The sequence below is a fragment of the Frigoribacterium sp. Leaf263 genome (genome assembly GCF_001422285.1).
Taxonomy (GTDB): Bacteria; Actinomycetota; Actinomycetes; order Actinomycetales; family Microbacteriaceae; genus Frigoribacterium.
In genome coordinates this window covers 1-112,741 of record NZ_LMMO01000001.1, presented here as the reverse complement: position 1 = coordinate 112,741, position 112,741 = coordinate 1, and the positions used below count along the sequence as shown (strand labels likewise).

Here is a 112,741-nt window from a genome sequence, read left to right as displayed (position 1 = left end):
TCGACGAGAGCCTCGCCCGGCTGGGCACCGACCACGTCGACCTGTACCTGATCCACTGGCCCGCACCGGCGCGCGACCGCTACGTCGAGACCTACCGCGCCCTCGAGACGATCCGGGCGGAGGGGCGGGCCCGGTCGATCGGCGTCAGCAACTTCTCGATCGCGCACCTCGAGCGACTGCTCGGCGAGACCGACGTCGTGCCGGTCGTCGACCAGGTCGAGGCGCACCCGTGGCTGCCGCAGCGGGAGCTGCGCGCGTTCGGCGACGCTCACGGCATCGTCACCGAGGCGTGGTCGCCGCTCGCCCGCGGGCGGATCCTCGACGACGAGGTGCTGCTCGGCATCGCCGAGCGGCACGGGGTGAGCACGGCGCAGGTCGTCATCCGCTGGCATCTGCAGCAGGGGATGGTGGTGATCCCGAAGTCGGCGACGGCGTCCCGGATCCGCTCGAACCTCGACGTGTTCGGCTTCGAGCTCGACGACGCCGACCTCGCGGCGATCGCCCGGCTCGAGTCGGGCCGCCGCACCGGGTCGCACCCCGACGACGTCGAGTGACCGCGGGCTGCGGCGGGTCACCGTCATCGGTGGCGGGTCAGCTCTGACCCGCCACCGATGACGCGAGCCCGCCGCGGGGCCCCGACAGGAGGCGCGGGCCGGGTCCGTTACCGTGGTCAGGCACGCCGTCGACGCAAGGAGCACCCCCGCATGACCATCACCGCCGCAGCAGACGGATCCGCCCTCGGCAACCCCGGACCGGCCGGCTGGGCCTGGTACGTCGACGACGAGCGCTGGGCGGCCGGCGGCTGGCCGCGGGCCACCAACAACCAGGGCGAGCTGACGGCCGTGCTCGAGCTGCTGCGGGCGACCGCCGGCACCGACGACGATCTGCACATCCTCTGCGACAGCCAGTACACGATCAAGGCCTGCACCGAGTGGATGCCGGGCTGGAAGCGCAAGGGCTGGCGGAAGGCCGACGGCAAGCCGGTGCTGAACGTCGAGATCCTCAAGGAGCTCGACGCCGCCCTGGCCGGCCGACGGGTCCGCTTCGAGTGGGTGCGCGGTCACGTGGGCCACGAGATGAACGAGGCGGCCGACGTGCGCGCGCGCGGTGCGGCGACGGCGTTCCAGAACCGCACGACGGTGCCGAGCGGGCCCGGCTGGCCGGGGGCTCCCGTGTCGACGACCGACCCGATCGCGGCCCCGGCGACCCCGCCCGCGCCTCCCGCGACGCTCTTCTGACGCGACCCGCGCCTCCCCCGCGGTCGACGCTCTGACGCGACCCTCGACCCGCGACCCGCGACCCGCGCCGGCGTCTCGACGGCAGCGGCGTCGAGTGGTCGGAAGACGCCCTTCGATCGAGGATGAAGGGCATCTTCCGACCACTCGATCTCCGGCCCGGGGCTCGAGGGCGGGGGCGGGCAGGCTCGCGGTGCTGTCACGCACCTCCGCGTGATGGCCGTGGAGCGCGCGCTCCACCCAGGAGGCGCGGGTCGGCTCGATCGACGCCTGCGCTACATCGAGGGGTGCGTGCTCGACAGGCCGCCGTCGACGACGAACTGCCCGCCGGTCGAGAACGCCGAGTCGTCGGACGCGAGGTGCAGGGCGAGCCCGGCGACCTCCTCCGGTCGAGCCAGCCGACCGCGCGGGCTCATCGTCTTGAACGCGTCGAGCAGGCCCGGCTGCGCCTCGACCTGGCGACGGAACATCGCGGTGTCCGTCGGGCCGGGGTGCAGCGAGTTGATGCGGATGTCCCAGCCCTCCTGCGCGGCGTGGGCGGCGCTCGAGCGGGTGAGACCGACGAGCGCGTGCTTGCTCGCCGTGTACGCCGCGTCGTCGCCGAAGCCGAGGAACGACGTCGCCGGCGCCAGGTTGATGATGGAGCCGCCCTCCCCCTCGGGGTTGGCGCGCATCCGCTCGATGGCGAAGCGGGTGCCGAGCATGACGCCGGTGACGTTGACGGCGAAGACCCGGTTCCAGCTCTCGAGCTGGGTCACGTCGATCGACTGACCGGAGACGATGCCGGCGTTGTTGACGAGCACGTCGAGGCGGCCGTGCTGTTCGGCGACGTGGTCCATGACGCGCTTCCAGTCGCCGCCGTTGGCGACGTCGTGGCGGAGGAACTCGGCGCCGGCCTCTGCCGCGACGGCCGTCCCGTCGACGATGTCGGTGGCGATGACGTGCGCCCCCTCGTCGGCGAATCGACGGACGATGGCCTCGCCGATGCCCGAGGCCGCCCCGGTGACGATCGCGACTTTTCCGGACAGGCGAGACATGGGTCCTCCTCGTGGAACGGAGCACGGTGGTGCTGCGGTCATCGGCGGCTCCCGGGTCGGGGAGCACGGGATCGAGGTTACTCCTCGACGCGCATGCCCCCGGTGCGCTCGGAGGCGGGTCCGACGTGGGTGACGGTCACCACGGCCTCACCCCGCTCGTCGCTCGACGCGAGGTCGACGACGGCCGAGATGCCGAAGTCGTGGTCGCCCTCGGGGTCGGCGAGGATCTGCCGGACCCGCCACACCGTCGGCAGCTGCTCGACGACGAGCATGTGCGGCCCGCGAGCGGCCGCGTCGGTGCCCATCGAGTCGTACTCGTCGTAGTAGCGGTCGAGCGCCTCGCCCCAGCGGTCGGTGTCCCACCCCGAGGCGGCGTCGATCCGACCGAGCTCCTCGGCGTCGTCGCGCGCGGCGAGCTGGACGCGCCGGAACATCTCGTTGCGGACGGCGATGCGGAAGGCCCGCTCGTTCGCGCTGAAGCGACGCAGCACGGGCGGGACGATGTCGTCGTGGGCGTCGACCTCCCGGGGGTTGAGCATCTCCTCCCACTCGTCGAGGAGGCTCGAGTCGACCTGTCGCACCAGCTCGCCCAGCCATTCGATCAGGTCGGCGAGCTCGTCGGTCTTGGCCTCGTCGGGGACGGTCTGCCGCAGGGCCCGGAACGCGTCGGACAGGTAGCGCAGCACGAGACCCTCGGATCGGGCGAGTCCGTAGAAGTTCACGAAGTCGCCGAAGGTCATCGCCCGTTCGTAGAGATCGCGGACGACCGACTTCGGGCTCAGCTCGAAGTCGCCGATCCACGGCTGGGACGCCTTGTACGTCTCGAAGAGCGCCGTCAGCAGCTCGTCGAGGGGCTTGGGGTGGGTGACCTGCTCGAGCAGCTCCATCCGCTGGTCGTACTCGATGCCCTCGGACTTCATGGCGGCGACGGCCTCGCCGCGGGCCTTGAACTGCTGCTGCGAGAGGATCGGGCGCGGGTCGTCGAGCGTCGACTCGACGACGGAGACGACATCGAGCGCGTAGCTGGGCGACTCGCGGTCGAGCACGTCGAAGGTCGCGAGCGCGAAGGGCGAGAGCGGCTGGTTCAGCGCGAAGTTCGCCTGCAGGTCGACCGTCAGCCGGATGACCGGATCGCCCCCGTCGACGGACGGCTCCTGGACGACGACCTCGGCGGTCCGCAGCGTGCGGTAGATCGAGATGGCCTGCCGCGCCATCGCGTACTGCCGGGCTCGCGGCTCGTGGTTGTCGAAGACGAGCGACCGGACGGCGCCGAAGACGTCTCCGCCGCGCCCGATGACGTTCAGCAGCATGGCGTGGGTGATCTGCATGTGCGAGGTCAGGGCCTCGGGCTCGGCGGCGATGAGCTTCTGGAAGCTCGGCTCGCCCCACGAGACGAACCCCTCGGGCGCCTTCTTGCGGACGATCTTCCGCTTCTTCTTCGGATCGTCGCCGGCCTTCTCGATGGCCTTGAGGTTGTCGATCTCGTGCTCGGGCGCCTGCAGCACGACCGAGCCCGACGTGTCGTAGCCCGCCCGACCGGCACGACCGGCGATCTGATGGAACTCCCGTGCCGAGAGCTGTCGCATGCGCGTGCCGTCGAACTTGGTCAACGCCGTCAGCAGCACCGTGCGGATGGGAACGTTGATGCCGACGCCGAGGGTGTCGGTGCCGCAGATGACCCGCAGCAGCCCCCTCTGGGCGAGCTGCTCGACGAGACGGCGGTACTTCGGCAGCATGCCGGCGTGGTGCACGCCGATGCCCGATCGCACGAGTCGGCCGAGGGTCTTGCCGAAGCCCGTGCTGAAGCGGAATCCGCCGATGAGCTCGGCGATCTCGTCGCGCTGCTCACGGCTGGCGATCTTGATGCTCGACAGCGCCTGGGCCCGCTCGAGGGCCGCCGCCTGCGAGAAGTGCACGACGTAGACGGGCGCCTCCCCGGTGCCCAGCAGGTCCTCGACGGTCTCCTGAACCGGCGTCTGCGCGTACGTGTAGTGCAGCGGCACGGGGCGCTCGACGCCGGTGACCCGGGCGACGGGCCGCCCCGTCCGTCGCGAGAGGTCGTCGGTGATGCGGGTGACGTCGCCGAGCGTGGCGGACATCAGCAGGAACTGCGCCCGCGGCAGCAGCAGGAGCGGCACCTGCCAGGCCCAGCCGCGGGACTGGTCGCCGTAGAAGTGGAACTCGTCCATGACGACCTGGTCGACCTCGGCGTCGTCGCCGTGCCGAAGAGCCAGGTTCGCCAGGATCTCGGCGGTGCAGCAGATGATGGGCGCGTCGGAGTTGACCGACGAGTCGCCGGTGACCATGCCGACGTTCTCGGGCCCGAAGAGCTCGACGAGGGCGAAGAACTTCTCGCTCACCAGGGCCTTGATCGGGGCCGTGTAGTACGTGCGCTGCCCTTTGCTCAGCGCCACGAAGTGGGCGCCGGCGGCCACGAGCGACTTTCCCGTGCCGGTGGGCGTGCTGAGGATGACGGAGGCGCCCGAGACGAGCTCGATCATCGCTTCGTCCTGCGCGGGGTACAGGGGCAGACCGCGGCCTTCGGCCCAGCCGGCGAAGTCCGCGTACGCCGCGTCCGCATCGTAGGAGGCGGCGCCCGGCCGGGCGGGCAGCAGGGCGGCGAGAGGAGCGGTGGCAGCGGAGGGCATGATGACTCGATCTTGCCCCATCGCGCCGGAGAGACGGCACGCCCCCGTCGACGAGTCGAGACTCGGACGGAGGCGTGCGGTCCGCGCCCTGGACCGGGGCCGTGCGCGATCGGATCAGGAGACCGGGCACGGGACCGCCGATCGATCGGCGGGCGCGGGCGCCTCGGTAACCAGCCGAGAGCGCACTACAAGATAGCGGCTCGACCGGCCTGCACGGCGAGATGAGCGGGTGATCGTCGCCGGGTGGTCCGCATCACCCGTCCGGTCGACCCTCCCGGTGTCGGTGCCTCCTGGTAGAACGGAGTCTCCCCGACAGGCAGGAAGAACAGACGATGACGTCCACTCCCCCCAGCACCACCGACCGCAGCACGTCGAAGCTCGGCCCCCACGAGCGGGTGGCCGTGACGGGCGGCAGCGGCAAGCTCGGCCGGGCCGTCGTCCGCGACCTCGTCGAGCACGGCTACGAGGTCGTGCTCCTCGACCGGGCCCCCAGCCCCGACCCCGTCGAGGGCGTGACGTTCGTGCGCGTGGACCTCGCCGACTACGGCGAGGTCGTCCAGGCGCTCACCCACATCGACGACCGGTACGACAACATCGACGCCGTCGTGCATCTCGGGGCGATCCCCGCGCCCGGTCTCGTGCCGAACGCGTCGCTGTTCACGAACAACGTGACCGCCAGCTACAACGTCTTCGCGGCCGCCCGCGCCGCGCGCATCCGCAACGTCGTGTGGGCCTCGAGCGAGACGCTGCTCGGCATCCCGTTCGACCTCGACCCGCCCTACCTGCCCGTCGACGAGGAGTACGCGGTCCGCCCCGAGTCGTCGTACTCGCTCGGCAAGGCCCTCGACGAGGAGATGGCGCGCCACTTCACCCGCTGGGACCGCCAGCTGAAGATGTTCGGGCTGCGCTTCTCGAACGTGATGGACGACGGCGACTACGAGGCGTTCCCCTTCGACGAGACCCCGGAGCAGCGCACGTTCAACCTGTTCTCGTACATCGACGCCCGCGACGGCGCTCAGGCCGTCCGCAAGGCGCTCGAGTCCGACATGGTCGGCTTCGAGGCGTTCATCATCGCGAACGCCGACACGGTCATGAACACGCCGACGTCCGTGCTCGCCGACCGCTACTACCCGCAGGTCGAGCGCCGGGCGGCGATCGAGGGCAACGAGCCCCTGCTCAGCTCCGACAAGGCGCGCGACCTGCTCGGCTTCGTGCCCGAGTACTCGTGGCGCACCTGGGGCGACCGCAACGGGCGGTAGCCGCATCACGGCCGGCGGTCCCGCGGGGGCCGCCGGTCGCCGCGCCGGGCGACTCAGAGTCGGAGCATGCCCACGGCGACCAGCTCGCGGAGGCGCGGTGCCAGCTCGACACGGAGCTGCGCCTCCTCGACTCCCAGCAGCTGCGCCAGCGCCCCCACGACGGCCGCAGCCGACAGCTCGCCGTCGGAGGCTCCGACGAGGGCCGACAGGGCCGTGCCGGACTCGACGCTGCGGGCGAACCCGCCGCCCTGCCGGAGGGTGAGCACCGTCGGGTCGTCGTTGCCCGGCCAGTAGTGCCGCTCCTCGGTGACGTCGCCGGCCACGCGCAGGTGGGTCGCGAGCAGCGCGTCGTCGTCGAGATCCCGCAGGGCGTCGATGGCGTCCATCGTCGCGAGCAGATGCGAGCCGAGGCCGACCTCGTTCGCCCCCATGGCCCCGAGGAGGCGCTCGATCCGCACCACGGGCGCACGCGCCTCGTCGACGGGGCGGCGGAGGGTCACGTAGCCGAACCCGACCTGCTCGACGCCCCGGGCCTCGAAGTCGCCGAGCCAGGCCTCGTACAGGCGCTCGAACTCGTCGCTGCCGGGGCGGGTGCCACCGTCGCGGATCCACGTCTCGGCGTAGGCGGCCGGGTCCTGCAGCTCACGCTCGACCACCCAGACGTCGAGCGGGACGCCTCCGCGTGACGCCCAGTCGGCGACCGAGTAGGCGCCCTTCTTGGCGGGCGCGCCTCCCGGGCCCGCGGACTCCCAGTTGCCGAGCAGCTGGGCGACGCCGCCGGGGGTCAGGTGCCGCCCCACCTGGGCGACGACCGAGGCGACGAGGTCGTCGCCCTCCATGCCGCCGTCGCGGTACTCGTACTCGGGCACCCCCTCGAGACGCGGTGTGATGACGAACGGCGGGTTCGAGACGACGTGATCGAACATCTCGCCGGCCACCGGCTCGAACAGGCTCCCGAGGCGGAACTCGATGCCGTCGATGAGGTTGAGCGCCGCGTTGAACCGGGCGAAGGCGAGTGCGCGGGTCGAGATGTCGGTCGCGACGACGTGGCGGGCGTGCCGGGCGACGTGCATCGCCTGGATGCCGCAGCCCGTGCCGAGATCGAGCGCCCGGTCGACGTCGCGCGGGACGATCAGCCCCGCGAGGGTCGCGGACGCCCCGCCGACGCCGAGCACGTGATCCTCGCGGAGCGCGCCGCCGAGGGCCAGCTCGCCGAGATCGGAGGCGATCCACCAGGCGGCCTCGCCGACGCCGTCGACGAACGAGTACGGGCGGAGGTCGACCCGGGCCCGGACGACGCCGGCCGTCCCCTCGGCAGCGGGGCCGTCGACGTCGGGCCCCGCGACGTCCGACGGAGTCGACGCGGCGTCGTCCGTCTCGATCAACCCGAGGGTCTCGGCGTCGTCGACGCCGAGGGTGGGCAGGGCGCGCTCGACGTCGGCCCGGGGCTGCGGGTACCCGAGGATGAACAGCAGGGCGAGCGTCGCCGCCGTGCGGATCCCGTCGTTCGCCCGGGCGCTGCGGCGCAGAGCGCGACGGGCGGCGACCCGCTCGCCGCGGAAGAGCGCCGCACCGGCCGTCGGACCCCAGGCGTCGGGGCCGCTCAGGCGGTCGACGGTGAACCCCGACGACGACAGGTCGGAGCGGAGTCGGGCGAGCAGGGCGTGATCGGTGGAGACGAGAGGCACTCCCCCATCTTTCCGCACCGATGCCGAGGTGCGCGGCATCGCGACCGGGCAAGCGAAAGGCCCCCGTCGCCGGGGGCCTCTCTGCATTCCGTGGAGCTAAGGGGATTCGAACCCCTGACCTTCTCATTGCGAACGAGACGCGCTACCAACTGCGCCATAGCCCCGGAAACCGCTCTGCAACGATAGCACCCCCGCAGGGGCGCTCCAACCTCGCCGGGTCAGACGGCGCGGCGCCGGGCGAGGGCCTCGTCGAGCCGGATCGACGGCTGACCCAGGTCGTCGATGATGCCCATGCGGGCGAAGCGGCTGTCGGGTGCGGGAGGCGCGGGCTCCGCGGCCGCAGCGGCCGACGCCGCCGAGGTGGTCGCCTCGGCCGCCGGCGTGGCGGGCCGTTCGCGGACGGTGCGCGTCGTCGGCGCGGTGAGGGCCGCCTCGGCCCGAGCCGCCTGACGGAGCGCGTCGAGCTGCGCCTCGCGGAGCGCCTGCACCGATCGCGCCGCCTCGGCGCGGAGGTCCGGCTCGATGTCGGTCCGTGCCGACGGCGCCGGTCGCGGCGCCATGCCGGCCCCGGCGACGGCACGCTGACGGCCACGACGGAGGTACAGCGGCTTCGGCACGGGGACGGGGGTCCACTGACGGGAGGCGGTCTGCTCGCCCTCGCGCGCCTCCTCGGTGCCGGTCGACTGCGGCGACCCGTCGGCGAAGTCGCGGAAGGGCTGAGCCACCCGGGGCTCGGCGACGACCTGGCGCCTCGACCGGGCACGCGACACGGCGGCGAGCTGAGACAGCATCGCCACCGCGCCGGCTCCGAAGACCAGACCGGCGACGCCGAGCAGCCAGGCGGCCTGCAGGTTCGCGACGGCGACGACGATCGCGATCAGGCTGACGATGAGGATCGCGGTCGACACGAGACGCGACCGGCGCAGTCGGCGCGCGGCCAGGGCCGGGTCGCGGTCGGCGGCCGACAGCTTCGGACCGGCGGCGGCGAGCTCGCGGGTGATCGCACGCTGGCGCGCGGCCTCATGCGCCCTCCTCAGAGCCTCGCGCCGCGCCTCCTCGTCTCGGAGGATCCGCTGCGCCTGCGCGACGGATCGCGCGTTGGCCTCGACGCGGACCTCCTCGGGCAGCTCGGCGGTCTGCGCGAGGATGCGGAGCGTCTGCTGGAGACGGATGGCGTTGCGCTCGGTGGCCAGGTACTCCTGACGTTTGTGCCAGGTGGGCACGAGATACGCGACCCAGAGCACGGCGACGAGCGCCAGCACGGCGCCACCACCCCAGGACTCGATGTTCATGGTGACAAAGGTATGAGTGCGGAGGGGGCCGCGAGGCCTAGGCGACAGGTGTGTCTGCCCGATTCGCGGACGGATGTGCGCCGCGCGGCTCGGAGGAGGCGGTGACGCTCAGATCGGGAGCGCGCGCCCGGCCTCGGCGAGGGCCTCGGGCGGGACGCCGCCCTGGCCGACCGGCACGGTGCCGCTCCTCCAGCGGGCGAGGACCCCCTCGGGCACCTCTTCGGCGACGAGCGCGAAGCAGAAGTGATCGCGCCACATGCCGTTGATGTGGATGTAGCGCCGACGGAGACCCTCGTAGCGGAAGCCGAGCTTCTCGACGACCCGCAGCGAGGGGGCGTTCTCGGGTCGGATGCAGATCTCCATCCGGTGCAGCCCCAGCACCCGGAAGCAGTGGTCGGTCGCGAGCGCCACGGCCGTCGGCGTCGCGTCGTGACCGGCGGCCGACTGCGTCACCCAGTAGCCGATCGTGGCCGAGCCGAGGGACCCGTAGGTGATGCCGCTGACGTTCAGCTGACCGACGAAGCGGCCGTCGAGCTCGATCGCGAAGGGCAGGCCGAGCCCGGCGCGCGCGTTCGTCTGCAGAGCGCGGATGCTGCCGCGGACGTCGTGGTTCGTGAAGCCGTTCGGGTTCGTGGCCTCCCATTGGCGCAGCCACGAGCGGTTCTCGGACAGGGCCGCGTCGAGGTCGCGGGTGTCACGCAGACGGAGGGGCCGGATGCCGATCCGCCCCTCCGCCAGCGTGGGAATGGTCGCCACAGGTGCGCTCGCCTACTCCAGTCCGGCCGTGAACTCTTTGAGCCACGGACGCAGCTCGGCGCCGAGGTCGTCACGGTCGCTGGCGAGCTGCACGATCGCCTTGATGTAGTCGAGCTTGTCGCCGGTGTCGTAGCGACGACCGCGGAAGACGACGCCGTAGACGCCGCCCGTCCACTCCTCGGCGCTGGCCATCTTCATCAGCGCGTCGGTCAGCTGGATCTCGCCGCCCTTGCCCGGCTCCTGCTTCTCGAGGACGTCGAAGACCTCGGGGCGGATGACGTAGCGACCGATGATGGCGAGATTCGAGGGCGCCTCGCCCTGAGCCGGCTTCTCGACCAGGCCGGTGATCTTGACGACGTCGTCGACGTCGGTCTCCTCGACGGTCGCGATGCCGTAGAGGTGGGTCATCGACGGGTCGACCTCGAGCAGCGCGACGATGGTCGCGTTCTTCTGGCCCTGGACCTCGATCATGCGGTTCAGGAGGGGGTCGCGCGCGTCGATGATGTCATCGCCCAGCAGCACGGCGAAGGGCTCGCGACCGACGTGCATCTTCGCGCGGAGCACCGCGTGGCCGAGACCGAGCGGGTCGCCCTGACGGACGTAGTGCATGTCGGCGAGGTCGGTCGACTGGTTGACCTTGGCGAGCTTGTCGTGGTCGCCCTTCTTGCGCAGGGTCTCCTCCAGCTCGCTCACGTGGTCGAAGTGGTTCTCGAGCGCGTTCTTGTTCCGGCCGGTGATCATCAGCACGTCGGTCAGGCCGGCGTTGACGGCCTCCTCCACGACGTACTGGATCGCCGGCTTGTCGACGACCGGCAGCATCTCCTTCGGCATGGCTTTGGTCGCGGGGAGGAACCGAGTCCCGAGACCCGCTGCGGGAATGACTGCTTTGGTTATAGAGAAGCCCATGCGGGTCAGCGTACCGATCGGAGGGGCCTCGCGGGCGCGCCGATTCTTCCCCTTACGATTGGGCGCATGACGGACGAGGTCGGCAACGAGAAACGCGCCCTGCGAGCCGAGCTCCGCCAGCGGCGCCGCAACCGCACCGGACGGGATCGGGCCGAGGCGAGCGTCGGCATCACCCGGCACCTCATCGACCTCGCGACGAGCCTCGAGGTGCGTTCGATCTCGGCCTACCTCTCGACGGCCGACGAGCCCGACACCCGCCCCTTCGTCAACTGGGCCTTCGAGAACGGCATCCGCGTGCTGTTCCCGATCTCGCGCGAGGACGGCCTGCTCGACTGGGCCGTCGGCGACGGCGAGAGCGAGACCCGCGGGCTCTTCGACCTGCCCGAGCCGGTCGGCGAGGTGCTGAGCCCCATGGCCATCAACGACGTCGACCTGATCGTCGTGCCCGCGGCGCTCATCGACCACGGCGGCATGCGCATGGGCTGGGGCCGCGGCTACTTCGACAAGACCCTCGGCTCGATGGAGAAACGGCCCCCGGTCTATGCTGTGGTGTTCGATCCCGAGTACGTCGACACCGTGCCCCGCGAACGCCACGACCAGCCCGTCGACGGGGTCGTGACGCCCTCCGGCGTCCACGAGTTCTGACGCGGCCCGCTCTTCCGACGAGGATCCCTGTGCCCACGTATTCCTACCGCTGCACCGAGTGCGACAACGCCTTCGACATCGTCCAGTCGTTCACCGACGACACCCTCACGGTCTGCCCCGTGTGCCAGGGGAAGCTGCGCAAGGTGTTCAGCCCCGTGGGCGTCACCTTCAACGGATCGGGCTTCTACCGCACCGACTCGCGCGGCGCCAAGGGCTCCGGCGGCGGCGCCGGGTCGAAGACCGGGTCGGGCGACAAGGCCTCCGGCTCCGGAGACAAGCCCTCGACGGGCGGCTCCTCCGAGGCGAAGACCTCAGGAGGCGCGTCGTCGTCGTCGTCGACGCCGTCCTCCGGCTCCAGCGGATCCGGCTCCTCCTCCGGTGGCGGGGCCGCAGCGAAGTGACTGGCGGGCCGAGCCGCCCCGTGGTTAGGTCGTCTCCGACAGGCTCTGTCATCAATCGACCCGAAGGAGCACGCCCGTGAAGGGTTTCAAAGAGTTCATCCTGCGCGGCAACGTGATCGACCTGGCCGTCGCCGTGGTCATCGGCGCCGCGTTCACCGCCATCGTCACCTCGCTCGTGACGAACATCTTCAACCCGCTGATCGGCGCGGCGTTCAGTGCCTCCTCGCTCGACGACAGCCTGATCGTCAGCATCCCGACCCTCGGCGACGGTGGCGACGCCCAGCTGCTCTTCGGAGCCGTGCTCGGATCCGTGATCCAGTTCGTGATCGTGGCCGCGGTGGTCTACTTCTGCCTCGTGCTGCCGGTCAACCACCTCCTGAAGCGGACCTTCGCGCGCCAGGCGGCGGAGGAGACGCCGACCGACGTGCCGCCGACCGACGTCGAGCTGCTCAGCGAGATCCGCGACCTGCTGCGCGCTCAGAGCGCGCCGGCCGCCGGGTCGGGCTCGCGCGCGGCGCCGCTCGCCGAAGGCACCGACCGCACCGGCGCCAACGGACCCCTCGGCAGCCGCTGAACCGCAGCTCCCCCGCTTCCGCGACGGCCCGCCACGCTCCCGTGGCGGGCCGTCGTGCGTCCGGCGGACGCCGTGCGTCGGCCGACGCCGCCAGCCCACGCCTCAAGCCCACGCCGTGGTGCGGGTCAGCCCCAGTGGGGCGGCACGTCGGCGCGCAGCTGCGCGTCGTTCTCGGCCGAGGCGTGCCGAGGAGGCTCGGGTGCGGGAGTCGGATCGCTGCCGGGCACCGGGTCGGTGGAGACCCGACGCCCGCCGCGACGCCGCACCACGAGGGGGTGCTGCGCGACCGCCTCGACGACGTCGGGGGCGTCGTCGTCGGACGCCGCGCCTCCTCGACTCACCCGCGGTTGACGTGCTGGCTGGCCGGCACGCTCGGGATCTCGCTGGTGCGCGATCCCTCGATGCCGAGGACCTCGGCCACGCGCGACGCCACCGCATCGGGGTCGGTGAACAGCTGGAACGCGTGCACCCTGACGTAGTGCCACCCGAGTCGGCGGAGCGTCTCGGGACGCGCCCGCAGCGATTCGCGGAGGCTCGTGCGCGAGAGGGTCGTGTCGGTCTCGATCGTCACGCAGACGCCGTCGTGCGCCGCCACGAGGCCGAGCTTGCCGCGGTGACCCAGCGCCACGGGGATGCCCTTGGCCTCGAGTCGTCGGGCGAGGTCGACCAGCATCGGGTCGCTGTCGTCGGGGACGTGCTCCGCGGTCGTGCGGACCTGCACCTCGGTGAGGATCTCGGAGAGCGCGACCGTCCCGTGGCCCATGCGGCCGCCGTCGATGTCGCTCGGCTGGAAGCACGTGACGATCACCATCGAGCGACGGGCCCGCGTCATCGCGACCGCGAGGAGACGCTCGCCGCCCGGCTGCCCGAGCGGACCGAAGTCGCTCAGCACCCGACCGTGCGGCGTGCGGCCGTAGCCGATCGAGAAGACGACGTGGTCGCGGCTCTGCGCGACGCTCTGCTCGAGGGTCGCCACCATGAACGGCTCGGCGCGGTCGCCGACCACGAACTCGGTGAGGTCCTTGTGACCCGAGACCGCGGTGAGCACTGCCTGCTGCACGCGCACGGCGTGCTTCGCGCTGGCCGTGATGACCATGAGCGACTCGCGGGGCCGCGTGCGGGCGTGCTCGACCACGAGCGAGACGACCCGGTCGACCTCGGCGTCGACGCTCTCGACGGCGCCGGACTCGGGGTCGGGCACGGCCGTTCCGCCCGAGACGTAGTCGAGCGCGATGCTGCCGTGACCGAGGAAGCTCCCCGCCCAGGGCAGCGACTCGATGCGCCCGCCGTAGAAGCGGCGGTTGACCAGCTCGGCGAGGTCCTCGCCGCCGGCCCGGTAGCTGCGGGTCAGCGAGAGCGTCGGCAGCAGGGTCGACAGACGCGCCAGGGCGCTGTCGGCGTGCAGGGCCTCGAGGGTCGCGTCGTCGTGCGACGGCGGGCGCTTGCCCGGCGTGACCGCGATGTCGAACTCCGAGGGCGTCTGCGTGACCGGGTCTCCGAAGGCCACGGTCTGCTTGCCGCGACGGATCGCGCCGACGTTCTCGGCGATGGTCGTGGCGCCCGCGTCCACGAGGATGACCGTGTCGAACGGCACCGTGTCGGCGATGGTGTGCACCTCGTAGGGCGAGGCCAGCCAGACCGGGGCGATGGACCGCGAGAGGTGCGGGGCGGCGTCGTGCAGGAGGCGCGCGGTCACGTGCTCCTGGCGCAGGAGGCGCTTGAGGGCGGCGGCCTCGTCGGGCCAGTCGACCAGACCGATCGTCCAGTTCTCGGCGAGCAGCCAGCCGAGCAGCTGGGCGCTGCCGGCGGCGTGCGCCTCGTCGACGAGCCGGAAGTCGGCCTCGAGACGGTCGAGCATGGCGATGTTCGCCCCGAGCAGGGCGCGGTCGGCCTCGAGCAGCGACTCGAGCGCGGACCGCCACCAGGCGAGCTCGAGCTCGGCGGCGACCTGCTGCTCGGGCACGTGCCGGTTCGCGAGATCGGTCAGGAGAGGGGTCAGCTCGAGGTCGCGGAGGGTCGTCATCAGCTCGGTGCGCTCCTGCAGGTTCTGCAGGACGTCGCTCTCGGCCGCCAGGGCGTCGAGCCGCTGCTGCAGCTCGACGACGCCGATCTCGGTGAGCCCCTCGTCGCCGGTGAGACCGAGCGGGCGGTCGAGGCGTTCGAGGTCGTGGGAGACCTGCTGGTGCAGCACGTGGGTGTCGGCGATGCCGGTGGGCACCTCGGGGGGCGTGCCCGCGGCGACGAAACGCTGCCACTCGTACCGCTGCTGCTGGATGCGCTGCAGAGCGCCGTGCAGGTCGGCGATGTGGACCCCGGGGCGGACGTACTCGCGAGCGAGCTTCTTCAACCGACGCCGGTTCGCGCTCGACATGTCGGGGGCCTCGCGCTTCGGCGCCGTCGCCGCCACGAGCTCGGCGACCGACCGGTCGAAGACCACCGGCAGGAACTTGTCGAGGGTGTCGCGGATCTCGGTCAGGAGGCGCAGGTAGACGCCCAGCTCGGCGATCGATTCGAACGGTCGCATCCGGGTCTTGCCGATGACGTCGCCGGCGCGCTCGAGCAGGCGGGGCAGGTCGCGATGGTGCAGGTTCTTGGCGAGCTGATGAGCGTCGCCGGCGCCGAACGAGTCCGTGAACTGCGAGCCGTACCAGGGCGAGTCGCCCGGGCCGTAGCGGAACTCGCCGAGGTTCGCCGCGTTGACCATCGTCTCGGCGACCCGTGAGCGGCCGTCGACCATCGCCTCGATGCTGCGGCGGCTGAGTCGCGCGGTCGTGGCCGGAGGCGCGGGCAGCAGGGCGAGACGCGAGAGCTCGGTCAGGCAGTCGAGCACGGAGACCTCGAGGCGCGGGTCCCGCTTGCTGAGGGCGCCCCGGTAGTCGACGAGCACCTTGCGCAGACGCACCAGGGCGTCGTCGACCTCGCCCATCTGAGGACGGGTCGCCTTCTCGTTGCGGCCGATGGCCCGCACGACGTCGCGTCGCAGCGTCTTCGGCGCCACGGCGACGCCGGGCAGACCGACCTCGGTGAGGCGGTCGCCGATGCCGCTCAGGGTCGCGCGTCGGGCGCTGACCACGAGCACGCGCTTGTTCTGCGACACGAGACGACCGATCGCGTTGACGATGGTCTGCGTGCCGCCCGTGCCGGGCAGGGTCTTGACGACCACCGAGTTGCCGGCGGCGATCTGCGCGACCACGTTCTCCTGCTCGGGGTCGGCATCGAGCAGCAGGGTGTCGGTCTCGGGGCTCCGCTCGTCCTGCGGGGTCGCCGAGGCGGAGCGATGCCCTTCGGCCACCTGGCGGAGCGCCATGGCGTTCCCGGTCAGGGCGTCGAGGACCGGGTGCCCGAGCTCGCGGGTGTCGAGCGCCATCTCGGTGCCGACCTCGGCGAAGGTCGAGACGATCAGTCGGGGCTGGACGGTGAACCACTCGAGGTGCGCCGTCAGACCGCGCAGCCGGTCGATGACCGGGTTCGGCGTGAACGACCCCTCGCGGCTGGCCAGGGCGACGAACGACTCGGCGTCGAGCGCGATGTCGAACTGCTCGTGGAGCGCGTCGACGAGAGCCGGGTTGAGGAACGGCCTGCCGAGCAGCTTCACCTCGAAGTCGCGCCCGTGCCGGCGGATCGCGAGCGGACGGAGCAGCACCGGGGCGCGGTAGTCGTGGCCCGCGTGCGACCAGGCGGCGACGCCGATCGCCAGGTGCACGGCGTCGATGCCGCGGACGGTGGCCAGCTCGAGACCCTTGGCCGCGATCTCGCCGGCCGCCAGCCGCGCGGTGCGCAGCGCGAGGTCGTCGCGGATCAGGCTCGACAGGAGGGTCGTCTTGCCGGTGATGAACTGCGCGAGACCGCCCGGGTGGGTCGTGCTCAGCTCGATGCGGGCGCGCTGCTCGTCGCCGAAGTGCAGCAGGGTCGATCGTCCGCCGATCTCGCCCAGCTGCTGACGCCAGACCGCCCAGACGGGCTCGGCCGCGTTGCCGACCGAGAGCCCTGGATCACCGAGGCTCACGGTGTGCGGGGAGTGCGCGCCACCGGGCGCGCTCGTCGGGACGACCTCGGAACGGGTTCCGTCGTCGTCGTCGTCATGCTGTCTGTCGGCGCGCCACACACCAGCCACCTTAAGGCGTCGAGCCCGAGATAGTGGGGAGGACGGGCGGACGTCCGGGCAGCAGTACGACCATCTGCGGTCCTGTCATGTGACATGACGATGATGGCATGTCGGCCCACACGACTGCGTTATGGTCATCACGGTCGATTGCCAAAGGGCACGTCGGCCGCATCGATCACGGGAGACCACCTTGCCTTTCGAGCAGAAGTACAGCACCGCCGTCCGAGAGCAGTCGCTCGCTCGGGTCCTGCAACGACGCGAGTCCGAGCCGGGCAACCGCGCCATCATCCGCGAGACCGCGGTGGAGTTCGCCGTCGGCGAGCAGTCGCTGCGGGCCTGGCTCCGCGCCCACGAGCGCGCCCAGAACCCCGAGACCGTCGCGACGCCGGAATCGAACTCGGGCTCGGGCTCGTCGTCCGACGAGACGGGCCCGTCGACAACCCTGGCCGGACCCCCACCGGCACGGCGTCCAGGCTCGCTCGACGCCTCGACCGCGGACCGCATCGCCGAACTCGAGGCCGAGGTCACGCGGCTGCGTCGCGATCGCGAGGCCCTGAAGTCCGCCATGGCCGTCGTCCTGGTCGACTGACCGGGGGGCAGGAGGCGCGGGTCGAACCCCGAGACGCCCCCGGAACCGACGACGCGGCCACCGGCTCGACGGGGGGATCGGAGCCGATGGCCGCATCGCGGCCGGTTCAGTCTGCAATGTGACATGCCAGATGTCAAGGCGGCTCGACGGGCCCGGTCGCAGCCGAGGAGCGCGTCGTAGGGTGTGACCACCGACAGCGCGTCGCGCACTCTCATTCAGGAGCTCCCATGGCTGGAAGATTCATCGTCACGCACGACGCCGACGGCATGTTCCGTTTCGCGTTGACCACGGCCGCCGGCGAGGTCGTCGCGACGTCCGAGGCCTACGGCCAGAAGGGGGCGGCGATGAACGGCATCGACTCCCTCCGCGAACTCGCGACCGACGCCATCGTCGACGACCGCACGACGTCGCCTGCTCCGACCCACGCCGACTAGGCGTCCGGTGACTCAGCACGTCGTCCTCGCCGGCGCCTCGGGGTTCATCGGTCGCCATCTCGCCGACGCCTTCCGCGCCGAGGGCGCCCGGGTCAGCCTGATCGGACGCCACGGCCCCGACGCCCGCTGGGGCGACACCGCCGCGATCACCGCTCTGCTCGACGGCGCCGACCTGGTGGTGAACCTCGCCGGCAAGAGCGTCAACTGCCGGTACTCGCCGGCGAACCGCGCCGAGATCGTGCGGTCGCGGGTGGCCACCACGCGCGAACTGGGCGAGGCCATCGCCGCCTGCGCCGCGCCTCCTCGGCTCTGGCTCAACTCGTCGACCTCGACGATCTACCGTCACGCCGACGACCGACCCCAGTCGGAGGCCGACGGCGAGATCGGCTCGGGCTTCTCGGTCGACGTCGCCACCGCCTGGGAGGACGCGCTGTTCGCCCCCGACCTGCCGCACACGCGCCGGGTCGCCCTGCGCATCGCGATCGTGCTCGGCGACGCCGGCGCCCTCGCGCCGCTGCTCAACCTCGCCCGCGCCGGCCTCGGAGGCCCCCAGCTCGACGGGCGGTGGCCCGCCACCCGCGCGCGCCTGTGGGCGGGCACCTACCACCGCCGCGCCACCCCCGGCGGACGCCAGAAGTTCAGCTGGATCCACATCGACGACATGATCGGCTCGCTGATGTGGCTGCGCGATCACGACGAGATCGAGGGCGTCGTCAACATCGCGTCGCCGAACCCCGTCGACAACCGGACGATGATGGGCGTCGCACGACGCGCGGTCGGCATGCCGTTCGGTCTGCCCGCGTTCCGCTGGATGCTCGAGATCGGCATGGCGGTCTTCCGCACCGAGAGCGAGCTCGTGCTCAAGAGCCGCTGGATCGAACCGCGGCGCCTGGTCGACGGCGGCTACGCCTTCGAGCATCCCCACATCGAGGAGGCGGTCGGCACGATCGTCGCGGAGGGTCGCCGCCGCGCCTGATCGCCCTCACCCCCGGGCGGGGCGGGCGGGGTCAGCGGAGGTCGAGGGCGGCGAGCGCCGGGCTGTGGCGGGCGAGCCCGGCGTCGACGGCGTCGGGGTGCTCGGCGTACCAGGCCAGGTGGGCGGCGCGCACCTCGTCGGTCGGCACGACGGCTCCGTCGACGATCCAGTGCTCGGTCGGCTCGTCGGCGAGGCCGAAGGTCTCGATGACGGCAGCCAGCCGGGGCGCGTGCACCCGGTCGAGCAGCGGACGACCCGGGTCCACGACGTGATCGGGCAGGCCCAGCGCCTCGCGCACCCGTGACGCGGCGGTGCTCCAGACGGGGTTGCCGGGGTGGTTCAGCGTCCGCATCTGCTCGAACGACGGCTGCTCGAAGAGGTCGGACAGCACGATGGTCGCGTTCGCGGCCTCGCGGGCGCGCAGCTGAGCGAGGGACTCGGAGGCGACGGTGCGGACGGCGAGGGCGTCGAGTCGGCCGGCGACGCCGGTGACGGGCACCGCGCCTCCTTCGCGACGGATGGCGGCCTCGACCAGCACGCGCAGGTCGTGGTACTCGACGAGAGGCGGCACGAGCGAGGTGTCGCTCGGCGGACGCACGATCGCATGCGTCGGATACAGCCCGGCGACGCGCACCACGGGCACCCGCAGCAGTCGGGCCCCGGCCGGCAGCACCGCCGCGAGCTGAGCCGTGCCGAGGGGCAGACCGTGGTAGTCGTCGCGCACGGGCTGCGACACGAGGACCGACGCCCGGGACACCCAGTGCTGCAGGTACGGGAGGTCGGCGGCGGTCAGCTCGTGCACCGCGGGGATGCGCACCGTCGCGAGCCCCGGCCCCTCGAGCATCTGCCGCAGGCTCTCGGCCTGGCAGTTGCCGACGACGATCGCGACGTCGTCGGACGGCCCCTCGGCCAGGGAGTAGAAGACCCCGTAGTGATGGGCGCGGGCGTCCGCGTCGATCGGAGGCGCAGGAGGCGCGGCGGAGGGTGAGGAGGAGTCGGTCACGACCCCAGCATGGCCCACCCGGCCCTCGGCCACCCGGCGCTCAGCGGCCGTAGCTCAGGCGGCGGAGGAGGCGCTCGGCCGGCCCCGGCGTCGCCGTGCGCTCGAGGACGACCGCGACGAGCACCGTGACCAGCCACACGCCGACGGCGATCAGCGCCACCCGCAGCGTGCCCGCCCCGACGCCGAGACCCAGCGCCCACGGCTTCAGGAGCACGACGAAGAGCACCGACTGCAGCAGGTAGCAGGTCAGCGACCGGCGGCCGACCGCCAGGAGCGCCGACAGCACGGCACCGGGCCGGGCGCCCGCCGAGACGCGTTCGGCCCGGCCGGCGGCCCACCAGCCGACGAGGCCGACGAGCGCCAGGGCCCCCGCGACGCCGGTCGTCCCGTGCAGGACGCCGAGGGCGTAGAGGGCGACCGGGCCGGGCTCCCCGACGCCGATCGAGGCGAGCACGAGGGGCAGCGCGCCGAGGATGCTGATCGGGAACCCGATGAGGGCGAGGCGGCGGAGCAGGAAAACGTGCTGCTCGGGGTGCTCGAGCACCCGGCGACGCCCGAGGAGCGTGCCGAGCGCGGCGATCGGCAGCAGCATGGCGACCGTCAGCGGCGCGCTGAAGACGAGGGCGACGAGCGCCAGCACCCGCCAGAGGAGGTCGCCGAGCAGCGTCGTCTGATCGAAGGGGAGCCACGAGAGATCGCCCGCTCCCCCGCCGACGCCGTCGGCGCCCGAGGCGAGCGCGAAGATCGCGAGCGTCGACCAGCCGACGACCCGGAACACCCTGTCGCTCGCCGCGAACATCGCCGCGAGCACGAGACCGAGGGCCCCGTAGCTGAACAGGATGTCGCCCTCGAAGAGCAGCACGACGTGGAGGGCGCCGAAGACGAGCAGCCAGAGGCTGCGTCGCAGCAGGAGCGAGCGGGCCCGACGGCGATCGACGCCGCGTTCGGCCTGACGCCGGACGAGCACGGTGAAACCGTAGGCGAAGAGCAGCGTGAAGAGCGGGAAGGCCCGGTTGTCGACGAAGGTGCCGACGATGACGTCGGCCACGTGGTCGCCGGCCGAGCCGTCGACCGGGCGACCCAGGGGCCCGATCACCCGACCACCGATGTAGTAGACCGCGTTGGCCAGGGCGATGCCGAGCAGAGCGACGCCCCGCAGCAGATCGGGGGCGATGAAGCGCTCGGACGCCGCGATCGGGCCGCTGCAGGCGGTGGGCGGCGGGGCCGCCTCGGTCGGGTGCGGCGCGACGGGGAGGGGCGGGAGACCGGCCGGGCTCGCGGCACCGGAGACGGGCGGTGGAGGAGGATTCGTGCTCACGCGATCAGCCTGGCGGACGGCGCGGACCGGGACCACCGCCGTCAGACGGAGATGGGGGCGCCGCACGAGGTCGCGCGGCCTGGGGAGGACCGGTCAGAGCCGCGCCGCGAGCTCCGGATCGGTCGGCTCGACGAGGTGCGTGCCGTCGGGGAACACGACGACGGGGATGTTCGTGCGACCGCTGACCGCGTAGGCGCGGTCGGCGCCGTCGGCGACGGCCTCGAGGTCGACGTAGTCGTACTCGACCCCGCGGGAGTCGAGCAGCGCCTTCGACCGACGGCAGTCCCGGCACCATTCGGCGCCGAACATGAGGATGCGGTCGGGAGCGCTGTCAGACATGTCCGCGAGTGTAAACCTCGGTTCCGAGGGCCGGCTGGGATCCCCGTCCGCAGCCGACGACCTCCGTGACGAGCCGAGGAGGCGCCGGTAACGTCCGCGACACACGTCGCTGCTAGACACGCCCCATGCTCGAGATCACCGGCGCCACCCGCATCGTCGTCGACGAGGCGACCGAGACCACCGGCAGCCTCTTCGTCGAGGGCGGGGTGATCGTCGACGGGTCGTCGGGCGAGGTCACCGAGACCCTCGACGCGAGCGGCTGCGTCATCACCCCCGGTCTCGTCAACGCGCATCACCACCTGCTGCAGAGCGGGTTCCGCACGCTGCCCGGCACCCGCGGGGTCCCCATGTCCGACTGGCTGCCGACGATGGCGGGGGCCTACGGCGCGGCGGGCATCGACCCGTCGCTCGTCGCCGCGACGGCAGCGGTCGGCGTGGCCGAGGGGCTGCTGAGCGGAGTGACGACCGTCGCCGACCACCACCTCAACTGGCCGGTGCCCGCCGTGTCGGCGGCCGACACCGCGGCGATCGCGCGCGCCGTCGCCGACGCCGCAGCCCTGCTCGGAGGGCGACTCGTGTTCGTGCGCGGCTCGGCGCGCGACGATCCGCAGACGGCGGCGGCCTCCGCGGACGCGATCGTGCGGGGTCTGCTGACCCGCGCCTCCGGGGCCCTCCCGCCCGGCGGCGTGTCCGACGACGGCATGCTGCAGATCGCCGTCGGCCCGGCCGGCGTGCACAGCGACGGCCGCGAGACCTTCGAGCTGCTGGGCGAGGTCGCCGCCCGACACGGACTCCGGAGGCGCACCCAGGCGAACGAGCAGGTCGACGTCGTCATCGCCCTCGAGCGCTACGGGCGGCGACCGCTCGATCTGCTCGACGAGTGGGGCTGGCTCGCCCCCGACGTCACGATCGCGCACCTCTGCGCCGTCGAGCCCGACGAGATCGCCCGCCTCGCGGCCGCCGGGGTGACGGCGACGCACGCCCCGGGCTGCGACCTGCCGATGGGCTGGGGCATCGCCCCCGTCGCGGCGCTCCTGGCCGCCGGCGTGCCCGTCGGACTCGGCACGAGCGGCGGCGGGAGCAACGACGCCGGGCATCTGCTCGCGGACGCCCGGCTGGCTCTGCAGGTCGCACCCCTCGTGGGGCCTCCCGTCCCCGCGCGGACGGTGCTGGGCATGGCGACGGCCGGCTCGGCCGCGGGGCTCGGACGACCCGAGCTCGGGCACCTGCGCCCGGGAGCCGCCGCCGACCTCTGCCTCTGGGACGTCTCGGGCGTGGCGGACGCGGGCGTCGCCGACCCGGTCGCCGGGCTGCTGTGGGCGTCGCCCGGGCGACGACCGCGGGACGTCTACGTGGCGGGGAGGCGCGTCGTCGACGGCGGACGCCTGGTCGGGGCGGACGAGCACGACCTGGTCGACGCGCTCACCGCCCGCCTCGCCCGCTGAGGCGCGGGCCTACAGGTCGAGCACGAGGCGAGGGCAGGCCGCCCGCGAGACGCAGAGGAACATCCGGTCGCCCGCCGCCTGCTCGTCGGGGGTCAGGATCGAGTCGCGGTGATCGACCTCGCCCTCGAGCACGGTCGTCTCGCAGGTGCCGCAGGTGCCCTCGCGGCAGCTCGAGAGCACGAGCACGCCGGCCTCCTCGACCACGTCGAGCACCGAACGGTCGGGCGGCACCGTGACCGTCAGGCCCGACCCGGCCAGCTCGACCTCGAACGACTCGTGCCGCACGGGCTCGCCGACGGCCTTCGCCTCGAAGCGCTCGACGACGACCTGACGCCCGGCGCCGGCGGCCTCGACCGCCGCGACCAGTCGCTCGGGTCCGCAGCAGTACGTCGTCGTGAAGGGGGCCAGGGCCGCGAAGAGCGCCTCGACGTCGAGGCGTCCGCCCTCGTCGGCGACGTGCAGCACGAGTCTCTCGCCGTGCAGGGCGGCGAGCTCGTCGATGAGCGCCATGGTCGAGCGCGACCGGCCGGCGTAGTGCAGCACGTAGTCGAGGCCCGCCGCGGCGGCCGCGCGGGCCATGGCCGAGATCGGGGTGATGCCGACGCCGCCGGCGACGAAGACGTACGACGTGCCGCGCCGCGGCTCGAACTCGAAGTGGTTGCGGGGGCCGGCGAGCCGGACCGTGTCGCCGACGGCCAGGTTCTCGTGCAGCCAGGCCGAGCCTCCTCGTCCGTCGGTCTCGCGCAGCACGCCGATGCGCCACCCGTCGGCGGCCGGGTCGCCGCAGAGCGAGTACTGCCGCACCTCGCCGGTGGGCAGGGCGACGTCGACGTGGGCGCCGGGCTGCCAGCGCGGCAGCGGCGATCCGTCGGCGGCGGCGAGCTCGAAGAGGTCGACGACCTCGGCCGCACGCGTGCGGGCGGTGACGACGGCGTCGAGGGCGGTCTCGGGGAGGCGGGTCGGATCGGTCACACGGGCTCCGGTCTCTGCTTGACGACGAACAGGCGGTAGCCGTCGTCACCGACGGCGCTCCAGCGGTGACGGGTGCCGCCGCCGTAGTACAGGGAGTCGCCCGCGGCCAGAACGCGGGCGCCCTCGTCGTCGAGGTCGACGCGCAGCCGGCCGGACACGACGTGCACGAACTCGTCTTCGGCGTGCACGAAGAAGTCGCCGGGGTCGAGGTTCGCGCCCGACATCTCCATGACGCGGAACGGCCGGTCGGGCGGGGTGAGGAGGCGCGCGGCGGCCTGCCCGTAGCGTCCGGTCGATCCGTCGGCGACCCCGACGAAGCCGACGACCGGCCCGTCGGCCGTGCGCTGATCGTCGACCACCGCGAGGATCTCGACCTGACTCGACCCGAGGGCCCGGGCGATCCGCTCGAGCGACACCATGCTCGGTCGGGCGAGTCCGCGCTCGAGCTGGCTGAGGAACGGATGCGACAGCTGCGCCTCGGCGGCGAGCTGGACGAGGGTGAGCCCGCGAGCGCGACGCAGAGCGCGGATCCGACCGCCGACGGCCAGGGCCTGCGGGTCGACGGGGGCGTCGAGGGACGTGACGGGGGGCCTCCTCGGTCGGGTGGTCAGACGAGGTCTACCACGGGGTCCGGTGTGCTCGGCGAGCAATTAACACGGCGAAACGGTCGCGTCATCTGTCGGAAACGAGCACTCCTTAGATTGACACATGTTGACGCCATCAACATTCTGACCGACCGACGGCCCGTACGCCAGCCCGACCCGAGAGGCCCCCGTGACCCGACTGCCCCGACAGCTCTCCCTGCTGCGGAACGCCACCCTGCCGAGCGGCGAGGTGGTCGACGTGCGCATCGCGGGCGACGTCGTGGAGGCGGTGCTCCCGGCGGGCACGGCACCCGCGGCCCCCGGGATCGAGACCCTCGACCTGGCCGGGCACGTGCTCCTCACGGCACCCGCCGAGCCGCACGCGCACCTCGACAAGGCCCTCTCGTGGGACGCCATCCGCCCGCCGATGGGCGACCTGGAGCTCGCGATCGCCTCGTGGCGCGTCTACGCCGCGACGATGACGGTCGACGACATCGCGGACCGCGCCCGGCGTCAGCTGCTGGCCATGCTCGCCCAGGGCACGACCGCCGTCCGCACCCACGTCGACGTGCTGCTCGGCGACCGGCCGACCCGCGGCGCCGAGGCCCTGGTGCGGGTGCGCGACGAGCTGCGCGGGCTGATCGACGTCGAGATCGTCGCCCTCGCCTCGCAGGACAGCCCCGACTCAGACATCGAGGCCGTCCTCGACCTGGGGGTCGACCTCGTGGGAGGCGCACCCCACCTGTCGAGGGATCCGCACGGCGATCTGCACCGCCTCCTCGACCTCGCCGAGCGCCGCGGCGTCGGCGTCGACCTGCACACCGACGAGAGCCTCGACGGGGCCGTGACCCTCGACGAGTACGCCCGCCGTGTCGCCGACTGGACGACGACCGTCTCGGCCGGGCACTGCACGCGGCTCGGCTCGATGCCCGCCGAGCGTCGCGACGACATCGTCGCGGCCGTGCTCGCCGCCGACATGGGCGTCATCGCGAACCCCATCACGAACCTGTACCTGCAGGGCTGGGGCCACCCGGTCTCGACGCCGCGCGGCCTCACCGCACTGCGGCCGCTGCTCGACGCGGGCGTGCGTCTCGCCGCCGGCGCCGACAACGTCCGCGACCCCTTCAACCCCCTCGGCCGCAGCGACGCGCTCGAGACCGCCATGCTGCTCGTCACCGCCGGACATCTCACGATCGACGAGGCCTACGCCGCGGTCAGCGACTCGGCGCGATCGGTCATGGGGCTGCCCGTCGCGGGCGTCGCCGCCGGGGCCCGTGCCGAGCTGCTGGCCGTCCGGGCCGGCTCGCTGGCCGACGTCGTCGCCGACGCGTCGGCCGACCGCTTCGTCGTCCACGCCGGCCGACTCGTCGCCGAGAGCCGGGTCACCCGCTCGATCGCCGATCCCGCGGAGTCCCTCGCGGAGTCGTCCTCCACGGCGACGCCCGCCTCCCCCCGCCCGACCCTCGCAGAGACCCGGTGACCCGATCATGACCATCGCCAGCCCTCCCGTCGCCCCGCCGGCCTCGACGCGGGTCGACACCCTGCTCGACTTCCGCGACGTCGCCATGCGGTTCGCCAACGGCACCGTCGCCCTGCAGGACGTCGACCTCACCGTCGACCGGGGCGAGTTCGTCACCGTCGTCGGCCCGTCCGGCTGCGGCAAGTCCACGCTGCTGCGCATCGCATCGGGGCTCGAGAACGCGTCGCACGGCAGCGCCGAGGTCGACACCGACCGCATCGGCTACGTCTTCCAGGACGCCACGCTGCTGCCCTGGCGCACCGTGCGCGACAACGTCGAGCTGCTCGCCGAGCTGAACGGGGCGCCGAAGACCGCCCGCCGTGCCGCGGCGCAGGAGTCGATCGATCTGGTCGGCCTGTCGGGCTTCGAGTCGAACCTGCCGAAGGAGCTGTCGGGCGGCATGCGGATGCGCGCCTCCCTCGCCCGCTCCCTCACCCTCGACCCCGAGCTGTTCCTCTTCGACGAGCCGTTCGGCGCACTCGACGAGATCACCCGCGAACGACTGAACGACGAGCTGCTGCGCCTGTTCGTCGAGAAGCGCTTCGCCGGACTGTTCATCACCCACTCCGTGTCGGAGGCCGTCTACCTCTCGACCCGCGTGGTCGTCATGTCCGGTCGCCCCGGGCGCATCGTCGGCGAGTTCGACGTGCCGTTCGACATGCCCCGCGACCCCGAGATCCGCTTCACCGCCGAGTTCGCCGAACTCGTCGGCGAGGTCAGCCACGCACTCCGAGAAGGGCACAACTGATGGCCGTCGACACCCGCGTCTCGCGCACCGAGCCCGCCGCCACGACGGCCACCCGCCTCTCGGGGCCGAAGCCGCCCCGGCGGACGGCCTCGCCGCGGGCCACCCGCATCAGGAACATCGTGCTGCCGATCGCCGTCTTCTTCGTGCTGATCGGCGTCGGCTACGCCATCGCCGCCTACTACGACCAGGTGCGCGGCCTGCCGTTCCTGGTGCCGTACCCGCACCTCGTCGTCCAGGCCCTGCTCTTCGACGGCGACTTCCGCCCCGACCTGCTCGAGGCCCTCGGCAACACGACCCTGATCGCCGTGATCGGCCTCGCGATCGCCATCGTCATCGGCATGGCCTGGGCCGTGCTCATGGTGCAGGCCAGCTGGATCGAGAGCGCGCTGTTCCCCTACGCCGTGGTGCTGCAGTGCATCCCGATCCTCGCGCTCGTGCCGCTGATCGGCTCGCTGTTCGGGTACGAGATGCCGTCGCGCATCATCGTGACGGTCATGTTCGCGCTGTTCCCGATGGTCTCGAACACGCTGTTCGGCCTCCAGTCCGTCGACAAGGGCCAGCGCGAGCTCTTCCAGCTGCAGGGCGCCTCGCGCCTCACCCTGCTGACGAAGCTGCGGTTCCCCGCGGCGCTGCCCTCGATCTTCATCGGCCTCCGCAACTCGGCCGGCCTCTCGGTCATCGGCGCCATCGTCGCCGACCAGTTCTTCCAGCGCGGTGACGGCGGACTGGGCGTCCTGATCTCGGTGATGAACCAGCGCCTCAACGGCGCCGAGATGTTCGCCGCCATCGTCGTCGCCAGCGTGCTCGGCGTCGTCGTCTTCGTCGCGTTCGGCTGGCTCCGCCGCCTCGCGATCGGCCGCTGGTACAGCGCGAACTGAGCCGCCCCTCCCCCGCAGCGCGCATCGCCCAGTCGACCCGCGCCTCCTCGACCACCCCTCCGCACCTCCCGACAGCACCTCCCCGCACCATCCACAGCACACGCTCCACGGCACCCCGCCCCGCACCATCCCCTGCTCCACCCCCGACAGGAGACCCCATGCCCCGCACCTCCCGCGCCTCCCGCACCCTCACCGCCCTCGGACTCGTCGTCGTCACGGCCGCCGCCCTCTCGGCCTGCTCGGGCGGATCGAGCGACGACGCCGCCCCGCAGGCCGCCGCGAGCGGGTCGGCCGTCGACCTCTCGGGCGTCTGCCCCGCCACCGTGGTGATCCAGACCGACTGGAACCCCGAGGCCGAGCACGGGCACGCCTATCAGCTGCTCGGCGACGACTACACCGTCGACGCCGACCAGAAGTCGGTCTCGAGCGACCTCGTCATCGGCGGCGAGCCCACCGGGGTGAAGGTCGAGATCCGCGCCGGCGGACCCGCCATCGGCTTCAACACCGTCCCCTCGCAGATGTACCAGGACGACGAGATCACGATGGGCTACGTCACCACCGACGTGGCCGTGCAGAACTCGGCCGACCTGCCCACCACGGCCGTCTTCGCCGAGAACGACATCTCGCCGCAGATGATCATGTGGGACCCGGCGACCTACCCCGACGTGTCGACCATCGAGGAGCTGGGCGCCGAGCTCGAGGCCGAGGGCGGGGTCGTCCGCTACTTCGGCGGCGCCGCCTACATGGACTACCTCGTCGGCAACGGGATCGTGCCCGAGTCGGTCACCGACGGCAGCTACGACGGCACCCCCGCGAAGTTCGTCGTCGCCCAGGGCAAGGACGCGCAGCAGGGCTTCGCCACCGCCGAGCCGTTCGTCTACGAGAACCAGGTCTCGGCCTGGGGCGAGCCGCTCGACTACCAGCTGATCAATGACACCGGCTACCCGATCTACCCCGAGGCCATGTCGGTCCGCACCGGCGACCTCGAGGAGCTCAGCCCCTGCCTCGAGAAGCTCGTGCCCGTGCTGCAGCAGGCCGACGTCGACTACTTCGCCTCGCCCGAGGCCACCAACGAGAAGATCGTCGACCTCGTCGACCAGTACGACACCGGCTGGGTCTACGACGAGGACGTCGCCGCGTACGCCGTCGACAAGATGAAGGAGCTGAAGATCGCGACCGACGGCGACAACGGCTACGTCGGCGACATGGACGAGGAGCGCATGCAGACGATCATCGACCTCGACACGGAGATCTTCGAGAAGCAGGGCTCGACGCTGAAGGAGGGCCTCGCGCCGTCCGACCTGTACACGAACGAGTTCCTCGACGACACGATCAGCCTCGGCTTCTGATCACCCGGGGGCCCGGTGCGAGCCGGGCCTCCTCCCTCCTCTCCAGACAGGACGCACCATGAACGACATCCGTCCCCCCGCAGCCCCGGAGGCGCTGGCCGCCCTCGAGGGCGAGCTCCGCACCCTGCTCGGCGAGCGCGGCGTCTCGGTCGAGCTCGCCGCCCGCGAGAAGGCGTCGGTCGACGGCTCGCGGCTCTCGCCCGTGATCAGCGAGCAGCTGCCCCTCGGTCTCGCCGACCTGGTGGCCTACCCGGCGAGCGCCGAGCAGATCGCCGAGGTCGTCGCCGCTGCGGTTCGCCACGGCGTGCCGGTCACCCCGCGCGGCAAGGGCACCGGCAACTACGGCCAGGCGATCCCGATGTCGGGCGGGCTGGTGCTCGACATGACGCGCGCCAAGGCGATCGTCGAGGTCGGCGACGGCTTCATCACCGCCGAGGCCGGCGCGACGATGGTCGCGCTCGAGCAGGCCGCGAACAAGGCGGGGCAGCAGATCCTCATGTACCCGTCGACGGCCCAGTCGTCGCTCGGCGGGTTCCTGTCGGGCGGCTCGGGCGGCACCGGATCGATCAAGCACGGGTCGAACAGCTCGGGCTTCGTCACGGCGCTCGACGTCGTGCACGCCGCGCCCGATGCCACCCTCGTGCACGTCGAGGGCGACGACGCGCAGCCGTACGTGCACAACTACGGCACGGCCGGCGTCATCGCCCGGGCGACCGTGCAGCTCGAGCCCCTGCAGGACTGGCGCGGCTTCTTCGCCAGCTTCGACACGTTCGAGCAGGCCCTCGGCCTCATCAGGCCGTTCGCCGACCTCGAGCCGACGCCGCGGCTCGTCAGCGCCGATCTGCCGACCCTGGCCGACGCGCTGCCGGCCGACCCCGGCATCCCCGCCGGCCGGGTGAGCCTCCGGGCCATCCTCGACGTCGCGACCGTCGCCGAGGCGAGCCGGATGGTCGAGGAGGCGGGAGGCCGTGTCGAGGACGTCCGCGAGGGCGCGCAGACGTCGATGAAGATCAGCATGATGTCGTACAACCACCCGATCGAGTGGCTGCAGAAGGCCTACCCCGACACGTACTTCCATGTCGAGGTCTCGGGCGACGCCCTCGTCGACCGCATCGACGAGGTGCACGCCGTCTACCCCGGCGGCATGCTGCACATCGAGTCGCAGCACGGTCGGCCGATCGGCATGCTCGCCGGCGTCTACACGAGCGCCGCCGACGTCTACGCGGGCTTCGAGAAGCTCAAGGGCCTGGGCGTCGGCTACCACAACCCGCACCAGTGGTACGTGGACTTCGAGCCCGCGCGCACGCGGGCGCTGGCGGAGACGACCGACCCCGACGGGCTGCTGAACCCCGGCAAGCTCGTCGACCCGCTGACGGTCGGCGGCCCCGACACCGGGGTCAAGGGCGGGCATCCCGTGCCCACCGGACGCATCGGCGTCGACACCGGGGTGAAGGTCTCGTGAGCGGCGTCGACGGGTCGACCCGCGCCTCCTCGGGTCGCCCGCCCGGCCGCCGCTCGCGCGACCTCGTCGAGCTGAGCGGACCCGCCGCGGCCTCGGCCCTGACCGAGGACAGCATCCTCGTGCTGCCGACGGGCGCCATCGAGCACCACGGGCCCCATCTGCCGCTCGCGACCGACTGGCTGATGGCCGATCTGATCGGCCGGGCCGTCGTCGAGGAGGCGGCTGCGGCCGGGCAGGACGTCTGGCTGCTGCCGTCGCTCGCCTACACCAAGTCGGACGAGCACCACTGGGCGCCCGGCACGATGTGGCTGACGGCCGAGACGCTGCTGCAGACCGTCGTCGACATCGGACGCTCGGTCGCGGCGACCCCGGCCCGCACGCTGGTGTTCTACAACGGGCACGGCGGCAACATCGCCCTGCTGCAGGTCGCCCTGCGCGAGCTCCGCCGACGGTTCGGTCTGCGCACCTTCCTGATGGGCAGCGGGATGGCGCCCGGCGACGGCGTGAACGGACCCGACGAGCACGGCTTCGGCGTGCACGGCGGGCACAGCGAGACGTCGATGATCCTGCACCTGCGCCCCGACCTCGTCGACATGACGCAGGCCGACCGGTGGATCCCCGATCACATGATCGATCTCGAGTACGTCCGGTTCAACGGCGGACCCGTGCACTTCGGCTGGCTGAGCGACGACTTCGGCCCGGCGGGCGTCGTCGGCGACGCCAGCGGGGCGAACGCCGAGTGGGGCGCGACGCTCTACGAGACGGCGCTGCGCCGGGGCGTCGAGTCGCTGGCCGAGATCGCACGGTTCCGGCACCGTCCGGCGCCGGGGCCGGTGGGGTTCGGGGCGTGAGCACCGTCGACGTGGGCTCCGCGGGCGCGAGCTCCGTGGGTGCCGGCCCGGAGGGTGCGAGCCCCCGGGGCGCGAACTCCGTGGGTGCGGGTCCGGTGCGCGTGCCGGACGACGCCTGGGCCCTGCTCGCCGACTGGCTGCCCGGGGACGACGACCCCGACCGACCGCAGATCACCCTCTCGACGGTCGACGCCGACGGCGGGCCCGACGCCCGCACCGTGCTGCTGAGCTCGTTCGACCGCGACGGCTTCGTGTTCCACACCGACGCCGCCAGCCGCAAGGTCGCGCAGCTCGAGGCGCGCCCGCAGGCGGCGATCACGGTGCTCTGGCCGGGGTTCACCCGGCAGATCGTCGTGCGGGGCGTCGCGTCGCGTGCCGACGCCCCCGCGATCGCCCGGGCCTACCGCGCACGATCGCCGTACCTGCAGCAGCTCGCCTGGCTCAACTCGCACGACTTCGCCGGGCTGCCGCTCGAGGAGCGCCGTGCCCGCTGGGCCGCCTTCGAACGCGAGCACGCCCACGGCTTCGAGCAACCGGCGGGCTGGACCGGCTTCGTCGTCCGGCCCACCCGCCTCACCTTCTGGACCAGCGCGCCCGACACCGCGAGCCGCCGCCGGGAGTGGTCGCTCGGGCCGGACGGCTGGACGCACTCGTACCGCGCGGGCTGATCCCCGCACAGGGTTCGAGCCCGGCGTCCGATCCACGCGACGGGCGGACCGTGCCGACCCGAGCCTCCTCGGCTGGAAGAATCGGACCACCGTGCCGTGACGAAAGGACCCCCGTGAAGAAGTTCCGTGCCGACCAGGCGCGCATGCACCTGATCATGATGCTCGCCCTGACCTTCACGACCGGCATCATCGACGCCGTCGGCTACCTCGGCCTCGACCGCGTGTTCACGGCGAACATGACGGGCAACGTGGTGATCCTCGGCATGGCGATCGCGCAGGCCGACGGGCTGCCCATCGTGGGCCCGATCGTCGCGCTGGTCGCGTTCATGATCGGCGCCGCGCTCGGCGGGGCCCTGCTCCGCTCGGCTCGCGCGGGCTGGTCGGGTCGCAGCACGATCGCGTTCTCGGTCACCGGCACGGTGCTGCTCGGCCTCGGGGTGTCGTGCTTCGTCGTGCTGCCGGTCGAGGGGTCGCCTTGGGCGTTCACCATCACCGGGCTGCTCGGCGCGGCCATGGGTCTGCAGGCCGCCGCGGCGCGGAAGCTCGCGGTGGCCGACGTGACCACCGTCGTCGTCACCTCGACGATCGTGGGGCTCGCCTCCGAGTCGAAGCTCGCCGGCGGCACGGGCAAGAACTTCCCGCGACGGGTGCTCGCGGTGCTGATGATCCTGGTCGGCGCCGGGGTCGGCGCGCTGCTGCTGCAGGTGCACATCGGCATCGGCATGGGGACCGCGGGCGGGCTGACGCTGCTCGTCGCCCTCGCGGGTCACCTGCTGCGGAAGCGCCGAAAGGAGCTCGAGGCGGAGGCGGCCGAGGCAGCCGCCGCCGAGGAGGCGCGGGTCGCGTCGACCCCGGAGGGCACCCGTGCCTGAGCCGGTCGTCTCCATCCCCGTCGACCTCGTGCTGCGCGCCGAGCGGGTGCTCGTCGACGGCGAGTGGCGGGCGGCCGCCGTGGCCGTGCGCGACGGCGTCGTCGCCGAGATCGGACCCGTCGACGCGCCGTTCACGACGGTCCGCGTCGACGACGACCGTCTGCTGCCGCCCGACCAGGTGCTGCTGCCCGGCATCGTCGACACCCACGTGCACGTGAACGAGCCGGGTCGCACCGAGTGGGAGGGCTTCGCCTCGGCCACCCGCGCCGCGGCCGCCGGCGGCGTGACGACGATCGTCGACATGCCGCTGAACAGCATCCCCCCGACGGTGACGGTCGAGGCGCTCGACCTGAAACGGGCCGCCGCCGCGGCGCAGTCCGTCGTCGACGTCGGCTTCTGGGGCGGGGTGATCCCGTCGAACCTCGGCACGGGCGACCTGCGAGCGCTGCACGACGCCGGCGTCTTCGGCTTCAAGGCGTTCCTCTCGCCCTCGGGCGTCGACGAGTTCCCGCACCTGTCGACCGAGCAGCTGTTCGCGGCCCTCCGCGAGCTGACCGCCTTCGACGGCCTGCTGATCGTCCACGCCGAGGACCCGGACCAGCTCGACGCCGCCGCGGCCTCGCTCGAGGTCACGGCAGGAGGCGCGGTGTACGACGACTTCGTGCGGTCGCGCCCCGAGGCGGTCGAGCAGACCGCGATCGAGCACGTGATCGACGCGCTGCGCGAGACCGGCGGGCGGGCGCACGTGCTGCATCTGTCGTCGGCGTCGGCGCTGGCGGCGATCCGGGCGGCCAAGGCCGAGGGCCTGCGACTGACGGTCGAGACCTGCCCGCACTACCTGACCTTCGACGCCGAGTCGATCGGCGACGGCGAGACGCAGTACAAGTGCTGCCCGCCGATCCGCGACGAGCGCAACCGCGAGCTGCTCTGGGAGGCTCTCGTCGACGGCACGATCGACGTCGTGGCCTCCGACCACTCGCCGTCGACCGCGGCGCTGAAGTTCGCCGGCGACGGCTCGTTCGACCTCGCCTGGGGCGGCATCGCCGGGCTCGAGGTGAGCTTCCGCGCGGTGTGGACGGGGGCGCGTGCTCGCGGAATCCCCCTCGAGAGGGTCGTGGGCTGGATGTCGTCGGGCACGGCGGGGCTCGTCGACCTCGGGGCCGGCTCGACCGCCGGACGACCGCCGAAGGGGTCGATCACGGTGGGCGGCGCGGCGGACCTCGTCGCCTTCGCGCCCGAGACGCCGTTCACGGTCGACGCGACGGCGCTCCGGCACCGCAACCCGGTCTCGGCGTTCGACGGCGCGACCCTGATGGGCGCCGTCGCCGGGACCTGGGTGGCGGGCGTCCGGGTGGACTCGGACGCGCCTCCCGCCCGTCTGCTCAGCCGGGGCTGACCTCGAGGGCGGGGAGGGCGGCTAGCCCGCCGCCTCCTCCGCCGCCGTCGGCAGCTCGCAGCGGAACTCGTGCCGGCCGTGCCGGACCTCGACGGTCGTGCCGTCGGGCAGCGAGACCGATCCGCTGGTACCGACCGGGAGCGCGACCGTCAGGAGGAACGCTCCCCGGTCGATCCGCCACTCGGACGAGATCTCCCCGTACGGCGACAGGTGCCGGCCCGACGCGTGCGTGAGACCGCCGCCGGGACGCGGCGCGAACCGCACCCGGCGCCATCCCGGCGCCGCCGGCGCGAGTCCGGCGACCGTCGAGTGCAGCCAGTCGGCCACGGCGCCGAGGGCGTAGTGGTTGAAGCTCGTCATCTCGCCGGGGTTGACGGTGCCGTCGGGCAGCATGCTGTCCCAGCGCTCCCAGATCGTCGTGCCGCCCATGTCGACGGTGTACAGCCACGACGGGCACGACCGCTCGAGCACCAGGTCGTAAGCGCGGTCGACGTGTCCGGTGCGGGTGAGCGCGGGTGCCACGACGGGCGTTCCCGCGAAGCCCGTGGCGATGCGGTTGCCGGCCTCGGCCACCAGCTGGGCGAGACGGTCTCCGCCGGCCCGCGCCTCCTCGCCCTCGATCAGACCGAACTCCACGGCGAGACCGTAGGCCGTCTGGGCGTCGCTCGTCGTCCGGCCCCGGCCGTCGGTGTACCGGCCCACGAAGGCCGCGCGCACCTCGTCGGCGATCGCGCCGTACCGGGTGGCGTCGTCGTCGCGCCCGAGCACCTCCGCGGTCAACGCCAGGTGCCGGGTCGACCAGTGGAGGTAGGCCGTGGCGACGAGGTGACGATCGGTGAGCGCGTCGGCCGGATCGTCGGGCGGGGCCGCCGGATCGAGCCAGTCGCCCAGCTGGAAGCCCTCGTCCCAGACGCGGTCCTCCCCCGCCCGCTCGAGGATCAGGTCGACCCAGGCCTTCGCCGAGTCCCACTGCCGGGCCAGCACGCCCGCGTCGCCGAACCGCTCGTACAGCGTCCACGGCGTCAGCACGGCGGCGTCGCCCCAGACCGCTCCCGGCTCGATCGGCTCCCACGACGGACCGCCGGGGATCCGCGGCACGAACCACGGCACGGTGCCGTCGGGCAGCTGGTCGATGGCGAGGTCCTGCAGCCACGAGCCGAGCATCCCCGAGCAGTCGAACAGGAAGGAGGCGGTGGGCGCGAACACCTGGATGTCACCCGTCCAGCCCAGACGCTCGTCGCGCTGCGGGCAGTCCGTGGGGATGTCGACGAAGTTGCCTCGGGTGCTCCAGAGGACGTTCTCGTGGAGGCGGTTCACGCCCGTGTCGGAGCTCTCGAACCAGCCGGTCCGCTCCATGTCGGTGTGGAGCACACGGGCGACGACGGCCGCGGGGTCGAAGTCGCCCGGCCAGCCGGTGATCTCGGCGTAGCGGAAGCCGTGCACGGTGAACCGCGGCTCCCACGTGACCGGGCCGTCGCCGCGGAGGGTCACGACGTCCTCCGCCGCGGCCAGGCGCAGGGTGCGTCGGTAGAGCTCGCCGTCCTGGACCACCTCGGCGTGATGCAGGGTGATCTCGCGTCCGGCCTCGCCGTCGACCGTGATGCGGAGGCGCCCGACGAGGTTCTGCCCGAAGTCGAGCACGACGGTGCCGCGCGGGGTCGTCCAGTGCTCGACCGGCCGGACCTCCTCGGTGCACCGCACCGGCGGCTGCTCGGGCGCGACGAGCGTGGCGGGGTCGCGTCCGGCCACCGCGACCGGCGTCCAGCCGTCGAGGTCGGCGCCCGCGATCGACCAGGCGTCGTCGTCGAGCCGGAGGTCATGACGCTCGCCGTCGTAGAGCCCGCTGAACGAGATCGGGCTGACCCGCGCCTCCCACCGGTCGTCCGTGGCGACGACCACGCGCCTCCCGTCGACGAGGTCGACCTCGAGCTGCGCGATGAACGAGAGATCGGTGCCGTAGAGGTCGTGGTAGCCGCCGTTGAAGCCGAGGCGACCGCGGTACCAGCCGTCGCCGAGCCAGGCGCCGATGACGTTGTCGCCCTCGACGAGCAGTTCGGTGACGTCGTGGGTGCGGTAGCGGAGTCGGGACCCGTACGAGGTCCAGCCCGGCGAGAGCTCGTCATCGCCGACCCGTGCGCCGTTGATCTCGGCCTCGAAGACGCCGTGGGCCGACGCGTAGAGGCGGGCGGCGGCGACGGGGGCGTCGAGCCGGAACCCTCGGCGCACACGGGACGGACGGCGATCGGTGCCGGGCGCCTCGCCCCAGGCGCCGCCCACGGGACGGGCCTGCCAGTCGGTCGGCAGCAGCAGCCCCGTCTCGACGGGCGTCGGGTCGCTCCAGGGCGAGACGGAGCCGTCGACGCCGGTGACCCGCACCCGCACCAGGACGCGCTCGCGCGAGCCGAGGTCGGCGAAGGGCCAGGCGACCAGCACCTGCTCGTCGGTCTCGAGGACGGACGTCCGGGTCGCGCCCGAGCGGGTCTCGAGGGCGATCTCGACCGAGGACTGCCGCCAGCCCGAGGGCCCGTCGAGACGCCATGAGAGGCGGGGCCGCGGCGTGCCGAGGCCGAGGGCCGGCCCGCCGTGCTCGATCCGGAGGTCGATGACCGTCGCGCTCATCATCAGCCCTTCACCGCGCCGGCCGTCAGGCCCTTCTGGACCTGCTTGTTGAGGAACAGGTAGATGACGAGGATCGCCACGACGTTGAGGCAGATGGCGGCGAAGAGCGGCCCGTACTGCACCGAGCCGAACTGTCCGGTGAAGTTCAGGAGTCCGACCTGCAGCGTGCGGAGCGAGCCGGAGTTCGTGAAGGTGAGGGCGATGAGCAGGTCGTTCCAGAGCATGAAGAACTGCACGAGACCGACCGTGAAGAGCGCGTTGCGCACCATCGGGAGCCCGACGAGGAAGAACGAGCGGATGAGTCCGGCGCCGTCGAGGGTGGCTGCCTCGAAGATCTCGCGCGGGACGGCCCGGAAGAACGTCGCCATGAGGAAGACCGCCAACGGCAGGCTCGTCGCCGTGTAGGTGATGAGCAGGGGCCAGAGCGTGCCCGTCAGGCCGAGTCGGAAGTAGGCGGCGAACAGCGGCAGCAGGATCATCTGCGTCGGCACCATGATGCCGGCCAGGAACGTGATGAGGATCGCGCCCCGACCCTTCCAGACCAGCACCTCGAGCGCGAAGCCCGCCATCGAGCCGAACAGCAGCACGAGCAGCAGCGACGGGAAGACCGTCAGCACCGAGTTCGACGCGTACTGGGCGAAGTTCCCCTGCGTCCAGGCGAAGACGTAGTTGTCGAGGTTCCACTGCTGCGGCAGCGCCCAGACGGGCTGCTCGAGGAACTCGGTCTGCGTCTTGAACGAACCGAGCACCATCCAGACGAGCGGTCCGACCACGATGACCAGGAGGAGCGCGACGAGCACGCCGCTGACGATCTGCCCGAGGCGGCGCCGGGGCGCGAGACGGCGACGCGGTCTCGGAGCGGAGGCGACGGCGGACGGGACGGGGACGGTGGTGTCGACGGAGGTCATCGGTCAGTCCTTCGTGAGGTCGCGGCGGTTCGCGCGGAAGATGAAGACGGTCACGAGCAGGGACACGATCGTGAGGAGGAACGCGACCGTGCTGCCGTAGCCGTACTGCCCGAAGCGGAACGACGTGTCGAACATGTAGATCGTCAGCGGACTCGTCGACGTCCCCGGGCCGCCGTTGGTGAGGGCGAGGATGCTGTCGAAGACCTTCAGCGTGCCGTTGACCGAGAAGATCAGCGAGGAGATCAGCACGGGCAGCGACAGGGGCAGGACGATCCTTCGGACCAGGCCGAAGCCCGACGCGCCGTCGATGCGGGCCGACTCGAAGACCTCTTCGGGGATGTCGAGCAGGCCCGCGTAGAGGAGGACGCCGTAGAAGCCCATCGACCGCCAGACGTCCATCACGATGATCACGAGGAACGCCGTGCCTCCGTCGCCGAACCAGTCGACGGACGACAGGCCGATCGCCTCGAGGGCGGTGTTGACGAGGCCGTTCTGGGGCGCGATGGCGAACATCTGCTGGAACAGCAGCGCCACCGCGACGGTCGGCAGCACGACCGGGAAGAAGACCAGGGTGCGGACGGCGCTCGACCACCTGCGGAGCACGAAGACGTAGAGGAGCGACAGCAGGTAGCCGAAGCCGACCTGCAGGACGGTCATGAGGACGGCGTAGCGGACGGTGAGCAGCAGCGCGTCGCGCACCCGGGTGTCGGTCACGAGGCGCTGGTAGTTCTCGAGCCCGGAGAAGGTGAACCCGGTGATCGCGTTGCCGCTGGTGAGGGTGTAGCCGAACGACACGATGATCGGGACGAGCATCACGACGGAGTAGATGAGCAGCGCGGGCCCGATGAGGATCAGGGTCGCGCGCCGGTCGCCGAGCAGGGGGTTCATGAGGGGCCTTCGGTGCGAACGGACGGTCGGGGCGAGGGGGTCGCGAGTACGGGTCGCGAGGGGCGGATGGCGCGGGGGCGGGGGGGRGGGGCGGGGTCGCGTTCGTCGCCGCCCCTCCCCCTCGCGGGAGGCTCTAGCCCAGATCGCCCTGGACGAGCGTCATGAACTCCTCCGCCGTGATGGCGCCGGTGACGAGCTGCGCGGCGTTCTGCTGCGAGGTGGTCGTCGCCTGCGTGCTGAAGTACGCCTCGAACCACGGGATGGTCGTGTCGGTCTCGGAGATGCGGTCACGCACCTCCGTCGTCAGGGCGTTCCCCGCCGCGTCGCCCGACACCGTGAAGCCCGAGATGCGGCTGCTGTCTTCGAGGGCGACCTGTCCGTAGTTCTCGGCGATGCAGGCGACCCACGCCTTGCTGTCGTCGTTCAGCGCACTCGGGTTGATCGTGAAGGGCAGTCCGACGTTCGCGACGAGCTCGCTGCTGTCGCCCTGGCCGCCCTCGACGTCGGGGAACGGCAGATAGCCGATGGCGTCCTCGCCGATCTGGTTGGCCGTGTCGTCGGCGAAGTTGCTCAGCACCCAGCTGCCCATGTAGAGCATGGGCGAGCTGCCGTTGAGGAACTCGTTGATCGAGGTGTCGTAGTCGATCGAGCCGACGCCCTCGCCGAAGTAGCCCTCGGCGCCGAGGTCGGCGATCTGCTGGGCCGCGGCCACGTACTCGGGATCGGTCAGCGAGGCGTCGCCGTCGGCGACGGCCTGCAGGGCGTCGGGGCCGAGCTCGCGCTCGATGAGATTGCCGACGAGGCGCGTCAGAGGCCAGCCCTGCTCGCCGCTGGCGGCGAACGGCGTGAGCCCGGCGTCCTGGAAGGTGGCGGCCGCGGCGACCACGTCGTCCCAGCTCTCGGGCACCTCGACGTCGTTCTCGGCGAACTGGTCCTTGTTGTACCAGATGCCCTCGATGTTGTATTCGGTCGGCAGCACGAGGAACTCGCCGTCGTAGAGCGACTCGACGGTCGACCGGGCGGCGGGCTCGATCGAGTCGGCCACCCCCAGCTCGTCGAAGAGCTCGTCGAAGTGCGCGACGAAGCCGGCGTCGTCGAGCTGCTGCACGAGCTCGTTCGTGTCGACGGCGTACATGACGGGCAGACCGCCCTGACCGGCGAGGAGCTGGACCTGCTGGTTGAGGTTGGTCTGGGGAACGGTCTCGATCTTCAGCGGCATGGCCTCGTCCTCGGTCGCGCAGGCGCCGTCGGCCAGGGTCTGAAGCGTTGCAGGGACGACCTCGTTCTCGACGTTGCCGAGGACGGTGAACTCGGTGGCGGCCTGACCCGCTCCCCCACCGGAGCACGCGGTGAGGGCGGCGATCGAAAGGCCGGCGACGGTGAGAGCGGCGACACGGCGAGCGGTGCGGGGCATCATTCCTCCTTGAATGGTGGTGCCTCAGAAAAGTTGAAGCGCTTCATAATCAACTCACCGGATGGGGCTTGTCAATACCCGACCGAGACCGGTCGCGAGCTAAGCTCGGCGCCACGATGACCACCTCGACGCCCTCCTCACCTCGACGACCGCCCGTCATGGCCGACGTGGCACGGCTCGCGGGCGTCTCGCTGGGGACGGTCTCGAACGTCGTCAACACCCCGGCGAGGGTGAAGCCGGCGACGAGGCTCCGGGTCGAGGACGCCATCGCCTCGCTCGGCTTCACGCCGAACACCTCGGCCCGGACGCTCGCCGCGGGTCGCGGCACCCTCGTCGGTTTCGTCGCGGTCGACCTCGGGAACTCGTACTTCCTGGACATCGCTCGCGGCGTCGAGCGCGAGGCCGACCTCAGCCGGCAGTCGGTGCTGCTCGGCAACTCCGACGTCGATCTCGACAAGCAGACCGGCTACCTGAAGCTGTTCGAGCAGGCGCAGGCGGCCGGCATCGTCCTCGCCCCGTTCGACGGTCCGCTCGACGAGGCACGACGTCTGCGCCGGCGCGGTCTGCGTGTGGTGCACGTCAACTGGCCGGGTGAGCCCGACGAGAGCTGCGGCGTGGTCGTCGACGAGGTGCTCGGCGGTCGCCTGGCCGCGCAGCACCTCCTCGACCAGGGACGCCGACGGATCGTCTTCGTCGGAGGTCCTCTGGATCTGACAGCCGTCCGTCACCGGTTCGAAGGCGCCTCCGCGGCGACCCGCGAGGCCGGGGCGCCGCTGGAGCTGATCACCACCGCGGCGCTCACCGTCCGGGCCGGGCTGGCCGTCGGGCGCGACCTGGTCGCGCACGAGCCCTCGGCGCGACCCGACGGCATCGTCGCCGCCTCCGACGCCCTCGCCTCGGGCATCGTCCAGTCGCTGCTGCTCGGCGGTGTCGGCATCCCCGACGACCTGTCGATCACCGGCTACGACGACAACCACTTCGCGCAGGGCACGACCCTGCCCCTGACGACGGTGGGGCAACCGGGCGTCGAGATGGGCGGCCAGGCGATGCGCCTGCTGCGCGACGAGCTGGAGAACCCGGAGACCCACCGCCACGAGACGGTCGTGCTGCCACCCCGCCTGATCGTGCGGGGCAGCTCGCTGCAGGTGCCGGTCGACGGGGTCTGAGCCGGGCAGGAGGCGCGGCCGTCGTGCGGCTCGTCGCCGACGCCTCAGACGCCGCCCGCGGTCGGCACGGGCCAGACGTACTCGAGATCGGCTGGGTCGCCTCCGAAGACCTCGGCGTAGAACTCGGGCGCCTTGGCGAGGAGCTTGGAGCGGTGCGACCGGTGCACGTCCTCGCGGCCGAGCCACGACGGCGGCACGATGTCGCCGCGGCGGTAGGCGTCGGCATCCTCGGGCACCGCGTCGAGGGCGAGCAGCGTCTTCTCCAGGCAGGTGTCCGCGAAGCCGCGCGCGACCCACACCGAGCAGGTCTCCGCCTGATACGCCATGAGGGCGGGCCGATGGCCGCGCCACATGGCCGTCACGGGATGCCGCTGCCAGCCGTAGCCCGGAACCGTCAGGGCGCGCATGACCTGCAGCGTCTCGACCCGCTGCTTGCCGAGGCGGCGGTCGTCGAGCACCTCGGCGCTGAGGCGGAAGTCGGAGTACGGCAGGAACGTCTGCATCGCCCCAGCCAACACGGCGATCACCGACGAGGTCGCACGCACGTGGGGCGGCCCGGTCGATGGCGTGGGGCCTCAGTGGTCCTGGCCGGAGGTGCTGAGGCCCGGCAGGAACCCGGAGGGGAGCCCGGCTGTCGGCACGATCACCATGTCCTGCACCTTCCAGTCCATGTCGACGCACTCGGAGCGGGCCGCCTCCAGATCTTCGAGGGACGGAGTCGTGCCCTCCAGAGGGACGACGAACGACTCGACATGGAACACGTGCCCGAGATCGCGCACCCGGGACCTCGCCTCCTCGACCCAGGGCAGCGCGGTCAGATGCTCGTCGATGCGATCGGACAGAGGGTGGGGGGCCTCGTCGTCGTAGGTCCTCGCCCGTCGGTCCATCAGACCCGCGACGGCGCCCCTCAGGTTCCGCAGGCCGTCGTGCAGGATGCTCACCGAGATCAGCAGCGCTGCGACGGAGTCCGCCCACCACCACCCCACGCCGATCCCGACGATCCCCGCGATCGCGGCGGCTCCGGTCATCCAGTCGGCCTTGTTCATGTCGGCGTCGGCGTACAGCACCTTGTCGTGCAGCGTCTCGGACAGCGTCAGCTTGGCACGGCCCAGGATCACCGGGGCGACGGAGGTCACCGCGAGCGTCGCGATCATCAGCCAGCCGAGCCACACCGTCCGTCCGAGCACCTCGATCCCGCCGATGGTCGGATGCTCCGCGATGACGAGCTTGAATCCCGAATCGACGATCAGGTAGGCGCCCATCACCAGCAGTGCGACCGCCGCGACGAGATGGGCGATCCCCGTGGCTCGATGAAGACCGTAGGGATGATCGCGTGTGGGCGGACGGCGGATCACCCGAGTGGCCATCAGGAACGCGATCGGCGGCAGGAACGAGAGCAGGTCCTCGATCCAGGCCACCCGCATCGCCTGCGAGCTGCCGAGCACCAGGAACATCAGCGTCGCGGTCACGGTGAGCACCCCGATCGTGACCCACTCCAGCCTGACGGCTCGTCTCAACGCGTCCCGTTGCTCGTCGGGCAGCTGCGTATGGCCGAACTCCGCCGTCCGGGTCGCGTCCCTCATCGCGGGTCGCCCGAACCGAGCAGGAAGGAGTCGAGCTCGAACAGCAGGGCGTTCTCCCCCAGCGGGACCAGCATCACGTGCTTCACCGTCCCGCCTCGTCCGTCGATGCTCTCGGTGTACGGACGGGTCATCCCCGCTTCCTCGGACCACGGGGTGTCCTCCGAGAGCCCGCCGATGACGAGATCGAGTTCGCCGTCCTCCAGCCCGGCGACCAGCGCCTCCTCGCTTCCGGAGGACCAGGCCACGTCCGCATCGAGGGTCGACGCGAACGATCTCACGAGATCCGGCTCCCGGCCGGCGGGATCCTCCCCCTCGCGGAGATCGACCCACGAGCCGTTCGCCGTGGCACCCACCCTCAACGTGCCTCCTCTCGCCCTGTCGAGCGTGCCGTCCGGATCGGTGGGGATCGTCGCCCCGCAACCGGCTGTGAGGAGCACGGACAGCCCGCAGACGACCATCGCCCTCACGATCGGACCTCTCGACACGTCCCCACCCCGCTCAGTCGGGGAGTCCACGAACGGACTCCGCGTCGCCATCCTCCGGGCCCGTCGGAGCACCGTGTCGAGGGGTGGCGTCCCCCGGCGTCGACGGAGTACAACGACCTCACGACCGACACCGCGGCATGAGGAGACATCGATGACGATTCCCACGCGCAGCTGCCCACGCTGCCAGTGCACCGGGTCGATGATCGCGGGCAGGACGCCCGGGAGCGCGACGCCCTCGGTCCGGTGGACGTGCCGGCACTGTCGTCACCACTACGACACCACCAGGGACTACTGGGCCTTCGCCGCCCTCGTCGGACACCGGCCCGCGTCGCCGTCGCCGTCCCGGAGGACGGCCACCGGCGACCTCACCCGCGCCTCCGGCCCCGACCCGAGCGGGCTCGGATGGTAGCGGCCCCGGCGGCCCCCGGCAAGTCCCCTCGGCGCCTCCGCCCCACCCGAGGGAGGGCGACGTTGACTGGACGGATGGCGCGAGTGCGGCGCCGCCCGACCCCGCGGGGTCGGCCCGCGAGACAGGGAGACGACAGATGAGAGCCATGACCTACCGGGGCCCGTACAAGGTGCGCGTCGAGGAGAAGGACGTGCCGCGCATCGAGCATCCGAACGACGCGATCGTCCGGGTGACGCTCGCGGCGATCTGCGGCTCCGACCTGCACCTCTACCACGGCCTCATGCCCGACACCCGGATCAGTCACACGTTCGGCCATGAGTTCATCGGCGTCGTGGAGGAGGTCGGCTCGTCGGTGGAGACCCTGAAGAAGGGCGACCGCGTCATGGTGCCCTTCAACATCTACTGCGGCTCGTGCTGGTTCTGCGCCCGCGGCCTGTACTCGAACTGCCACAACGTCAACCCGAACGCCACCGCGGTCGGCGGCATCTACGGCTACTCGCACACCACGGGCGGCTACGACGGCGGCCAGGCCGAGTACGTCCGCGTGCCGTTCGCCGACGTCGGTCCGAGCATCATCCCCGACGACATCGCCGACGAGGACGCCCTGCTGATGACCGACGCGCTCAGCACCGGCTACTTCGGGGCGCAGCTCGGCGAGATCGCCCAGGGCGACACGGTCGTCGTGCTCGGGGCCGGCCCCGTCGGCCTGTTCGCCGCACGGTCGGCGTGGTTCATGGGCGCCGCCCGCGTCATCGTCGTCGATCACCTCGAGTACCGCCTCGAGAAGGCCCGCACCTTCGCGCACGCCGAGACGCTGAACTTCGCCGAGCACGACGACATCGTGGTCGAGCTGAAGAAGCAGACCGACCATCTCGGTGCGGACGTCGTCATCGACGCGGTGGGTGCGGAGGCCGACGGCGACCTCGTCCAGCACGTCACGAGCGCGAAGCTCAAGCTCCAGGGCGGCTCGCCGATCGCCCTCAACTGGGCCATCGACGGCGTCCGCAAGGGCGGCACCGTCTCGGTGATGGGCGCCTACGGCCCGATCTTCAGCGCCGTCAAGTTCGGCGACGCCATGAACAAGGGCCTGACCCTCCGCATGAACCAGGCCCCGGTCAAGCGCCAGTGGCCGCGCCTGTTCGAGCACATCCGCGCCGGCCACTTCACGCCGAGCGACATCGTCACCCACCGCGTGCCGCTCGAGCACATCGCCGAGGGCTACCACCTCTTCTCGGCGAAGCTCGACGGGAACATCAAGACCCTCGTGGTTCCGGGGTCCTGACCCCGCCCGCGCCGGCGACCGCCCCGACACCAGCAGTCACGACACCAGCAGCACCCCCGAGCAGCAGAGGAAGCCCATGAGCGACCACGACGACATCCCCCTCGCCTACCTCCCCTCCAAGCCCCGCGACGTCCCCACGGCCGAGGAGCTGCGAGCCCGGATCCCCGGCTGGGGCGCCGATCTCGACCCGGCCGACCGCCCGGCGCACCCGAAGCTGCAGTACGCGCCCGGCGCCTCCGGGGCACACTGGGAGTTCCCCGAACGCCAGCCCGGCAGTCAGGGGCGCGAGCGGTCGATCGAGCACGCCTTCGTGACGCCCGTCTTCGGCACGGCCCAGCCGCTGCACGGCCTGTCGGGCGTCATCCGCCGCTTCGCCTACGACCGCTACAGCGAAGGCCGCCTGGCGCACTGGCTGCTGCTCGTCGCCGGCGACCGCGTCGATTCGACGGGGGCGCACCTGCGGTCGTTCGTCACCGGGCGGCCCGACGACCTGGTGACCGAGACCGGCATCACGGCCGAGGCGAGGAAGGAGGTGCGGGCCGCGTCGCGCGACCGCACCCGCGTCGACCGTCACCACCGCTGGATGGACCCGCTGCTCGTGGCCGGCCCGTGGGTCGTCACGAGCGTCGTCACCGTGCGCCTCGCCGCGAAGCTCGTCCGCGCCCTGCGCTGACGCCCGGCGCGGGATCGGATGCCGAGATCGGGACGATCGACGGGCGCTGACGCGGTCCGTACGGGCGTCAGCTGTGCGTCGTGTTCGCCCGCATCTCGTCGAGGGACATCTCCGGCGCCCCGCCGGCCGCTGCCTCCGCGTCCATCCAGACGAAGTCCCAGTGGTGACCGTCGAGGTCGTCGAAGCTCTTCGAGTACATGAAGCCGTGGTCCTGCTCGCCGGCGGGGGTGGCGCCGGCCGCGAGGGCCTCGTCGTGGATCGCGTCGACCTCCTCCTTGCTCTCGGCGCTGAGGGCGAGCTGGACCTCCGTCGACGTGGTGGCGTCGATGATGGCCTTGCTCGTGAACTCCGCGAAGAACCCGCGGGTGAGCAGCATCGCGGTGATCGTATCGCTGATGACGACGCTCACGGCGTTCTCGTCGCTGAACCCCTCGTTGATCGAGTAGCCGAGCGCCTCGAAGAAGGCCCGCGACCGGGGCAGGTCGGCGACGGCCAGGTTGACGAAGATCGTGGTGGGCATCGGGGCCGCCTCTCGGAGGGTGCCGGCGGCCGGTCGCCGTCGATCGCTTCTGCATGATGGCGACGACCAGCGCCTGCGTCAAGGACTCGTGACCGGCCGGGCGACGGGCCCGGGATGCGCTGATCCGCCCTCGAGCCCGGGGTTGAACCCGAGTGATGCTCGACGTACGGTGAAAGGGCCGATGACAGCGAGGGAGCGATCATGGACGAGAACGCGGACCAGCAGAAGGGCCGGCTGCGGTTGCACCGCCCGACGTTCCGGGGGTCGTCGGTCGGCTGGGGCATAGCCGCGGTGTTCTGGCTCTCGTTCGCGGTCCAGGATCTCGTCGGGATCGTGCAGGGCGGAGGCGCATCCGTCGGCGGCGGTCTGCTGCTGGCCGCCACGGCGGCCCTGGGTGTGGTCTGCGTCATCGGAACGGTCGCGACGATCCGGCATCCCCGGAAGGGACCACCCGCCACGGACCGCTGAGACCGGGAGGCGCTTCGGCAGGTTAGGCCGACGGGCCCGCCGCGTTCCGCGTCAGCGCCGCGATCACCTCGCCCATGACCTGGCCCGGCGAGACCTCGCCCGTCGCGGGCGAGTCGAACGCCGAGCCGAGGGCGACATCGATCAGGAGGCGCGCGAGGGTGTCCGACGACAGCCCCGTCACCGGCACCGTGCCTCCGGCGAAGACCTGGTCGATCAGCCCGCGCAGCTTCTCGAGCACCGCGCGGCGCTGCTCGACGAAGACCGCCATGACGCGCTCGTCGGCGAGCGCCTGCGATCGGAACTCCGACATGAGGGCGAAGTCCTCGGCGGTGCCCGGGCCATACGGCTCGAACGCGCGGCGGACCGCGTCGGGCAGCGAGGTCAGCTCGGTGCCGGGCAGCATCATGTCGTCGAGGGCCCGGAGCGCCCCCTCGGTCTCGCGGCGCAGCAGCTCGACGACGAGGTCGCCCTTCGACGAGAAGTTCGAGTAGACGGCGCCCTTGCTGAAGCCGGCCTCGCGGGCCACCTGGTCGAGCGTGGTGGTGTGCACTCCGCCGGTGGAGAACAGCCGTGCGGCGGCGACGAGCAGCCGTTCGCGGACTTCGGCCTTGGGCGGCCGCGTGCCCGGGGCGTCGTCGTTGCTCACCATGCCTCCGACCCTAGGGGAAACGACCGGGCGAGGCAGCCCACTCGCACCGGCACGTCCGTCCGTCTACTCGAGCTCGTCGAGGGCGGCGTAGAGCGACGTGATCTCGCCGATGCGGGTGCGCCCGGCGCGCGGGTGCTCGGCGAGGACGGCCGAGGCCAGCAGCGCCGCGAGACTCATCGCCGCGGCGTAGCTGTCGAACGGCGACTCGCTGTCGACGGGGCACTCGAGTCGCAGCACCCCGGTCGCCCGGGCCGTCACGTCGCCGATCAGCACGACGGGGACGCCCTGCTCGACCAGCGCGCCGAGCAGGCCCGCGAACCCCGCCGGGCGGCGGCGGAATCCGACGAGCACCACCACGTCGCGCTCGCTCAGCCCGGCGAGCTCTTCGCCGACGGACTGCCCGGGCTGCGGCGCCAGTCGCACGTCGTCGCGCGCCTGCACGAGCTGCTGCCGCAGGTGCGACGCGACCGGATAGCTGTTGCGGAACCCCGCGACGACGACGCGCCGCGCGCCGGCGATCAGGCTCGCGGCCTGCTCGAGTCGGCCGTCGGCGAGTCCGTCGAGCATGCGCTGCAGGTTGCGGTGCTCGGCGGCCGCGTGGCGGACGAGATCCGAGGAGGCGCCGGCCGGCCCGACGGGGACGCCGCGGCTCCGCGACGCCCTCGCCTGGTCGCGGACCTCCTGCGCGTCGGTGAACCCGAGGCGCCGGAACAGCCGCGAGACGGTCGCCTTCGACACCCCGCTGTGCTCGGCGATCTCGGTCGCGGTGTAGACCGCGAGATCGTCGAGGTGATCGAGGATGAAGTCCGCCGCCCGCTGCTCGCGCGGACTGAGAGCGCCGTAGCCGGAGTCGATGCGGTCGCGGATGCCCTCGGGAGCGGGCGCGGCGGGATCGACGCGACCCGCGCCTCCGTCGTCGCTCACGCGGCGCCGACGGAGGACGGTGCGGGCCCGGCCAGCTCGCGGACGGTCGCCTCGAACGCGTCGAGCGCGACGGCGACGTCGGCCGCATCGACGATCTCGTCGGGGTGGTGGCTGATGCCGCCGTTGCCGCAGCGGACGAAGAGCATGGCCCAGTCGGTCAGGGCGTCGATCGCCATGGCGTCGTGCCCCGCCTTCGAGAAGAGGGTGAGCGGTTCGACGTCACCCGTCGAGACGATGCCCCCGCGGACGGCCTCGGCGAGCCGGGGGGAGGCCACGACGGCGGGCGCCGAGTGGGTCTCGTGAGCGGTGAAGACGAGCCCCCGCTCGGCGCAGGTCGTGGCCGCGGCGGCTTCGATGGCGGCCCAGACCTCGTCGCGCCGGTCGTCGTGCTCGGCCCGCAGGTCGAGGCTGAACTCGACCAGCCCGGGGATCACGTTGACCCCGCCGGGGAACGCCTCGAGACGCCCGACGGTGGCGATGCACCCGGCCTCGCGGGCGATCCGCTCGACGGCGAGTACCACCTCGGCGGCGCCGGCGAGCGCGTCGTGCCGTCGGTGGAACGGCACCCCTCCGGCGTGACCGGCGACGCCCTCCATCGTCAGCTCGAAGCGGCGCGCCCCCGCGATCGACGACACGACGGCGAGCGCCCGGTCGGCCTCCTCGAGGTAGGGCCCCTGCTCGATGTGCGTCTCGAGGTACCCGATGACGGAGTCCCGAGGAGGCGCGGCGTCGCCCACGGCCTCGGGGTCGAGCCCGAAGGCGACGAACGCGTCGCGCAGACTCACGCCCTCCGCGTCGAGCAGGCCCCACCAGTCGGCGTCCCACGTGCCGGCGACCGCCCGGGATCCGAGCAGGGCCGTGCCGAAGCGCGTGCCCTCCTCGTCGCCGAACGCGATGACCTCGACGGCGAACGGCAGGCGCACCCCCTCGACGTTCAGACGCTCGACGACCGCGATCGCCAGCAGCACGCCGAGCATGCCGTCGTAGCGGCCCGCGTCGGGCACCGTGTCGAGGTGCGAGCCGAGGAGCAGCGCGGGCGCCCCGGGCTCCGCGCCCTCGTAGCGGCCCCGCTGGTTGCCGGCGGCGTCGAGCCACGTCGTCATGCCGGCCTGCTGCATCCAGCCCGCGGCGAGCTCGTTGACCCGGGCGTGCTCGGGGCTGAGGTAGACGCGGGTGAGGCCGGTGCCGCTCGACGAGACGGCGGCGAGCACGTCGCAGCGCTCGAGCACGGTCAGCGCGTCGGGGCTCACGCCGCGCCTCCTGCGCCGCCTGTCGTCGCGGCCGCCGCGCGGTCGGCGTCGATGTAGACGTCGTAGGCGGCACCCACCCCGCCGCCCGTCGTGACGGGGGCGCCGGCGCGCCGCAGCACGGCCTCGAGGGCGGACAGCGTCGTGAGCACGGTGTCGCGGCGGGCGTTGTAGCCCATCGTGCCGATGCGCCACACCTTGCCATGCAGCGGACCGAACGAGGTGCCGATCTCGATGCCGAAGTCGGTCAGCATCGCGCCGCGCACGGCGTCGCCGTCGACCCCGTCGGGGATCACGACGGCGACGACGTTGTTCATCTTGTGCGCGAGGTCGCCGAAGACCTCGAGCCCGAGGCCCTGCACCCCGGCGAGCATGGCCGAGCCGTGCAGCGCATGCCGGGCGATCGTGCGGTCGAGACCCTCGTCGACCACCAGTCGGGCGCACTCCCGGGCGCCGTAGAGCATGGTCGTCGCCTCGGTGTGGTGGTTCAGTCGCTGCGGGCCCCAGTAGTCGAAGATCATCGCGAGGTCGAAGTAGTTCGAGGCGATGCGACGGCTGCTCGTGACGTCGCCCTCGCCGCGGATGCCGGCCTCGACCGACGTCCGGGCGCGGATCGCCTCGACCGCTCGCGGCGAGAACGTGGCGGGGGCCGACCCGGAGGGGCCGCCGAGGCACTTCTGCAGCCCGGCGGTGACGGCGTCGAGGCCGAGCTCGTCGGTGGCGAACGCGTTGCCGGTGATCGACGCGGTGACGTCGGTGTAGAACAGCACGCCGTGCTCGGCGCAGACCTCGCCGAGACCCTCGAGCGGCTGGGCGACGGTGGTCGAGGTGTCGCCGTGCACGACGGCGAGCAGCGAGGGCCTGACCCGCTCGATCGCGGCGGTGATCTGCTCGAGCGTGAAGACCTGGCCCCACGGCGCCTCGATCGTGTGCGCCTCGGCTCCGCACCGCTCGGCGATCTCGCGCAGGAGGTGCCCGAAGCGCCCGAAGACCGGCACCAGCACGCGGTCGCCCGGCTCGATCAGCGACACCAGCGCGGCCTCGATGCCGGCGCGCGACGTGCCGTCGACGAGGACCGTCTGCTCGTTGGCCGTCTGGAAGACCTCGCGGTAGAGGGCCTGGGTCTCGTCCATGTAGGCGGTCATCGCCGGGTCGTACTGACCGACGAGCTGCGCGGACATGGCGCGCAGCACGCGCGGGTCGGCGTTGATCGGGCCGGGGCCCATCAACAGACGAGCGGGGGGATCGATCTGCTGGAAGACGCGTTTCACCCTGGAGATGATACGCAACCCGTGTTTCAGGCACGTGAACTGCCCGGGCCGTGCAGTGCGGCGCTGGGCGGCGGGTGCGGCTCGGCGGGCCGGACGCCCGGTCGGCGCGCCGGACGCCCGGCTCGGGTCGGGGGCGGTGCCAGTAGACTCCGGTGTGCCTTTTCGTGCGGAGTGGACAGCCCGAGGTGTCGCCTACGCGGCCGAGACCCATGAGGGGTATCTGCTGTGGGGCTCCGCGCCCGCCCGATCGACCGGGCCGCTGTCGATGACCCGGGTCGAACCCGCGGGGTTTGAGGTGCTGTCGCGGGTCACGGATCGCCAGGAGACCACCATCACGGCGCTGGTGCGGGGCAAGAGGGTCACGGTCGTCATCCCGCGCGCGGTCGTCGCCCAGCTCGAGCTGGCCTGGGCGCAGGTGAACGGCGTCCCGGCCGAGCGTCGCGACGGCGCTCTGTCGTAGCCGTCGACCTCGGGACGCCGTGATGTCGGGCGGTCGGCGTCCGGCCGGTCCGTTCCTAGAATGACTCATGCCCACGATCCGCATCGAGAGCCCGCAGTCCGACGACGTCATCGCCCTGCTGCGCCAGGGCGACGAGTTCGCCCTCTCGCTCTACCCGGCCGAGAGCTACTACGGACTCGATCTCGCAGCCCTCGAGGCCGACGACGTCTCGCTCTTCGTCGCTCGCGAGGACGGCGCCGCGAGGGGGACGGCGGCCCTCGTCGACCGCGGCGACGGTTCGGCCGAGATCAAGAGGATGTTCGTCACCGACGCCGCCCGGGGGCTCGGCATCGGGCGGCGCCTCCTGGAGGCGCTCGAGGCGCACGCACGGGCCTCCGGCATCACCACGGTGCAGCTCGAGACCGGGCTGCCTCAGGTCGCGGCGATCGCGCTGTACGAGAAGCTCGGCTACGAGCAGATCCCCCGCTTCGGGACGTACGCGGACGACCCGACGAGCTACTGCATGGAGAAGCACCTCTGAGACCCGGAGCGGAGCGGCCCGTGGTCGCCTGCTGAACAGGTCGACGACGACGACGTCGCCGCCGGTCGGGCGCGACGGCGAGCACCTCGGGCATGGAACTCACGCCGCCCCCTGACGCCGACGCCTTGACAAAGTTCTTGAGTGCACTCAGTATTGAGCTCAGTCGGATACGGCGCGCCCGCGGCGTCCTCGGCACCACCCGCCTCAGTTCATCAGGAGATCCCCTCATGCGAGCCTTCGCCTTCGACGCCTACAAGCAGCCCCTGCACGAGGTCGACGTCCCCGAGCCGACCTTCGGCGACCACGACGTCCTGATCGACGTCGCAGCCGCCGGCCTCAACCACCTCGACGCGAAGATCCGCGAGGGCGAGTTCACGCTGATCCTCCCCTACAAGGCGCCCCTCGTCCTCGGCCACGACGTCGCCGGGACGGTCATCGAGGTCGGCGGCTCCGTCCGCAGCCTGAAGCCCGGCGACGAGGTCTTCGCCCGACCCCGTGATCCCCGCATCGGCACCTTCGCCGAGCGGATCGCCGTCGACGAAGCCGACGTCGCCCTCGCCCCGACCACGATCAGCACCGTCGAGGCCGCGTCCCTCCCCCTCGTCGCCCTGACCGCCTGGCAGGCCCTCGTCGAGCGCGGGAACGTCGGGCCCGGCCAGAAGGTGCTGATCCACGCGGGCGCCGGCGGCGTCGGCACGATCGCGATCCAGCTCGCGAAGCACCTCGGAGCGCACGTCGCGACCACCGCCTCCTCGGCGAACTCCGACTTCCTCCGCGATCTCGGCGCCGACGTCGTCATCGACTACCGGACCCAGGACTTCGAGGAGGAGCTCACCGGCTACGACCTCGTCCTCGACAGCCTCGGCGGCGAGAACCTCGCGAAATCGCTGCGGGTGCTCCGCCCCGGCGGTCTCGCGATCGGCATCCAGGGACCACCCACCCCCGCCTTCGCGAAGGCCGCCGGGCTGAACCCGGTCCTGCGCCTGGCGATCGCCGGGCTCAGCCGCACGGTGCGGGCCCGGGCGAAGAAGCTCGGCGTCTCGTACGAGTTCCTCTTCATGCGCGCCGACGGCGGTCAGCTGGCCGAGATCGCAGCACTCGTCGACGCTGGAGTCATCCGACCGGTCGTCGGCGCCACCCACCCGTTCGCCGAGACCGCGACAGCACTCGACGCCCTCGGGAAGACCCGCATCCGCGGCAAGGCCGTCGTCACCCTCCCGTAGCACGCACCACCACGGACGCGCGTCACCGGCAGGAGGAGCCGAGCTGACACCCGGTGCAGGATCAGCCGACCGCCTCGGGCACGGCGTCGGAGACCCCCTTGAGATCGCCTCGCTCGAGGCGCGAGTAGTACTCGACGCTGACACCCGCGAGCATCGCCACCTCGGCCCGTCGCAGGCCGGGCACGCGACGCCCCGGGCCGCCGGGCAGCTCGACCTGCTCCGGAGTCACACGGGCGCGACTCGTCGTGAGGAAGTCCCGCACCTCGCTCCTGTTGTCCATGACGACGACCGTACGACCCGCGGGCCGTCTTCGGGATGCACGGTCAGTGCACCCCTCTCCATCCCACCTCGCCGACACCCGGTCCGGCGGCCGGCGATCAGCTGATCGACCGGACAGGGTCGAGCACCTCCGCCCGCGGTCAGGCCGAGTCTCGGACGACCAGTCGTACCGGACCGGCGACGACGCCCGGTGACGGTGCGCCGCCGATGGCGTCGACGAGGTGCTGAGCGGCGGCGCGGCCGAGCTCCTCGAGCGACATGTCGATGCTCGTCAGGGGCGGTCGCGACTCGCGGACCAGCAGATCCCAGTTGTCGAAGCCGACCACGGAGATGTCCTCGGGAACCCGCACGCCCTCGTCGCGGAGGGCGTCGATGGCGCCCCGGGCGATGTGGTCGCTGCCTCCGATGATCGCGTCGACCGGCTCGCCGCCCCGGACCAGGAGGCGCGCGCAGTCGCGACCCCAGCCCTCGCCCCACTGCCCGAAGAGAGCGGTGCCGCCGACCATCTTTAGCCCCGCCGCCGTCAGAGCCTGCTGGACACCCGCCGCGCGATCACGAGCGGCGGCGTACGAGGCCTCGCCGTTGATCAGGGCGATGCGGGTCCGACCCTTCTCGATCAGATGCTCCGCCGCCAGTCGTCCGGCCTGCACGTTGTCCGGAGTGAACGACGCGTCCTTCGGGTCGCTCGACGGGGCGTAGACGTAGACGACGGGGACGTCAGCGAGCAGAGGGACGGGCGGGCGCGGATTCGTCGTCCGACCGACGATGAGCAGCCCGTCGACTCGGCGCGTGAGGAGCGTCTGCAGGTGGAGCTGCTCGCGGAGCGCGTCGTCCCGGGCGTCGGCGAGCAGCACCGAGAGCGAACCCGAGCCGAAGGCGTCCTCGGCGCCGAGCAGCACCGGGAGCACGAAGCGGTTGTCGAGGTCGCTCGTGACCATCCCGATCGTGCCCGTCCGCGCCGAGTTCAGCGCCTGGGCGAAGAAGTTGGGGGTGAACGAGAGAGCCGCAGCAGCCTCCTGCACCCTGACGCGGGTCGATTCGCGCACCTGGGCCCGGCCGTTCAGCGCCTTGGACGCCGTGGCGACCGAGACTCCGGCAGCTCGTGCCACATCAGCCAGCGTGACGGGCGACGCCATCGCCTTGCCCTCTCCTGCAGTGGTCATGTACCGAAATTAGTTCACTTGGGCATTGACGGGCAACTGCGTGCCGTGTAACTTCACTCCCGAAACCAGTTTCGGTCTCGTTGCTCTCGACGATGAGCGCCCTGTGCTGCACCTGCCGGGCCCTCTGATGGAGCACCCGCAGCAGTTCAGAGAGGAACCTCCTGTGATCTCGTTCATCCGCAGCAAGCGCACCGCCGTGGCGATGGTCGGCCTGGCCGCCGCCACCCTGGCCCTGACCGGCTGCGCCGGCGGGGCAGGCGGCGGCTCGTCCGACGCCGCCTCCGGCACCTACACGTTCTGGGACCCGTACCCCCAGTTCGACGACACCAGCGACTGGGCGAAGCTCATCGAGAAGTGCGGCACGGAAGCGGGCGTGACGGTCGAGCGCACCGGCTACGACACCTCCGACCTCACCAGCAAGGCCCTGCTCGCGGGACAGCAGGGCAACTCGCCCGATCTGCTCCTCGTCGACAACCCGGTCGTCTCGACCCTCGCCGAAGCGGGCCTGCTCACCGACACCGACGAGACGGGCGCCGACACCTCGACGATCGAGGCGAACATCCTGGCCGCAGGCCAGCTCGACGGGAAGACCTACGGCGTCCCCATCGGCGCCAACACGCTCGCGCTGTACTACAACAAGACCGTCCTCGACGCCGCCGGGGTCGACCCCGCGTCGATCACCGACTGGGACAGCCTCATCTCCGCCCTCGAGGCGGTCTCCGCCTCCGGAGGCAAGGGGATCACGTTCTCGGGCATCGGAACCGAGGAGGGCAGCTTCCAGTTCCTGCCCTGGTACTGGGGCTCCGGCGCCGATCTCACCGAACTCGACTCGGACGACGCCGTCTCGGCTCTGACCCTCTGGACCGACTGGGTCGAGAAGGGCTACGCCCCGAACTCGGTGATCAACAACACGCAGACCACGAGCTGGCAGGAGTTCCTCACCGGCGAGTACGCGTTCAGCGAGAACGGCACCTGGCAGCTCGCGGGCGTGAAGGAGTCCGGCATCGACTACGGCATCATCTCGATCCCGTCGAAGGACGGCGGCGCGGCCCCCGCCCCCACCGGTGGCGAGTTCCTGACCGTCCCCGTGCAGAGCGACGACGCCCGGTACGAGGTGAGCGAGAAGATCCAGTCGTGCCTCACGAGCACCGACAACCTCGTCGCCACGGACACGACCCTGTCGTACGTCGCCCCCACGAAGGACGCTCAGACCGAGCAGGTCGCGACCGACCCCGATCTCGAGCCGTGGGTCACCGCGGTCGCCGATGCCAAGGGCCGCACGAGCGACGACCTGGGCACGGACTACCCGAAGATCTCGGAGCAGCTCTGGAAGGCCGTGCAGAACAGCCTCAGCGGGTCATCCGACCCCGCGGACGCCCTGAAGGAGGCGCAGCAGGCCGCCGCGTCCGCCACCGAGTGACCGCACCGACACCCACTTGACCACCCACCGCACCGGACGACGCCCGACGACGAGGAGCAGCACCATGAGCATCGACACGATGGAACGTCGCGAGGCACCGCCCGGGGGGAGGCCGGACCCGGACCCCGGCCTCCCCGGCGCCGGGCCCCGGCGCCGACGCGGACCAGGCGCCTCCCAGCTCACCGCCTGGGCGTTCCTCGCCCCCGTCGTCACCTACCTCGCCGTCTTCTACGTCTGGCCGCTCGTCCGGAACGTCGACCTCTCGACGCACGACTACACGGTCCGGTCGTTCATCGACGGCACGGCCCCCTTCATCGGCCTCGAGAACTTCGCCGACGTGTTCGCCAGCCCGACCTTCGGCCCGGCCCTGATGAACACCCTCCTCTTCACGGGTGTCTCGATCGCGTTCCAGTTCACGATCGGCATGGCCCTCGCCGTGTTCTTCTTCCAGAGGTTCCCGCTCTCCTCGACTCTCAGGGCGCTGTTCCTCGTCCCGTGGCTGCTGCCGCTGATCGTCAGCGCATCGACCTGGTCGTGGATGCTCAACAGCGAGAGCGGCGTCGTCAACTCGGTCATCCGCACCCTCGGAGGCGACCAGGTCAACTGGCTGACCTCTCCGCAGTGGGCGCTGACGAGCGTCATCATCGCCAACATCTGGATCGGGATCCCGTTCAACCTGGTCATCCTCTACAGCGGCCTGCAGAACATCCCCGGCGACATCTACGAGGCGGCCGCGCTCGACGGGGCGAACGCCTGGCAGGTCTTCCGGCGCATCACGTTCCCGCTGCTGCGCCCGGTCTCCGCCATCACCATCCTGCTCGGACTCGTCTACACGCTGAAGGTGTTCGACATCATCTGGATCATGACCCGCGGCGGGCCCGGGGACGCCTCGACCACCTTCGCCATCTGGTCGTACCAGCTGGGCTTCGGCTCCACCCTCCCCTCCTTCGGCCCCGCCGCCGCGGTCGGCAACCTGCTGATCGTCATGGCCCTGGTCTGCGGGTTCGTCTACCTGCGCGTGCAGAGGAAGCAGGACCGGTCATGAGCGCCACCATCCGGCCGGCCGCCGCCCCGACCTCCGCCGCCCGCCGCGCCTCCTCGGGTCGTGCCGGACGCCGCAGCCTCGCCACCACCCTGATCGGCGTCGTGCTGACCGCGATCATGCTGTTCCCGATCTACTGGATGATCAACGTCTCGCTGACGCCCACCGCGCAGATGCGGCAGAGTCCGCCGTCGTGGTTCCCCTCCGCGCCGACCCTCGACGGCTACCGGGCCGTCGTCGCCGAGCAGCTGCCCTACCTCGGCACCAGCCTGCTGGTGGGCCTCGGCACCGTCGTCGTGACGGTGGCCCTCTCGGCACCGGCCGCGTACTCGCTCGCGAAGCTCCGACCGGTCGGAGGAGGCGCGCTGAGCTTCGTGATGATCGTCGCGCAGATGATCCCCCAGGTGATCATGGCCATGGGCTTCTACGCGATCTACCTCAACCTGGGGATCCTCAACCAGTGGTGGGGACTCGTCATCGCCGACTCGACCCTGGCGGTGCCCTTCGGCGTGCTCATCTTCACGGCCTTCATGCGGGGCATCCCCGACGAGCTGATGAGCGCCGCGAAGCTCGACGGCGCCGGGGCGTGGCGCACCTTCCGGTCCATCGTCCTGCCCGTGAGCCGCAACTCGGCCGTGACCGTCGGGCTCTTCGCGTTCCTGTGGGCCTGGTCGGACTTCGTGTTCTCGTCGACCCTGAACAGCGGCGGCGACGCGCAGACGATCACCCTCGGCATCTACCGGTACATCGGCAACAACAACCAGGAGTGGAACTCGATCATGGCGACCGCCGTCGTCGCGTCGATCCCCGCCACCGTCCTGCTCGTCGTCGCCCAGCGCTACGTCGCCGCCGGCGTCACCGCCGGAGCCGTCAAGGACTGACACCGGCGCCGAGAGCGCCAGCATCTCCTCCCCCGCTCGTCTCCCCTCCCTCACCACTCGGAGAACTCACGTGACCACCACTGCTCCCGCCACCCGCACCTCCTCGTCAGCCGTCGCCGGCGCCCGCCGGTTCGCGGGAACCGTCTCGCCGTCCTCCTCGACGCTGACCCCGCTCGACGCGACCGAGATCCGCCTCACCGACGGCTTCTGGGCCGAGAAGCAGGCCCTTAACGCCGACGTCGTGCTGCGCCACTGCGAGGACTGGATGGAGCGCATCGGCTGGACGGGCAACTTCGACCGTGCCGCGGCCGGCCTCGGCGATCCCGGCACCCCCTGGGAGCACTCCGGGATCGAGTTCGTCGATTCGGAGGTCTACAAGCTCCTCGAGGGCATGGCCTGGGAGCTCGGACGCGAGCGCGAACCGGCCCTGCAGGCCCGCTACGACGCCCTCGTCGACCGGGTGGCCGCAGCGCAGGAGGACGACGGCTACCTGCACACGAGCTTCGGCCGTGCCTGGCAGCGCCCACGGTGGAGCGACCTCGAGTGGGGCCACGAGCTGTACTCGATGGGCCACCTGCTGCAGGCCGTGGTCGCCGCCGAGCGCACCGGCGCCTCGCCCCGCCTGGTCGAGGTCGGTCGCCGTCTCGCCGAGCACCTGTGGTCCGTCTTCGGCCCTGAGGGCAGGGTCGCGATCTGCGGGCACCCGGAGGTGGAGGTCGCCCTGGCCGAGCTCGGCCGCGCCCTCGACGAACCGCGCTGGGTCGAGCTCGCCCGCCTCTTCGTCGAGCGGCGAGGGCACGGGCTGCTCGGCCAGATCGAGTACGGCTCCGAGTACTTCCAGGACGACGTGCCGGTGCGCGACGCCGACGTGCTGCGCGGTCACGCGGTCCGGGCCCTCTACCTCGCGGCGGGCGCTCTCGACGTCGCGGTCGAGACCCGGGACGACGAGCTCGCCGATGCGGTCCGTCGACAGTGGGAGGCGACCGTCGCGGCCCGCACGTACGTCACGGGCGGCATGGGCTCCCACCACCAGGACGAGGCCTTCGGCGCCGACCACGAGCTGCCGCCCGACCGCGCCTACTCCGAGACCTGCGCGGGCATCGCCTCGACGATGCTCTCTTGGCGGCTGCTGCTCGCCGATGGCGACGCCCGGTACGCCGACCTGATCGAGCGGACCCTGCTGAACGTGGTTCTCGCCTCGCCGCGCGAGGACGGGCGCGCGTTCTTCTACACGAACACGCTCCACCAGAGGACCGAGGGCGTCGAGCCCGACGAGGACGAGCTGAACGCCCGCGCCCTGTCCAGCCTGCGCGCGCCCTGGTTCGAGGTGTCGTGCTGCCCCACGAACGTGGCCCGCACGCTGGCCAGCGTCGAGCAGTTCTTCGCCACTCGCACGGCCGACGGGGTGCAGCTGCACCAGTACGGCAGCTACGACGTCGACACCGTGCTCGACGACGGCACGCCCGTGGCGCTGTCGGTCACGAGCGGATACCCCCTCGACGGGCGAGTCGCGGTGACGTGGCGCGGCGACGTCGACCGCGAGGTGGAGCTCGCTCTCCGTGTCCCCTCCTGGGCCGACGGTTCCGCGGTGACGGTGGCACTGCCCGGCGAGGAGGCCGGAGAGGCCCAGGGGCCGACGATCGTCGTCCGCCGCCGCTTCTCGGCGGGCGACGTCGTCGTGCTCGATCTGCCGACCCCTGCCGAGTGGGTCCGACCGGATGCTCGCATCGACGCCGCGCGCGGCCAGGTCGCCGTTCAGAGAGGACCCCTCGTGCTCGCGCTCGAGTCGACCGACCTGCCCTCCGGCACCGTGAACGACGTGCTCGTCGACACGACCGTCGACCCGGTCACGACGCCGGCCGGTGCCCGGGTCGAGCTTTCGCGCAGCCGCACGCCTGCCGGCGGATGGCCCTACGGCCGCTCCACCGCGACCGCCGATTCTCTGGGCAGCGTGGAGCTCGTGCCCTACGCCACGTGGGGCAACCGCGGCCCGTCGACGATGCGGGTCTGGCTCCCGGTGGACGACCTCGAGGCCTAGACCGAGAGGGGACGACGGCGGGCCATCCGGCTACGCGGTCTCGGGGAAGTACCCGCCGGCCGCACCGCGGACGGCGCTGTCGATCAGCTCCTGGGCACGCTCCGGGGACATGGTGATCACGGGCGCGGACAGCAGCCACGCGAGCAGCTCGTCGAAGGGCAGCTTCTCCGTCGGCCAGGCCGGCATGTACGGGTCGCAGTAGATCGGCGTGCCGGGCTCGAAGCGCCAGCTGTCCGCCAGCCTGCCGGTGTCGAGTGTGTCATACCCGAGGGTGCTGACGACCTCGGCTGCTCGGGCCTTGGCCTCGGCGTCCTCACCCGCGATCGGCAGGGTGCTGCGTTCGGGGTCGCCCACAGGCCGTGCACCGTTGCCGAGGCTCGCGAAGGTGATGGCGTTGAAGACCTTGACGACGTGCGAGTCGGCGAGGTGCGCCTGGACGAGCTCGCTGGCCGTCGACTCGTTCGAGTCGAGGGCCGCGATCCGGCCGTCGCGCTGCGGGTAGTAGTTCGTCGTGTCGAGGACGATCTTGCCGGCCAGGGCTTCAGCGGGCAGGTCGGTCGCGGCGGCCAGCGGGATCGCCGTGATCACGATGTCGGCCTCGCGGGCCACGTCGACGACGGTCGCCGCCCGGGCACGCGGACCGAGCTCGGAGACGAGTCCGGTCAGGCTCTCCGGCCCGCGGGAGTTGCTGATGACGATGTCGAGGCCGGCTGCGATCGCGAGGCGAGCGAGGGTGCTGCCGATCGCACCGGAGCCGATGATGCCGAGGGGTGCTGCCATGGTCGTGCCTTTCGTGAAGAGCGAAGAAGGGATGGGAGAGAAGGAGGGGCGGGGTGGGTCAGGAGTCGTGCGAGAGCGACTCGGACAGGGCCCGGTTCGCCTCGATCTGCTGCTGCACGAGGGCCTGCTTCTGCTCGATGCCGCCGATGGCGTCGGCGCCGGCGACGAAGCGCGCCGGCAGTGCGTCACCGTCCGAGAGCTGGACGAGAGCGTCGGCGAGCTTGGCGGGGTCGCCGCCCTGCTGCCCGTTCATGCCGCGGAAGGCGGCTTGGGTCTGGGCGGTGCCTTCGGCGTAGTCAGCGATCTCGATCTCGGGCCAGAGCGTCGACGAACCCTCGACGAGCAGCTCGGTGCGGAAGAAGCCGGGAACGACAGTCATCGACGAGATGCCGAACGGTTCGAGCTCGGGGGCGAGCGACTCCGCCCAGCCCTCGAGTGCGAACTTCGACGCGGCGTAGGCGGATGTGAACGCGCCACCGACGAAGGCCGCCGTCGAGGTGACGGTGATGATCTGCCCCGAGCGCTGTTCACGCAGCAGGGGCAGCACGGCCCGGGTGACGTTCAAGGGGCCGAAGAAGTTCGTCTCCATCTGAGCACGGATCTGCTCGGGGGTCAGCGTCTCGAAGAACCCGGCGTAGAAGTTGCCGGCGTTGTTCACGAGCACATCGATGCGACCGAAGCGCTCCACGGTCGCGACCACGGCGGCGTCGGAGGCGGCCGGGTCGGTGATGTCGAGGGAGAGGGTCAGGAGGTCGTCGTGGGCGCCGACGGCGGCCTCGACCTTGGCGGCGTCGCGACCCGTCGCGACGACGGAGTGTCCTGCGGCGAGAGCGGCGCGGGCGATGTCGGTGCCGAGCCCGCGGCTCGCACCGGTGACGAACCAGACGTTCTTGTCAGCCATGATGATGTCCTTCTTGTCGAGCGGGCCGTGATGATTCCGGTCCGCGGTGGCGATGTCCCCAGTCAACGACACCACCCGTGACCGAGACAGACCCGCCCTACACGGTCCCTGCGAGAACCCCCCTGCCACCCCGGGGGACGCCTACATTCGGTGCATGGAACAGCCACACGACATCCGCGACTTCCTCACGTCGCGGCGCGCACGTCTCACGCCCCAGCAGGTCGGCCTGCCCGACTTCGGCGGACGTCGCCGCGTGGCAGGCCTCCGCCGTGAGGAGGTCGCACTGTTGGCGGGCATGAGCGCCGAGTACTACGTGCGCTTCGAGCGCGGCAACGCCTCGGGTGTCTCCGAGGGGATCATCGATGGCGTCAGCCGAGCCCTCCGCCTCGACGACACCGAGCGGGCGCACCTGCACGACCTGGTCCGGGCGGCCAACGACGGCGTCCGACCCGTGAGGAGGCGCGCTCCAGCACGTCCACGCGCGGTCGCGCCGTCCGTACAGCAACTGCTCGACGCCCTGACCGGCGTCCCTGCCCTGGTGCAGGACGGCCGCCTCGATGTGCTCGGAACCAACGCGATGGCCAGGGCCCTCTTCGACCAGATGTTCGACGACGCCGAGCGGACGCCGAACTTCGCCCGCTACCTCTTCCTCGACCCCCGGAGCACCGGCTTCTACCGTGACTGGGATGAATCGGCCGACCAGCTCGTCGCCCTGCTGCGCGTCGAGACCGGCAGGGCGCCCTTCGATCGCGAGCTCAGCGACCTCGTCGGCGAGCTCTCGACGCGAAGCGACGCGTTCCGCGCCCTCTGGGGCTCACATGACGTCCGAGAGCACCGCACGGGGATGAAGCGCCTCCACCACGACACCCTCGGGGATGTCGAGCTGGACTACCAGGCACTCGACGTCACCGGCGGACCCGGTCTGCAACTCGTCGCTTTCACCGCCGAACCGGCCTCCGCGTCGGCGACTGCCCTGCAGCTGCTGGGCAACCTCATCGCCACCGCCACGACGTCGCAGCCCCCACGACCCTGACGCGGACGAAGACGCAGAAGCGGGTGCGGCCCGCCCGGACGATGGTCATGGCGGGCCGCACGCGAGGGTCGTGACGAGACCGGCTCAGAAGAGTTCCTGAATCGCCTGCTCGCTCGAGTCGACGTAGCGGTCGCGCTGCTTCACCCCGAATGGTCCGTACGGGTAGTCGTTCGGGGTCGGCTCACTCACCGCGTCCAGCTTCGCCGTGGCCTCGACCGGGAGTTCGAGGTCAGCGGCGGCGATGTTCTCCTCCAACTGCGCCAAGGTCCTCGACCCGACGATCGGCGCCGTCACGCCGGGACGGGCGGTGACCCAGCTGAGCGCGACCTGGTTCGGTGTCGCCCCGATCTCTGAGGCGATCTCCTTGACGGCGTCGAGGGTGGCCCAGTTCTGATCCGTGCGCGCGAGGTCCCCGAAGATGTGGTCGTTCATGGGGTTGTCCGCGCCCGCGCGAGTCCCGTCGAGCTTGAGGACGTCACGGGTGTATTTGCCGGTGAGGAAACCGCCGGCGGAGGGCGACCAGGGCAGGAGGCCGATGCCGGAATGCAGTGCGGCAGGTACGATCTCGAACTCGATCTCCCGTGACACCAGGCTGTACTGCGGCTGCAGGGTGACGGGCAGCTGCAGCCCCATGGCCTTCGCCGTGGAGAGCACGAGTTGCAGCTGCCAGCCGGTGAAGTTCGACAGGCCGATGTAGTGGATCCTGCCGGCGTGAACAGCATCGTCGAGGAACGACAAGGTCTCCTCCACGGGGGTCAACGGGTCGAAACCGTGAAGCTGGTACAGATCGATGGTGTCGAGGCCGAGACGGCGCAGGGACCCCCCGAGCGCACGATCGAGGTTCCGGCGCGAGAGGCCCGCATCGTTCATGTCGGGCCCGAAACCGAATCGTCCCTTGGTGGCGAGCACGACCCGGTCGGTGACGTCGCCGGGCCGATTCGTGAACCATCGACCGAGCAGCTCTTCCGACGCACCCCCGCCGTAGACGTTCGCGGTGTCGATGAGGTTGCCTCCTGCCTCGACGAATCGATCGAGGATGGCGAAGGCCTCGGCCTCGTCGGTCTCGGTGCCGAAGCCCATCGTGCCGAGGGCGATGTTCGAGACGCTGGTGCCGGTGCTGCCGAGCATGCGGTACTTCATGGAATGTGTCCTCCTGTCGGTGTGGCGGGATGGGATGAGGTCAGGCCTGGTCGGTGGGCATGATCCAGAGCTCGCCGATCGACGTGTGACGAGGTCGGGTGACCATGTAGGCGATGCCGTCGGCGATGTCTTCAGAAAGCAGCTTCTGCTTGCCCTCGGGGAACGCTGCGATGCCCGCCGCTATCTCATCCGTGTTGTGCGAGACGAGCTCGGTGTCGACGGCGCCGGGCTCGAGCACGCCCACACGGACGTGGCTCTGGGTGATCTCCTGGCGAAGAGCCTCGGTGAAACCGTTGACGCCGAATTTCGTCATGGCGTAGACGCCGTAGCCGCCCCAGGCCTCGCGGCCCGCGATGGACGAGATGTTCACGATGTCAGCGACGCCGCGAACGTCATCGCCGGCCGACTTCGTCAGGTACGGCAAGGCGGCTTTGGTCAGGTAGAGAAGCCCCTTCTGGTTGATGGCGATCATGCGCTCGAAGTCGTCGACGTCAGCGTCCGCGAACGGGCCGAGGATCATCAGACCGGCGTTGTTGACGAGGATGTCCAGGCGTCCGAAGCGCTCGACGGTCTTCTGGACGGCCGCTTCCGCCTGTTCGCGGTCGGAGACGTCGGTCGCGACCGCCAGAGCGGTCCCGCCAGCGGCCTCGATCTCGCTCACAAGGGAGTCGAGGCGGTCCTGACGGCGCGCCACGAGGGCGATGGAGGCGCCCCGTTCGGCGAGGGACAACGCGGTGGCGTGACCGATACCGCTGCTGGCACCCGTGACGATCGCGACGGTGCCGGTGAGTGTCTTGCTCAATGTGTTCCTCTCCTGTCGTCGCGTACCTCGCGACGGATTCGACGGTAGGCATCGGCGGCTTCGGGAGAGGGGCCCGCGTGAGACCCCCCTAGAAAGGCATGCTGCACGGCGTGCGACGCTCCGAGGGGGTCATCAAGAGGACCCCTTTGTCAGTCGTGCCTCGTCGTAGGTTCGACTCATGGACAGAGAGCACGACGACATCGGGGGCTTCCTCACCTCCCGACGAGCACGGTTGTCCCCCGCGGACGCCGGGCTGCCGGACTTCGGCGGTCGCCGACGTGTGCCCGGTCTCCGACGCGAGGAAGTCGCCCTGCTGGCAGGGGTGAGCCCGGAGTACTACCGCAAGCTCGAGCGAGGGACCGCCCTGGGCGTCTCCGATTCGGTCCTCGACGGCATCATCCGCGCTCTGCAACTCGACGAGACGGAGTCCGCCCACCTGCTGGACCTCGTCCGGATCGCCAACGCCGGCACGCATCCCATGAAGAAGCGGCTGGCACCGCGGCGAGACCAGCTCCGTCCCGGCGTGCAGCAGATGCTCGCCGCGATGACGACCGTCCCGGTGTTCGTTCAGAACGGGCGCCTCGACGCCGTCGGCACGAACCCCCTCGGACGTGCCCTCTTCTCCGAGCTCTTCCGCGGCCAGGGCAGCCCCGTCAATGCGGCCCGGTTCGTCTTCCTCGACGCCCGATCACAGGACTTCTACCGAGACTGGGACGGTAACGCCCGGCAGATCGTCGCCGTCCTCCGACGCGAAGCGGGACGGTCGCCCTACGACCGCGAGTTGAGCGACCTCGTCGGCGAGCTGTCCACCCGCAGCGATCTGTTCCGTCGGCTCTGGGCCTCCCACGACGTCCGCGAGCACCGCACGGGCACGAAGAACGTGCACCACCCCGTCGTCGGCGACCTGTCCCTCTCATTCGAGACGATGGACCTCGCCTCCGAGCGTGGCCTGCAGATGCTCGTCTTCACCGCCGAGCCCGGCTCCCCCTCCGCCGACGGCCTCCAGCTACTCGCCAACCTGAACCAACCGCAGGCCTCGGGCGCGACCGCCCAGGCCACGCCGCAGCAGAGGTGATGCCCTCGGCAGCGGATGACTTCCCCGCCGACGCGATCGACTCCGCTGCGTCCTCTCCCCACGTCATCAACACGCCCATCACCGAAAGAAGCACCTGCTCATGAAGAACGCACATCTCGGCGGCCTGACCGTCTCACGCATCGGCCTCGGCGCCATGACCATGGCCGGCACCTACACGCACGAAGGCGCCCTCGACGACACCGAGTCGATCGCGACCATCCACCGGGCCCTCGACCTCGGCGTCACCCACATCGACACCGCCGAGATCTACGGACCGTTCCACAGCGAGGAGGTGGTCGGCAAGGCCATCGCCGGACGACGCGACGACGTCGTCATCGCCACCAAGTTCGGCCTCGTCTCGCACTCCGGCGGCGGGCCCGGCACCATCGACAGCAGTGCCGCCAACATCAAGACGGCAGTCGAGGGATCGCTCAAGCGACTCGGCACCGACCACATCGACCTGTACTACCAGCACCGCGTCGACCCATCGACTCCGATCGAAGAGACGGCACAGGCAGTCGCCGACCTCGTGGCCGAGGGCAAGGTCCTGCACTTCGGGCTCTCCGAGGCGAGCCCCGCCACCATCCGCCGCGCCCACGCCGTGCACCCCGTCGCCGCCCTCCAGACCGAGTACTCCCTCTGGACCCGCGACGTCGAAGACGAGATCCTGCCGGTGCTCCGTGAACTCGGCATCGGCTTCGTGCCGTACTCGCCGCTCGGCCACGGCCTGCTCACCGGTCAGATCCGCAGCGTCGCCGACTTCCCCGACGACGACTGGCGCAAGACCAACCCCCGCTTCACCGGCGACAACTTCACCAAGAACCTCGCGATCGTCGACGAGGTGAAAGCCATCGGCGCCGAGGTCGGCGCCACTCCAGCCCAGACCGCGCTCGCCTGGATCCTCACGCGTGGCAACGACATCGCCCCCATCCCCGGCACCCGCAGGGTGGGGCGCGTCGAAGAGAACACGGCGGCCGATGCCATCGAGCTGACCGCCGACCAGCTGGACCGGCTCGACCGCCTCACCCCCGCCTCCGGAGCACGACACGACGACGGCAACATGCAGTCCATCGACAGGTAGGCATCCGATGACCGGATCGAGTGACAGAATCCCGCAGTTCTTCGCCACTCCGGGTTACGGAGATACGGCACGACACACGGTGCACGCGTCTCAGGCCGTCCGGATCGGCCAGCGCGTCGAGACCTCCGGCCAGGGAGGATGGGACGACGACATGGTGATCGCCGACACCCTGGAACAGCAGATCGACCGCGCGTTCCACAACGTCGAACGGACTCTCGCGACCGCCGGGGCCAGCTGGCACGACGTCATCGACGTCATCTCGTTCCACCTCCCCGACGGGGGCGTGATCGGATCGGAGGACACACGACTGATGGTGGCTCGACTGCGCCAGCGCATGGGCGAACGCAGACCCACCTGGACCCAGATCGGGGCACCCGCATTCGGGCTCCCCGGAATGCGCGTCGAGATCCGCGTCACCGCGATCATCGATGGTCACGCCGACTGACACGACCGCACACCCAGACGGGATGGGGTCAGAGCAGCACGAGAAGAATCGCCTGGCGAGCTGCGCAGAGACGGCGACCGTGTCGACGAGTCCGCAGGAGAGTGCTCATTCCGCCTGTCGTCAGAGAACCGGACGTGGGCGCATCGCTCGACCTCGAAGATGAGGCGATCCGTGGGGATGTCACCGCGCACCCAGAGGGTGAGAGCCACCACGGCCTCTGCCACCAGCGAGGCGGGAGCCGGGGAGGCGCGGGTCACCCCGACCACGCCGCCGCCAGTCCCAGCAGCGCCAGGTCGGAGCCCCTCGGCCCCATGAAGCACAACCCGACCGGCCCGTGCAGCCGCGGCGCCGACACGGCCGGCGCGCCGAGCACCCCCGCCACGCACGTCAGCCCCAGTGTCGCCGACCGCACCGCGTCGACCTCGGCCGACGTGGCGCTCAGCGAGGGCGCGGCCGACGAGGCGCTCGGCAGCAGCAGCACCCGGTCGGCGAGCACCGCCTCGAGGCGGTGACGCTCGTCGGCGAGGGCGACCCGCGCCTCCTCGGCCCTCTGCGGCGAGACGCTCGATCCGAAGGCGAAGCGCGCGGCGACGTCGTCGGCGAGCTGCCCGGGGTGCGCTTCGATCCAGTCGCCGTTCGAGCGCCAGGCCTCGTACGCCTGCCGCACCCGGAAGAGCTCGAACAGCGCGGCCACGTCGCCGAGCTCGACCGGTTCGGGGCGGGCGATGCGCCCCTCCGCGACGGCCTCGTCGATCGATCGGGTGAACGCGTCGCGGACCTCGGGCGCGACGGCGGCGAGCAGCGTCGGATCGACGGCGAACACCGGATCGACCCCGCGCTGCTCGTCGGCGGGCAGCGACGTCGCGGCGGCCCTGAGCAGGGTGCCGGCATCGCGGGTCAGCCAGCCGACGGTGTCGAAGCTCGGGGCGAGAGGCAGCAGACCCGTGCGGTCGACGGCGCCGTGGGTCGTGCGGATGCCCCACAGCCCCTGATACGACGCGGGCACCCTCAGCGACCCGCCGGTGTCGGTGCCGAGGCCGATGCTCACCTGACCGAGGGCGACCGCTGCGGCGGGGCCGCTGGTCGAGCCGCCGGAGATCGCGCCGGGCCGGGCGGGGTTCGGCGGGGTGCCGTAGGCGGAGTTGCGCCCGGCGATGCTGTACGCGAACTCGTCGGTCTGGGCGATGCCCGTGATCGAGGCGCCCGCGTCGAGCAGTCGGCGCACCGCGGCGGCGTGCTCGGTCTGCACGGCGGCGCCCTCGAGGTAGGCGGGCACCCCCGCCCCGACGGCGTGCCCGGCGACGGCGAAGAGGTCCTTGACGGCGACGGTCTCGCCGACGAGGGTCGGCTCGACGCCGTCGGCAGCCCCCTCAGGAGGCGCGGTGCCGGTCGCCCCGTCACCCCGCCGCCCCGGCACGAGCGGCTCCCCCACCACACGCCACACGCGCCGGTCGACGGCGGGCGCCGGCGCCTGGACGTGCGCCGACGCGATGCGCCACGGGCCCTGCGCCGGGCCGCCCGATTCCGCGCCTGCGTCTGCGTCTGCGTCTGCGGTGGCGCCGGCGCTCGTGCTCGTGCTCGCGCTCGTGCTCGTGCTCGCGCTCGCGCCCGCGCTCGCATCGGATCCGACGCGGCGCCAGAGCTGCGTCACCACGCCCCGTCCGCCGCCGGCCGGCGCGTTCACCGACACGATCAGCGCGGCGTCGTCGCCGATCACCCGCACGTGCACCTCGACGACCCGACGGACGGGCCCGCCGCCGCGTCGACCGCGGAACGCCGTGATCGCGTCGTGCCCCACCAGCAGACCGCCGGCGTCGGCCCGCATCACTGTCGCCGTCGGTTCGAAGGCGGACGCCAGAGCCTCCTGGTCGTCGGCTGCCAGCGCGTGCTCGTACGCGTCGAACGCCTCGAGCAGCCCGGCGGGCAGCGCATCGGCAGCGGCCCCTTCGATCGTCGTGGGCTGCCTGGTCGGCGCGACCCGCGCCTCCTCGGAGCCGCCGGCCCGACCCGCGTCGTCGAGTGCGCGCTCAGCCACGGGAGACCCCTCCGCGGGCGACGCCGTCGAAGTCGGCGACGCGGATGCGCGCGTGCACGCCGGTCACGAGATCGACGACCTGCGAGATGTCGAAGTCGGTGGCGGCGCTGAGATAGGCGTAGGCGAGGGTCTCGTCCATGCCCCAGCGGGCGCGCAGCAGAGCGATCGCGGCGCGGACGCAGGCGCGGACGGCCTCGTCGAGATCGGGGTCCATGCCGGTGGGGACGAGGTGCTCGCGCGTCTCGACGAGCGGCCCGGCGAGCTCGCCGAACTCGGTCACGGCGACGTCGTGCGGCACGACGTCGAAGCGCAGGGTCACACGCAGCGACGCCTCCATGGCCGTCAACGCCACCTCGCCGTCTCCCTGGGCGAAGTGCGGGTCGCCGACGTAGGCGAGGGCGCCGTCGACCTGCACCGGCAGGTAGAGCGACGATTCCTCCGTCAGCAGGTTGATGTCGATGTTGCCGCCGTGCGGACCGGGCGGAACCGAGTGCGGCCGCTCGTCGCCGGCCACGGCGACGCCCATGATGCCGAGGAACGGCCGCAACGGGAACCTCACCACCGGCGGCCCGCCCGGCACCATGGGCATCGTGCCGACGAGACCGTCGGGGCCCTGGTCGACGCCGGCGAACACGCTGACCGGGTCGGCGCCGAGCGGGTACTCGCCGGGCAGCGCGCCGCGGCCGTGCCGGTTCGAGACGACGCCGTAGGGCACCCGCGGCGTGGCCGTCACGACCGTGAGCTTGAGCAGGTCGCCGGGGCGGGCGCCGCGCACCTCGACGGGGCCGGTGACGACGTGCGGCCCGTCGGCGGCGGCGTCGCGACCCGAGGCGTCGGAGGCGGCGATGGCCACGGCGTCGCGCAGCACCCCCTCGGCGGGCACCCCGTGGGAGGCGAAGTAGGCGAGCGGGTCGCGCCCCTGGTCGTCGAGCACCCCCTCGTGACTGACCGTGTCGATGGTGACGGTCGCGCCCGACTCGATGGAGAGCACCGGGGCGTCGGAGGCGCACGGCAGTCGACCCCACAGGGTCGTCTCGGGGGTGGCCGGCAGATACGCGTCGCCGGGCAGGTCGCCCTCGCCGGGCTGCAGGACGGGGACGACGGGGCGGGGGTCGGTCATGCGGTGCCTCTCGATCTCGCGCATCGGGGCTGTCCGCCCCGGGGCCCTCTCGACCCTACCCAGCAGGCCGTCCCTCCCGAGGGCGCCTCTGAAACAATCAGTTCACAAACCGCCGATCGTGAAACACGCCGTTCACACGGCCGTGTGAGGATCACCGCATGGCGATCATCCTCGGCGACAATCAGTACGGCAAGGCGGAGTCCCGGCTCGTGCGCATCGTGCGCGACAGCCCCCGGCACGAGATCCGCGACCTCAACGTGACCACCGCGCTGCGGGGTCCGTTCGAGGCGGCGTACCTCGAGGGCGATCAGTCGGCGGTGCTCCCCACCGACACCCAGAAGAACACGACCTTCGCGTTCGCCAAGTCGCACGGCGTGACCTCCATCGAGCGGTTCGGCCTCGACCTGGCGCGCCACTTCGTCACCGACGTCGGCCCCGTCGAAGGGGCTCGCATCGAGATCGAGGAGTACGCGTGGCAGCGTGCGGTGGTCGACGGCGTCGAGCACGACCACACCTGGCTGCGTTCCGGGCAGGAGATCCGCACGGCCGCGGTCACCGTCGACGCGAGCGGCGAGCACGTGATCGGCGGCCTGAAGGACCTCGTGCTGCTGAAGTCGACGGGTTCGGAGTTCGCGGGGTTCCTCAGCGACGAGTTCACCACCCTGCCCGAGACCCACGACCGCGTCATGGCCACGGCGCTCGACGCGAAGTGGCGCTTCACCTCGACCGACGTCGACTGGGAGGGCGTCTACGCCGAGGTGAAGAGACTGCTCGTCGCCCACTTCGCGACCCTGCAGTCGCTCGCCCTGCAGCAGACCCTCTGGCACATGGGCCGCGCCGTGCTCGAGGCGGTGCCCGCGATCGCCGAGATCCGTCTCGTCGCCCCGAACCGGCACCACTTCGCCTACGATCTCGACCGGTTCGGTCTCGAGAACCAGAACGAGGTCTTCTGGGCCGCCGACCGGCCCTACGGTCTGATCGAGGCCACGCTGCTCCGCGACGACGCGCCCCCCGCGGGCGACGCCTGGCGCGCCTCCGCGGGTCTCGCATGACCGCCGCCTCCCCCACCCGACCCGCACCCGACACCCCCGCAGGAGGCGCCATGCCCGGCACCGACGACGCCCAGTGGCTCGCCCGCTCCATCGATCTCGCCGTGGCGAACGTCGCCGACGGCGGCGGCCCGTTCGGGGCCCTCATCGTGCGCGACGGGGTCGTGCTCGCCGAGGGGCAGAACCGGGTCACCCGCGACCTCGACCCGACGGCGCACGCCGAGGTCGTCGCGATCCGCGCGGCCTGCGCCGCGGTCGGCGACTTCTCGCTGGCCGGGGCGACCCTGTACACCTCGTGCGAGCCCTGCCCGCTGTGCCTCTCGGCGGCGCTGTGGGCCCGTGTCGACCGCGTGGTCTACGCCGCCGACCGGCACGACGCCGCACGAGGCGGCTTCGACGACCTCGAGTTCTACGAGCTGTTCGGCCGCGACCGCGCGACGTGGGACCTCCCCGTCGACGCCGTCCGACCCGAGAACGCCCCGGCTCCCTTCGACGCCTGGCTCGCTCACGACCACCGGACGGACTACTAGGCCGGTGTCGGCGGACGGACTCAGGAGGCGCGGGTCAGCTGCCCCGGTACGTCGAGTACGCGAACGGGCTGAGCAGCAGGGGCACGTGGTGGTGAGCGCCCTCGTCGACGAGGTCGAAGTCGATCGTCACCCGCGGGTAGAAGGTGCGGCGATCGGCGGCCGCGAAGTAGACGGCGGTGTCGAAGACCAGGCGGTACACGCCCGCCGGCAGAGAGTCGGGGCCGAGGTCGCCGACGCGGCCGTCGTCGTCGGTGACGGCCGAGGCGATGACCTCGCCCGACTCGTCGGTCAGCACGACCGGCACGCCGGCCGCCGGTCGGCCGAGCGCGGCGTCGAGCACGTGCGTCGTGACGTGGCTCATGCGCCGAGCGGTTCGGGCTCGCGGGGCGACGCGGTCTCGGCCGAGCGGCCGGTCTCGGCGCTGGTGCGCCCGAAGGTCTGCCGCAGTCGCAGCACGGCGATCTCGACCAGCTGGGCGCCGGCCTCCTGCTTCTCGGACTCGTCGTCGAGCTTCAGACGACGGTCGAGCTCGGCGATGATCTCGGCCTTGCTGCGCCCGGCGGCCCGCACGACGAACACCCGGTCGAAGCGCTCCTCGTACGTGGCGTTGCCCTCGGCGAGCGCCTTGACCTCGGCGGGGTCGTCGGTCAGCTGCGACGCCTGCTGCTCGCGGCGGCTGAAGTCCTGCGACGCACCCTCGCCGTCGGGAGCCTCGCCGATGCGCGGGTGGTGCGCGAGCGCCTCGTCGATCTCGGCGTCGGTCAGACGCTCCCCGGCGCGCTCCGCGGCGGCCACGAGGTCGGACACGTCGGCGAAGGGCGCCTCGGCGGCGACGTCGTCGACCCAGCGCTGCACGGACAGGGCGGTCGCGAGGTGCTCGCGCAGCTGGCTCTCGGAGACGTCGATCATGGACGACACTGTATCCACGACTGGCTGCACGCCGACGACCACAGGCGGGAGCATCGGATGGACCTGGTGACGGTGGCGGACGTCCGCACCCCCTCGACCCGCGACGAGCTCGTCTTCGCTCCGGGCGAGCGGCCGCTCGGCGGCGGCACGTGGCTGTACTCCGAGGCGCAGCCCGGGTTGACGGGGCTCGTCGACCTCACCTCGCTCGGCTGGTCGCCGTGCGGCGAGACCGCCGACGGGCTGACCGTCGGCGCGACGTGCACGATCGCCGAGCTGACCGGGCTGGCGCCCCGCCCCGGGTGGTCGGCCCTGCCGCTCGTCCGTCAGTGCGCCGAGAGCCTGCTGGCCTCGTTCAAGATCTGGAACGTCGCCACGGTCGGGGGCAACGTCGCCCTGGGCCTGCCCGCCGGCGCGATGACCTCGCTCATGGCGACCCTCGACGCGACGGCCGTCGTCTGGACGACCGACGGCGGCGAACGCCGCACGGCGGTCGCCGAGTTCGTCACGGGCGTCCGCGAGTCGGCGCTCGCTCCCGGCGAGGTGCTCCGGGCGCTCGAGGTCCCCGCGGCGTCGCTCGAGTCGCGGACGGCCTTCCGCCGCATCGCGCTCAGCCCGCTGGGCCGGTCGGGCACGCTCGTCACCGGGCGGCTCGCCGCGTCGGGCGAGTTCGTCGTGACCGTCACGGCCGGCACGGTCCGCCCCGTGCAGCTGCGCTTCGACGAGGTGCCGGGCGCGAGGGCGCTGTCCGACGCGATGAGCCGCGTCGACGAGTGGTACGACGACCCGCACGGCGCCCCCGACTGGCGGCGCGCGACGAGCGGCGGGTTCGCCGAGGAGATCCGACGAGAACTGGGGGGCTCCTGGTGAGCACGCACGACGAGGGCGCACGGCGCCGCCACGGCTCGACGGGGACGCAGGGCATCACGAACAACGGTCGACGCGTCGTGTTCGAGGTCGACGGCGAGTCGATCGACGCCCCGGTCGCCGCGGGGCAGGTGCTACGCACCGTCCTCCGCGACGCCGGAGTGCACAGCGTCAAGAAGGGCTGCGACGCGGGAGACTGCGGCGCCTGCTCGGTCCTCGTCGACGACGATCCGGTGCACTCGTGCGTCTACCCCGCCCATCGACTCGACGGCCGCCGCGTCACCACGGCCGCCGGGCTCGGCACCCCCGAGGCCCCGCATCCGATGCAGCAGGCCTTCGTCGACGCGGCCGGGTTCCAGTGCGGCTTCTGCACGGCCGGCATGGTCGTGACGGCCTCGACGTTCACGGAGGCCGATCGGGACGACCTCCCGCGCCTCCTCAAGGGGAACATCTGCCGGTGCACCGGGTACCGGGCGATCCGCGACGCCGTCTGCGGCGTCGACAACACGGTGTCGCCGGCCGTCGGACAGGCGGCGGGGCGCTCGGTCAAGGCGCCGGCCGGCCTGAGGGTCGTGACCGGGCGCGAGGAGTTCACGCTCGACTCCCCCGCCCCGACGACGCTGCTGCACATCGCGGTGCTCGGCAGCCCGCACCCGCACGCGCGCATCGTGCGCATCGACACGACCGCGGCCCTGGCCCTGCCCGGCGTGCATGCGGTGCTCACCCACCACGACTCCCCCTCCACCCTGTTCTCGACCGGCCGCCACGAGGACCGCGAGGACGACCCCGACGACGGCCTCGTGATCGACCCCGTGCTGCGGTTCCGCGGCCAGCGGGTGGCCGCGGTCGTCGCCGAGTCGCGGCGGCAGGCCGAGCTCGCCCGCGACGCGATCGTCGTCGAGTACGAGGTGCTGCCCGCGGTCTTCGACCCCGAGGAGGCGCGGCGCCCCGGAGCCCCACTGCTGCACGGCGAGAAGACCAGCGAGGTCTCGCGCATCGCGTTCCCCGAGCGCAACACCGTCGCGGCCATGCACGGCGAGACCGGCGACGTCGAGGCGGCCCTGGCCGCGGCCGCCGCCACGGTCGAGGGCACCTGGACGACGCAGCGCGTCAGTCACGGCTCGCTCGAGACTCACGCCACCCGCGGCTGGCTCGACGACGACGGGCGGCTGGTCCTCCGCACCTCGAGTCAGGTCCCGTTCCTCGTGCGCGACGAGATCGCCCACGTCTTCGGACTGCCCGAAGACCGGGTCCGGGTCTTCACGAAACGCGTCGGCGGCGGCTTCGGCGGCAAGCAGGAGCTCCTCACCGAAGACCTCGTCACGCTCGCCGTGCTGGCCACCGGCCGCCCCGTGCAGTACGAGTTCACCCGCGACGACGAGTTCACCATCGCCCCGACCCGGCACCCGATGCGCGTGCGCGTCCGACTCGGCGCCGACGCGGACGGCACGCTCACCGCCCTGCACGTCGACCAGCTGATGGACACCGGCGCCTACGGCAACCACGGCGTCGGCGTCATGTACCACTCGGTGCACGAGTCGATCGCGGTCTACCGCTGCGCGTCGAAGCGGGTCGACGCCGAATCGGTCTACACGAACAACCTGCCGTCGGGCGCGTTCCGCGGGTACGGCCTCGGGCAGGTGATCTTCGCCATCGAGTCGGCGATGGACGAGCTGGCGATCCGGCTCGGCATCGACCCCTTCGAGCTGCGCCGGAAGAACGTCGTCGTGCCCGGCGATGCGATGGTCGTCACCGACCCCGACGAGGAGACCGACCTCATCTGGGGCAGCTACGGCCTCGACCAGTGCCTCGATCTCGTCGAGGAGGCGCTGGCCGGCCCGGACCCGGAGCCCGCCCCCGTGGGCCCCACCTGGTCGACCGGCACCGGCATGGCCCTCGCGATGATCGCCACGATGCCGCCGCGCGGGCACTTCGCCGACACCACGGTCGAGCTGCGACCCGACGGCGGCTACGACATCGGCGTCGGCACCGCGGAATTCGGCAACGGCACGACGACCGTGCACGCTCAGCTCGTCGCCACCGCCCTCGGCACGACTCCCGACCGGGTCTCGATCCGCCAGTCGGACACCGACGTGGCCCGCTACGACTCCGGCGCCTTCGGCTCGGCCGGCGTCGTCGTCGCGGGCAAGGCCCTCTGGGCCGCGGCGCACAAGCTGCGAGCCGCTCTCGTCGATCGGGCGCTGGCCCTCTCAGGAGGCGCGGCGGACGTCGTCGACGGGGGCGCCGCACCTGAGGTGGTGCCGGGCGGGGTCGTCGTGACCCGCGCCTCCTCGGCTGGTCCGCCCTCGTCCCGGCTGGTGACGGTCGACGAGCTGCTCGCCGACGGGCCCCTCGTGGCCGACGGCAGTCACGACGGCACCCCGCGCTCGGTCGCGTTCAACGTGCACGCGTTCCGGGTGGCCGTCGACCGGTCCACCGGCGAGGTGCGCATGCTGCGCTCGATCCAGGCGGCCGACGCCGGCACCGTGCTGAACCCCGAGCAGCTGCGCGGGCAGATCGAGGGCGGCACGGCCCAGGCGATCGGCACCGCCCTCTACGAGGAGATGATGCTCGACGGCGAGGGCCGCGTGCTCACGACGGCGCTGCGCAACTACCGGCTGCCGAAGTTCTCGGACGTCCCCGAGACGGAGGTCCTGTTCGCGGAGACCCACGACGAGCTGGGGCCGCTCGGCGCGAAGAGCATGAGCGAGGCGCCGTACAACCCCGTCGCCCCGGCGCTGGCGAACGCGATCCGCGACGCCCTGGGCGTGCGTCCGCACGAGCTGCCGATGTCGCGCGACCGCCTCTGGCGCCTCGCCCGCTGAGGGGCGGCACGAGCCCGGGCCCGCTGACGACCGCACCCGGCCCGGGGTCTGGGCCCGGGCACCGGGCCGGGGTCGACGGGCCGGGCCCGGGGCCGAGGAGGTGCGGGTCGGCTCAGCCGATCGGCGCGGGCATCGGGACGACGCGGTACGCCGCCTCGAGGGTGTCGCCGGTGGCCGGGTCGTGCATCTCGACGGACCACGAGTCGGCGAACTGGTCGACGCCCGGGAGCATGGCGACGGTGCCCGAGATGAGCACGGTGCCGGGCGTGGCGAGGTCGCGCTCGGCGAGCACGTCGAGCCAGTAGTCGGGGGTCAGCAGCGCGCCGAGGGTCGAGTCCTGGATGAGCCGGCGGGCGTCGCCCTCGCCGACGTACCCGCGCAGGGTGATGTCGTCGAGGTGGTCGCGGACGTCGTCGAGGCGCCAGGCGCGGGTGCCGAGCACGTCGGGGCTGGCGTTCTTGCTCCACGCGACGCCGTGCACCTCGAGCGCGCGATCGGTGTGGTCGCACGCGACGGTGAGCAGCACGCCCGAGCCGGTGATGACGAGAGCCCACTCGGCCTCGCCGCTGGTGCGCTCGTGCTGCACGTCGACGGCGGTCGCCTGCGAGGCGAGGTAGGGCGAGACCGGGTACAGCGCCGGCGTGGTCGTCGGGCCGGGCACGCCCAGCTCGGCGAGCTCGGCGATGTGCGCCTGCACCTCGTCCTGCTCGCGACCGGCGTATCCGGCGTTCAGGAGGCGCGTGACCTCGACGGTCTCGGTCGAGCCGTCGGGCAAGGTGAAGTGGAGCGTGCTCATGGGTCTCCCTCAGAAGGCGGTCGTGTGTTTCGGTCCGGTAAAAGATGTGCCGGGTCGACGCTCGGCCCTGTCGTCCGGCTTGTCGTACACCTACTGTATACACACGGTATCGCCGTGGCACCACCCTCCGACCGATCCCCACCGAACTCGATAGGACAGCCCATGACCACCGATCCACAGACGCCGGACCCCCTGGTCGACGACGCTCCGGCCAGTCGCCGATCGCTCGCGAAGGCGTTCACGGCCTCGCTCACCGGCACCTCGCTCGAGTGGTACGACTTCGCCGTGTACTCGGCGGCGTCGGCCGTCGTGTTCCCCGTCGTGTTCTTCCCGGCGAGCGACCCCTACACGGCGACGATCCTCGCCTTCTCGACGTACGCCGTCGGCTACGTCTCGCGGCCCGTCGGCGGGTTCGTGTTCGGGCGCCTCGGCGACAAGATCGGTCGGAAGCCCGTGCTCGTCACGACGCTGCTGATCATCGGCCTCGCGACGTTCCTCATCGGACTGCTGCCGAGCTACGCGACCATCGGCCTCGCGGCACCCATCCTCCTCGTGCTGCTGCGCTTCGCGCAGGGCGTCGGCGTGGGCGGCGAGTGGGGCGGCGCGGTGCTGCTGTCGAGCGAGTTCGGAGACCCGAGGAGGCGCGGCTTCTGGTCGTCCGCCGCCCAGGTCGGTCCCCCGGCCGGCAACCTGCTCGCCAACGGCGCTCTCGCGGTGCTCACGGCCGTGCTCACCGAGGAGGCCTTCCTGGACTGGGGCTGGCGCGTGGCGTTCCTCGCCTCGGCCGTGCTGGTCGGCTTCGGCCTCTGGATCCGCCTGAAGCTCGAGGACACCCCCGTCTTCCAGGCTCTCGAAGCGCGCGGCGATGCTCCGGCGGCGCCCGTCCGCGAGGTGTTCACCACGCAGTTGCGGCCGCTGATCGCGGCCATCCTCAGCCGCATCGGACCCGACGTCACCTACGCCCTCTTCACCGTCTTCACGCTGACCTACGGCACCGTCACCCTCGGACTCGAGCGCAGTCAGGTCCTGGTCGCCGTGCTCATCGGCTCGGCCTTCCAGCTCGCGTGCATCCCGCTCGCGGGCGCGCTGTCCGACCGCATCAACCGTCGACTGCTCTACGCGGTCGCCGCCGTGGGAGCCGCGGTCTGGGCCTACGTGTTCTTCGCGATCACCGACGGCTCGTCGACCGTCGTCCTGACGATCGGCATCGTGCTGGCCCTCGTCTTCCACTCGTTCATGTACGGGCCGCAGGCCGCGTTCATCGTCGAGCAGTTCTCGCCGCGGCTCCGCTCGACGGGCAGCTCGCTCGCCTACACGATCGCCGGCGTCTTCGGCGGAGCCATCGCCCCGCTGATGTTCACCATCATCTTCGAGGAGACGGGGAGCGGGCTCGGGGTCGCCGTCTACCTGACCGTGGCCGTCGTGCTGACCCTCGTGGGGCTGGCGCTCGGGCGCGACTCGAACGTCCAGGAGGACGCCGACTACCTGGCCGAGGCTCCGGCGACGGACGGGGTCGACGCGACCCGCGCCTCCTCGGGGCCGTCCGCGGCGGGCCGGGACTGACCCGCGCCGATCGGGCGACGCCGTGACGTCAGCTGCGCAGGAGGAGGTCGAGCGTCACCCCGAGGTGACGATCGATCGCATCACGCGCGGCCTCGGCGTCGCCCGACGCGAGGGCCTCGACGATCTCGTCGTGCTCAGCGCAGACCCGCTCCTGCCGATCGGTGCGACGGAACAGCGCCTCGACGCCGACCATCACCTGACGCGCGCGCAGCTTCTCGTAGCTGCGCGACATGAGGTCGTTGCCGGCCGCGTCGACCAGCAGCTGGTGGAACTCGCGGTCGTGCTCGATGAAGCGCTGGCCGCTCTCGCGCGGATCGAGGTCCTTCAACCCGTGCTGGGCGGCGAGCACGACCCGCATCGCCTCGAGCGGCACACGACCCGAGGCGAGGGTCGTCGTGGCGGCGTGGCGTTCGAGCACCCCGCGGAGCTCCATCAGCTCGGCGATCTCGCGACCGCTGATGACCGGCACGCGCACCCCCCGCTTCGGGATCATCTGCACCAGCCCGTCGGACGCGAGCAGCAGCAGCGCCTCGCGGACCGGGGTGCGCGAGACGCCCACGCGCTCGGCGATGTCCTGCTCGCTGAGGAACGCCCCCTGCATGGCGGGGTCGACGAGCACCTGAGAGTAGAGGTACTCGTAGGCCCGGTCGCGCCCCGAGGCCGCGGGGACGGGCGATTCGGGGCTCATCTGCATACCATACGTATACACCACCGATCGGAGAAACCATGCGCATCGCGCTCGCTCAGATGATCAGCTCGGCCGACCCCCGGGCGAACCTCGCCGAGATCCGGAGGACGACGGAGGCGGCGGTCGCCCAGGGAGCCGAGCTGGTCGTGTTCCCCGAGGCCGCCCTGTGCGCCTTCGGCAACGACCTCGGCGCCGTCGCCGAGCCGCTCGACGGGCCCTGGGCCACGGAGGTGCGGGCGCTCGCCCGACGCCTCGGCACCACGATCGTCGTGGGCGCCTTCACGCCGGGTTCGGGCGGGCGGGTGCGCAACACCCTGATCGTCGCCGGGCCGACGGCCGAGACCGACGACTCGTACGACAAGATGCACCTGTTCGACGCCTTCGGCTACGCCGAGTCGGACTCGGTCGAGGGCGGCGAGCGCGCCGTGACCGTCACGGTCGGCGAGACCCTGGTCGGCCTGGCGACCTGCTACGACATCCGCTTCCCGTCGCTGTTCGTGGCGAACGCGGCGGCGGGGGCGCGGCTGAGCGTCGTGTGCGCGTCGTGGGGTGCGGGGCCGGGCAAGATCGAGCAGTGGCAGCTGCTCGCGCGCGCCCGGGCGGTCGACACGACGACGGTCGTCGTCGCGGTCGGGCAGGGCGACCCCGCGTCGCAGGGCGTCGAGACGCCCGGCACGGCGCCGACCGGCGTGGGGCACAGCATGGTCGTGTCGCCGTTCGGCGTGGTGCTTCACGAGCTCGGGGCCGAGCCCGAGCTGCTCGTCGTCGACGTCGACCTCTCGTCCGTCGATGCGGCGCGCGGGTCGCTGCCGGTGCTGGCGAACCAGCGGTTCGCGGTGGGCGCGCTGCGCGACTGAGGGGCGCCGCGCCTCCTCGGCTCTCAGAGGCGGAGCGCCTCGTGCGGCTCGATGCGGCTCGCCCGCCAGGCCGCGATGAGCCCGCCGGCCGCACCGACGACGACTCCGCCCACGAGTGCGGCGGGTGCGAGACGCAGATCGAAGACGGGGATCCACTGCCGGGCGATGGTCATCACCAGCAACGCCCCGAGTCCGAGCGCCAGCCCGAGCAGTCCGCCGAGGGCGCCGATCACCACGGACTCGGCGAGCACGAGCCCGGCGATGTGACCGGGGCGGGCGCCGAGCGCTCGGCGCAGACCGAGCTCCTTGCGCCGTTCGAGGACGGCGAGCACCATCGAGTTGCCGAGACCCGCCACGGCCGCGAGGAGCGCCACCCCGGTGAAGGCCAGCAGGGTGGACGCGACGTCCGACTCGATCTCGGCGCGGAGGGTGGTCGGGTCGATCGGGGCATCGATCCGGAACGTCTCGGCGGCGACGGGATCGATGGCGACCGGCGCCTGCCGGGCGACCTGCTGAGCCGCGCCCGCACCGGTCCGGATCAGCACGGACGTCTGGGAGGGGTTCTCGACTCCCGCCAGGGAGTGCGCCCCGGTCGTCACGGCTCCGACGAGGCTCGGCACGCGCGGCGAGTCGTCCACGATGCCGACGACGGCGACCTCGGTGTCGCCCAGGGTGACGACGGGCGCCGCGGCGAGCGGACCGAGGGGCAGCTGAGCGGCGAGACCGCGGCCGATCAGCACCTCCCTTTCGCCGAGCGTCGGGCCGTGGCGGGCGAGCCACTCGACGTCGACGCGGGCGGCCGCGAGGAGGTCCCCCTCGATGCTCACGACCGGTGCCTGCAGGGCGTCGCGCATGGTGGTCGCCCGGACGACGGCCGAGCCCCGCTCGTGCAGAGCCCCGACCGACTCGACCCCGCTGAGCGCCGCGACCCGGGCGAGCCTGCCGGCCACATCGGCCGCGGCCGCGGGGCTCCCGAACGGAGCGACGACCGCGCCCCCGCCGATCGCCCCCGGAGCCTCCCCTTCGGCGGTCGGGTCCACCGGGGAGTCCCACGAGACCCCGACGTCGCGGTTGGTGTGCAGATCGAAGGTGTCGCCGACCTGGGCGCGCGCCGACGCCGAGAGCCCGAGACTGGCGACGGCGAGCGCCACCGCCACGGCGACGGCGGCCACGAGGCCCGCGGTCTTGCCCAGCCGCGAGGTGACCGAGCGCAGGGCGTCGACGGCGAGGTCGCGGAACCGGAGGCGCGACGGGCGGCCCGGTCTCTCGGGTCGCCGACCCGCGCCTCCTGAGCCCGTCGGCGCGGGAGCCGAGGAGGCGCGGGTCGTCCGCCGCGCACCGGTCGCGCCGGTCGTGACCGCGAGATCCCCTGCGGCGACCGCGCCGGCACCGGCCGGGGCCGACTCGACCCGTTCGACCGGTTCGACCGGCTCGACCGGCTCGACCGGCTCGACCGGGACAGGTTCGACCGACTCGACCTGTCCGGCCTGTCCGACCGGTCCGGCCGGGTCGACCGACTCGATGCGCCCGTCGCGGAGGTGCGCGACACGATCGGCCGCGCGGGCGACGGTCGGGTCGTGGGTGACGAGGACGACCGTCGTGCCCGCGTCGCGGAGGGCGAGGAGGGTCTCGACGACGAGCGCGCCGTTCTCGGAGTCGAGATTGCCGGTCGGCTCGTCGGCGACGATGACGGGGGTGCCGGCGGCCAGCGCCCGGGCGATGGCGACCCGCTGACGTTGGCCGCCGGAGAGCTTCGCGGCGAGCTGGTCGCCGAGCCCGTCGAGCCCCACGCGGGCGAGCGCGTCGTCGACGAGGACGCGACGCTCGGCGGCCGGCACGGCGCGGTAGAGGAGGCCGAGCTCGACGCTGTCGCGGACGGGTCGCTGGTCGAGCAGATGGAAGCCCTGGAAGACGAAGCCGAAGGTCTCGGATCGTGTCTCCGCGAGGTGACGCGAGGTCGATCCATCGATGTCGTGACCGGCGATCGTGTACGTGCCGGTGGTGGGGTGGTCGAGCAGACCGACGGTGTTGAGCAGTGTGGACTTGCCGCCGCCGGAGGGGCCCATGATGGCGAAGAACTCGCCCGCCTCGATGTCGAGGGTGACGTCGTCGAGGGCGGCGACCTCGACCGCGCCCGAGAACGTGCGTCCGACCCCGCGGAGCTGCAGCAGGGCCATCAGTCGACCCGCACGCGGTCGCCCTCGGCGAGGTCGTCGGGGTCCGTCGGCTCGACGGCGCTCTCGCCGTCGAGCTGGCCGGTCTCGATGACGGGGATGCGACGGAAGGTCCCGTCGTCCTCTTCGACGAGGAGGTGCGCCTCACCTGATCCACCACCGGCGACCGCGACCGTGGGGACGATGAGGCTCCCGGTCTGCACGGTCTCGATGTCGAGGGCGACGAGGCCCTCCGCTCCGAGCAGGTCGGCCGCGAGCTCACCGTCAGCCGCGTCGAGGATCACGCGGGACTCGGCATCGTCGTCGCCCCCGGGCACGACGGTCTCGAGCGTGATCGGCGTGGTCGCGCCGTCGGGAGCGGAGAAGGTGCCGGTGGAGCCCTCGATCAGGGTCTCGGCGATGAGCACGGGAACATCGGCGGTCACGCGCAGGCGGCCGGACTCCAGGCGGAGCTGGACCTCGGAGCTGGCGGCGGTTCCGACGGCCGGCGTCTCGGCCGCGACGGCCGGGAGGGTCGGGACGACGACGAACTCGGACGGCGAGGCGACCACTCGACGCCTGATGGGGCGGTCGGAGGTCGCCTCGGTGTCGCTCGTGTCCGCTGCGGAGGGAGCGGAGCCGGCGCTCGATGAGGGTGCAGGGGTGCCCACCGGTGCGGGTTGTGCGCCGGTCGCGTCGACGGCCGCGCCCGTGCCGGGGGTGGCGTCTGTACCGGGGACGCCCCGGTCTTCCTCGATGGCGACCTCGGTGGGAGGCGCGTGTCCGGCCCGAGAGTAGAGCGCCGCCAGCGATCGCTCGGTACCGGCGCCGAACACACCGTCGACGGTCGTGGGGATGCCGGCATCGCGCAGGGCCGTCTGCAGTTGTCGCACGTCGGGGCCCGTGTGGTCTCGGCGGAGTTCGCGGTAGAAGGGGAAGGCGCCGGTGACGGCGAACACCGGGCGGCCGTTGACCTCGGTGACGACCTGGCCTGCGGTGACGGGGGCACCGGCCGACGTGGGCTTCCCGGTCACGTAGGCAGGCTCGGCCGCCGGGGCGGGCAGCGCGACGGACATGAGGCCGGTGCGACCCACCGTCGCCTGGAAGGTGATGCGGCGTGTGAGGTCGCCGACTCGGACCTCGCTCGTCACCGGGAGCGGCGACGGGGCGGTCGCGGCCGCCTCGCGCTGGGCGGGCGACTCGAACGCGTGGGCCAGCCCCCAGCCGCCGGCGAGGAGCGCGACGATCGCCGCACTTCCGCCGACGGCGAGGGTCTTGCGGGAACGGATGAGGGTCAAGTTCGCACCCGTGCTGCCGCTCGATGGGCTGTCATCGCGCATCGGCGGCGTGTTCAGCGAGGTACGCCTCGGCTCGCGCCCGTTCGTCGTCGATCTGTCGCTTGTAGCGGCTCAGATCATCGGCCCGTGCCGCCACAGCCTCCGCCTGCGCCTGCCATTCAGCCTCGTAGAGGGCGCTGGCGTACGCGACCGACTCGCGACAGGCGGCATCGGCGACGGCGAGGCGTATCTCCTCCGCAGGGACGGGTTCATCCTCGCCGGAAGCGTCCGCGCCATCGACATTGGACCCCCTCAGCCCCGCGATCGAGTCAGGGGGCATCTGATCGGGTGATCGTGGGAGATCCGGCACACCGGCTTCACGGAGACATCCGCGCCATCGAGACGCCGCCGCCTCGACATCGTCATCAGCCTTCGCGTCACCGTAGGCCACTCCCGCGAGCTGCTCCGCCAATTCGTATGAGCCGCGCCCCGAAGCCTCATTCGTCATCTCCCGAGAGTCCGCGAGGCACCGATCGAAGACCGCATGGGCGCTCTCGGGCAAGCTCCTGTTCGCTGACTCGGCTTCGTACATCGCTCGTTGCGCGGCGACAGATCGTGCGATCTCCGATGAGTTCCCGTAGCCGTATTCGCTCGCGAGTTCGATGGAGAAGAGCTTTCGTCCGACCGGGTTCCACGATTCACCGACAGCCGCCTCGCGCTCGGTCGGTGCGACCTTCCACAGAACCCCCGAGTCCCCCATGCAGTCTTGGATGAACGCATCCTGCGCGGAGGCGACGACATCGACGAGAGGCCTCTGGTACGGGTCGAGCGGGAGACTCCACGATGCGCGATCCTTCTCGGTGAGAACGACGGAGTCGTCGACCGGGTCTTCGGTGCATGCGACGAGGCTCAGGGATGTCCCGATGACGACCACGACGCTCGACCACCTGATCGAGGGGCGCTTCACTTGCAGTAGCCCTCGAAGCACGCCGAGGAGATCTTGTCGTTGGACGTACCGAAATTGAGCCCTCGTTGCGGGGCCGCGGTCTTACGAGGGCCCTGATAGTTCGCGTCATCGAACCACTTGACGACGCGATTCGTGGTCCCGTTGTTGAAGCCAGAGGAGGCCGAGTCGTTGGTCAGGAAATGGTTCGTTCCGCCCCATTGCCAGACGTCCTTGAAGTTTCGTACGTACTCATAGAAGTTGATACGGCCGCCGCGGTAGCCGGAATCCTCGTACGTGCATCCGTGCCCCCGCGTGGAGCATCCACTGGGCGCCGCCGAGGCTGGTGCGGCCATGATGACGGAGGAGGAGAGAATCCCAAGCGCGATTAGGGCGCTGAGAATCGGTCGGCTTGATCTAGCCATGAAGTAGGACCTCTAAACGAACCGCCAGTACCGCAAGAGGACCGTTGCGGTTCGTTCGACGGTGCCCAAGACCACCCTTCAAGGTGGCAGATTAAACACTAACAACCGATATGCATAACTGTCAACGACACGTTGGGTCGGATGCTGCACCTCCCGTGGCACGTCGGGCTCGACCCCGGGTCTCATCGAGCCTCCGGGGTGTTCTCGGCGAGGTACGACTCTGCGCGTGCGCGTTGCTCCTCGAGCTGCGCTCCGTACCGCACGAGGTCGTCCGCATGCGACTCCATGGCTTCGGCCTGCGCCTCCCACTCCGCGTCGTACAGGGCGCTCGCATAACCCGAGGAGTCCTGACACGTCGTATCCGCGACCGCCACCCGGCGCTCCTCCGCGGAGACGTCGAATTCGTCGCCGACCGAGTACGGCGCGTCGATGGCCGGGCCACCTCCGTCATCGACAGATGCCGGTGGCATCTCTTCAGGCACGGCCGGAAGGTCGGGGAGCCCTGCGTCGGCCATGCATTCGCGCCATCGAGAGGCCGCCTCTTCGACCTCCGGAAACTCTTGCGCATCACCCGAGGCGCCACCCGCGATCTCCATCGCCAGGTCGTAGACCTGCCAACTCGGTTCATCGTCCAGGACTGCCGTGCTCTGCTCGAAACAACCCTCGGCGGCTTCCGGCGCCTGTTCAGCCACAGCCCGTCTGGATCTCTCGCCATTGAGCCAAGCCTGTTCAGCCTCCGGCGATCTCGCGATCTGGCCGGAGTTCCCGTAGCCGTACGTTTCGGCGAGCTCGACTGAGAAGAGCTTGCGGCCCGCAGCGTTCCAGGACTCGCCGGTCGTGGTGCCCGGAGGGTCGAGACGGACCACCCACTCGCGCCCAGCCTCAGCCATGCACTTGTGGACGAACACCTGCTGGGCGTCGTACTCGACGTCGATGAGCGGCAGCAGGTACTGATCGAGCGGAAGTCGCCACTGGGACTGGTTCTTTGCGGGCAGGTCGAGGTCCGCACCCTGGACAGCAGCGGTCGCACACCCCGCAAGGGCCGCCGACGCGACCACCGCGGCGGGAACGAGCAGGGCGAATCGTGATCGTTTCCTCACTGCGAGACGGCATTCTCTGCGAGATACCTCTCGGCGAGAGCACGCTGCTCTTCGGCCTGCTGCTTGAAACGCTCGAGAACATCGATTCTGGAGCCCATGGCTTCTACCTGGGCATCCCACTCCGCGTCGTAGAACGTCGACGTGTAGCCGGTGGAGTCTCGGCAGGTGGCATCGGCGACAGCGACGCGACGCACTTCGGCGGGCACGTCGAGTTCGTCGCCGGTTCGGAAGGGAGCATCGATGCCATCGCCGTCGTCGCCCGTGTCGACCGACGCCGGGGGCATCTCCTCGGGCACATCGGGCAGATCGGGCAGGCCAGCATCCTTCATGCACGTTCGCCAGTCGCTTGCGGCATCGCGGACCTCGACAGCTTGTTCTGCTTCGGCGTAAGCGAGGTTGCCGATCTGTTGAGCCAAGTCGTACGCAGAACCGTCCACGATGCCGAGAATTGGAGCAGCCTCTTCAAAACATGCGTCGACTGCCTCAGGGTGCTGTTGCGAGACCGCGCGGTTCGCGCGGTCCGCGTCCATACGCGCTGGGGCCTGATCCAGCATCGGAGAATTCCCGTAGCCGTATTTCTCTGCGAGTTCGACGGAGAAGAGTTTGCGGCCGGCGTCGCTCCAGGACTCCTGCGGACTCGCCCCGTCCTCAGTCGGTACGACGCGCCATTCATATCCGACCTTTGAAAGGCACGATGCGACGATGACCTGTTCTGCATCGGAGACAGGATCGACGAGCGGCCACTGGTACTGGTCGAGCGGCAACAGCCACCGATGCCGATTCTTCTCGGGCAGCGGCAGATCGGCCTCGTGCACCGATGAATTCGTACAGGCGGACAGACCGACCAGACAGACACCGACGGCTACGCCGAGGACCGCCCTCGACATCGTTCGGCGTGGCAGGATCACGAACAACACCTCGAATGAACCGCGAGCGCAGCGAGAGCCGATGCGGTTCGTCAGTCGGATTCCCAGGCCGCACCCTGAGTGCGACACGCGAAACGCTACCGATCGTTATGTCTTGCGGTCAAGACTCTGCTGCGCCGCTCCTCCTGAAGGCTGAGAACGAGTCCTTGAGGCGGCCTACGGAGCGCTCGGCGACTCCACCGTCACGGCGCCGCTGACGATGTCGGCACGCAGGGCGTCGAGCTCGCCGCTCAGCTCGGCGGGCACCGACGACTCGAGGTCGTGGAACGGTGCGAGGCCGACGCCGTCGTTGTCGAGCGTGCCGACGTACGGCTCGTTCGTGAACGACCCGTCGGCCGACGAGATCGCGATGTCCTGGACGGCCTGCTCGGTGTCCTTGATGACCGAGGTCAGCAGGATGGGGCGGTACTCGGCGGGCAGCGTGTCGTACCCGTCGTTGTCGACCCAGACCACCGAGACGTCGCCCGCGTCGAGCGCCGCCGACGCGGCCCCCTCGCCGACCTGACCCGCCACCGGCATGATCACGTCGGCGCCCTGGTCGATGAGCGCCTGCGCCAGCTGCTTGCCCTTGTTGACGTCTTCGAAGTCGCCGGTGAACGAGCCGTCCTGCGCCTCCTTGTCCCACCCGAGCAGCGCGACGGTCGTGCCGTGCGCCTCGTTGTACGCGTCGACGCCATCGGAGAAGCCGTCCATGAACAGGGTCACCGGGGGCTGGTTGCCGCCGCCGAAGGTCGCCACCGTGCCGGTCTTCGAGACCCCCGCCGCGAGGTAGCCCGCGAGGTACGACGCCTGGGCGGTGTCGAACACGATCGGCTTGACGTTGTCGCCCTCGACGGTCTCGTCGACGATCGCGAAGTCGATGTCGGGGTTCGCGGCGGCCTGCTCCTCGGTGGCCGGCGCGAGCTCGTAGCCCACGGTCAGCACGAAGCCGCACCCCGACGACACCGCCTGCGCGACGTTCGGGGCGAGGTCGGTCTCGTTGGTCGAGACGAGCACCTCGGCCGCGATGCCGTCCTCCTTCTCGGCCTTCTGCAGCCCGGCCCAGCTCGACTGGTTGAACGAGCGGTCGTCGAGGCCACCCGAGTTCGTGACCATGCGCGAGCAGTGCGTCGAGTCGGTCGAGGCGGGGTCCGCCTCGGACGTGGGCGCCGAGGCGCAGGCGGCGAGCGCCATCAGCGCGACGGCGGAGAGAGCCACCGAGCCGAGGAGGCGCGGGTGGCGGAGACGGGACGACGAGCGATTCGTGCGGGCAGACACGGGGCGACCTCCTGGTCGGGCGAGACGAGCTCTCGAGACGAGGCACCCGGACGGCGGGCGGCCCTCCGATGATCATGGCAGCCGCTCCCGTCGCGGTCGACCTCCGCGCGATGCTGTTACGCGATCGTCGCCGGACCCCGCCCGGCCGCATGCACGAGCAGCGCCACCTGCACCCGGTTGTCGACCTCGAGCTTCTCGTAGACGTGTCCGACGTGCGTCTTGACGGTGGCGACGCTGACGTACAGCTCGGACGCGATCTCGGCGTTCGTCGCCCCGCGGGCCACGGCGAGCGCCACGTCGGTCTCGCGCCCGGTGAGGCGGGCGAGGCGATCGCGTTCGTCGCGACCGGCGGCCGGATCGACTGCGGTTCCGCCGTGCCCGCCGATCCTTCCGGCGGCCACGCCGATCACCCGGTCGAGCACCGACGGCGACAGTATCGACCGGCCCGCCGCGACGGTGCGGACGGCCTGGACCAGCTCGTGCGGCGGGGTGTCCTTCACGAGGAACCCCCGGGCCCCGTGGCGCAGCGCGGCGAGCACCAGATCGTCGGCGTCGAAGGTGGTGAGCACCAGCACGGCGAGATCGGGGCGCCGAGCCAGCTCGCGCTCGGTCGCGACGAGACCGTCGCAGCGGGGCATCCGGATGTCCATCAGCACGACGTCGGGCTCGGTGCGCTCGATGACGCCCTCGGCCTCGAGTCCGTCGCCGGCCTCGCCGACCACCTCGATGCCCGGGTCCCCGCCGAGCAGCAGCCGCAGCCCGGTGCGGACGAGCATCTCGTCGTCGACGATCACGACCCGGATCGGCGCGGAGGCGGGGGTCGCGGCGGCGCGGGTCGCGGCGGCGGGCGTCAGCTCCACGGGAGCACCGCCTCGACGACGTGCGCGCCCCGCCCGTCGGGTCCGGCCCGGAACGTCCCGCCGACGAGTCGGACCCGCTCGGCCAGCCCGGTCAGACCGTGGCCCGGCGTGGTCGTCACTCCGCCGGCCATCGGGTTCCGCACGACGATCCGCAGCCCCTCACCCGGGGCATCCGACAGGGCGACCTCGACCGGTCGACCCGGGGCGTGCCTCCTCGCGTTCGTCAGCCCCTCCTGCACGATGCGGTAGGCGTGGCGTCCGAGCGACGTCGGCAGCTCGACGAGGCGGGCCGCGGTGCGGTCGTCGACGTCGACCGAGACCTCGGTCCCGGCGGCGCGGGCGTCGTCGAGCAGGACGGGCAGGTCGGCCAGCGAGGGCTGAGGAGGCGCGACCTCCGTGACCTCGGAGGCCCCCGACGCCGACGGGTCGCGCAGCACCCCGAGCACGTCGCGCAGCTCGCTGAGCGCCGACTGCGCGTTGTCGCGGACCACGCCCGCCGTCTCGACGACCTCGTCGGGGGTGAGCTCGCGACCGCGGTACTCGAGGGCGCCGGCGTGCAGGGCGACGAGCGACAGGCGGTGCCCCAGCACGTCGTGCATCTCGCGGGCGATGCGGCCGCGCTCGAGGTCGCGGGCCCGCGCTTCGCGGAGGGACTGCTCGTGCTCGGCGAGCACCGCCCGGTCGCGCAGCGAGGCGATCAGGTCGCGGCGGCTGCCGATGGCGGCGCCGACGGCCACGACGAGGGCGTAGAGGACGACGCCGCTGAGCAGCAGCTGCCAGGCGGGCAGGGAGTCGCCCATCGCGGGGAACATCACCGACTCCGAGAACCAGCCCGCGGCGAGGTACACGAGCCCGACGGTCGCCAGCTCGCGAGCGCGGCGACGGGTCGCGAGCGAGACGAGGCCGAGGACGGCTGCACCGGTCGCGAGGGTCGAGACGCCCCCGCAGGCCGCCAGGATCAGCGCGATGACGAAGGGTGCGCGGCGGCGGAACGCGACCAGCACCAGGGTGGCGACACCGACGGCGAGATCGCCCATCATGCCGAGCCCGAGCCGGGCGTCGCTCCAGTCGGCGGTGGCCGTCTCGGGCCAGACGAGCGCGAAGGCCAGGAGGCCCACCAGCGTCGCGAGGCCGAGTCGCCAGGTCTCGGCCCAGACGCGCCGTGCCCGGGACAGGTGCGCGCGGCCGGGCCCCGCACCGGTCGCGGGACGCCGCGGCGGGGCCGGCGGGACGGGCGCCGGGGCCGGCGGCGCCGCCGGGAGCGACGGCGCGACCGGCGCCGCGTGGGGTGTCGATGCCGAGGAGGTCATGCCCCGAGCCTAAGGAGGGCGCCCGGCCCGCCGGATCGACCGAAGGTCGGAGTTCGCGCGCGGACGGCTCGACGGCACCGGCCCCTGCGTGGCACCGCGGACCGACCGCGGAACCACGGGATCGCGCGTGCGCGACACTGGACGGATGGACACCCTCGCGCTGCTGCTCGGCCGCTGGCGCGTCGAGCGCCGCGTCGTCGATCGGCTCGTCGGCGACGAGACCGTCTTCACGGGGACCGCGGTCGTCGAGGCGGCGGGCGACGACCCCGAACGACCCGCCTCGTACGTCGAGGAGGGGGAGGTCGTGCGGGGCTCGCACCGCGCCTCCGCGGGTCGACGGCTCACGTATCACCCGCGGGCGGACGGGTCGCTCGACGTCCGGTTCGCCGACGGACGGCACTTCGTCGACCTCGACCTGCGAGCGGGAGCCTGGGAGGCGCGGCATCCGTGCGCTCCCGACGACTACCTCGTCGAGACGCGCGTCCTGTCGCCCACGTCGTTCGTCGAGCGGTGGACGGTGCGCGGCCCGGCCAAGTCGTACGACGCCGTCACGACCTACACGCGCGCCCCCTGACGGGCGCTCGCGCGTCGCTCGCCTCGCCCGCGCGGCGCTGCGTCGCGTCGCAACGCCCGCGTCGCGCCGCCCGCGTGCCACCCCCTGCCTCGTGCCTCGAGTGGTCGGAAGATGCTCTTCCCACGACCGCGAAGAGCATTCTCGGACCACTCGATCGAGGCTCAGGCGGAAGCGCCCGGTGCTCGCGAGCCCGCTCGTCGGATCAGCCCGTGTTCTGCAGCCCGGCGGCGATCCCGTTCACGGTGAGCAGGAGGAGGCGGTGGTCGGCATCGGCCGGGTCGCCTCCGCCGTTCACGCGGATCGACCGGAGCGCCCGCAGCTGCAGCAGCGACAGCGCGTCGACGTACGGGCTGCGCAGACGCACCGACCGGCTGAGCACGGGGCGACCGTCGAGCACCTCGGCGTGCTCGCTGACCTTCAGCACCCACTCGCGGGTGAGCGCCATCTCGTCGAGCACGGCGCCGGCGAGGTCGTCGCGCTCGGCGAGGCCGAGGTACTCGCGGGCGATGTGCCCGTCGGTCTTCGCCAGCGACAGCTCGACGTTCTTCACCATCGTGCGGAACAGCGGCCACGTCTTGTACGCATCGCGCAGCAGGTCGACGTCGCCGACGGCCGCGAGGGCCGAGCCGAGCCCGTACCAGCCGGCGAGGTTGATGCGGGCCTGGGTCCAGGCGAACACCCACGGGATGGCCCGCAGGTCTTCGAGCGACTCGACCGAGAGACCGCGACGGGCCGGGCGTGAGCCGAGGGCGAGCAGGCCCACCTCCTCCATCGGGGTGACGGCGGCGAACCACGACGCGAAGCCCTCGGCCTTGACCAGTCCGAAGAACGCAGCGCGGGACGCCTCGTCCATGGTGGTGACGACGTCGGCGAAGCGGGCGGCGGCCTCGGCGTTCTCGGACTCGTTCGACGGGCTCGAGGCCAGCAGCGTGGCGGCGGCCATCTGCTCGAGGTGCCGGGCGCCGATCGCCTGGTTGCCGTACTGGGCGACGATGACCTCGCCCTGCTCGGTGATCTTGAAGCGGCCGTCGACCGAGTGCGGCGGCTGAGCCAGCACGGCCTCGTTCGCCGGACCGCCCCCGCGGCCCAGGGCGCCGCCCCGTCCGTGGAACAGCGTCAGGGTGATGTCGTTCGCGGCCGCCCAGTCGGCGATGCGCGCCTGCGCGTCGTACAGGGCGAACGTCGCCGACACCGGCCCGACGTCCTTCGACGAGTCGGAGTAGCCGAGCATGACCTCGAGTCGGCGGCCCGTCTCCGCGAGGCGACGCTGCACGACCTCGGTGGCCAGCGCCTCCTCGAGGATGCGCGTGCTCGCCTCGAGGTCGGCGAACGTCTCGAACAGGGGCACGACGTCGAGCACGGGTGCGGCCTCGGCCGACCCGAGCGCGTACGCGGCCAGCTCGTGCACGTTCGCGAGGTCGGCGGACGACTGCGTGAACGACACGATGTACCGGGAGGCGGCACGCACCCCGTACCGCACCTGCAGGTCCTTGATGGTGCGGAAGACGGCGAGGACCTCGTCGGTCATCGGGCTCGTCTCACCGCCGGCGCGCAGCTCGGCGAGCGCCGTGCGGTGCACCTGCGAGTGCTGACGGACCTCGAGCTCGGCGAGGTGGAACCCGAAGGTCTCGACCTGCCAGACGAGTCCCTGCAGCTCGCCGTTCGCGGCGCGATGCGCCCCGGCCGCCCGCAGCGAGTGCTGCACGACGCGGAGGTCGGCGAGCAGCTGCTCGGGCGCGTCGTAGCCGAGCGGGTCGCCGTCGCGACGGGTCGCCTCGATGCGGGCCGCCACGAAGAGCAGCACCCGACGGTGCGTCTCGTTCGGCGAGCGGACGCCGATGCTCGACGCGAGCTCGGGGTCGAGCGCCCGCTGGGCCTCGGCGAGGGCGAGCAGAGTCGCATCGGCGGGGGTGTCGGCCTCGTCGAGCGTGAGGGTCGCACCCACCCGCGACGCGGCACGGTGCAGACCGAGCAGCACGTGCTCGGCGGCGATGTCGGCGGCCTGCCGGGTGACCTCGGCCGTGACGTGCGGGTTGCCGTCGCGGTCGCCGCCGATCCAGCTGCCGAGTCGGAGGAACGCCGGGGCGACGGCCGGCTCGCGGCCGGCCCGGTCGCCGAGGAGGCGGTCGTCGAGCAGTCGGTACACCTGCGGCACGATCTCGAAGAGGGTCTGGTCGAAGACGCTCATCGCCGTTCGGACCTCGTCGAGCGGGGTGGGGCGCGTGGTGCGCAGCGGCGAGGTGCGCCAGAGCGTGTCGACCTCCTCGAGGAGGCGGCGCTCGGCCTCGGCGACGGCGATGTCGTTCTGCAGCCGGTCTCGCTCGTCCATCAGGTCGCTGATGCGGCGGATCGTCGACGCGACGGCTCGACGCCGGGCCTCGGTCGGGTGCGCGGTGAGCACGGGGTGGAAGCGGAGGTCGCTCAGGCGCTTCGAGGCCTCGTCGGCGCCCACCTCGGCGACGAGCTGCTGCAGCGTGTCGGCGACCGAGTCGGAGGCCGTGCGCTGCGCGCTGCCGCGCCGACGCAGCACGCGGACGCGGTGGTGCTCTTCGGCGAGGTTGCTGAGGTGGAAGTAGCAGGTGAAGGCCCGGGCGACCTGCTCGGCGCGTTCCTGGTCGAGGCCGTCGACGATGGCCTGCGCGTCGTCCAGCGAGGCGCCGCCGGCCCCCTCGTACGCGGCGATGACGGCGGCCCGCACCGCCTCGACGTCGCGGAACAGGTCGTCGGAGCCGGACTCGCGCAGCACGCGCCCGAGCAGGCTGCCGAGGAAGCTCACGTCGCCGCGCAGGTCGCCGTCGACGGCCCCGCGGATGTCATCACGGCTGCTGCCGTCGGCACGTCTCGATGTCTCGATGTCGGTCACGGCCCCATTGTGGACGATGCGGGGGCGTGTGACGCACACCGCGCCTCCTCGGCTCGCCTCGGGTTCGCTGGGCGTCCTGCGATGCGGCGGGTCCGTGTCGTCCGTGGCAGGTCGGCGCTGACCCGCCACGGATGACGGGAACCCGTCGCAGCCCGAGGCACGAGCACGGGCACGAGCAAGGGCACGGGTCAGCCGCGGGCCCGGGGCACGAGGCGCTCGAGCTGGGTGACGTGCCTCGGCTCGAGCTCGTCGAGGGAGTTCACGCCCAGGAGGCGCATCGTGCGCGCGATCTCGACCGACAGGATCTCGATGGCCCGGTCCACCCCCTCGCGCCCGCCCGCCATGAGCCCGTAGAGGTAGGCGCGGCCGATCAGCGTGAAGCGCGCGCCGAGGGCGACCGCGGCGACGATGTCGGCGCCCGACATGATGCCCGTGTCGAGGTGCACCTCGGTGTCGCCGCCGACCTCGCGGACGACGTCGGGCAGCAGGTGGAACGGGATGGGCGCCCGGTCGAGCTGACGGCCGCCGTGGTTGGAGAGGATCAGGGCGTCGACGCCGAGGTCGGTCACCCGGCGCGCGTCGTCGACGGTCTGCACGCCCTTCACGACGAGCTTGCCGGGCCACTGCGACTTGATCCACGCCAGATCGTCGTAGGTCACCGTCGGGTCGAACATGGTGTTCAGCAGCTCGGCCACGGTGCCCGACCAGCGGTCGAGCGACGCGAAGGCGAGCGGCTCGGTCGTGAGGAAGTCGACCCACCACCACGGGCGCGGCAGGGCGTCGATGATCGTCTTCGGCGTCAGCGACGGCGGGATGGTCATGCCGTTGCGCGAATCGCGGAGGCGCGCTCCGGCCACCGGCACGTCGACCGTGACGAGCAGGGTGTCGAAGCCCGCGGCCGCCGCGCGGTCGACGAGGGCCATCGAGCGGTCGCGGTCCTTCCACATGTAGAGCTGGAACCAGTTGCGGCCCCCGGGTGCCGCCTCCGCGACGTCCTCGACGCTGGCGGTGCCCATCGTCGACAGGCTGAACGGGATCCCGGCGGCGGCGGCCGCCGCGGCGCCGGCCTTCTCGCCCTCGGTCTGCATCATCCGGGTGAAGCCCGTCGGGGCGATGCCGAACGGCTGCTCGACCCGCTTGCCGAGCACGTCCCAGCCCGTGTCGACGGTGGCGACGTCGTGGAGGATCGCCGGGTTGAACTGGACGTCGCGGAACGCCTGCCGGGCCCGGCGCAGCGAGATCTCGGCCTCGGCCGACCCGTCGGTGTAGTCGAACGCGGCGGTCGGCGTGCGGCGCTTCGCGATCCTCCGCAGGTCCTCGATGGTCAGCGCCTCGCGGAGCCGCTTGGCCTTCAGGTCGAAGGTGGGCTTCTTGAACTGCATCAGCGGCGCGAGGTCGTGGAGCTTGGGGATGCGACGGTCGACCATGGGTGGTCCTTTCGAGATGGGCGGAGGGAGCTCAGGAGGCGCGCGACGGCACCCGGGGCAGGTAGCGGACGGGTGCCGACGACGCCGACACCAGCGCCCGCAGCGCCTCGAGCGACGACGACGGGTCGATCAGGCCGACGGCCCGCGCCTGCACGAGGACGTTGCCGAGGGCCGTGGCCTCGACCGGCCCGGCGAGCACGGTGCAGCCCGTCCGATCGGCGGTCAGCTGGCAGAGCAGGGCGTTCTGCGAGCCGCCGCCGACGACGTGCACGGTGCGGATCGTGCGACCCGAGAGCCGTTCGGCGTCGCGCAGGGTCGACGCGTACGCCGCAGCGAGCGACTCGAGGATGCTGCGGACCGTCTCGGCCCGCCCCCGGGGCGGCTCGACGTCGTGCTCGACGCACCACGACGCGATGCGGGCCGGCATGTCGCCGGGCGGCGAGAAGCGCTCGTCGGTGGCGTCGAAGACGGGCACGGGGCGGACGACGTCGGCCGCCTCGGCGAGCAGTGCGGCCAGATCGCTGCTGCGCTCGGCCGCCGTCGCCGCGGAGCCGTCCCAGGTGCGCATCGACTCGCTGAGCAGCCAGAGGCCCGACACGTTCTTCAGGAACCGCGTGCGGCCGTCGACCCCGCCCTCGTTCGTGAATCCGGCGAGGCGCGCCTCCTCGGTGATCAGGGGCGCGGACAGCTCGAGGCCGACGAGCGACCAGGTGCCGCTCGAGACGTAGGCGGCGTCGTCGCCGCCGAGCGGCACGCCGACGACGGCCGACGCCGTGTCGTGCGATCCCACGACGGTGACACCGAGCGACGACGGTGCACCGATCAGCTCGGCGATCGACGGCAGCAGCGGCCCGAGACGGGCGCCGGGCTCGACGAGCGGCGCGAAGAGGTCGGCGGGCACGCCGACGCGGTTCATCAGATCGACGTCGAACACGCGCTCGACGGGCGACAGCAGACCGGTGGTCGACGCGTTCGTCGACTCGGTCGCCGCCACCCCCGTCAGCCACCACGAGAACAGGTCGGGCACCAGCAGCGCGCGATCGGCCAGGGCGAGGACTCCGGAGGCGCGATCGGCCGCCAGCTGGAACACCGTGTTGAACGGCAGATGCTGCAGCCCGGCCCGCGTGAACAGCTCACGAGGCGACACCGCGGCGTGCACCGCCTCCACCCCCGCCGCCGTCCGCGCATCGCGGTAGTGGTACGGCGCGCCGAGCAGCCGTCCGTCGCGGAGGAGGGCGTAGTCGACGGCCCACGAGTCGACCCCGATCGAGCGGAGGTCGGGTTCGTCGCGCAGGGCGGCGGCCAGGCCGCCGGTGACGGAGCGCCAGAGGCCGAGGACGTCCCAGTGCAGACCGGCAGCGGGTGGACCGGCCCGACCCGCGCCTCCAGCGGGGACGGTGACGGGGTCGTTCGCGAACCGGGCGACCGGTCGGAGCCGGACCCCGTCGCGGTCGACCCGGCCGAGCATGACGCGCCCGCTGGTGGCGCCGAGGTCGACCGCAGCGACCGCGCCGCCGCCTGCCGCGGTCACGAGACGCCGGTCATCGGAGGAAGGCCGCGGCGACGCCCGCGTCGACCGGCACGTGCAGCCCGGTCGTGTGCGAGAAGTCGCTCGTGCAGATGGCGAAGACGGCGGCGGCGACGTTCTCGGGCACGACCTCGCGCTTCAGGATGGTGCGCTGGGCGTAGAAGGCGCCGAGATCCTGCTCGTCGATGCCGTAGGTCGCGGCCCGGTTGGCGCCCCAGCCGCTGGCGAAGATGCCCGAGCCCCGCACGACCCCGTCGGGGTTGATGCCGTTGACCCGGATGCCGTGCTCGCCCAGCTCGGCGGCGAGCAGTCGCACCTGATGCGCCTGATCGGCCTTCGTGGCGCTGTACGCGATGTTGTTCGGGCCCGCGAAGACCGAGTTCTTCGACGAGATGTAGACGATGTCGCCGCCGAGCCCCTGGTCGACGAGCACCCGCGCGGCGTTCTTCGCGACGAGGAACGAGCCCTTCGCCATGACGTCGTGCTGGAGATCCCAGTCGGCCTCGGTGGTGTCGAACAGCGACTTCGACAGACTGAGCCCGGCGTTGTTGACGACCAGGTCGAGGCCGCCGAACGCGAGCAGCACCTCGTCGATCGCGGTCTTGACGGCCGCCTCGTCGCTCACGTCCGCCGCGACGCCGCGTGCCACGTCGGGCCCGCCGATCTCGGCCGCCGCGGCCTGCGCCTTCGCGAGATCGAGGTCGGCGACGACCACGCAGGCCCCCTCGGCGGCGAGACGCGTCGCGATCGCCTTCCCGATGCCCGACGCGGCGCCGGTGACCAGCGCGATGCGGGTGGCGAGGCGCCGGGGCGCCGGCAGACGCTTGAGCTTGGCCTCCTCGAGGGCCCAGTACTCGATGCGGAACTTCTCGGCCTCGTCGATCGGCGCGTACGTCGAGAGCCCCTCGGCACCGCGCATGACGTTGATCGCGTTGACGTAGAACTCGCCCGCGACCCGCGCGGTCTGCGCGTCCTTGCCGAACGAGAACATGCCGACGCCGGGCACGAGCACGATGAGCGGGTCGGCCCCGCGGATGGCCGGGCTGTCGGGCGTCGCGTGACGGTCGTAGTAGGCCTGGTAGTCGAGCCGGTACTGCGCGTGCAGCTCGCGGAGGCGCCCGATGGACTCGTCGACGGAGGCGGTCGCCGGCAGATCGAGCAGCAGCGGCGTCACCTTCGTGCGGAGGAAGTGATCGGGGCAGCTCGTGCCGAGCGCGGCGAGCCGGGGGTGCTCGGCGCTCGCGAGGAACTCGAGCACGGCGGGGTCGTCGCTGAATCGGCCGACCTGCGGAGCGTCGTGCGAGGCGAGTCCGCGGATCGTGGCGGCGAGGGCGGCGGCGCGGGCGCGGCGCTCGGACTCGGGCAGCGCGGCGTACCCGTCGAGCGCGGGGCCGAACGGGTCGACGCGCGAGTGCTCGGCGATGTGCGCCTCGGCCGTCTCGATGATCCAGCGCGAGTTCGCCTCGGCCTCGTCGCTCGTGTCGCCCCAGGCCGTGATGCCGTGACCGCCGAGGATCGTGCCGATCGCCTCCGGGTTCTCGGCCTTGATCGCGGCGATGTCGAGCCCGAGCTGCCAGCCGGGGCGGCGCCACGGGACCCAGACGACGCGCCCGCCGAAGATCTCGGCCGTCAGTCGCTCGCCGTCGGCGGCCGTCGCGATGGCGATCCCGCTGTCGGGGTGCAGGTGGTCGACGTGCGCGGCGTCGACGAGACCGTGCATGGCCGTGTCGATCGAGGGGGCGGCCCCGCCCTTGCCGTGCAGCGCGTAGTCGAACGCGGCGACCATCTCGTCTTCGTGCTCGGGCCCGCGGTAGACCCCCGCGAGCCCGCGGAGCCGGTCGAGGCGGAGCACCGCGAGGCCCGACCCGGTCAGCGTGCCGAGGTCGCCGCCCGAGCCCTTGACCCAGAGCAGCTCGACCGGCTCGCCGGTGGCGGGGTCGACGGCGGTGCCCTTGGCCGACGTGTTGCCGCCCGCGTAGTTCGTCACCCGGGGGTCGGCCCCGAGTCGGTTGCTGCGGGCGATGAGGTCGGCCGCGGCGGTGGAGGTGGTCGTGGTCATGGGTCCGTCTTCTGTCTGGGCCCCCGAGGAGGCGCGGGTCGTGTCGAGCGGGTCGGCTGCGGATCGGCTGCTGCCGGAGCGGCGGCTCAGGTCCAGCTGAGCTGCCTGCCGCCGACGCGCTCCTCGGCGAGGCGCTCCGGGGTGCCGCTGGCGAGGTAGGCCGCCATCGGGTCGCGGGGCAGACCCCGGCCCTCGCGCCAGTCGGCCAGGGCGGGGCGGACGTCGGTGTAGAAGGCGTCCATCAGCACGGCGTTGGCGCCGAGCACGTCGTGGGAGGCTCGGGCGGCGTCGAGCGCGGGCCGGTCGACGAGCAGGGCGCGCGCCGTCATCTCCTGCACGTTCAGCACGCTGCGGATCTGGCCGGGGATCTTGTCCTCGACGTTGTGGCACTGGTCGAGCATGAACTGGACGGGAGAGCCCTCGTCGAGTCCGCCGCCGTCGACGACCTCGAACAGGATGCGGAACAGCTGGAACGGGTCGGCCGCGCCGACGATGAGGTCGTCGTCGGCGTAGAAGCGCGAGTTGAAGTCGAACGAGCCGAGCTTGCCGAGGCGCAGCAGCTGCATGACGATGAACTCGATGTTCGTGCCGGGCGCGTGGTGCCCGGTGTCGAGGCAGGTCAGCGCCTGGTCGCCGAGCGCCGAGACCTGGGCGTAGCTGGTCCCCCAGTCGGGGACGTCGGTGTGATAGAACGCCGGCTCGAAGAACTTGTACTCGAGCACGAGGCGCTGCTCGGGGTCGAGCCCGGCGTAGATCTCGGCGAGCGACTCGGCGAGGTGGTCCTGACGCTGGCGGAGGCTGTCCTGGCCGGGGTAGTTGGTGCCGTCGGCGAGCCAGATCTTGAGGTCGCGCGACCCGGTCTCGCGCATGATCTCGAGGCAGCGGAGGTGGTGGTCGATCGCCTTGCGTCGCACCGACGCGTCGCTGTGGGCGAGGCTGCCGAACTTGTACGCGTCGTCCTGGAAGGTGTTCGAGTTCACCGTGCCGAGCGCGACGCCGTGATCGGAGGCGAACGAGCGGAGGGCCGTGAAGTCGTCGACCTCGTCCCACGGGATGTGCAGGGCGACGCTCGGGGCGAGGCCCGTGTGCTCGTGGACGGTCGCGGCGTCGGCGATCTTCTCTTCGGCGGTGCGGGGCGTGCCCGGGGTGCCGAAGACCTTGAATCGCGTGCCCGAGTTGCCGAACGCCCAGCTGGGCAGCTCGATGGCCTGACGCTCGAGCGTGGGGGCGATGGACTCGAAGGTGGTCATGAGGTCTCTTCCGTGATCGTGATCGTGGTGTCGCCGGGCGTCGTCGATGACGCCGGGGTCGGTGGTGTCGCAGCGGTCGGTGGTGTCGCAGCGGTCGGTGGTGTCGCAGCGGTCGGTGGTGTCGCGGTGGGCTTCGGGGCTGCGTAGCGACCGCCGCCCGGCAGGCCGAGCTGCGCCTCGAGGTTGAAGACCTGCGTGAGCGGCTCGAAGCCCTCATCGGGCGGGGTGCCGTCGAGCGAGGTGAAGAACTCGGCCATCGAGGCCTGCCAGCGGGCGTTGACCTCGGTCTCGGACATGGCGACCTGCGCGGCTTCGAGGGATCCGGCCTCGACGTAGCCGATCAGCAGCCCGTCGGGGGCGGCGAAGAGCGAGTACGAGCGCCACCCGCTGTGGTGCAGCGCCTGGAGCATCTCGGGCCAGACCTCGGCGTGCCGGCGGGTGTACTCGGTCAGCCGCTCGGGTGCGACCTGGAGGCGGAACGCGTAGCGCTCGTGCTCGTCGGCGGTCATCTCTGGGTCTCCGGTTCGTCATTGAATCGTTTCAATACAGCGAGCGTAGCAAGTGCCGCCACACCCGGCAAGCGGTCTCAGGGGAGCGTCGACCCGAGACTCCGCTCGAACCCGTCGGCGTCGTCGAAGGGGGCCGACACGTGCCGGTGGTCGATGCCGAGCAGCGACGCCGCCGCCGCGACGTCCCGAGCGACGTGCCCGACGCAGAGCCCCCAGTGGTGCCCGATGCCGGTGCGCGACCACTCGTCGACCCACTCGCCCGGGTCCCCGCCGAAGTCGACGCGCGACGTCGTGTTGCCGATCCGGAGCAGCGGGCCGGGCACGACCTCGCCCTCGCTCGTGACGAACGACAGCGCGCCGTCGCGGTCCTGCCCGAGGCCGAAGGTCGTGACGGGCCCGGGCTGCACGTCGAACTCGACGCTCACGCCGTAGCCGCGCTTGCCGTGGAAGACCCCCAGGCCGCGGAGGATCGGCCGCGACGACGAGATCGCCAGGTGCGCCGGCCCGTCGTGCCCCATCTCGACCACGCCGTCGTCGAAGTGGATCGCCTGGATCTCGGTGAACGAGCCGCCGACGCCGAGCGCCTGCGCGGCCAGCATCGCGACCGACGTCCGGAGCTCGTACTCCCCCACCGCCGGCAGACCGCGGGCATTCAGCAGAGAGGCGCCGAGGATCATGCCGGCACCGAGCCTCTCGTGCTGCTCGCCCTCGAGACCCCGGTGGTAGTAGGCCAGCGAGTCGAGGTCGAAGTCGGCCACGAGCCGGTCGAGCCCGACAGAGACGCGGGCGCCCCCGTCGAAGTCCTCCTGGTCGACCGACGCGTCGACCTCGAACACCTCGCGGGCCAGGGCCACGCGGTCGCGCACCTCGGCGTCGGTGACGGCGTCGACGCGCACCCGCAGGTCGTCGAACTCGAGCACCTCGACATGCGAGCCGAAGTGCGTCGACAGCAGCGTCAGGTCGGTCGAGACGTCGAGCATGCCCGGGTAGAGGTGACCCATGAGGCCGTGCCGCGCCTCCCTCAGTCTCGCCCTGACTCCGGCGGCGTGCACCCAGCGCTCGATGCGCCGCCAGGCGCGCTCGCTTCGCAGGTGCCCCGTGACAGACCGGAACTCGATGCCGGCCCGGCGGAACACGTTGGCGACCTCGGGCACCGGGCACTGGCCGCAGTACGCCAGCCAGAGTCCGGTGTCGAAGCGGTCGTGGTCCATCCTCTCGGTCGGCTGCAGGTCTATCACGAGCACCGGCACCCCCGCGCGCTGCGCGATCGGGAGCACCATCGACGAGGTGAGGTACGTGGTCAGGAAGACGACGATGAGGTCGCAGTCGGCGGTGCGGAGCGTGTCGGCGGCGACCCGCGCCTCCTGGGCGTCCGAGATGAAGCCGGTGTCGATCACCTCGGCGTCGAGACTCCCGAAGCGGTCGGCGACGTAGCGGGTGGACTCCTGCAGCTGGGGCAGCAGCCCGGGGAACTGCGGCCAGTAGGTGCCGAGACCGCCGGCGACGAGACCGACGCGGGTGCGACGGCGGCGCATCGGGGGCAGCTGATCGGACACGGCGGTGCTGATGCTCATGGGGTGACGACTCCGGTGTCGACGGGGCGCTGGCGCGCCGGATGAGACGAGGAGGCGCGAGGCGCGCTCCGAGGGAGGGCGGGGCCGCCGGGGTGGTCGCCCGGCGGCCCCGCGACGGCGACTAGAAGTCGTAGTCGTCGATGTTGTCGGCGTCGAACTCGGTCGGCGGGCCGACGATCACGATGCCGTCGGCGCCCACGGTGCGCTCACCGAGGTCGCCGGCCTCGAAGGTGTCGCCCTCGGCACCCGTGATGGTGCCGTCGACGAGCGCCTGACCCGCGTAGGCGGCGACGTAGCCGAGCTGCGCCGGGTCCCAGAGGGCGAACGCGGTGACGGTGCCGTCCTTCACGAACTCGCGCATCTCGTTCGGCAGACCGAGCCCCGTCAGGGCGACCTTGCCCTTGTACTCGGAGGTCGAGAGGTAGCGGGCCGTCGCGGCGATGCCGACCGTGGTGGGCGAGATGATGCCCTTGAGGTCGGGGTTCGCCTGGAGCAGGCCCTGAGCCTCCTGGAACGACTTCGCGTCGTCGTCGTCGCCGTAGACCTTCGAGACGATGTTCATCCCGGCGTAGTCGGGGTTCGTGTCGACCTCCTCCTCGATGTACTTGATCCACTCGTTCTGGTTCGTCGCGTTCGCCGTCGCCGAGAGGATCGCGATGTCGCCCTCGCCGCCGATCTGCTCGCTCATCTGGCGGATCTGGATGAGCGCGACGTCCTTCGCCTCGACCTGGCTGATGAACACGTCGCGGTAGTCGGGGTTCGTGTCGGAGTCGAAGGCGACGATCTTCGCGCCGCCGTCGCGCGCCTCCTGCAGGGCCGGCCCGACCGCGTCGGGGTCGTTCGCGGCGATGACGATGACGTCGGCGCCCTGCTGCGTGAGCGTGTTGATGAAGGTGACCTGCGACGACGCGCTGGCCTCGAGCGGACCCACGACGCTGTAGTCGTAGCCGATCGCCGACGAGGCGTCCTCTCCGCCGCCGAGGACGACGTCGGTGTAGGGGTTGTTGAGCTGCTTGGGCACGAACGCGATCGACTGCGCGCCGTCGGACCCGGAGCCCGACGACGAGTCGTCGTCGCCCGAGCCGGCCGTCAGGGCGCAGCCGGAGGCGACGAGCGCGACGCCCGCGAGGGCCGCCGCGGTGGCGAGGGCGCGGCGCGCTCCGCGCTTCGTGGAGGTGGTGAACATCATCGTTCCGTCCTTTGCTGGGTGGGGTGGTGCGGGGCGGTGCTGGGTGGGTAGGGGGGGGGTGGCGGAGGCGGTGCCGTCAGGCCGCGGCGGTCTCGGAGGCGGCGAGGACCTCGCGCGCCGAGCGTCTCGCCCTCCGCTTCGCGCCGATGACGGCGATGAGACTCGGCGTGACGACGCTGCCGACCAGCAGCAGGCCGGTGACGACGTTGAGCACGACGTCGCTGATGCCGCCGAGGCGGAGCGCGTAGCTGACGCTCGAGATGATCAGCACGCCGGCGACGACGCCGGGGATGCTGCCGCGTCCGCCGAAGATCGAGACGCCGCCGAGCAGCACGGCCGCGATCACCGCGAGCTCGATGCCGGTCGCGTTGTCGCTGCGGGCGCTGGAGTAGCGGAGGGTCCAGTAGATGCCGACGAGGGCCGACACGACGCCGGTCGAGACGAACATCCAGAACTTGGCCCGGCCGACGTGCACGCCGACGAAGCTCGCCGCCTCTCTGCTGAACCCGATCGCCGGCAGGGTGCGGCCGAACGAGCTGAGGTGCAGCAGCACGCCGAAGAACACGACGATGACGGCCACGCCGATCATGGCGGTCGGGATCCCGGTGGCGCCGATCTTCGAGGTGAAGAACGAGGTCAGGGCGGGCGGGAAGTCCGCGACGGCGTTGTCGCCGATCACCACGAGCGCGAGCCCCCGGTAGAGCGCCAGCGTGCCGATGGTGACCGCGAGCGACGGCAGCCCCACGGTCGTGACGAGCATCCCGTTGAGCGCCCCGCAGGCGACGCCGATCAGAACGCAGACGACGAAGATCTCGGGGATCCCCCAGCCCGCCGCCCAGAGCACGCCCATCGCGGCGCTGGTGAGGCCGGCCGTGCTGGCGACCGAGAGGTCGATCTCGCCGGTGATGATGACGAGGGCCATCGGCATGGCGATCATGAGGATGGGGATGGCGTCGAGCAGCAGGAACCCGGTCGTCTGCACGCTCGCGAAGCGCGGCACCGTCAGCGAGCAGACGATCAGCGTGCCGAGCAGGGCGTAGACCATGATCGCCCCGCGTCCGGTCAGGCGGCGTCGACGACGCAGGCGCCTCTCGGCCGCGGACTCGGGGTCGACGCGACCGGCGTCGCGGCGATCGGCGTCGACGGCGCCGGTGGCCGAGGAGGCGCGGCGCGGGCCGACCCCGGAGGTCGCGGCCGACGGGGTGGTGGTCTGCTCAGGCATTGGTGGCCTCGCTCGTACGGAGTCTCCGGGCCTTGCGGATCGAGGCGATCCGTTCGACGAGGATGGCGGTCAGGATGAGGACGCCGACGATGGCCTGCTGCCAGAACTTGTCGACGTTGAGGGCGGTCAGGCTGCTCGTGATGGTGGTCAGCAGCACGGCGCCGATCGCGGCGCCGACGACGCTGCCCGAGCCGCCGAAGATCGCGATGCCGCCGACGACGGCCGCGGCCACGATGTCGAGCTCGAGGCCGGTGCCCGTGGTGGCCCCGACCGAGTTGAAGCGCGACGCGTAGAGGACGCCGGCGAGACCGGTGAGCGTGCCGTTCAGCACGAACGCGGTGAGCACGCGGCGGCTGACGGGGATGCCGAACAGGCGCGCGGCCTCGTCGTCGGAGCCGATCGCGTAGAGGTCGCGGCCGGGCCGGGTGCGAGCCAGGAAGACCGCGACGAGCACCACGACGACGATCGCGATGACCGTGATGACGGGGACGCCGAGCACGGTGTCGACCGACAGCCGGCCGAACGCGGCCGGCCGGTCGCCGGCGAAGTACTGCTGGCCGCCGGCCCAGGCGTTGTTGACGCCCCGGTAGATGTAGAGCATGCCGAGGGTGATGACCAGCGACGGCACCCGGGCGACCGTCACCAGGAACCCGTTGATCGCGCCGAGCAGGGCGCCGAGCGCGAGCCCGATCAGGAAGACGAGCACGATGGGGATGTCGGGTGCCGCGGCGAAGACCGACCCCGTGCCGAAGGCCACGAGACCGAGGATCGACCCCACCGAGAGATCGATGTTGTTCGTGATGATGACCGTGCCGAGTCCGACGGCCATGATCACCGTGATCGTCGCGTTGAGCATGAGGTCCTTCACGCCCTGCGACGACACGAAGAGCGGATTGGCGATCGTCGTCACGACGACGAGCACCACGAGCGCCGAGGCGACGGGCACCTCGCGCTGACGGACCAGGGACGCGATCGGGCTCCGCCCGGTGCCGGTGCTCGGAGCGAGGGCGTGCGAGGTGGTCATCGGCTGGTCTCCGTCGTCGTGGTGGTGAGCGCCGGCTCGGCGCCCGTGGCGGCGTTCATGACCGTCTCGGGGTCCGCGGCGGAGCGGTCGAGGGAGGCCGTGAGGCGCCCCTCGCGCATGACGAGCACGCGGTCGGCCATGCCCAGCACCTCCGGCAGCTCGGACGAGATCATCAGCACCGCGATGCCCCGACCCGCGAGATCGCTGATCAGCCGATGCACCTCGCTCTTCGTGCCGACGTCGATGCCGCGCGTCGGCTCGTCGACGATGAGGAACGTCGGGTCGGTCGCCAGCCACTTCGCCAGCACGACCTTCTGCTGGTTGCCGCCCGAGAGGGTCGAGACGGGGAGCTCCTGGCTGCCGGTCTTGACCTGCAGCCGACGCGACCAGTCGGCGGCGGCCTCGCGCTCACGTCGCGCGCTGACGAGACCGAGGCGGCTGAGCGCAGTCCGGAGGGTGAGCGTCGTGTTGCGGCTCACCGACATGTCCATCACGAGGCCCTGCTTGCGGCGGTCCTCCGGGACGAAGCCGATGCCCGCCTTGATCGACGCCATCGGATCGCGGGGCGCGAGTCGGCGACCGCCGATCGTGACGGAGCCGGCGTCGTAGCGGTCGATGCCGAACAGCGCCCGCGCCACCTCGGTGCGACCGGCGCCGACGAGACCCGCGAGACCGACGATCTCGCCGGCCCGCACCTCGAACGACACGTCGTGGAAGACGCCCGCCCGCGTCAGACCGTCGACGCTCACGACGGTGTCGCCGATCCGCGCCTCCTGCTTGGGGAACAGCTGGTCGACGTCGCGGCCGACCATCGCCCGCACGATCTCGGGGGTGGTGACCTCGCTCGTGGTGTGCTCCGAGATGAACGCGCCGTCGCGCATGACGGTGATGCGATCGCTGAGACCGAAGACCTCGTCGAAGCGGTGCGAGATGAACATGATGGCGCTGCCGCGGTCGCGCAGAGCCCGGGCGACGCCGAAGAGGCGCTCGACCTCGACTCCGCTGAGCGCGGCCGTCGGCTCGTCCATGATCAGCACCTTGGCGTCGAGCGAGATGGCCTTCGCGATCTCGATGATCTGCTGGTCGGCGATCGAGAGGCCCTCGGCGACGCGGTCGGGATCGATCGGCACGCCGAGACGCTCGAACAGCGCGCGGGCGGCGGCCCGCATGGCCGCGCGGTCGATGAAGCCGAAGCGCGTGGTCGGCTGGCGACCGATGAAGATGTTCTCGGCGACGGTCAGGTCGGGGAAGAGCGTGGGCTCCTGGTAGATCACGCTCACGCCCGCCGCCTTGCTCTCGGCCGGGCTGCGGAACACGATCGGGTGGCCGTCGAAGAGGAAGTCGCCGCTGTCGGGCTGGTGCACCCCGGCGAGGATCTTGACCATCGTCGACTTGCCGGCGCCGTTCTCGCCGACGAGCGCGTTGATCTCGCCGGCACGCAGCCGGACGCTGCCGCTCGAGAGGGCCACGACGGCCCCGAAGGTCTTGCGCACACCGCGCAGTTCGAGCACGGTCGCCGTCGGGGAGGGCCCGCCCGGTGTGGGGTCGATCGTCACTGATCGTTCTCCTAGTCGTTCTCGTCGTCGAGAAAGTGAATCGTTTCAAATTCGGTTCGTGCCGACTGTAGAGGCAGACTCGACTCGACGTCAAGAGGCGCCCGCGGTCGGTGGATCACAGCTCGATCACGGGCATGGCACACTCGTCGGAGGCCACGAGAGCACCGGGGAGGCGCGATGAGGCAGGCCAGCATCCGCGACGTCGCCGAGACGGCCGGGGTCTCCGTCGGCACCGTCTCGAACGTGCTGAACAACCCGGGCAAGGTCAGCGAGTCGACCATCGCCCGCGTCAGCGACGCCATCGCCGCCCTCGGCTTCGTGCGCAACGACGCCGCCCGCCAGCTGCGCGGCGGCGACAGCCGCGTGATCGGGCTGATCATCCTCGACGGCGGCAACCCGTTCTTCACCGACGTCGCCCGCGGCGCCGAGGCCGCCGCCGAGGAGTCGGGGCGCATCATCCTGCTCGGCAACAGCGATCAGCTCGTCGAACGCGAGGCGCACTACCTCGATCTCTTCGACGAGCAGCGGGTGATGGGCATCCTCATCTCGCCCGTCGGCGACGTCTCCGACCGCCTGCGGCGCCTGCGCCTCCGCGGCGTGCCGGCCGTGCTGGTCGACCGACGGGCCGACCTGACCGAGTTCTCGTCCGTCAGCGTCGACGACGTGCGCGGCGGGTACCTCGCGACCGAGCACCTCCTCGGCCTCGGACGACGCCGCATCGCCTTCGTCGGCGGCCCCGCCGATCTGCAGCAGGTGGCCGACCGCCTCGCGGGCGCGCGCGACGCCGTCGCGGCCACCCCGGGCGCCACGCTCGAGGTCGTCGAGATCCCCGCGCTCACCGTGCAGAACGGTCGCGAGGCCGCCGGCGCCATCGCCCGGCGCGACGCCGCCGACCGCCCCGACGCCATCTTCGCCGCGAACGACCTCGCCGCCATGGGCGTGCTCCAGGCCCTCGTCATGCAGGGCGACCTGCGCGTGCCCGACGACGTCGCGCTCATCGGCTACGACGACATCGACTTCGCCCGAGCGGCCGTCGTGCCGCTCACCTCGGTCCGTCAGCCGAGCGCGCTGATCGGGCAGACCGCCGTGGAGATCCTGCGCGACGAGGCCGACGACCCCGAGCGCCCACCCCGCCGGATCGTCTTCGAGCCGGAGCTCGTCGTGCGCGAGAGCACGGCCGCCGGGACGACCCCCGCGGGCTGAGGCGCGCCTCCTCGGCGCTCCCGGGGGTCCGGCGGGTTCGTGTCACCCGTGGCGGGTCAGCGCTGAACCGCCACCGAGGACGGGAACCCGCCGCACCGGCAGCGCGGGCCGGGTCAGCCCTCGAGCAGGAGGCGGCAGTCGCCTTCGCCGTAGACGTCGCGCGGGTCGGGGCAGAGGGTCCCCGACCACGAGCCGACGGCTCCCCCGCCGTGCGAGTCGAACGCGGTCGTCGTGTACGTCTCGACGCCCTCGACGCCCGGACGCACGAAGGCGAACGAGACGATCGGGTCGCCCTCGGTCGTCGGGTACGCCCAGGCCAGCTCGGCCGACGCCCCCGCGACGGATGCGTCGGCGAGGCAGTCGAGCGCCGCAGGGTCGAGCTCGACGCCCTGCGGCAGGACGAACTCGCCGCAGGTGGCGGTGGCGTCGCCGGACTTCACGACGCCTCCGGCGTCCACGAGCTCTCGCGCGGCGGCGATCGGGTCGTCGGGGTCAGGCGCCGGCGCGGGGCCCGACGCGCAGCCGGCCAGAGCGAGCACCAGCAGGAGGGCGGCGGTGCCGGTCGCAGCCAGACGCCGGGGGTCGGCGCGGCGTCGGCGGTCGGCGCGGCCGGACCCGGTCACTGTCTCGCTCGACGGCATCTCGCCCCCCCTCTCGGCTCAGGGAACCAAGTCGCGGCCGCTGCGGGCAAGACCCGCGGGCCACTCGTGACCCGTTCGTGACGCGGAGCGCCGGGGCGTCAGCTCAGAGAGTGGATGCTGCCCGACCGCTCGCGCAACGACGCACGCGAGGCGCCCGATCGCACGGCGAGCACCTCGGCGAGGATCGACACCGCGGTCTCCTCGGGGGTGCTCGCACCGAGATCGAGGCCGATCGGGGAATGCAGGCCGGCCAGCGCCTCCTCGGGGACTCCCCGCTCGCGCAGCGCGGCGAGCCGCCGGTCGTGCGTCGTCCGCGACCCCATCGCGCCGACGTAGACGGCCGGCGACGCGAGAGCCGCCGCGACGAGATCGGCGTCGAACCGCTCGTCGTGCGAGAGCACCGCGATCACCGTGCGCTCGTCGACCTCGGTGCGGGCGAGGTAGTTCGGCGGCCACTCGACGACGACCTGCTCGGCCGCCGGGAAGCGCTCACGGGTGAGGAACACCGGCCGCGGGTCGCACACGGTCACCCGGTAGCCGAGCACGGCCCCGGCGCCGCAGAGGGCCACGGCGAACTCGACGGCCCCGAAGACGAGGAGGCGCGGCGGCGGAACGGAGCGCTCGCTGAAGACCCGCAGACCCGCGCAGTCGTCGATCGACGCCGCCACCTCGCCGACGCGGACGGGTCCGACCACGACGTGCGCCGTCGCCTCGCGCCCCGCCGCGGCCTCCCGCAGCGCGGCGATCGTGACGGCGTCGGCGGGGGTGACCAGGCGGGCGAGGATCTCGATCCGTCCGCCGCAGCTGAGCCCGACCTCGAACGCCGTCTCGTCGCTGAAGCCGTACACGTCGAGCTGCGCCACCCCGTCGTCGAGCACCTGCCGGCACGTCTCGTACACGGCTCCCTCGACGCAGCCGCCGGAGATGCTGCCGATCACCGCGCCGTCGGCGGTCACGGCCATCGACGTGCCCACGGTGCGCGGCGCGCTGCCGTCGATCGAGACGGCCGTCGCGACGGCGAGCCGTTCGCCCGCGTCGAGCAGGGCGAGCAGGCGATCGGCAATCTCGAACACACGGCTCCTCGGGGTGGACGGGTGGCGTCAATCGTAGGGCGTGAGCGCCCTCGTCGACGGCTAGCCTGTGGCCATGGCGCTCGCACGACCCGGCCCGATCGTGGGGCTCCTGCTCGCGGCGGGCGCGGGGTCGCGCCGGGGCGGACCGAAGGCGCTGGCCGCCGACGAGCACGGGCCCTGGCTGACCCGGGGCGTGGCGACCCTGATGGCCGGCGGGTGCGACCGGGTCGTCGTCGTGCTGGGCGCGGAGGCGGACGATGCCGCGGCGGTGCTGGCGGCCGACCCGCGCCTCCTCGGCTCCGCGGTCGGCGTGGTCGTGGCCGACGACTGGGCGACGGGGCTCTCGGCATCGCTTCGGGCCGGACTCGGGGCGATCGACTCGGACCCCGACCTGCAGGAGGCGCGGGTCGCCGTCGTCTCGCTGGTCGACTACCCGACGCTGCCGGCGTCCGCCGTCGCGCGGTCGCTGTCGGGCGGTCCGGCGGCGCTCGGGGTGGACGCGCTGCGGCAGTCGGTGTTCGGCGGGCGTCCGGGCCATCCCGTGGTCGTGGGGCGGGCGCATTGGCGCGATCTGGCCTCGACGCTCGAGGGCGACCGCGGAGCCGGGCGGTACCTGCGCGAGCACGGCGCCGAGCGCATCGACTGCCTCGACCTCTGGGACGGCCGCGACGTCGACGGGCCCACCGGCTGACCCGGGGGCGACACCAGGCGGTGGCGGCGGCGGCGGGGCGGTGGCGTCGTCGAGTCTGGCACCGGGGGCACGGCGAACGGCAGGATGTCGATGGCGACCGCCGACGGCTGGCCCTAGCGTCATCTCATGCCGATCACGCCCGACACGAAGAACTGGACCTGGGTGCTCGAGCGCCCGTGCGCGGAGTGCGGCTTCGACGCCGCGACCATCGGGTACCGCGACGTGCCCGAGCTCGTCAGGCGCAACGCCGCCGCCTGGCCCGCCGAGCTCGCCCGACCGGGTGCGCGCGACCGCCCCGACGACGCGACCTGGTCGACGCTCGAGTACGCGGCTCACGTGCGAGACGTGTTCCGGGTCTTCGCGGGGCGGCTGGCGCTGATGCGTGCCGACGACTCCCCCGCCTTCGCCGACTGGGATCAGGACGCCACGGCCCTCGCCGACGACTACGCCGCGCAGCGACCCGAGGCCGTGGCCGCCGAGCTGGTGTCCGCCGCCGAGACCGTGGCGAGCGCCTTCGAGGCCGTCCCCGACGACGAGCTCGGCCGGACGGGCCTGCGCAGCGACGGCTCGGCGTTCACCATCGACTCGCTCGCCCGGTACTTCGTGCACGACCCCCTGCATCACCTGCACGACGTGCGCCGCTGACAGCCCACCGCTCCGACGACCCGGACGCCCCGCCCCCGGCGAGCGCGCTCACGTCGGTTCGCACCGGGCGCAGAGCGAGGGGGCTCGACGCGGCGGGGCTGGGCGAGGAGACTGACCGTCATGACCCGCGCCTCCGTCGTCTCCGTCGGCCTCGACTCCGCGCACCGCTTCAGCAAGCGGCCGGTCGACTCGATCACCCTTCTCGAGGGCCTCGGCGTCGAGGGGGATGCGCACCTCGGCCGGACGGTCCAGCACCGCTCACGGGTGGCTCGCGACCCCGGCCAGCCGAACCTGCGGCAGGTGCATCTGATGCACGCCGAGCTGTTCGACGACCTCGCGGCCCTCGGGTTCGAGGTCGCCCCGTCGGCGCTCGGCGAGAACGTCACGACGCGCGGAGTCGACCTCCTCGGACTCCCGACCGGCACCGTCCTCGCGCTGGGGCAGGAGGCGCGGGTCGAGATCACCGGCCTCCGCAACCCGTGCCTGCAGATCGACCGGTTCGAATCGGGGCTGCTCAAGGCCGTGGTCGGACGGGACGACGCCGGTGAGCTGGTGCGGAAGGCCGGAGTCATGGGCGTGGTGGTGCAGGGAGGGCGGGTCGCGTCGGGCGACGTGGTCGCGGTCGAACGCCCGCCACGGCCGTGGGCCCCGCTCGAACCCGTGTGAGCGCGGTGGCGCGGACCGTCAGGGGCGGTGGCGGCGGATGCGGATCGGGCCCTTGGCGGTCGACGGGTCGACGACCGAGCCGCCCTGCGTGATGTCGACCTCGCCAGCGGCGACGAGGCGTCGGGCCGCCCGGCGGACGGGCTCCATCAGGCCGCGCCAGGCGTCTTCGTCGTCGGGGCGAAGCGAGCGCGCCACGTCGGAGGGGCAGATGCTCGACGACGCCGCCCGAGCGGCGAGCAGGTCGCGGATGCGCTGCTCGAGCTCGCGATCCCGAGCGGTCACCTTGTGCTTGCGGCACGCGTCGCTGCAGTAGGCCACGTCGTCCCAGTTCGACGCCCACTTCTTGCGCCATTCGATGCGTCGACCGCACGAGCGGCAGGTCTTCGATTCGGGTGTCGCAGGGCTCATGCTGACAGTCAACGCGGCGGAGGCTGCGAGCGTTCCCGCTCGGCGCCTCCGCCGCGTCGACGAGGTCGTGCCGGTCGTGCCGGTCAGGCGTCGAGGCCGACGGGCTGAGCGGAGCCGTCGTACTCGCAGATCGCCTGCACCTTCTCGGCCGAGGCGCTCGAGGTGTCGAACTCGTAACCCAGCCACTCGCGCGCCATGCGCCGCGCGACCTCGAGTCCGACGACGCGCTGGCCCATGCAGAGCACCTGCGCGTCGTTCGAGAGCACGCTGCGCTCGACCGAGAACGAGTCGTGCGCCGTGACCGCGCGGATGCCGGGCACCTTGTTCGCCGCGATCGCGACGCCGAGACCGGTGCCGCAGATCAGGATCGCCCGGTCGGCCTTCCCGTCGGCGACCATGCGCGCCGCGTCGACC

General features: G+C 71.9%; 105 protein-coding genes, 1 tRNA gene and 1 pseudogene (1 of these 107 cut by a window edge). 45 read left to right on the top strand and 62 right to left on the bottom strand.

Going from position 1 to position 112,741, the window contains the following annotated elements; genetic code table 11:
• Together ASF17_RS00535 and ASF17_RS00530 are read left to right on the top strand one after the other, a co-directional pair.
• On the top strand, positions 1-554 hold the 3' portion of the coding sequence (locus tag ASF17_RS00535) for an aldo/keto reductase (RefSeq protein ID WP_055794223.1). 277 nt of this gene lie to the left of the window's left edge; the window shows 554 of its 831 coding nt (coding positions 278-831); the start codon falls outside the window, past its left edge; it ends in the stop codon at positions 552-554.
• Between the two features lie 150 nt (positions 555-704).
• Positions 705-1,238, top strand: coding sequence for a ribonuclease H family protein (locus ASF17_RS00530; protein ID WP_055794221.1), 534 nt, complete (start codon positions 705-707; stop codon positions 1,236-1,238).
• A 272-nt stretch (positions 1,239-1,510) separates the two neighbouring features.
• On the opposite strand, the gene ASF17_RS00525 is transcribed toward ASF17_RS00530, so the two are convergent.
• Both ASF17_RS00525 and ASF17_RS00520 read right to left on the bottom strand, forming a co-directional pair.
• The gene (locus ASF17_RS00525; RefSeq protein WP_055794219.1) at positions 1,511-2,272 is read right to left on the bottom strand and encodes an SDR family oxidoreductase; all 762 of its coding nucleotides are present in this window, start codon (positions 2,270-2,272) and stop codon (positions 1,511-1,513) included.
• Between the two features lie 77 nt (positions 2,273-2,349).
• Positions 2,350-4,920 carry a DEAD/DEAH box helicase gene (locus ASF17_RS00520; RefSeq protein ID WP_082474937.1) on the bottom strand — a complete coding sequence of 857 codons (2,571 nt, stop codon included), beginning with the start codon at positions 4,918-4,920 and terminating at the stop codon, positions 2,350-2,352.
• 332 nt (positions 4,921-5,252) lie between these two features.
• Between ASF17_RS00520 and ASF17_RS00515 the strand changes: the two genes are divergently transcribed.
• Entirely contained in the window at positions 5,253-6,179 is a 927-nt protein-coding gene (locus tag ASF17_RS00515; RefSeq protein ID WP_055794218.1) for an NAD-dependent epimerase/dehydratase family protein, read from the top strand.
• A 53-nt stretch (positions 6,180-6,232) separates the two neighbouring features.
• Here the strand turns inward: ASF17_RS00515 and ASF17_RS00510 are convergent, their stop codons facing one another.
• From ASF17_RS00510 to galU, 5 genes are all read right to left on the bottom strand, one after another.
• Positions 6,233-7,906 (bottom strand): DUF7059 domain-containing protein, encoded by a 1,674-nt coding sequence (locus ASF17_RS00510; RefSeq protein WP_082474936.1) that lies wholly within the window; start codon positions 7,904-7,906, stop codon positions 6,233-6,235.
• 52 nt (positions 7,907-7,958) lie between these two features.
• Positions 7,959-8,031 (bottom strand) — tRNA-Ala (locus tag ASF17_RS00505).
• Positions 8,032-8,085: 54 nt separating this feature from the next.
• A complete protein-coding gene (locus ASF17_RS00500) occupies positions 8,086-9,159 on the bottom strand; it encodes a DUF3040 domain-containing protein (protein WP_156357239.1) in 1,074 nt (357 codons plus the stop codon).
• Between the two features lie 108 nt (positions 9,160-9,267).
• Positions 9,268-9,915 carry a GNAT family N-acetyltransferase gene (locus ASF17_RS00495; RefSeq protein ID WP_055794213.1) on the bottom strand — a complete coding sequence of 216 codons (648 nt, stop codon included), beginning with the start codon at positions 9,913-9,915 and terminating at the stop codon, positions 9,268-9,270.
• Between the two features lie 12 nt (positions 9,916-9,927).
• On the bottom strand, positions 9,928-10,821 hold the full coding sequence (gene galU, locus ASF17_RS00490; protein ID WP_055794212.1) for a UTP--glucose-1-phosphate uridylyltransferase GalU: 894 nt from the start codon (positions 10,819-10,821) through the stop codon (positions 9,928-9,930).
• Positions 10,822-10,887: 66 nt separating this feature from the next.
• Here galU and ASF17_RS00485 point away from each other — a divergent pair, with 66 nt between their 5' ends.
• The 3 genes from ASF17_RS00485 to mscL all read left to right on the top strand — a co-directional run bounded on the left by ASF17_RS00485 (position 10,888) and on the right by mscL (position 12,441).
• A complete protein-coding gene (locus tag ASF17_RS00485; RefSeq protein WP_055794211.1) occupies positions 10,888-11,466 on the top strand; it encodes a 5-formyltetrahydrofolate cyclo-ligase in 579 nt (192 codons plus the stop codon).
• Between the two features lie 29 nt (positions 11,467-11,495).
• Complete coding sequence (locus ASF17_RS00480) at positions 11,496-11,867, top strand: FmdB family zinc ribbon protein (RefSeq protein ID WP_055794210.1); 372 nt, start codon at positions 11,496-11,498, stop codon at positions 11,865-11,867.
• Between the two features lie 76 nt (positions 11,868-11,943).
• Entirely contained in the window at positions 11,944-12,441 is a 498-nt protein-coding gene (gene mscL, locus ASF17_RS00475) for a large conductance mechanosensitive channel protein MscL (protein ID WP_055794209.1), read from the top strand.
• 125 nt (positions 12,442-12,566) lie between these two features.
• On the opposite strand, the gene ASF17_RS00470 is transcribed toward mscL, so the two are convergent.
• Together ASF17_RS00470 and ASF17_RS00465 are read right to left on the bottom strand one after the other, a co-directional pair.
• Positions 12,567-12,782, bottom strand: a complete 216-nt coding sequence (locus ASF17_RS00470; protein ID WP_055794207.1) for a hypothetical protein — start codon at positions 12,780-12,782, stop codon at positions 12,567-12,569.
• The gene (locus ASF17_RS00465; protein WP_055794205.1) at positions 12,779-16,546 is read right to left on the bottom strand and encodes an AAA family ATPase; all 3,768 of its coding nucleotides are present in this window, start codon (positions 16,544-16,546) and stop codon (positions 12,779-12,781) included. The genes ASF17_RS00470 and ASF17_RS00465 overlap by 4 nt, the downstream gene beginning before the upstream one ends.
• Positions 16,547-16,736: 190 nt before the next feature.
• Between ASF17_RS00465 and ASF17_RS00460 the strand changes: the two genes are divergently transcribed.
• The 3 genes from ASF17_RS00460 (at position 16,737) to ASF17_RS00450 (ending at position 18,545) form a co-directional block, all read left to right on the top strand.
• Positions 16,737-17,135, top strand: coding sequence for a hypothetical protein (locus ASF17_RS00460; protein WP_055794203.1), 399 nt, complete (start codon positions 16,737-16,739; stop codon positions 17,133-17,135).
• Positions 17,136-17,362: 227 nt separating this feature from the next.
• Positions 17,363-17,569 (top strand): YegP family protein, encoded by a 207-nt coding sequence (locus ASF17_RS00455; RefSeq protein WP_055794201.1) that lies wholly within the window; start codon positions 17,363-17,365, stop codon positions 17,567-17,569.
• A gap of 7 nt (positions 17,570-17,576) precedes the next feature.
• On the top strand, positions 17,577-18,545 hold the full coding sequence (locus ASF17_RS00450; RefSeq protein ID WP_055794199.1) for an epimerase: 969 nt from the start codon (positions 17,577-17,579) through the stop codon (positions 18,543-18,545).
• A 31-nt stretch (positions 18,546-18,576) separates the two neighbouring features.
• Here the strand turns inward: ASF17_RS00450 and ASF17_RS00445 are convergent, their stop codons facing one another.
• The 3 genes from ASF17_RS00445 to ASF17_RS00435 all read right to left on the bottom strand — a co-directional run bounded on the left by ASF17_RS00445 (position 18,577) and on the right by ASF17_RS00435 (position 21,205).
• A complete protein-coding gene (locus tag ASF17_RS00445) occupies positions 18,577-19,548 on the bottom strand; it encodes a WcbI family polysaccharide biosynthesis putative acetyltransferase (protein ID WP_055794197.1) in 972 nt (323 codons plus the stop codon).
• A gap of 40 nt (positions 19,549-19,588) precedes the next feature.
• A complete protein-coding gene (locus tag ASF17_RS00440) occupies positions 19,589-20,866 on the bottom strand; it encodes a DUF418 domain-containing protein (protein WP_082475027.1) in 1,278 nt (425 codons plus the stop codon).
• 93 nt (positions 20,867-20,959) lie between these two features.
• On the bottom strand, positions 20,960-21,205 hold the full coding sequence (locus ASF17_RS00435) for a glutaredoxin family protein (protein ID WP_055794195.1): 246 nt from the start codon (positions 21,203-21,205) through the stop codon (positions 20,960-20,962).
• 125 nt (positions 21,206-21,330) lie between these two features.
• Between ASF17_RS00435 and ASF17_RS00430 the strand changes: the two genes are divergently transcribed.
• Positions 21,331-22,650, top strand: a complete 1,320-nt coding sequence (locus ASF17_RS00430; RefSeq protein WP_055794192.1) for an amidohydrolase family protein — start codon at positions 21,331-21,333, stop codon at positions 22,648-22,650.
• A gap of 9 nt (positions 22,651-22,659) precedes the next feature.
• Here the strand turns inward: ASF17_RS00430 and ASF17_RS00425 are convergent, their stop codons facing one another.
• On the bottom strand, positions 22,660-23,622 hold the full coding sequence (locus ASF17_RS00425) for a PDR/VanB family oxidoreductase (protein ID WP_055794190.1): 963 nt from the start codon (positions 23,620-23,622) through the stop codon (positions 22,660-22,662).
• Positions 23,619-24,272, bottom strand: a complete 654-nt coding sequence (locus ASF17_RS00420) for a helix-turn-helix domain-containing protein (RefSeq protein WP_235476275.1) — start codon at positions 24,270-24,272, stop codon at positions 23,619-23,621. Before ASF17_RS00420 ends, ASF17_RS00425 begins: the two co-directional genes overlap by 4 nt.
• Positions 24,273-24,396: 124 nt before the next feature.
• On the opposite strand from ASF17_RS00420, the gene ASF17_RS00415 reads away from it, so the two are divergent.
• From ASF17_RS00415 to allB, 9 genes are all read left to right on the top strand, one after another.
• The gene (locus tag ASF17_RS00415) at positions 24,397-25,686 is read left to right on the top strand and encodes an amidohydrolase family protein (RefSeq protein WP_055794188.1); all 1,290 of its coding nucleotides are present in this window, start codon (positions 24,397-24,399) and stop codon (positions 25,684-25,686) included.
• 7 nt (positions 25,687-25,693) lie between these two features.
• Positions 25,694-26,473 carry an ABC transporter ATP-binding protein gene (locus tag ASF17_RS00410; protein ID WP_156357238.1) on the top strand — a complete coding sequence of 260 codons (780 nt, stop codon included), beginning with the start codon at positions 25,694-25,696 and terminating at the stop codon, positions 26,471-26,473.
• Positions 26,473-27,351: an ABC transporter permease gene (locus ASF17_RS00405; protein ID WP_055794186.1), complete on the top strand. Its 879-nt coding sequence runs from the start codon at positions 26,473-26,475 to the stop codon at positions 27,349-27,351. The genes ASF17_RS00410 and ASF17_RS00405 overlap by 1 nt, the downstream gene beginning before the upstream one ends.
• Before the next feature lie 158 nt (positions 27,352-27,509).
• Positions 27,510-28,700, top strand: a complete 1,191-nt coding sequence (locus ASF17_RS00400) for a hypothetical protein (protein WP_055794185.1) — start codon at positions 27,510-27,512, stop codon at positions 28,698-28,700.
• A gap of 58 nt (positions 28,701-28,758) precedes the next feature.
• Positions 28,759-30,162 (top strand): FAD-binding oxidoreductase, encoded by a 1,404-nt coding sequence (locus tag ASF17_RS00395; protein WP_055794183.1) that lies wholly within the window; start codon positions 28,759-28,761, stop codon positions 30,160-30,162.
• Positions 30,159-31,013, top strand: coding sequence for a creatininase family protein (locus ASF17_RS00390; RefSeq protein ID WP_055794181.1), 855 nt, complete (start codon positions 30,159-30,161; stop codon positions 31,011-31,013). Before ASF17_RS00395 ends, ASF17_RS00390 begins: the two co-directional genes overlap by 4 nt.
• Positions 31,010-31,681: a pyridoxine/pyridoxamine 5'-phosphate oxidase gene (locus ASF17_RS00385; protein WP_055794179.1), complete on the top strand. Its 672-nt coding sequence runs from the start codon at positions 31,010-31,012 to the stop codon at positions 31,679-31,681. Before ASF17_RS00390 ends, ASF17_RS00385 begins: the two co-directional genes overlap by 4 nt.
• Positions 31,682-31,794: 113 nt before the next feature.
• Positions 31,795-32,553, top strand: coding sequence for a DUF1275 family protein (locus ASF17_RS00380; protein WP_235476273.1), 759 nt, complete (start codon positions 31,795-31,797; stop codon positions 32,551-32,553).
• Positions 32,546-33,949, top strand: coding sequence for an allantoinase AllB (allB, locus tag ASF17_RS00375; RefSeq protein WP_235476271.1), 1,404 nt, complete (start codon positions 32,546-32,548; stop codon positions 33,947-33,949). The genes ASF17_RS00380 and allB overlap by 8 nt, the downstream gene beginning before the upstream one ends.
• A 21-nt stretch (positions 33,950-33,970) precedes the next feature.
• Here allB and ASF17_RS00370 read toward each other — a convergent pair whose 3' ends face one another.
• From ASF17_RS00370 to ASF17_RS00355, 4 genes are all read right to left on the bottom strand, one after another.
• Positions 33,971-36,571 (bottom strand): glycoside hydrolase family 78 protein, encoded by a 2,601-nt coding sequence (locus tag ASF17_RS00370; protein ID WP_326933890.1) that lies wholly within the window; start codon positions 36,569-36,571, stop codon positions 33,971-33,973.
• Positions 36,571-37,476: a carbohydrate ABC transporter permease gene (locus tag ASF17_RS00365; protein ID WP_055794178.1), complete on the bottom strand. Its 906-nt coding sequence runs from the start codon at positions 37,474-37,476 to the stop codon at positions 36,571-36,573. Before ASF17_RS00365 ends, ASF17_RS00370 begins: the two co-directional genes overlap by 1 nt.
• Before the next feature lie 3 nt (positions 37,477-37,479).
• A complete protein-coding gene (locus ASF17_RS00360) occupies positions 37,480-38,364 on the bottom strand; it encodes a carbohydrate ABC transporter permease (protein WP_055794175.1) in 885 nt (294 codons plus the stop codon).
• Positions 38,365-38,497: 133 nt separating this feature from the next.
• Positions 38,498-39,778, bottom strand: a complete 1,281-nt coding sequence (locus tag ASF17_RS00355; protein WP_156357236.1) for an ABC transporter substrate-binding protein — start codon at positions 39,776-39,778, stop codon at positions 38,498-38,500.
• Positions 39,779-39,894: 116 nt separating this feature from the next.
• On the opposite strand from ASF17_RS00355, the gene ASF17_RS00350 reads away from it, so the two are divergent.
• A complete protein-coding gene (locus ASF17_RS00350; RefSeq protein WP_055794170.1) occupies positions 39,895-40,944 on the top strand; it encodes a LacI family DNA-binding transcriptional regulator in 1,050 nt (349 codons plus the stop codon).
• 44 nt (positions 40,945-40,988) lie between these two features.
• Here ASF17_RS00350 and ASF17_RS00345 read toward each other — a convergent pair whose 3' ends face one another.
• The 3 genes from ASF17_RS00345 to ASF17_RS00335 all read right to left on the bottom strand — a co-directional run bounded on the left by ASF17_RS00345 (position 40,989) and on the right by ASF17_RS00335 (position 42,886).
• A complete protein-coding gene (locus tag ASF17_RS00345) occupies positions 40,989-41,447 on the bottom strand; it encodes an MSMEG_6728 family protein (RefSeq protein ID WP_055795448.1) in 459 nt (152 codons plus the stop codon).
• A gap of 72 nt (positions 41,448-41,519) precedes the next feature.
• Entirely contained in the window at positions 41,520-42,527 is a 1,008-nt protein-coding gene (locus tag ASF17_RS00340; RefSeq protein ID WP_055794168.1) for a cation diffusion facilitator family transporter, read from the bottom strand.
• The gene (locus ASF17_RS00335) at positions 42,524-42,886 is read right to left on the bottom strand and encodes a transporter substrate-binding domain-containing protein (protein WP_326933889.1); all 363 of its coding nucleotides are present in this window, start codon (positions 42,884-42,886) and stop codon (positions 42,524-42,526) included. The genes ASF17_RS00340 and ASF17_RS00335 overlap by 4 nt, the downstream gene beginning before the upstream one ends.
• Positions 42,887-43,557: 671 nt before the next feature.
• Here ASF17_RS00335 and ASF17_RS00325 point away from each other — a divergent pair.
• Complete coding sequence (locus ASF17_RS00325; RefSeq protein ID WP_055794163.1) at positions 43,558-44,703, top strand: zinc-dependent alcohol dehydrogenase; 1,146 nt, start codon at positions 43,558-43,560, stop codon at positions 44,701-44,703.
• Positions 44,704-44,779: 76 nt separating this feature from the next.
• A complete protein-coding gene (locus ASF17_RS00320) occupies positions 44,780-45,376 on the top strand; it encodes a hypothetical protein (protein ID WP_200913395.1) in 597 nt (198 codons plus the stop codon).
• 67 nt (positions 45,377-45,443) lie between these two features.
• Here ASF17_RS00320 and ASF17_RS00315 read toward each other — a convergent pair whose 3' ends face one another.
• Entirely contained in the window at positions 45,444-45,896 is a 453-nt protein-coding gene (locus ASF17_RS00315; RefSeq protein ID WP_055794160.1) for a VOC family protein, read from the bottom strand.
• A 201-nt stretch (positions 45,897-46,097) separates the two neighbouring features.
• Between ASF17_RS00315 and ASF17_RS00310 the strand changes: the two genes are divergently transcribed.
• Positions 46,098-46,364 carry a hypothetical protein gene (locus ASF17_RS00310; RefSeq protein ID WP_055794159.1) on the top strand — a complete coding sequence of 89 codons (267 nt, stop codon included), beginning with the start codon at positions 46,098-46,100 and terminating at the stop codon, positions 46,362-46,364.
• 22 nt (positions 46,365-46,386) lie between these two features.
• Here the strand turns inward: ASF17_RS00310 and ASF17_RS00305 are convergent, their stop codons facing one another.
• The 4 genes from ASF17_RS00305 to ASF17_RS00290 form a co-directional block, all read right to left on the bottom strand.
• Positions 46,387-47,013, bottom strand: coding sequence for a TetR/AcrR family transcriptional regulator (locus tag ASF17_RS00305; RefSeq protein WP_055794157.1), 627 nt, complete (start codon positions 47,011-47,013; stop codon positions 46,387-46,389).
• A gap of 63 nt (positions 47,014-47,076) precedes the next feature.
• Positions 47,077-47,937, bottom strand: coding sequence for a MurR/RpiR family transcriptional regulator (locus ASF17_RS00300; protein ID WP_235476268.1), 861 nt, complete (start codon positions 47,935-47,937; stop codon positions 47,077-47,079).
• Positions 47,934-49,187 carry an allantoate amidohydrolase gene (locus ASF17_RS00295; RefSeq protein ID WP_055794155.1) on the bottom strand — a complete coding sequence of 418 codons (1,254 nt, stop codon included), beginning with the start codon at positions 49,185-49,187 and terminating at the stop codon, positions 47,934-47,936. The genes ASF17_RS00300 and ASF17_RS00295 overlap by 4 nt, the downstream gene beginning before the upstream one ends.
• Positions 49,184-50,410, bottom strand: coding sequence for a pyridoxal-phosphate-dependent aminotransferase family protein (locus tag ASF17_RS00290; protein WP_082474935.1), 1,227 nt, complete (start codon positions 50,408-50,410; stop codon positions 49,184-49,186). The genes ASF17_RS00295 and ASF17_RS00290 overlap by 4 nt, the downstream gene beginning before the upstream one ends.
• A gap of 199 nt (positions 50,411-50,609) precedes the next feature.
• Between ASF17_RS00290 and ASF17_RS15430 the strand changes: the two genes are divergently transcribed.
• The 3 genes from ASF17_RS15430 (at position 50,610) to ASF17_RS00275 (ending at position 52,658) form a co-directional block, all read left to right on the top strand.
• Positions 50,610-50,915, top strand: a complete 306-nt coding sequence (locus ASF17_RS15430) for a hypothetical protein (RefSeq protein ID WP_156357235.1) — start codon at positions 50,610-50,612, stop codon at positions 50,913-50,915.
• A gap of 67 nt (positions 50,916-50,982) precedes the next feature.
• Positions 50,983-51,435: a GNAT family N-acetyltransferase gene (locus ASF17_RS00280; protein WP_055794149.1), complete on the top strand. Its 453-nt coding sequence runs from the start codon at positions 50,983-50,985 to the stop codon at positions 51,433-51,435.
• 227 nt (positions 51,436-51,662) lie between these two features.
• A complete protein-coding gene (locus tag ASF17_RS00275) occupies positions 51,663-52,658 on the top strand; it encodes an NADP-dependent oxidoreductase (protein ID WP_055794146.1) in 996 nt (331 codons plus the stop codon).
• 67 nt (positions 52,659-52,725) lie between these two features.
• Here the strand turns inward: ASF17_RS00275 and ASF17_RS00270 are convergent.
• Together ASF17_RS00270 and ASF17_RS00265 are read right to left on the bottom strand one after the other, a co-directional pair.
• Positions 52,726-52,938 (bottom strand): annotated as a pseudogene (locus tag ASF17_RS00270) (helix-turn-helix domain-containing protein); the annotation flags it as partial.
• A 139-nt stretch (positions 52,939-53,077) separates the two neighbouring features.
• The gene (locus tag ASF17_RS00265) at positions 53,078-54,100 is read right to left on the bottom strand and encodes a LacI family DNA-binding transcriptional regulator (protein ID WP_055794141.1); all 1,023 of its coding nucleotides are present in this window, start codon (positions 54,098-54,100) and stop codon (positions 53,078-53,080) included.
• A gap of 163 nt (positions 54,101-54,263) precedes the next feature.
• Between ASF17_RS00265 and ASF17_RS00260 the strand changes: the two genes are divergently transcribed.
• From ASF17_RS00260 to ASF17_RS00245, 4 genes are all read left to right on the top strand, one after another.
• Positions 54,264-55,520: a sugar ABC transporter substrate-binding protein gene (locus ASF17_RS00260; RefSeq protein WP_055794139.1), complete on the top strand. Its 1,257-nt coding sequence runs from the start codon at positions 54,264-54,266 to the stop codon at positions 55,518-55,520.
• A 64-nt stretch (positions 55,521-55,584) separates the two neighbouring features.
• Positions 55,585-56,565 (top strand): carbohydrate ABC transporter permease, encoded by a 981-nt coding sequence (locus tag ASF17_RS00255; RefSeq protein WP_055794137.1) that lies wholly within the window; start codon positions 55,585-55,587, stop codon positions 56,563-56,565.
• Between the two features lie 116 nt (positions 56,566-56,681).
• Positions 56,682-57,443 carry a carbohydrate ABC transporter permease gene (locus ASF17_RS00250; RefSeq protein ID WP_055795442.1) on the top strand — a complete coding sequence of 254 codons (762 nt, stop codon included), beginning with the start codon at positions 56,682-56,684 and terminating at the stop codon, positions 57,441-57,443.
• 70 nt (positions 57,444-57,513) lie between these two features.
• Entirely contained in the window at positions 57,514-59,481 is a 1,968-nt protein-coding gene (locus ASF17_RS00245) for a glycoside hydrolase family 127 protein (protein ID WP_055794134.1), read from the top strand.
• A 30-nt stretch (positions 59,482-59,511) separates the two neighbouring features.
• Here the strand turns inward: ASF17_RS00245 and ASF17_RS00240 are convergent, their stop codons facing one another.
• On the bottom strand, positions 59,512-60,261 hold the full coding sequence (locus ASF17_RS00240; protein ID WP_055794132.1) for an NADPH-dependent F420 reductase: 750 nt from the start codon (positions 60,259-60,261) through the stop codon (positions 59,512-59,514).
• A gap of 58 nt (positions 60,262-60,319) precedes the next feature.
• Positions 60,320-61,162, bottom strand: a complete 843-nt coding sequence (locus ASF17_RS00235) for an SDR family oxidoreductase (protein ID WP_055795440.1) — start codon at positions 61,160-61,162, stop codon at positions 60,320-60,322.
• Between the two features lie 154 nt (positions 61,163-61,316).
• Here ASF17_RS00235 and ASF17_RS00230 point away from each other — a divergent pair, with 154 nt between their 5' ends.
• Positions 61,317-62,195 carry a helix-turn-helix transcriptional regulator gene (locus tag ASF17_RS00230; protein ID WP_055794130.1) on the top strand — a complete coding sequence of 293 codons (879 nt, stop codon included), beginning with the start codon at positions 61,317-61,319 and terminating at the stop codon, positions 62,193-62,195.
• A gap of 84 nt (positions 62,196-62,279) precedes the next feature.
• Here the strand turns inward: ASF17_RS00230 and ASF17_RS00225 are convergent, their stop codons facing one another.
• Both ASF17_RS00225 and ASF17_RS00220 read right to left on the bottom strand, forming a co-directional pair.
• Positions 62,280-63,335 carry an aldo/keto reductase gene (locus tag ASF17_RS00225; RefSeq protein WP_055794128.1) on the bottom strand — a complete coding sequence of 352 codons (1,056 nt, stop codon included), beginning with the start codon at positions 63,333-63,335 and terminating at the stop codon, positions 62,280-62,282.
• 40 nt (positions 63,336-63,375) lie between these two features.
• Complete coding sequence (locus ASF17_RS00220; RefSeq protein ID WP_055794127.1) at positions 63,376-64,137, bottom strand: SDR family NAD(P)-dependent oxidoreductase; 762 nt, start codon at positions 64,135-64,137, stop codon at positions 63,376-63,378.
• A 178-nt stretch (positions 64,138-64,315) separates the two neighbouring features.
• Between ASF17_RS00220 and ASF17_RS00215 the strand changes: the two genes are divergently transcribed.
• The 3 genes from ASF17_RS00215 (at position 64,316) to ASF17_RS00205 (ending at position 66,738) form a co-directional block, all read left to right on the top strand.
• Positions 64,316-65,212: a helix-turn-helix transcriptional regulator gene (locus ASF17_RS00215; protein WP_055794125.1), complete on the top strand. Its 897-nt coding sequence runs from the start codon at positions 64,316-64,318 to the stop codon at positions 65,210-65,212.
• A 100-nt stretch (positions 65,213-65,312) separates the two neighbouring features.
• On the top strand, positions 65,313-66,293 hold the full coding sequence (locus ASF17_RS00210; protein ID WP_055794122.1) for an aldo/keto reductase: 981 nt from the start codon (positions 65,313-65,315) through the stop codon (positions 66,291-66,293).
• Between the two features lie 7 nt (positions 66,294-66,300).
• Entirely contained in the window at positions 66,301-66,738 is a 438-nt protein-coding gene (locus ASF17_RS00205; protein ID WP_055794120.1) for a Rid family hydrolase, read from the top strand.
• A gap of 253 nt (positions 66,739-66,991) precedes the next feature.
• Here ASF17_RS00205 and ASF17_RS15735 read toward each other — a convergent pair whose 3' ends face one another.
• Both ASF17_RS15735 and ASF17_RS00195 read right to left on the bottom strand, forming a co-directional pair.
• The gene (locus ASF17_RS15735) at positions 66,992-68,773 is read right to left on the bottom strand and encodes an AtzH-like domain-containing protein (RefSeq protein ID WP_055794117.1); all 1,782 of its coding nucleotides are present in this window, start codon (positions 68,771-68,773) and stop codon (positions 66,992-66,994) included.
• Positions 68,766-69,893, bottom strand: coding sequence for an acetamidase/formamidase family protein (locus ASF17_RS00195; protein WP_055795439.1), 1,128 nt, complete (start codon positions 69,891-69,893; stop codon positions 68,766-68,768). Before ASF17_RS00195 ends, ASF17_RS15735 begins: the two co-directional genes overlap by 8 nt.
• Positions 69,894-70,051: 158 nt before the next feature.
• Between ASF17_RS00195 and pucL the strand changes: the two genes are divergently transcribed.
• Both pucL and ASF17_RS00185 read left to right on the top strand, forming a co-directional pair.
• Positions 70,052-70,945: a factor-independent urate hydroxylase gene (gene pucL / locus ASF17_RS00190; protein ID WP_055794115.1), complete on the top strand. Its 894-nt coding sequence runs from the start codon at positions 70,052-70,054 to the stop codon at positions 70,943-70,945.
• 50 nt (positions 70,946-70,995) lie between these two features.
• On the top strand, positions 70,996-71,472 hold the full coding sequence (locus ASF17_RS00185) for a nucleoside deaminase (RefSeq protein WP_055794113.1): 477 nt from the start codon (positions 70,996-70,998) through the stop codon (positions 71,470-71,472).
• 34 nt (positions 71,473-71,506) lie between these two features.
• On the opposite strand, the gene uraH is transcribed toward ASF17_RS00185, so the two are convergent.
• Together uraH and ASF17_RS00175 are read right to left on the bottom strand one after the other, a co-directional pair.
• A complete protein-coding gene (gene uraH / locus ASF17_RS00180) occupies positions 71,507-71,833 on the bottom strand; it encodes a hydroxyisourate hydrolase (protein ID WP_055794110.1) in 327 nt (108 codons plus the stop codon).
• Positions 71,830-72,381 carry a 2-oxo-4-hydroxy-4-carboxy-5-ureidoimidazoline decarboxylase gene (locus ASF17_RS00175; protein WP_055794107.1) on the bottom strand — a complete coding sequence of 184 codons (552 nt, stop codon included), beginning with the start codon at positions 72,379-72,381 and terminating at the stop codon, positions 71,830-71,832. Before ASF17_RS00175 ends, uraH begins: the two co-directional genes overlap by 4 nt.
• 57 nt (positions 72,382-72,438) lie before the next feature.
• Here ASF17_RS00175 and ASF17_RS00170 point away from each other — a divergent pair, with 57 nt between their 5' ends.
• Together ASF17_RS00170 and ASF17_RS00165 are read left to right on the top strand one after the other, a co-directional pair.
• Positions 72,439-73,248: an FAD binding domain-containing protein gene (locus ASF17_RS00170; RefSeq protein ID WP_055794105.1), complete on the top strand. Its 810-nt coding sequence runs from the start codon at positions 72,439-72,441 to the stop codon at positions 73,246-73,248.
• A gap of 53 nt (positions 73,249-73,301) precedes the next feature.
• On the top strand, positions 73,302-76,070 hold the full coding sequence (locus ASF17_RS00165; protein ID WP_442855735.1) for a molybdopterin-dependent oxidoreductase: 2,769 nt from the start codon (positions 73,302-73,304) through the stop codon (positions 76,068-76,070).
• Positions 76,071-76,182: 112 nt separating this feature from the next.
• Here the strand turns inward: ASF17_RS00165 and ASF17_RS00160 are convergent, their stop codons facing one another.
• Positions 76,183-76,866, bottom strand: coding sequence for a DUF2848 domain-containing protein (locus ASF17_RS00160; RefSeq protein ID WP_055794103.1), 684 nt, complete (start codon positions 76,864-76,866; stop codon positions 76,183-76,185).
• A gap of 162 nt (positions 76,867-77,028) precedes the next feature.
• Between ASF17_RS00160 and ASF17_RS00155 the strand changes: the two genes are divergently transcribed.
• Positions 77,029-78,429, top strand: coding sequence for an MFS transporter (locus ASF17_RS00155; protein ID WP_055794101.1), 1,401 nt, complete (start codon positions 77,029-77,031; stop codon positions 78,427-78,429).
• Positions 78,430-78,457: 28 nt separating this feature from the next.
• Here the strand turns inward: ASF17_RS00155 and ASF17_RS00150 are convergent, their stop codons facing one another.
• The gene (locus tag ASF17_RS00150) at positions 78,458-79,117 is read right to left on the bottom strand and encodes a GntR family transcriptional regulator (protein WP_235476266.1); all 660 of its coding nucleotides are present in this window, start codon (positions 79,115-79,117) and stop codon (positions 78,458-78,460) included.
• A 38-nt stretch (positions 79,118-79,155) separates the two neighbouring features.
• Here ASF17_RS00150 and ASF17_RS00145 point away from each other — a divergent pair, with 38 nt between their 5' ends.
• Positions 79,156-79,974: a carbon-nitrogen hydrolase family protein gene (locus tag ASF17_RS00145; protein WP_055794097.1), complete on the top strand. Its 819-nt coding sequence runs from the start codon at positions 79,156-79,158 to the stop codon at positions 79,972-79,974.
• A gap of 23 nt (positions 79,975-79,997) precedes the next feature.
• On the opposite strand, the gene ASF17_RS00140 is transcribed toward ASF17_RS00145, so the two are convergent.
• The 9 genes from ASF17_RS00140 to ASF17_RS00105 all read right to left on the bottom strand — a co-directional run bounded on the left by ASF17_RS00140 (position 79,998) and on the right by ASF17_RS00105 (position 90,225).
• The gene (locus tag ASF17_RS00140; RefSeq protein WP_055794095.1) at positions 79,998-82,151 is read right to left on the bottom strand and encodes an ABC transporter ATP-binding protein/permease; all 2,154 of its coding nucleotides are present in this window, start codon (positions 82,149-82,151) and stop codon (positions 79,998-80,000) included.
• On the bottom strand, positions 82,151-83,425 hold the full coding sequence (locus ASF17_RS00135) for a peptidoglycan-binding domain-containing protein (protein WP_055794093.1): 1,275 nt from the start codon (positions 83,423-83,425) through the stop codon (positions 82,151-82,153). The genes ASF17_RS00140 and ASF17_RS00135 overlap by 1 nt, the downstream gene beginning before the upstream one ends.
• A 31-nt stretch (positions 83,426-83,456) precedes the next feature.
• Positions 83,457-84,371, bottom strand: coding sequence for a hypothetical protein (locus ASF17_RS00130; RefSeq protein WP_055794091.1), 915 nt, complete (start codon positions 84,369-84,371; stop codon positions 83,457-83,459).
• A complete protein-coding gene (locus ASF17_RS15150; protein WP_082474933.1) occupies positions 84,368-84,772 on the bottom strand; it encodes a peptidase inhibitor family I36 protein in 405 nt (134 codons plus the stop codon). Before ASF17_RS15150 ends, ASF17_RS00130 begins: the two co-directional genes overlap by 4 nt.
• 182 nt (positions 84,773-84,954) lie before the next feature.
• Positions 84,955-85,872 carry a hypothetical protein gene (locus tag ASF17_RS00125; RefSeq protein ID WP_156357234.1) on the bottom strand — a complete coding sequence of 306 codons (918 nt, stop codon included), beginning with the start codon at positions 85,870-85,872 and terminating at the stop codon, positions 84,955-84,957.
• The gene (locus ASF17_RS00120; RefSeq protein WP_156357233.1) at positions 85,869-86,780 is read right to left on the bottom strand and encodes a hypothetical protein; all 912 of its coding nucleotides are present in this window, start codon (positions 86,778-86,780) and stop codon (positions 85,869-85,871) included. Before ASF17_RS00120 ends, ASF17_RS00125 begins: the two co-directional genes overlap by 4 nt.
• Before the next feature lie 174 nt (positions 86,781-86,954).
• On the bottom strand, positions 86,955-87,971 hold the full coding sequence (locus ASF17_RS00115) for a BMP family lipoprotein (RefSeq protein ID WP_055795434.1): 1,017 nt from the start codon (positions 87,969-87,971) through the stop codon (positions 86,955-86,957).
• A 200-nt stretch (positions 87,972-88,171) separates the two neighbouring features.
• Positions 88,172-88,831, bottom strand: a complete 660-nt coding sequence (locus ASF17_RS00110) for a response regulator transcription factor (protein WP_082475024.1) — start codon at positions 88,829-88,831, stop codon at positions 88,172-88,174.
• A 74-nt stretch (positions 88,832-88,905) separates the two neighbouring features.
• Positions 88,906-90,225 (bottom strand): sensor histidine kinase, encoded by a 1,320-nt coding sequence (locus ASF17_RS00105; RefSeq protein ID WP_082474932.1) that lies wholly within the window; start codon positions 90,223-90,225, stop codon positions 88,906-88,908.
• Positions 90,226-90,370: 145 nt separating this feature from the next.
• Between ASF17_RS00105 and ASF17_RS00100 the strand changes: the two genes are divergently transcribed.
• The gene (locus tag ASF17_RS00100) at positions 90,371-90,799 is read left to right on the top strand and encodes a DUF6314 family protein (protein WP_055794085.1); all 429 of its coding nucleotides are present in this window, start codon (positions 90,371-90,373) and stop codon (positions 90,797-90,799) included.
• Between the two features lie 202 nt (positions 90,800-91,001).
• Here the strand turns inward: ASF17_RS00100 and ASF17_RS00095 are convergent, their stop codons facing one another.
• From ASF17_RS00095 to ASF17_RS00045, 11 genes are all read right to left on the bottom strand, one after another.
• The gene (locus ASF17_RS00095; protein WP_055794083.1) at positions 91,002-93,662 is read right to left on the bottom strand and encodes a phosphoenolpyruvate carboxylase; all 2,661 of its coding nucleotides are present in this window, start codon (positions 93,660-93,662) and stop codon (positions 91,002-91,004) included.
• Between the two features lie 188 nt (positions 93,663-93,850).
• Positions 93,851-95,089 carry an alpha-hydroxy acid oxidase gene (locus tag ASF17_RS00090; RefSeq protein WP_055794081.1) on the bottom strand — a complete coding sequence of 413 codons (1,239 nt, stop codon included), beginning with the start codon at positions 95,087-95,089 and terminating at the stop codon, positions 93,851-93,853.
• Positions 95,090-95,120: 31 nt separating this feature from the next.
• Entirely contained in the window at positions 95,121-96,557 is a 1,437-nt protein-coding gene (locus ASF17_RS00085; protein WP_082475023.1) for a rhamnulokinase, read from the bottom strand.
• 73 nt (positions 96,558-96,630) lie between these two features.
• Positions 96,631-98,676 (bottom strand): bifunctional rhamnulose-1-phosphate aldolase/short-chain dehydrogenase, encoded by a 2,046-nt coding sequence (locus ASF17_RS00080; protein WP_055794076.1) that lies wholly within the window; start codon positions 98,674-98,676, stop codon positions 96,631-96,633.
• 86 nt (positions 98,677-98,762) lie between these two features.
• Positions 98,763-99,926: an L-rhamnose isomerase gene (gene rhaI / locus ASF17_RS00075; protein ID WP_055794075.1), complete on the bottom strand. Its 1,164-nt coding sequence runs from the start codon at positions 99,924-99,926 to the stop codon at positions 98,763-98,765.
• The gene (locus tag ASF17_RS00070) at positions 99,923-100,435 is read right to left on the bottom strand and encodes an L-rhamnose mutarotase (protein WP_082474931.1); all 513 of its coding nucleotides are present in this window, start codon (positions 100,433-100,435) and stop codon (positions 99,923-99,925) included. Before ASF17_RS00070 ends, rhaI begins: the two co-directional genes overlap by 4 nt.
• Positions 100,436-100,512: 77 nt before the next feature.
• The gene (locus ASF17_RS00065) at positions 100,513-102,009 is read right to left on the bottom strand and encodes an L-fucose/L-arabinose isomerase family protein (protein WP_055794073.1); all 1,497 of its coding nucleotides are present in this window, start codon (positions 102,007-102,009) and stop codon (positions 100,513-100,515) included.
• A gap of 121 nt (positions 102,010-102,130) precedes the next feature.
• Positions 102,131-103,198 carry a rhamnose ABC transporter substrate-binding protein gene (gene rhaS / locus ASF17_RS00060; protein ID WP_082474930.1) on the bottom strand — a complete coding sequence of 356 codons (1,068 nt, stop codon included), beginning with the start codon at positions 103,196-103,198 and terminating at the stop codon, positions 102,131-102,133.
• Between the two features lie 76 nt (positions 103,199-103,274).
• Positions 103,275-104,420, bottom strand: a complete 1,146-nt coding sequence (locus tag ASF17_RS00055; protein ID WP_082474929.1) for an ABC transporter permease — start codon at positions 104,418-104,420, stop codon at positions 103,275-103,277.
• Positions 104,413-105,444, bottom strand: coding sequence for an ABC transporter permease (locus ASF17_RS00050; protein WP_055794071.1), 1,032 nt, complete (start codon positions 105,442-105,444; stop codon positions 104,413-104,415). The genes ASF17_RS00055 and ASF17_RS00050 overlap by 8 nt, the downstream gene beginning before the upstream one ends.
• Complete coding sequence (locus ASF17_RS00045; RefSeq protein ID WP_235476262.1) at positions 105,441-107,000, bottom strand: sugar ABC transporter ATP-binding protein; 1,560 nt, start codon at positions 106,998-107,000, stop codon at positions 105,441-105,443. Before ASF17_RS00045 ends, ASF17_RS00050 begins: the two co-directional genes overlap by 4 nt.
• A 177-nt stretch (positions 107,001-107,177) precedes the next feature.
• On the opposite strand from ASF17_RS00045, the gene ASF17_RS00040 reads away from it, so the two are divergent.
• Entirely contained in the window at positions 107,178-108,203 is a 1,026-nt protein-coding gene (locus ASF17_RS00040) for a LacI family DNA-binding transcriptional regulator (protein ID WP_200913393.1), read from the top strand.
• A gap of 113 nt (positions 108,204-108,316) precedes the next feature.
• Here ASF17_RS00040 and ASF17_RS00035 read toward each other — a convergent pair whose 3' ends face one another.
• Positions 108,317-108,826, bottom strand: coding sequence for a hypothetical protein (locus ASF17_RS00035; protein ID WP_156357232.1), 510 nt, complete (start codon positions 108,824-108,826; stop codon positions 108,317-108,319).
• A gap of 116 nt (positions 108,827-108,942) precedes the next feature.
• Entirely contained in the window at positions 108,943-109,917 is a 975-nt protein-coding gene (locus tag ASF17_RS00030) for an XdhC family protein (RefSeq protein ID WP_055794066.1), read from the bottom strand.
• A 73-nt stretch (positions 109,918-109,990) separates the two neighbouring features.
• Between ASF17_RS00030 and ASF17_RS00025 the strand changes: the two genes are divergently transcribed.
• From ASF17_RS00025 to ASF17_RS00015, 3 genes are all read left to right on the top strand, one after another.
• Positions 109,991-110,608, top strand: coding sequence for a nucleotidyltransferase family protein (locus tag ASF17_RS00025; protein ID WP_055794063.1), 618 nt, complete (start codon positions 109,991-109,993; stop codon positions 110,606-110,608).
• A gap of 126 nt (positions 110,609-110,734) precedes the next feature.
• Positions 110,735-111,253 carry a DinB family protein gene (locus ASF17_RS00020; RefSeq protein WP_055794061.1) on the top strand — a complete coding sequence of 173 codons (519 nt, stop codon included), beginning with the start codon at positions 110,735-110,737 and terminating at the stop codon, positions 111,251-111,253.
• 120 nt (positions 111,254-111,373) lie between these two features.
• Positions 111,374-111,919 (top strand): MOSC domain-containing protein, encoded by a 546-nt coding sequence (locus ASF17_RS00015; RefSeq protein WP_055794058.1) that lies wholly within the window; start codon positions 111,374-111,376, stop codon positions 111,917-111,919.
• 18 nt (positions 111,920-111,937) lie between these two features.
• Here ASF17_RS00015 and ASF17_RS00010 read toward each other — a convergent pair whose 3' ends face one another.
• The gene (locus ASF17_RS00010) at positions 111,938-112,327 is read right to left on the bottom strand and encodes a DUF2256 and DUF3253 domain-containing protein (RefSeq protein ID WP_055794056.1); all 390 of its coding nucleotides are present in this window, start codon (positions 112,325-112,327) and stop codon (positions 111,938-111,940) included.
• A gap of 83 nt (positions 112,328-112,410) precedes the next feature.
• The coding region (locus ASF17_RS00005; RefSeq protein WP_055794054.1) for an RpiB/LacA/LacB family sugar-phosphate isomerase at positions 112,411-112,741 on the bottom strand (331 nt) is incomplete at its 5' end.

Coding starts and splice junctions, on each gene's coding strand:
- ASF17_RS00485 (WP_055794211.1), top strand. CDS start 10,888: ATGACGGACGAGGTCGGCAACGAGAAACGCGCCCTGCGAGCCGAGCTC.
- ASF17_RS00170 (WP_055794105.1), top strand. CDS start 72,439: ATGGACCTGGTGACGGTGGCGGACGTCCGCACCCCCTCGACCCGCGAC.
- rhaS (WP_082474930.1), bottom strand. CDS start 103,198: ATGATGTTCACCACCTCCACGAAGCGCGGAGCGCGCCGCGCCCTCGCC.
- galU (WP_055794212.1), bottom strand. CDS start 10,821: ATGGGCTTCTCTATAACCAAAGCAGTCATTCCCGCAGCGGGTCTCGGG.
- ASF17_RS00340 (WP_055794168.1), bottom strand. CDS start 42,527: ATGAGGGACGCGACCCGGACGGCGGAGTTCGGCCATACGCAGCTGCCC.
- ASF17_RS00315 (WP_055794160.1), bottom strand. CDS start 45,896: ATGCCCACCACGATCTTCGTCAACCTGGCCGTCGCCGACCTGCCCCGG.
- pucL (WP_055794115.1), top strand. CDS start 70,052: ATGGCGATCATCCTCGGCGACAATCAGTACGGCAAGGCGGAGTCCCGG.
- ASF17_RS00025 (WP_055794063.1), top strand. CDS start 109,991: ATGGCGCTCGCACGACCCGGCCCGATCGTGGGGCTCCTGCTCGCGGCG.
- ASF17_RS00100 (WP_055794085.1), top strand. CDS start 90,371: ATGGACACCCTCGCGCTGCTGCTCGGCCGCTGGCGCGTCGAGCGCCGC.
- ASF17_RS00350 (WP_055794170.1), top strand. CDS start 39,895: ATGACCACCTCGACGCCCTCCTCACCTCGACGACCGCCCGTCATGGCC.
- ASF17_RS00210 (WP_055794122.1), top strand. CDS start 65,313: ATGAAGAACGCACATCTCGGCGGCCTGACCGTCTCACGCATCGGCCTC.
- ASF17_RS00290 (WP_082474935.1), bottom strand. CDS start 50,410: ATGGGCCCCGGCCCGATCAACGCCGACCCGCGCGTGCTGCGCGCCATG.
- ASF17_RS00355 (WP_156357236.1), bottom strand. CDS start 39,778: ATGCCCCGCACCGCTCGCCGTGTCGCCGCTCTCACCGTCGCCGGCCTT.
- ASF17_RS00185 (WP_055794113.1), top strand. CDS start 70,996: ATGCCCGGCACCGACGACGCCCAGTGGCTCGCCCGCTCCATCGATCTC.
- ASF17_RS00400 (WP_055794185.1), top strand. CDS start 27,510: ATGCCCCGCACCTCCCGCGCCTCCCGCACCCTCACCGCCCTCGGACTC.
- ASF17_RS00325 (WP_055794163.1), top strand. CDS start 43,558: ATGAGAGCCATGACCTACCGGGGCCCGTACAAGGTGCGCGTCGAGGAG.
- ASF17_RS00230 (WP_055794130.1), top strand. CDS start 61,317: ATGGAACAGCCACACGACATCCGCGACTTCCTCACGTCGCGGCGCGCA.
- ASF17_RS00160 (WP_055794103.1), bottom strand. CDS start 76,866: ATGAGCACGCTCCACTTCACCTTGCCCGACGGCTCGACCGAGACCGTC.
- ASF17_RS00205 (WP_055794120.1), top strand. CDS start 66,301: ATGACCGGATCGAGTGACAGAATCCCGCAGTTCTTCGCCACTCCGGGT.
- uraH (WP_055794110.1), bottom strand. CDS start 71,833: ATGAGCCACGTCACGACGCACGTGCTCGACGCCGCGCTCGGCCGACCG.
- ASF17_RS00410 (WP_156357238.1), top strand. CDS start 25,694: ATGACCATCGCCAGCCCTCCCGTCGCCCCGCCGGCCTCGACGCGGGTC.
- ASF17_RS00520 (WP_082474937.1), bottom strand. CDS start 4,920: ATGCCCTCCGCTGCCACCGCTCCTCTCGCCGCCCTGCTGCCCGCCCGG.
- ASF17_RS00500 (WP_156357239.1), bottom strand. CDS start 9,159: ATGAACATCGAGTCCTGGGGTGGTGGCGCCGTGCTGGCGCTCGTCGCC.
- ASF17_RS00015 (WP_055794058.1), top strand. CDS start 111,374: ATGACCCGCGCCTCCGTCGTCTCCGTCGGCCTCGACTCCGCGCACCGC.
- ASF17_RS00455 (WP_055794201.1), top strand. CDS start 17,363: ATGGCTGGAAGATTCATCGTCACGCACGACGCCGACGGCATGTTCCGT.
- ASF17_RS00430 (WP_055794192.1), top strand. CDS start 21,331: ATGCTCGAGATCACCGGCGCCACCCGCATCGTCGTCGACGAGGCGACC.
- ASF17_RS00525 (WP_055794219.1), bottom strand. CDS start 2,272: ATGTCTCGCCTGTCCGGAAAAGTCGCGATCGTCACCGGGGCGGCCTCG.
- ASF17_RS00275 (WP_055794146.1), top strand. CDS start 51,663: ATGCGAGCCTTCGCCTTCGACGCCTACAAGCAGCCCCTGCACGAGGTC.
- ASF17_RS00265 (WP_055794141.1), bottom strand. CDS start 54,100: ATGACCACTGCAGGAGAGGGCAAGGCGATGGCGTCGCCCGTCACGCTG.
- ASF17_RS00150 (WP_235476266.1), bottom strand. CDS start 79,117: ATGAGCCCCGAATCGCCCGTCCCCGCGGCCTCGGGGCGCGACCGGGCC.
- ASF17_RS00175 (WP_055794107.1), bottom strand. CDS start 72,381: ATGATCGACGTCTCCGAGAGCCAGCTGCGCGAGCACCTCGCGACCGCC.
- ASF17_RS00155 (WP_055794101.1), top strand. CDS start 77,029: ATGACCACCGATCCACAGACGCCGGACCCCCTGGTCGACGACGCTCCG.
- ASF17_RS00080 (WP_055794076.1), bottom strand. CDS start 98,676: ATGACCACGACCACCTCCACCGCCGCGGCCGACCTCATCGCCCGCAGC.
- ASF17_RS00435 (WP_055794195.1), bottom strand. CDS start 21,205: ATGTCTGACAGCGCTCCCGACCGCATCCTCATGTTCGGCGCCGAATGG.
- ASF17_RS00040 (WP_200913393.1), top strand. CDS start 107,178: ATGAGGCAGGCCAGCATCCGCGACGTCGCCGAGACGGCCGGGGTCTCC.
- ASF17_RS00395 (WP_055794183.1), top strand. CDS start 28,759: ATGAACGACATCCGTCCCCCCGCAGCCCCGGAGGCGCTGGCCGCCCTC.
- ASF17_RS00010 (WP_055794056.1), bottom strand. CDS start 112,327: ATGAGCCCTGCGACACCCGAATCGAAGACCTGCCGCTCGTGCGGTCGA.
- ASF17_RS00530 (WP_055794221.1), top strand. CDS start 705: ATGACCATCACCGCCGCAGCAGACGGATCCGCCCTCGGCAACCCCGGA.
- ASF17_RS00365 (WP_055794178.1), bottom strand. CDS start 37,476: ATGACCTCCGTCGACACCACCGTCCCCGTCCCGTCCGCCGTCGCCTCC.
- ASF17_RS00255 (WP_055794137.1), top strand. CDS start 55,585: ATGAGCATCGACACGATGGAACGTCGCGAGGCACCGCCCGGGGGGAGG.
- ASF17_RS00345 (WP_055795448.1), bottom strand. CDS start 41,447: ATGCAGACGTTCCTGCCGTACTCCGACTTCCGCCTCAGCGCCGAGGTG.
- ASF17_RS00360 (WP_055794175.1), bottom strand. CDS start 38,364: ATGAACCCCCTGCTCGGCGACCGGCGCGCGACCCTGATCCTCATCGGG.
- ASF17_RS00105 (WP_082474932.1), bottom strand. CDS start 90,225: ATGACCTCCTCGGCATCGACACCCCACGCGGCGCCGGTCGCGCCGTCG.
- ASF17_RS15150 (WP_082474933.1), bottom strand. CDS start 84,772: ATGGCTAGATCAAGCCGACCGATTCTCAGCGCCCTAATCGCGCTTGGG.
- ASF17_RS00110 (WP_082475024.1), bottom strand. CDS start 88,831: ATGCTCGTCCGCACCGGGCTGCGGCTGCTGCTCGGCGGGGACCCGGGC.
- ASF17_RS00020 (WP_055794061.1), top strand. CDS start 110,735: ATGCCGATCACGCCCGACACGAAGAACTGGACCTGGGTGCTCGAGCGC.
- ASF17_RS00195 (WP_055795439.1), bottom strand. CDS start 69,893: ATGACCGACCCCCGCCCCGTCGTCCCCGTCCTGCAGCCCGGCGAGGGC.
- ASF17_RS00050 (WP_055794071.1), bottom strand. CDS start 105,444: ATGACCACCTCGCACGCCCTCGCTCCGAGCACCGGCACCGGGCGGAGC.
- ASF17_RS00280 (WP_055794149.1), top strand. CDS start 50,983: ATGCCCACGATCCGCATCGAGAGCCCGCAGTCCGACGACGTCATCGCC.
- ASF17_RS00140 (WP_055794095.1), bottom strand. CDS start 82,151: ATGGCCCTGCTGCAGCTCCGCGGGGTCGGACGCACGTTCTCGGGCGCG.
- ASF17_RS00515 (WP_055794218.1), top strand. CDS start 5,253: ATGACGTCCACTCCCCCCAGCACCACCGACCGCAGCACGTCGAAGCTC.
- ASF17_RS00225 (WP_055794128.1), bottom strand. CDS start 63,335: ATGAAGTACCGCATGCTCGGCAGCACCGGCACCAGCGTCTCGAACATC.
- ASF17_RS00320 (WP_200913395.1), top strand. CDS start 44,780: ATGAGCGACCACGACGACATCCCCCTCGCCTACCTCCCCTCCAAGCCC.
- ASF17_RS00145 (WP_055794097.1), top strand. CDS start 79,156: ATGCGCATCGCGCTCGCTCAGATGATCAGCTCGGCCGACCCCCGGGCG.
- ASF17_RS00090 (WP_055794081.1), bottom strand. CDS start 95,089: ATGGTCGACCGTCGCATCCCCAAGCTCCACGACCTCGCGCCGCTGATG.
- ASF17_RS00510 (WP_082474936.1), bottom strand. CDS start 7,906: ATGCCGCGCACCTCGGCATCGGTGCGGAAAGATGGGGGAGTGCCTCTC.
- ASF17_RS00370 (WP_326933890.1), bottom strand. CDS start 36,571: ATGATGAGCGCGACGGTCATCGACCTCCGGATCGAGCACGGCGGGCCG.
- rhaI (WP_055794075.1), bottom strand. CDS start 99,926: ATGACCACCTTCGAGTCCATCGCCCCCACGCTCGAGCGTCAGGCCATC.
- ASF17_RS00235 (WP_055795440.1), bottom strand. CDS start 61,162: ATGGCTGACAAGAACGTCTGGTTCGTCACCGGTGCGAGCCGCGGGCTC.
- ASF17_RS00085 (WP_082475023.1), bottom strand. CDS start 96,557: ATGCTCGGCCGGGTCGACCGCGACGGGGTCCGGCTCCGACCGGTCGCC.
- ASF17_RS00055 (WP_082474929.1), bottom strand. CDS start 104,420: ATGCCTGAGCAGACCACCACCCCGTCGGCCGCGACCTCCGGGGTCGGC.
- ASF17_RS00305 (WP_055794157.1), bottom strand. CDS start 47,013: ATGGTGAGCAACGACGACGCCCCGGGCACGCGGCCGCCCAAGGCCGAA.
- ASF17_RS00250 (WP_055795442.1), top strand. CDS start 56,682: ATGCTGTTCCCGATCTACTGGATGATCAACGTCTCGCTGACGCCCACC.
- ASF17_RS00310 (WP_055794159.1), top strand. CDS start 46,098: ATGGACGAGAACGCGGACCAGCAGAAGGGCCGGCTGCGGTTGCACCGC.
- ASF17_RS00215 (WP_055794125.1), top strand. CDS start 64,316: ATGGACAGAGAGCACGACGACATCGGGGGCTTCCTCACCTCCCGACGA.
- ASF17_RS00240 (WP_055794132.1), bottom strand. CDS start 60,261: ATGGCAGCACCCCTCGGCATCATCGGCTCCGGTGCGATCGGCAGCACC.
- ASF17_RS00405 (WP_055794186.1), top strand. CDS start 26,473: ATGGCCGTCGACACCCGCGTCTCGCGCACCGAGCCCGCCGCCACGACG.
- ASF17_RS00115 (WP_055795434.1), bottom strand. CDS start 87,971: ATGGCGCTCGCCGCCTGCGCCTCGGCGCCCACGTCCGAGGCGGACCCC.
- ASF17_RS00065 (WP_055794073.1), bottom strand. CDS start 102,009: ATGAGCATCAGCACCGCCGTGTCCGATCAGCTGCCCCCGATGCGCCGC.
- ASF17_RS00070 (WP_082474931.1), bottom strand. CDS start 100,435: ATGACCGCCGACGAGCACGAGCGCTACGCGTTCCGCCTCCAGGTCGCA.